We start from the raw sequence: 114161 nt of genomic DNA on the forward strand, positions 1-114161 counted from the left end.
AGCACGCGTGGCCGGCGTGCCAGTACCACGGGTGTAATCACAGCACGTGCGCCGCTGGTTTCCGTACCGCCGTCGAAGCCGAGATCCAGCCCAACCTGGCCGGACGTCATCGCCAGATAGACGTCCGCCAGCAACTGCGCGTCGATCAGGCCGCCGTGCAGATCGCGCGCTGAGTTGTCGACGCCGAGACGTTTGCACAACGCATCCAGGCTGTTGCGCTGGCCCGGATACCGTTCGCGCGCCATCGCCAGCGTATCCAGCACGTTGCAGCGATCGGCGATGCTGCCGTAATGAGCACCGGCCTGCGCGAGTTCGGCATTGAGGAAGCCGACGTCGAAGGCCGCGTTATGAATGATCAGCTCTGCGCCGTCGATAAAGGCCAGGAATTCATCCACGATCTCTTTGAAGCGCGGCTTGTCGAGCAGGAATTCGTCCGCGATGCCGGTGACTTCGCGTGCACCTTCATCGATCGCGCGCTCGGGATTGAGATAGGTCTGGTAGTTACGTCCGGTAAGGCGACGCTCGACCATTTCGACGCAAGCGATTTCGATGAGGCGATGTCCCTGACGTACTTCCAGGCCAGTGGTTTCGGTATCGAGAACGATCTGTCTCATGCCAATTTCCTGAATTGTTCGGCTTGCTCGCGTGCGGCCTGATCCACGCGCTCGTTTTCATCGTGTCCGCTGTGGCCGCGCACCCATTGCCAGCGAACTTTGTGCGGGGCCGCTGCGGTCGACAATCGCTCCCACAGATCCTGGTTTTTGACCGGTTTTTTGTCCGCGGTGCGCCAGCCGTTGCTGATCCAGCGCGGCACCCATTCCTCGATGCCTTGCATGACGTAACGGGAATCGGTGGTGACCACCACCTGGCACGGGCGCTTGAGCGCCTCAAGCGCCTGGATGGCTGCGAGCAGCTCCATGCGGTTGTTGGTGGTCTGCGCTTCGCCGCCGCTCAGCAATCGCTCGGTGCCCTTGGCTCTCAACAGGGCCGCCCATCCTCCCGGGCCAGGATTGCCGAGGCATGCACCATCGGTAAACGCTTCCACTTCCGCCACGCGTTCTGCTCCGTTTCTTTGCTGTTAGTTCTTGCAGGCAATCGCTCAACTTACCGAGCTGCGGCGCGCACCAGGCGCCAGGCCGGCTCGCACCGGCGCCGTCACTGGCTTGGGACGCAGCCGCGTCGGCGCGCTCGCCGGGCCTTTCTTGCGGGCGACTAGCACGTAGCCGCCGCCGAGCCAGCCGGGTAGCTTACCGGTCGAATTCGTGGATAGCGGCAACAGCTGGCCCACGCGCTGCACGCGCTCCACTTGCACTTCCGCGCGGCGTAAGCGCGCCGCGAGCTGAATAGGCGATCTTGCATGCGTCTCGCTGCCGCGCGTTCGCCACAACCACCAGGGTGTCCATCCGCTCAACGGATTGACTCCGGTAAGCACCAACAGCCCACCCGGCGCCAGTACGCGCACGATCTCGTTCAGCGGTAACGGAGCCAACTCCAACGCGTGACGCAGCAGGATCAGGTCGAACGCACCGTCCGTGAACGGCAGCGGCTCGTCGGCGCTGGCGCATACATCGCCCCGAAGTCGCCCTTCAGCGAGCCGCAGCGTGATCCATTGACCCAGGTAAGGCGGGTTCGGCGGCGCATCGTCCGCTGCAGCGGAGACCAGCAAGGCGCGAGTGCCTGCGCAGCGACGGACGTCGGGCATGTAAGCCACCGTCTCATCGGCCAGCAGATGACGCATGGGCGCACTTGCATAGATGTCCTGGGCGCGCTGTCGCATCTACTGAAGGCCTGTCGGAAGCATGTGCACAGAGTTTAGCCGTTGGCTCCACAAAGACGAACCATGCCTCAACGGCATTCGAACGATATTTCGATTAACGCTTATCTAACGATCTTGGGACGCCATGGGTCTTATAGTCGGCCCTCTTGCGCAAGCCGGACGCCTGCGCCAGTCGATACGAAGGATGCTCCGATCGTTCTGCATGGACGGCGTGAAAAGCCCCAGGCAGCGTGATCGGCGTGTCCGCAACAGCGGAGATCGCCCTTGCACGTCGTACCGTTACCGGCGCTTGCCGACAACTACATCTGGCTGCTGCACGATGACAACGGTCACGCGATCGTGGTCGACCCCGGCGAAGTCGAACCGGTCGAGGCCGCCCTGCGCGCGCGCAAGCTGACGTTGTGCGCGATCTTGCTGACGCATCATCACAACGACCATATCGGCGGTGCCGGCGCACTGCGCGAGGCGCACGACGTGCCGGTGTATGCACCCGACGACGCGCGCATCGCAGTGGCGACACATCGCGTGTTGGATGGCGACACGCTGAAGCTCGAACTACCTTCGGCGCACTTCCAGGTGATCGCGGTGCCAGGACATACGCTCAGCCATATCGTGTACGCCAGCGAAGACGTACTGCTCTGTGGCGATACGTTGTTCAGCCTCGGCTGTGGCCGGCTGTTCGAAGGCACGCCCGCGCAGATGCTGTCCTCGCTGCAGCGCCTGGCTGCGTTGCCCGGCGACCTACTGGTCTGCTGCGGCCACGAGTACACAGCCGCCAACGGCCGCTTCGCACAAACCGTGGAACCGGACAATGCTGCGCTCAAGCAACGTGTGGATGAAGTCGCGCGTCTGCGCGCCCAGCATCAACCAAGCGTGCCTGCCACGTTATCGAGCGAACTGGCCTGCAATCCCTTCATGCGCGTAAACAGTGAAGGCGTGATTGATTGGTGCCGCCAGCATGGTGCGGCCAATGACCCGATCACGCGCTTCGCCGCATTGCGCTCCGCCAAGGACGCATTCCGAGCATGAAGCACACACGACGACTACTCCCCGTTGCTTTGGCATCGTTATTGGCCGCGTGCGCCACGCCGCCCGCAAACAAGCCGGTACCGACGCCGGCAACGATCACGCCACCACCTGCTCCCACGCCGTCCATGCCTTCACCACAAGTGGCGGTACCGTCCGTGACGCCCGACGTGACGACCAACAATGTCTGGGACAAATTGCGCGGCAGTTTTGCCATGTCCGATTGCGATGCTGACCCGCAGATCATGGTATGGGCGCATCGCTATACGCAAAACCCGCAACGCTTCGAAGCGCAGATGAGCGACGCGCTGCCGCAAATCGTCTATGTGCAGCAAGCCGCGGAAAAATATGACGTGGCCGGCGAATTCGTACTGCTGCCGTGGGTGGAAAGCCAATTCCGGCCCGTGCCCGGTCGTCGCAATCTGCCTGCAGGCATGTGGCAGCTCGTGCAAAGCACAGCGCGCGTGATGGGCCTGCACGTGGACCACAGCTATGACGGTCGGCTGGATACATCCGCCTCCACCGACGGCGTGATGCGCATGCTGCACGACTACCACAATCAGCTACATGACTGGCGGCTGGTCGACTATGCATTCAATCGCGGCGAATTCGGTGTGCAGCGACTCGTGCAGCAACATGGCACACCGCCGGACGAACCGGCGATTCCCAAACTTCCGGTACCGCGCATTACGCGCGAACACCTCACTAAATTGCTTGCGATCTCCTGCGTAGTGCGCGATCCGTCCCGTTTCAATGTCGAACTGCCCTCGCTTCCGGCCGATCAGCATCTGGAAACTGTGCAAGTAAGCCACGGCATGACCCTGTCCAACGCCGCCGGTCACGCCGGCATGGAAACCGGTGATCTGAAGCGGCTGAATCCGGCGCTGCAAGGTGAATTCCTGAGTACGGATGCGCCCGGACATTTGCTGCTGCCGCGGCGCAATGCCGAACAACTGCGCAATGCGATGCAGATCGCCAACGATCAGGACATGACGGCCAGCGTTTCCGACAACATCCCCTTGCTGACCACGCATGCCGACAAGTCGGAGAACGACACGAAAGCCGACTCGTCCCATCGTGCCAGAACGCACGTGGTGCGTTCCGGCGAAAGCCTCTGGCAGATCGCACGCAATTATTCGATGAGCGTCAGCACGCTCGAACGTCTCAATCATCTGCATGGCAAGGCGTTGAAGCCCGGCCAGGTGCTTAAACTGGATTAGCCAGCCAAACCCGCACTGATACTCGCCGCAGCACATAGGAAAACCCGCTGCTAAACTCCGCTTGCCGCATTCGCGGTGCGTGAACTTGGGAGGCGGCGCATGGGTTTCCTTCACGGCAAGCGTGCATTGATCACCGGCATCGCCAGCCAACGCTCGATCGCCTGGGGCATCGCCAACGCCATGCATCGCGAAGGCGCGCAGCTCGCCTTCACTTATCCGAACGAACGCATGAAGGATCGGGTGGACGAAGCGGCCAATGCGTTCGGCTCCAACCTGGTGTTGCCTTGCGATGTCAGCGACGATGCGCAGATCGAGCAATTGTTCGCCACGCTCACCAAGCATTGGGACAGCCTGGACATCCTGGTGCACTCAATCGGCTTCGCGCCACGCGAGGCCATCCAGGGCGAATTCTTGGATGGACTTACGCGCGAGAACTTCGCTATGGCGCATGACATTTCCAGTTACAGCCTCGCTGCGCTGGCCAAGGCCGCACGGCCCATGATGGTAGGGCGCAATGGCGCCATTCTTACTCTTACCTATCTTGGCGCGGAACGCGCGCTCAATAACTACAACGTCATGGGTTTGGCCAAGGCGAGCCTCGAGGCGAACGTACGCTACCTCGCCTTCAATCTCGGGCCCGAAACCACCCGCGTCAACGCGATTTCCGCCGGGCCAATCAAGACGCTTGCCGCCGCCGGGATCGCCAACTTCCGCAAGATGCTCGAACACGTGGAACAGCACGCGCCGCTTCGACGCAGCGTGACGATCGACGAAGTTGGCAATGTGGGGGCTTTCCTATGCTCCGACCTTGCTTCAGGCATAACCGGCGAAATCACCTATGTGGATGCGGGCTACAATATTCTCGGCATGACCGGCGTTTGATCCAACAAAAAAAGCGGCCCTTAAGAGCCGCCTTTTTCGCAAATCACACCCACTGCTGATTACATGCGGTCTTTGGCAATCTCGATCTTGGTCTTGGCCTTGAGCATATCGACGAAACCCTGCGTTTCGACACCGCCGTAAGCCTGCACCATCTGACGATAAAGCTGCTGACGATCATCGGCAGTCATCTTGGAAAGATCGCCGGCTTCAACTTTGTCAACGGCCAGCACAGCATACGTGCCGTGATCCAGCGCCACATTGGCGTACTGCGGTTTGCCGTCGGCGACGGGATGCGGTGTCTTGAACGCCTGCGTCAGCACCGGCGGCGGCACGCCCGGCTGCACGCGCTGCACCTGGTTCACGCTCTGCAGATCGGCATGCTCGGCCTTGGCCAGCGCAACGATGTCCTCGCCCTTGCTCAAGCGCTGCACCAGCACCTCAGCCTTCTTGCTCGCGGTTTCGGCGATGCGCTCGTCGAGAATCTTCTGCACAATCGCATCGTGGACTTCGGCAACCGACTTGGCCGATGCGGGGACATGCTTGTTGACGCGCACGACTACCGAGTCAGTCTTGTCGAGGTTGATCAATGCGGAATTGTTGCCAGCGGCGAGCACGTCATTGGAGAACGAGGCGGCCACTACCTTGGGATTGGCGGCGATGCCCTGCCCGCCTTCACGGCTGATCAGCGGCGTTTCCTTGATCTGTAGATTCAGCGCCTGCGCCGCCGGTTCCAGCGAGCCCGGATTCTGCGAGGTGAGATCGGTCATCTTGCCCGCAGTTTCGTTGTACACGCGGTCGCGCTCGCCTGTCGTTGCTTCCTTCAGCAACTGGCCGCGAACCTCTTCGAACGGCTTGGTCTGGCCGCTGCGAATGTCGCGCAGGTAGATGATGTGGTAGCCCTCATCCGACAGCACTGGCTTGGAAATCTGCCCTTTTTGCAGCGCGAACATCGCCGCATCGAAGGCGGGATTGGTCACACCCTTCTGCAGCCAGCCCAAGTCACCGCCCTGCAGCTTGGAACCCAGGTCGTCCGAATTCTGCTGCGCCAGCTTGGTGAAATTGGCCGGCGCGGCTTCGGCGGCAATCTTGTCGGCCTTCTCTAGCGCGGCCTTCTGCTGCGCAGGTGTAGCGTTCTTGGGCACGTTGATCAGGATGTGCGAAACCTCGCGTTCTTCCGGCATGCCGAAACGCGACAGTTCCTGCTGGTAACGCTTCTTCAATTCTTCATCGGTGGGCTGTGTGTCGGCTTTCAAATCCGCGCCGTTCACCTCGATGTATTTCAGCGACACCTGCTCAGGATTCATGAAATCCGCCTGGTGCGCCTTGTAGTAATCCTGCACCTGCGCATCCGTCACCTGGCTGTCTTCGGGCGCCGGGCGCGGTAGCACGAAATAACGGATGTCGCGGCGCTGCAATTTGATGCCGAGATAACGATCGATATCGGCAGGCGTCACGATGGTGCTGCCAGTGACTGCATCCTGCAGCAGGCTGCCTTCCAGCGAGGTGCGCAGGTTGTCCTGGTACATCTGCGGCGTCATGCCCGCGCCAGCCAGCTGCGCGCGATACATGTTGCCGTCGAACTTGCCATCGATCTGGAACGCCGGCTGCGACGCAATTGCGTCGCGCAACGCCTGATCGGAAACGCGCATGCCAAGGTCTTCATTGGCTTGCAGCAGCAACTGCTGGCTAACCAGCTCGTCCAGTACCTGCTGCTTGAACTCGGGTTTGTCGAACAGGCTCGCGTCGAACTGATCGCCCATCTGCGCACGCTGCTGCTGGCGGATGCGGTTGATCGTGTCCTGATACTGCTGCTGGCCGACTTCGCGCTTGCCGACCTTGGCCACGAAGGTTTCGATGTGCGAGTTGAAGTAACCCTCGATACCAAAGAACGACATGGCAAATACGGCGACGCCCAGCACGATGATGGCCGGCCATCCTTGCATCTTGTCGCGTAGTGACTGCAGCATGGGTTGTTCCCGCGATGATATTTTGCGCGTTGCCGCGCGTGACCTAAACGACAAGGGCGCCACGGGGGCGCCCTTGCAAACCGTGGCGGAGCGGACGGGACTCGAACCCGCGACCTCCGGCGTGACAGGCCAGCATTCTAACCGACTGAACTACCGCTCCACGTTCTGGTGGGTGCTGTAGGGATCGAACCTACGACCCTCGCCTTGTAAGGGCGACGCTCTACCGCTGAGCTAAGCACCCCGGACCCTAGCGGGCCGCTTAGTTTAGGGCGTCCTTGAGCGTCTTGCCAGCCTTGAAGGCCGGAACCTTGGACGCGGCGATCTTGATCTCCTCGTTCGTGCGGGGGTTACGGCCGGTACGGGCGGCGCGGCTGCGCACGGTGAAGGTACCGAAGCCGACGACCGAGACGTCGTCGCCGTTCTGCAGAGCCTTCTGCACGGTCTCGAAGAACGCTTCGAGTGCACGGCCCGCGTCAGCCTTGGTCAGTTCGGCTTTTTCGGCGACGGCATTGATCAGATCGGTTTTATTCATTGAGTTACTCCCTTAAACAGGTATTCGGCCCGCGGCAAGATTGGGAATGGGACAACGCGGGAAAGGACATGGGAATCGTGCAGGGCGCTGCCACGCAGACCCGCATCGCTGTGCATCGGCTTAAAGCGCAGGATGACGGTGAGCCTTTATACCAGCGCCCCCCAGGGTCCGCAATACAAGCAATACCAACGCATTGCAGCGGTTCAGCGGTGCGTATTCGCGCACGGCGAGACGCTATGCAAACGCCGCCCGGTCGTGCTATGCGCAAACACGAAACAGGCGACACGTGGAACGTGCCGCCTATCGCAGATCATTGATACACGGATGAATCAATGCGGCCGAGCGGGTGTTTCGGCCCCATCTTCGTGCTGCTGAGGCACCGCCTCGGTCGTCGTGGCGGATGCCGCAGCGGCTTCAGCGGGTTCCTTGGCCGGCAGCGGCTGCAGCGGATGCTCCAGCGCAATGTCGAGCACCTCATCGATCCAGCGCACAGGATGGATGTCCAGCGAACTGGTGATGTTTTCCGGAATATCGGCCAGATCCTTGCGGTTCTCGTCCGGAATGATCACGGTAGTGATGCCACCGCGATGCGCCGCAAGCAGTTTCTCCTTCAAGCCGCCGATCGGAAGCACGCGACCGCGCAACGTGATTTCACCCGTCATGGCCACTTCGGAGCGCACCGGCACCTTGGTCAGCGCCGACACGAGCGCGGTGCACATCGCAATGCCGGCACTCGGGCCGTCCTTCGGCGTGGCGCCTTCGGGCACGTGGATATGCAGGTCGAATTTCTCGTGGAAATCCGGATCGATGCCGAGCTGGTTGGCGCGCGCGCGCACCACCGACAACGCAGCCTGGATCGATTCCTTCATCACATCGCCGAGCTGGCCGGTGTGTATCTGACGTCCCTTGCCCGGCACGATCGATGCTTCGATGCTGAGCAGATCGCCGCCGACCTGCGTCCACGCCAGGCCGGTGACTAGACCGACTTCGTTTTGTAGTTCCTTGCGGCCGAAGTCGAAACGACGCACACCGAGATATTTCTCGAGGTTGTCGGAATTCACCTTCACCTTGCCAGACACAGCCGCCTTTGCTTTCTTCTTCTCGACCTTGGCAGGCTCGGCGCCGTCCTTGAGCTCGCCCAACGTGATCTGCTTGACCACCTTGCGGCAGATCTTGGAAATCTCGCGCTCCAGATTGCGCACGCCCGATTCGCGCGTGTAATAGCGCACGATATCGCGCACAGCTTCTTCGTCTATGGAAACTTCTTCGGACTTCAGGCCGTTCGCCTTGACCTGTTTCGGCAGCAAATATCTCTGTGCGATCGCGAGCTTTTCATCCTCGGTATAACCCGGAATGCGGATGACTTCCATACGGTCCAACAAGGGGCCTGGAATATTCAGCGAGTTCGCGGTGGCGACCCACATCACTTCGGAAAGATCGAGATCGACTTCCAGATAGTGATCGTTGAACGTATGGTTCTGCTCCGGATCGAGCACTTCCAACAGCGCCGACGAAGGATCGCCGCGGAAGTCCATCGACATTTTGTCGATTTCATCCAGCACGAACAGCGGGTTCTTGCTGCCGACTTTGTTCATGTTCTGCACGATGCGGCCCGGCATCGAACCGATGTAGGTGCGGCGATGGCCACGGATTTCGGCTTCATCTCGCACACCGCCCAGACTCATGCGAACGAACTTGCGGTTGGTTGCTTTGGCGATCGACTGGCCGAGCGAAGTCTTGCCCACGCCGGGAGGGCCGACGAGGCACAGGATCGGACCCTTCATGCTGCTAACGCGCTGCTGCACCGCGAGGTATTCGAGGATGCGCTCCTTCACCTTCTCCAGGCCGAAGTGATCGGCATCCAGCACTTGCTGCGCGAGTGCGAGATCTTTGCGCACCTTGCTGCGCTTCTTCCACGGCACACCGATCAGCCAGTCGAGGTAATTGCGCACCACGGTGGCTTCGGCGGACATGGGCGACATCTGCCGCAGCTTGCCGAACTCCTGCCGCGCCTTGGTGAGCACGGGCTTGGGCATGCCGGCGTCTTCGATCTTCTTCTGCAGTTCTTCGATTTCGTTCGGGCCTTCCTCGCCCTCGCCCAGCTCCTTCTGGATCGCCTTCATCTGTTCGTTGAGGTAGTACTCGCGCTGGCTCTTTTCCATCTGCGACTTCACGCGGCCGCGAATGCGCTTTTCTACCTGCTGCAGATCGATTTCGCCGTCGACCAAGCCGATCAGCAATTCCAGACGCTGACCCACGTCCGCGGTTTCCAGCACTCTCTGCTTATCGGCCATGCGCACAGAAAGATGCGCGGCGATGGAGTCGGCCAAGCGCGAAGGATCGTCGATGCCCGACAGCGTCGCCAGCACTTCCGGCGGCAGCTTGCGGCTCTGCTTGACCAGTTGCTCGAACAGCGACACCAGCGTGCGCGATACGACGTCCAGCTCGCGCTCTTTGATGTTGTAGACGGGCTCGATGACGCGCGAACTCGCGGTGAGCATGCCGTTTTCGTCGTGGTACTCCTCGATCGCCACGCGCGACTGACCCTCGACTAGCACCTTTACCGTGCCATCGGGAAGCTTCAGCAGTTGCAGCACGCCGGCAAGCGTGCCTATCTGGTGCAGATCCTTGATGGCCGGATCGTCGATATCCGGACTCTTCTGCGCAACCAGCAGGATCTGGCGTTCACCTTCCATCGCGCGCTCAAGCGCACGCATGGATTTGTCGCGCCCCACAAACAGCGGAATCACCATGTGCGGGTACACGACCACATCACGCAGCGGAAGTACCGGCAGTACATCCAAAGCAGCGCCAGTAGTGGTGGGGATTGCGGCACTTTTTGCCATCGCTGGGAGTCTCTCGCGAATAAGGTTTGGACAATCTTTGAACGGCTGTCCTGGCCGTTCTTCAGCGCCAGCCGAATCCGGTTACACAACCGAATTCACGCGGCACACCCTGTGCCGCTGTGCTGGCGACCCCGACACTGCGCCGAGGCCACTAACTCGTCAAGTGGAGGCGTGGTAGGGCGCATACAAGAGTCAGCCCTGTCACAGAAAACATACGGCCCCGGCGGAAACCCGCCGGGGCCGTGATAGGCCATTACGCTGGCGATCAGGCGGCTGCGTCGCCGCTTTCGCTGCTGATGCGTGCCTGTTGCTGCAAGTTTCCGCGATAGATGAGATACGGCTCGGCTTGGCCTTCGATCACCGCATCATCCACGACCACCTTGCTCACATGTTCCAGCGAGGGCAGCTCGTACATGGTGTCCAACAGTACTTGCTCGAGGATGGTGCGCAGACCACGGGCGCCCGTCTTGCGCTTGAGCGCCTTGCGTGCAATGGCCTGCAGCGCTTCCGGACGGAATTCCAATTCCACGCCTTCCATTTCGAACAGCTTGCGGAATTGCTTCGTGACAGCGTTGCGCGGCTCCGTGAGAATTTTCACCAGCGCAGGTTCGTCCAGCTCATCCAACGTGGCCACCACGGGCAGACGGCCAACGAATTCCGGAATCAGTCCGAAGCGCACTAGATCCGCCGGCTCCACTTCGGCCAGCACCTTACCGAGATTTTCGGTACGTTCTTTCGAACGCACTTCGGCGGAGAAGCCGATGCCGGTGGTTTCAGAGCGCTGCTGGATCACCTTTTCAAGGCCGGCGAACGCGCCGCCACAGATGAACAGGATGTTCTTGGTGTCCACCTGCAGGAATTCCTGCTGCGGATGCTTGCGACCGCCCTGCGGCGGCACAGAAGCCAGCGTGCCTTCGATCAGCTTGAGCAGCGCCTGCTGCACACCTTCGCCGGAGACGTCGCGCGTGATGGACGGGTTTTCGCTCTTGCGCGAGATCTTGTCGATCTCGTCGATGTAGACGATGCCCGACTGCGCCTTCTCCACGTCGTAGTCGCACTTCTGCAACAGCTTTTGGATAATGTTCTCCACGTCCTCGCCCACGTAACCGGCCTCGGTCAACGTGGTGGCATCGGCAATGGTGAACGGCACGTTGAGCAGGCGCGCGAGCGTTTCGGCCAGCAGCGTCTTGCCCGAGCCGGTCGGGCCGATGAGCAGGATGTTGGATTTGCCCAGCTCGATATCATCGCTGCGCTGGCGCGACTCCATCCGCTTGTAGTGGTTGTAGACCGCGACGGCCAGCGCCTTCTTGGCGCGCGTCTGCCCGACCACGTACTGGTCGAGAGTCTCCATGATCTCTTTGGGCTTAGGCAGCTGGCTGCGCCCGGAGGCGGCTTTCTCTTCCAGCTCCTCACGGATGATGTCGTTGCACAGCTCCACGCACTCGTCGCAGATGAACACGGATGGACCCGCGATCAGCTTGCGCACTTCGTGCTGGCTCTTGCCGCAGAAGGAGCAGTAAAGAATCTTGCCGCTGTCGTTGGAACGGCCCTGCCGCTCGTCAGTCATTCGTTTGATCCTGCTGGAAAATCCCGGTACGGGTCGAGAATAGCACAGGGTCCCAAATCCGCACCCGGACGCGGGACCCCGTTATGGATGAAGCATCGGCCGTAATCAGGCCGACTTAACCGTTTCGACGGCACGCCGGTCGAGAACGGCGTCGATCAGCCCGTATTCCTTGGCCTGCTCAGCGCTCATGAAGCGATCACGCTCCATGTCACGCTCGATCCTTTCCAGGGACTGACCGGTGTGGTGGACGTAAATGTCGTTCAGCCGGCGGCGCAGATACAGGATTTCCTGGGCCTGGATCTCGATGTCGGTGGCCTGACCGCGCGCGCCGCCCGAGGGCTGGTGGATCATCACGCGGGAGTTGGGCAGCGAGTAGCGCTTGCCCTTGGCGCCTGCCATCAGCAGCAGCGAGGCGGCGCTGCAGGCCTGTCCGACGCACATCGTGCTCACGTCAGGCTTGACGAACTGCATGGTGTCGTAGATTGCCAGGCCCGCGGTGACCGCGCCGCCAGGGCTGTTGATGTACAGATGGATGTCCTTGTCGGGGTTTTCCGACTCAAGGAACAGCATCTGCGCCACCAGCAGATTGGCTACCTGATCGTTCACTTCACCGACCAGGAAGATCACGCGTTCCTTCAGCAGGCGCGAGTAGATGTCATACGAACGCTCGCCGCGAGCGGTCTGCTCGACGACGATCGGCACCAGGTTGAGGTTCTGGATCGGGTCCATGGCCATGCGTGCGGCACTCCGGATAGGGGACTAATGGCGATTCGTATGATCGAGCCAGACTAGCAGGTCGGGAAATCCCTCCGCTAGCGAAGCCGACGAAACCACCCGCAAATCCAGCATGTTTTTGCATGCTCGATTCGCGACGCTCAGGTTCGAACTAGGATCGAACGTCGTGCGTTGGGAAGTGCGAGAGGGCACTCCCTTCACGCTCTGGCGGGTTCGCCGGGCCTGATCGAATCGTCTCAGGCGCCGACCGGACGCATTACTTCGTCGAAGCTCAGGTTCTGCACGGTGGTCTTGGCGTGCTCGGCCACCCACTCGGCTACCTGATCTTCCATGACGCGGTTCTGCAGCCCCGACATCAACTGGGGATCGCCATTGTAGAGTTCAATGACCTTCTCCGGCTCCTCGTAGGTCGAGGCGATCGCGGCGAGCTGCTCGGCCAGGCGCGTGCGATCCAGCTTCAGCTCGCTCTTGCGGGCAATCTCGCCCATCAGCAAGCCGGCGATGACGCGCAGGCGCGCGGCAGGCACGGCGGCATCCACCAGCTGCGGCGGGGGCTGCTGGCCGCGCGGCACACTGCCAGCCGCCAGGTTGCGCGCTTCGCCCTGCACCATCAGGTTCGGCACTTCCAGGTCGCCGTAAGCCTGGGCCAGCTTTTCGGCCACGTGGGACTTCAGGCGCCCCATCAGTGCGGCCTTGAGTTCGCGCTCCAGGTTGGAGCGCACTTCCTTGCGGAAATGCTCCAAGTTGCCGTCGTCGATGCCGAACTGCTTGATGAACTCGGCATCCACTTCCGGAAGCTTCGGTTCCTGCACCTTCACGATCTTGAAGCTGACCTTGGCGGTCTTGCCGGCAAGCTGGTCGTTGCGGAAGTCGGCCGGGAATTCGATGTCGTTCTCGAACACTTCGTCGGCCTTGTGGCCGGTGAGCGCACCGTCCAGCGCCTTGAACAACGTGCCGGAGCCCAGCACGCTGCCGGCACGTTCCTGGCCCTCGGCTGGGAAGCGGTAGTCGCCGGCCACGGCGTCGTATTCGAACATCACGAAATCGCCCTCGGCGGAGGGGCGCTCGACTTCTTGAAAACTGCGGCGCTGCTGACGCAAGGTTTCGATCATCTTCTCGACGTCGGCGTCGGTCACTTCAGCGACCGGCCGGGCGACTTCCAGCGCGGAAACGTCGATTTCCGGGAATTCCGGCATCACCTCGAAAGTGGCCGTGTAGGCAATCTCGCCGTTTTCCGGCTGGCCGGTGGTGTCGATGGCCGGGTTGGCGACGGGGCGCAGATTTTCCTTCTCGAAGGCCTCGCGCAGCGTGCTGCCGATCAGGTCGGAGAGCACCTCGCCACGCACTTGCGCGCCGAAGCGCTGCTGGATCACGTTGGCGGGCACCTTGCCCGGACGAAAGCCTTTCAGGCGCACCGTGCGGCTCATCTCGGTGATGCGCGCGCTGACCTGCGACTCGAAGCGCTCTGCCGGAAACCTGACCGTGAGCTTGCGCTCGAGCTTGCCGACATTTTCAACCGAAAACTGCATGACGTCTCCTGGAATATCCTGTAATGGTCCGTAACGGCACCGCGGTGGCACGGCCGCCCGCAAAATCAAGCGCAAGGTGTGGTGCGAAAGAAGGGACTCGAACCCTTACGGGGGTTACCCGCTGGAACCTAAATCCAGTGCGTCTACCAGTTCCGCCACTTTCGCATCGTTCGCCGGACTGCAAGCTGCGGATTATCAAAGACTTCCCCGGTCAAACTCTAGACCGTCGAACGCCTGCCCTGCCGCGACCTGGGCGATGACTACCTTGCGCCAAAGCGACGCATTTTACGGTTCATCCACGGCCCAGCACAAGCGCATAGCGCCCGAACTCTAACGGTTGATGCAATGCAAAATTGAACCCATCGCGTCTGCTCGCCTGGTTATAGCCATAAAGATTCACCGTCTTTTTTTGACAGCCATTCCAAGCTCACGCACCGTCGATTGACATCGCGGTTGCCCACGGCGCAGGTTAATGCCGGTTTGCCCGTAACCGCTCGCTTGCAAGGGATCGTCACCCGTGGGCAAACCGTGTGTCCATGTGTGTCAACGTTCTGAATCGGCTCGGATTCGGGAGCCGGGGCGACATGTGGCTTCCGACATCCACGCCTTCGCTGTTCTAACTCTTGCTTCGCAAAAGGAGATAGTTATGCAACAGATTGATGAAGTCGTTTCGAGTTGGCTGAGTGGTGATGAAGGCCTGGACAATCCCGCAGGCCCGCTTTACATCGAAGGTGCTGCCGCGACCGAAGCGGCACTGACCGATCCGGGCATTGGCAAGGTGCTTATCTCGGGCGCCACCTCGTGCTCATACAGCGGCAAACTTTGCGCGAGCATTTGCTTCTGCTGTTGATCTGACCTGCCAACGCGCAGCGTCCCTTTTTACTCGTGCCATGCGCTGCGCGTTGGCACTTCATCTGTTTCCGGTGCATGCGTTTTTTCCACAGCCACAGCAAGGAATCTGTCTGTGTCAACGACGGCCGAAACGAATACATCCGATTCTTTTGCCCCCGTTATCCTGAGTTTCACCACGCCCGTTCGCGCCATGTTTTCCGCAAGGCTAGCCGAGCTTTCATCGGCGCTGGCGCCCGGTGAAATGGAACTGATCAGCAATGCCGCAGAAGATGCGCTCAACACCAACGCCAGCCTCAAGCTCAATCGCGTACTGTTGCTAGAGCTGCATGCTGCGAAGCGCATGGGCGAACTCACCGCGCCCGATGAAGCGGGCCGCTTCGCGCAGTTCGTGGAACAGGCGCTTCAACCGCAGTTCCTGGATCATCTGAACCATCGCTACCCTTTTCTGCACGAACGTCTTTCGCGCGCATTGAATGCGCAACGCCGCGCCATCGAAGCGCTGGTGACAAGGTTCGTCACCGATCGCGGGCTGCTTGCACAACTCCCCGGCCATCCGAAAGGATGCCTGATCGCGTTGCGCCTGGGCCAGGGCGATCTGCATGGCGGCGGCCAATCGGTGGCGCGGCTGTCGCTCGAAGGCGGCGAAGTGATCTACAAGCCGCGGTCGTTGCGCATCGACCGCGTGCTGGAAACATTTCTGGCGCGCATCTTCGGCGACGATCCGCAGCGTATTTGCGCGCCTGCCGTGCTTGAGCGCGGCGACTATGGCTGGGCCGCGTTCGTCGCGCACCGCTATTGCAATAGCGACGAAGAGTTGCGCGTGTTCTATCGCAACCTTGGGCATTGGCTGGCGGTGCTGCGTCTGCTCGGCGGCACCGATATTCATCAGGAGAACCTGATCGCCTGCGGCCCAGTCCCTGTGGTAATCGACGTGGAAAGCCTGTTTTCCATGCTGCCCAAGGCCGAGCCGTCGCCCTACGGCGACGCCTACGATGCGGCCGCCGAACTCATCCGCAACTCCGTATTGCGCACGGGCATCGTGCCGTACCGCGCTCCAGCGCTGGGGTTTTTCGGCGTTGATATGTCGGCCGCCGGCGCGCTGCCCGGGGAGCAGCCGCAGGTGCATATTCCCGTCATTGCACAGGAAGGCACGACGGAAGCACGGCTTAAGATCATCGACGCGGATGTGCTGCCGGCGCAGAACCATCCGAGTCCAGAACCCCACGTATCTAAATACTGGAATTACATCAGCGACGGATTTCTCGACGTCACTTCGCGGCTGCAACAATTGGACGCCAAGAACGAGCTCACTCCCCTGCTCGTCGATTTCGAAGGCTGCCAGGCGCGCGATATTCGCCGCGCCACGCAGGCTTACGTGGAAATCGGCCGCATGCTATGGCATCCCGCTTCGCTGCATGATGAAGCAAAGGCGATCGAGCGCGCATGCGATCTGCTGACGCGTAATGCGGCAGTGGTACCGCAAGCACCGTCGACACCGGCGGAAATCGCTGCCGAAATTGACGATCTGCGTTATGGCGACGTGCCGATTTTCGCCGCGCCTTTGACGCGCACGCGCATCGACGAGGCCGCGGCCGACTGGCGCGCCATGCGACTAGAACTGGAAGAACTCACCGTGCGCAGCGCGCTCGTCGCCACGCATCTGAATCTCTCCGACGACCAACCGGAAGACGACCGCGCTGCACGTCGCTATGCGGCCCGTCATCCGTACGTCGATCATCTCGATCAGCGTCGGCGCAAGCTGGCCGCCGAGGCGGTGGAGCGTTTGTTGCGGCTTTCCGTGCGCGGCAAGGACGGCTCGATCACCTGGATCACACCAGAAGTGAATCGCGCCGGCTGGCAAGTGCAGCCGCTGGCCACGGATCTTTATTTCGGCCTGGCCGGCGTGGTGATCGCGCTGGCCGGCTACCTTCACGAAACCGATCGCGGGCACGCCGATCCGGTAGCCGGCATCGCGGAAGCGCTGGAAGGTTCGCTACATGTTCTGCAAGCGATGGAAGCGGACGAGACGCAGGAGCTGTCCGGCGGCTTTACCGGCTTCGGCGCGCAGATCTGGACGTGGCTGACCTTGCATGATCTGCAACCGCGTCGGGAGTCACTTGAGCGCGCCATCCATTTCGCCGAAGCCCTGGAACGTCTGGGTTTCGAAAGCGACAAAGCATTCGACATTCTTGGCGGCGCATCCGGCGCGATTTCACCCTTGCTGGGATTGGCAGATGCGACGGGCGACCAACGCTGGCTCAACCTGGCTGCGCGCGCGGCGAATCATCTGGAAGCGACCGCCGTTATCCGTGACGACAGCGCCCACTGGCCGACCGTGCGCACACCCGACCCGATCGGCGGCTTTGCGCACGGCTCCATGGGCATCGCCTGGTCGCTGGCACGGCTGGTGCTGACCGGCGCAGGTAACGATGCCGATCGCACGCGCTGGATAGCACTAGCCGATCGCGGTTTTCATCTCCAAGCTGAGCAATTCGACGAGACGATCGGCAACTGGTTCATCACGCAACAAGGCGTACGCCGAGAGAGTTTCCACAACTGGTGCTACGGCAGCGTGGGCATCGGCATGGCCGCCGGTGATCTTTATGCGCGCAGCGGTGATTCGAAATATCTGCAGACGCTGCGCCGCGCCGTCGCCGGAGCGCGAGACAAATGGGGCTCCAGCCACACGCTCTGTCATGGCGACTTCTCGCTGTGGGAACTGTTCGTGCGCGCGGCGAAATGGGATCCGGAAGGCTGTCCGCTGGAGCCGATTCATCCTGTCGCACGCGTTGTCTCCGCCATCGAGGAACATGGCGGCATCGTCGGCGGCATGGCGCGCGATGCGTTCACACCGGGACTGATGACTGGGCTGGCTGGGGCGATCCATAGCCTTAATCGGATGCATCCGGAGTGCGCGCTGCCTTCGCCGTTGTTGCTGGAGCGGCATGCGTAGACCACTGTGCCGACTTCAAGAGCGGCGACAAACGGACGGAAGACGAAGACATCCAGCTGACTAAGAACCTAGCCAAGCAGTGGAGCGAAGCAGCCGCTGAAACCGCGCCTCAGCGACATTTGCGACAAGCAAATAAAAACACCCGGGTTTCCCCGGGTGCCTGATTTAGCTGGTGGGCCGTGTAGGATTCGAACCTACGACCAATTGATTAAGAGTCAACTGCTCTACCAGCTGAGCTAACGGCCCAGAACTGCTTGAATTGGGGTGGACGATGGGACTCGAACCCACGACAACCGGAATCACAATCCGGTACTCTAACCAACTGAGCTACGCCCACCGTAATCACGAAGCTGGCGCGCCCGACAGGAATCGAACCTGCAACCGTCGGCTTAGAAGGCCGATGCTCTATCCGGTTGAGCTACAGGCGCTTTGACTCAAAGCAGAACACCTGATGGTCGGGGCAGAGGGATTCGAACCCACGACATCCAGCTCCCAAAGCTGGCGCTCTACCAGGCTGAGCTATACCCCGATTTTCGAAACCCGATCGACATTTCGCGACCTGAGCTTTGAAATGCTACGGGTGACACTCTGGCCCGTCAATCCGTATCGAACACGCCGGACTTCTTTGTCCGGTTTTTCGCAGACGGTGTTCTGCCTGCACAGACACGACTTGAACAAACATCATGCCTGGTAAATTGGCGCGCCCGGAGAGATTCGAACTCCCGACCACCAAGTTCGTAGCCTGGTACTCTATCCAACTGAGCTACGGGCGCGTGGTAAACCTTACTTTGCCTTGGTCACCCGCCGAAATCGAAAGACGCCGAAGCAAGAAGCGGAATTATTCAGGTAGACGGCACGGTCGTCAATACTCTTTGTGAAGTTTTTTTGAAGCGCCGCGTTCATATGACGGAAACCTGAGCGCTTTGCCGAGGACACCGCTCACTCCAAGTTGAGCGTGAAATCGTCGGCATCCATCCAGGCCGGAAAACGCTCACGATGCTGCAGCAAGGGCGCCGGATCGATCGCCACGGTCACCACTTGCTCTTGCGAACCAAGCTCGATCAGCGGTTCGCCCACCGTATCGATCACCGCACTGTCGCCGGCATACGGCAAATCATTGCCATCCACACCTACGCGGTTCACGCCGATCACATAGGCGAGGTTTTCGATGGCGCGTGCCCGCAGCAGTGTGCGCCACGGCTGCCTGCGCGGCGCGGGCCAGTTGGCGACGAACAGCGCCAAGTCGTAATCCATGCCGCCGGCCGCCGACGCCAGCCGACGATTGCGCAACCACACGGGAAAGCGCAAGTCGTAGCAAACCTGCGGCAGGATGCGCCAGCCTTTCAGTTCGACGATCAGACGCTGCGACCCACCGCCGTAGCGCGTGTGTTCGCCTGCCATGCGGAACAGATGGCGCTTGTCGTACTGCGCATAGGTACCATCCGGACGCGCCCAAATCAGTCGGTTGTAGACCTTGCCGCCTTCGCGAATGGCGAGGCTGCCGGTAACGACGGCATTCACCTCGCCCGCCAGCGCGCGCATCCAGGCCACGCCTTCGCCATCCATATCTTCCGCACTGACGCGCGTGTCGTTGCTGAAGCCGGAGAGCAACGTTTCCGGTAGCACGATCAGATCGCTCTGCCCTGCCACGCGCCGTGCCAACGCACCGTAGTACTCGCGATTGGCAGGTGCATCGTGCCAGCGCGTGGCGCCTTGCACGAGCGTGACATTCAGAGTTTGCATAGACGCTCCGCAGCGGCCTCCATGGTGGCGTCGCTCTTGGCGAAACACAGGCGCACCAGATGCGTGCCTGGCGCCTTCTCGTAGAACGGCGTCAACGGAATAGCGGCCACACCGCCCTCTTTCACCAGCCATTCGCAGAACGAGACGTCATCCTGGTCATGGATGGCCGAGTAGTCGACTAACTGGAAATAACCGCCGGGCACGTCCAGCAACTTTAGACGCGACGGTGCCAGCAAATTGCGGAAGCGATCGCGCTTGGCCTGGTAGAAAGCCGGCAGCTCCAGGTAATGCTCTGGCGTGCTGGCCAGGAATTCGGCAAACGCCACCTGCGCCGGATGGAAGGTGCAGAACGTGAGGTACTGATGCACCTTGCGAAATTCGGCGGAAAGTTTCGTCGGCGCCACTGCGTAGCCGACTTTCCAGCCGGTGCAGTGATACGTTTTGCCGAAGCTGGATACCACGATGCTGCGTGCGGCCAGTTCCGGATGGCGCAGTACGCTCTCATGCGCGCCGTCGTACACGATGTGCTCGTAGACCTCATCCGACAGCACCACGATCGGCGTATCGCGCACGATGTCTGCCAGTTCGTCGAGATCCTGCGCCGAGAGCACCGCGCCCGAAGGATTGTGGGGGCTGTTGATCAAAATCATGCGCGTGCGCGGCGTGATCGCATCGCGCACGCGCTGCCAATCAATCGAGAAGCTCGGCACGGTCAGCGGAATATGCACTGCACGCGCGCCCTGCAATTCGATAGCGGGCTCGTAGGAATCGTAGGCCGGATCGAACACGATCACTTCCTCGCCAGCGCGCACCACCGCTGCAATGGCAGCGAACAGCGCTTCCGTCGCGCCGGAAGTAACCGTGATATCGCTATCAGGACTCACCTTATGCCCATACAGCCGCTCGGTCTTCAGTGCGATCTGCTCGCGCAGTGCAGCGGTACCGATGCCCGGCGCGTATTGGTTAAGCCCATTGTTCATCGCGCGAGTCAGCGCGTCGCGCAACGCCTGCGGTGGTTCGAAATCGGGAAAGCCCTGGCCGAGATTTACAGCCTTGTGCTGCACGGCCAAGTGACTCATCACGCTGAAGATGGTGGTGCCTACTTTCGGAAGCTTGGTTTCGATGGTCATGGGCGGCGGTATGGATGGCTAAACGCGAAGACTAACACGGGTCACACGGAAGGCTGGCCGGACGAATCCGGCTGTTTGAGCGGACGCTTGCGGCACTCTTCATGACTCAGACGCGCCGCCTCCGGCAAGCGTTCGGCCAGAAAATCCACCAGCGCGCGCACGCCCGGCATCATGCCGCGGCGGCTCGGATAGACGAAATGCATGATGCCCTGCGGCGCACTCCACTCCGGCAGCAAGATCTCCAAGTCGCCGTTGGCGATGGCAGGTGCGCACAACGATTCTGGCAGCAGGGCAACGCCTATGCCGCTACGCGCAGCCTCAAGCAGCACCGCAAAATCGCCAGTGATGAGGCGTGCCTGCACTTCCACGCTGACACGTTCGCCATGGGCGTCGAACAGTTCCCAGATCTGCGTACCTTCATGCTCCTGCATGGACAAAGCCGGCATGCGCGCAAGATCCTCCGGATGATTGGGATAGCCGTACGTCTTGAGCAGCCCGGGACTTGCTACTGGAAGCACGCGCGTCTGACCGAAGCTGCGGATGATCATGTTGGCATCGCTGTCGAGCTTAGTGCGCACGCGAATGGCCAGGTCGTAGCCCTCGCCGATCAAATCCACGCGTCGATTGTTCGAAAGCACCCGCACCTGCAGCTTGGGATACTTCGCCATGAATTCCGGCAGGATACGGGCCAGCACCGTTTGCGCGACCGAGATGGGGCAGCTCAGCCGCACCACGCCGCGCGGCTCGGCGCGCAATTCGTCCACCGCTTCTTGCGCAGCCCGTGCTTCCTCTAGCACGGCACGGCAATGGCCGTAGAACCGTTCGCCCACCTCGGTGACCACGAAGCGGCGCGTCGTGCGCTGGAGCAGCCGCACGCCGAGGCGATCCTCCAACTGGGCGATGCGCTTGCTCAGTCTCGACTTGGGCACGCCTAGCGCACGTCCGGCTGCGGAAAAACCGCCGTGCTCCACTACGGACGCGAAGAAGTACAGATCGTTCAGGTCCTGCATGGCACCTGGCAAAGCGTTCATTGCTGTTTCCCTATGGGAACAATACGTTCCGAAAGCCCTATCTTATCGTCGGTTCGTTCCGAATCTATCTTTAATCCCAACGTCGGGCCGTCCGACTTGGACCGAGATATCACCATGAAACTCCTGCATCTTGACGCAAGCTCGCTGGGCCAGCACTCCGTATCGCGCGAACTGAGCGCCGCAATCGTCACCCAGCTTGCTCAGGAAATCCCTGCATTGCAGATCACCTACCGTGATCTCACCGCGCAGCCCCTGCCCCATTGGACCCCGGTGGTCGACGCCGAAAGCACGGCAGCGAAGCTCGGGCAGCAGGTGATGGACGAATTCCAGGCGGCCGACGTAATCGTCATCGGCGCACCTATGTACAACTTCTCGATTCCCAGCCAGCTGAAAGCCTGGATCGACCGCGTGGTAGTAGCTGGGCAGACCTTCCGCTACACCGAGAACGGTCCTCAGGGACTGGCTGGTGGCAAGCGCGTGATCGTGGCTTCCAGCCGCGGCGGTGTATACACCAGCGGCCCGGCGGCCAGCTTTGATTTTCAGGAAAACTATCTGCGCGCCGTACTGGGTTTCATCGGCGTCACCAACGTGGAGTTCGTCCGGGCTGAAGGTTTGAACCTTAGCGCTGACCACAAGGTAACGGCGATCGCTTCGGCACGCGAAAGCATCGGTTCTCTGGCGACCAAAGCTGCCTGATAGAGCGGCTTCCCCTCCCCGCTTCTTCGGAGCGCCCGGTTGGGGGCGCTCTTTTTTTCATGCGAGAAATGTGGAGGCAAACCCCTCTCTCCTCGAAAAAGGGGAGCAGAGCTGCGGCGATCAACGGCCGAAGCGAATCTCGCCACCGTCGTGTTCGCGGTCCCAACCGCGTAGTTCGTCGCGGATGTGCGCAATGCGCTGGCGACCGAGTGCGTTGCGCTCCTCGTCGAGTACCTGGCCATCCAGCAACTCGGCCAGACGCTGCGCGGCGGGCAGCATTGCATCCCATGCGTCCAGCGCGGTTACGGGACCGGGCAGCGTCATGAAGAAACTCAGGCCCGGTGTGCGTAGCGCATCGAGTCGGGTCAGATCGAAGCTGCCGGGCTTGACCATGTTGGCCACGCTGAAGATCGGCCCCGCTTCGCGCTTGCCATCCACCAGGCGGTGGTAGATGCCCATGTCGCCGTATTCCAGGCCCGCCTTTTCGGCTGCGACGATCAGATCCGCGCCGTTGAAGGCCATGCCTTCGCGCGCCATCACGAACAGGCTCACGATGCGCTCCACCGGCATCTGCGCAGGGCGCTTGCCCAGGTCCGAGCGCGGCGGAATGCGCGGAGCGGATGCTGTCGACGCAGGCGTTGGCACGGGTGCCGGCGCAGGCGTGGCGACAACCGGCTGTTCGACCGGCGCGACACGGACCGATTCCGGCTGCGAAGGCGAGCGCAGCATTTCCACGATGGAAGCGGACTGTCCAGTGGGCTTGGGATTGTGCGCGTGCTCGTGGCGCTGATCGGCCAGCGTGGCGCCCAGTTTTTCCAGTTCCGAGCGCAGGTTCACATCCAACAATTCGCCCTGCTGCGGCTCAGGCTCCCTGAACAGCGGGTCCAGCCGATCAAGCGCGTCGTCTGTGAAGGCGTCGTTCTCATCGCTGGGCTCGCCCAGCGTGGGCTCGCGCCGTTCCGCGTTCGGTTCGGGGGCGAGACGCCGCTTGCCTTGTTCTTTCCTCGGCTCGCCGAACAACCACACCAGCACCAGCACAATCAGGCCGACGATGGCCAACGGAATGCCGACCCATGGGTTCCACGCAACGGCTAATTCGGATCCAAGCATGATGTAAGTCCTCAACCTCAGGCAGCTCCGGCCAGTTTGGTCGCCTCGGCAAGATCGACCTGCACGAGGCGTGAAACGCCCGGCTCACGCATGGTAACGCCGCAGAGCTGGCTGGCCGCTTCCATGGTGGCCTTGTTGTGTGAGACGAAGATGAACTGTACCTTTTCGCTCATCTCGCGCACCATATTCGAAAAACGGCCGACGTTCGCTTCGTCGAGCGGTGCGTCCACCTCGTCCAGCAGACAGAACGGCGCGGGATTCAGCGCGAAGATGGCGAACACCAACGACACCGCGGTCAGCGCCTTCTCGCCACCCGACAGTAGCGTGATGTTCGACACGCGCTTGCCGGGCGGACGCGCCATGATCGACACGCCGGTGCTGAGCAGATCATCGCCTGTCAATTCCAGATACGCGTGACCGCCACCAAACAGCCGCGGGAACAGTTCCTGCACGCCGGCGTTGACGCGATCGAAGGTTTCCTTGAAGCGCTGGCGCGTTTCGCGGTCGATCTTCTTGATCGCATTTTCCAGTGTTTCCATCGCGCTGGTAAGGTCGGCGAGCTGATTGTCCAGGTACGTCTTGCGCTCGCTCTGCTCGGCGTGTTCCTGGATCGCCGCCAGATTCACTGGCTCCAAGCGCGCGATCTTCTGGCCAAGGTCGGCAAGCTGCTGGCGCCACTGCGTCGCATCGACGTCTTGCGCCAGTTCGCCGAGCAAGGTTTCCAGATCGAGGCCCGACGCGGCGATCGCTTCGGCCAGCTGATCGGCGCGCATCTGCAGCGCCTGCGCGGCGAGTTTCTTTTCGGACAGGCTTTCACGCAGGCCGGACAGTTCCTGCTCCAGGTTATGGCGCTGTTGTTCCAGCTTGCGCATCTCGATGTCGCAATCTTCCAGCGCGCGACGCGCTTCCACCAACTGACGATCCACCAGCAGGCGCTGATCGAGGTAGGTCTGGCGCTCGGATTCCAGTTCGGCGATCGGATCGGAGCCGGCTTCCAGTTGTTCGGTGATTTCAGTGCGGCGCGATTCGATCTGGCGGATCTGGTTTTCCATGCGCGCCAACGCCTGTTCCAGCGAGGCGAGCGAGGAACGTTTTGATTCCAGACTCAACGCCAGCGCATGCGCCTGGTCAGCGGCTTCGCGCGCGTTCATGCGCGCTTCCTCGCGTGCTTCCAGCCAGGCGCGGCGTTCGTTTTCCAGCTCGCGACGCTGATCTTCCAGATCGCCCATGTTGTTGACGGACTCGTCCAGCCGCGCACGCGCTTCGCGCGTCTGCGTCTGCAGTTCTTCCATCTGCTCGAGCAGTGCCGACAGTTCGCCGGCTACTTTCTCGGCACGCGCACGCGCGGTTTCCACCTTCCCGCGATGGCCCTGCAACTGGCCGGCGAGTTCGGACTGGCGGCGATGCGCGTTGTACAGCTCACGCTGCGCATCGTCGCGCGCGCGTTCGGCTTCGAACTTGCTGGTGCGCAAGGCATCCAGGCGTGCGCCAGCTTCCTCGATGCGCGCTTCGAGCGATTCCACCTGCTCTGTCAGCGTGCGTATCTCGCGCTCGCGTGCGAGCACGCCCACCTGGTTGCCCTGCGCGCGACGCACGCTGGCCCAGCCCGGACCCAGCCATTCGCCGGTGCGCGTAATGACCGATTGATACGGCGCCAGCGCAGAAAGTCCCGAAACGCGGCGATGTGCTTCGTCGATGTTTTCCGCGATAAGCACGTGGCTGAGGATAGTCATGGCCGCGGCCGGACCGCGCACGTGTGCAGCCAGCGTGCCGGCAGTAGCGGCACCGCCTTCCGTCGCATCGAGCAAGGCCACATCAGCATTGCTCAAGCCGGGGAATTCCTTGGCAAGATCGTGCGCGCCATCCACCAACACGCTGTCGATGAAACCGGAAAGCACGGTTTCCACCGCAGTTTCCCAGCCGGCTTCCACCTGCAACACTTCGCCGAGGCGGCGCTTCTTGTCCAGACCGAATTGCGATAGCCAAGCGCTGGCGGCGCTTTCTTCCTGACCCAGCGCGGCGTGTTGCAGCGCTTCGAGCGAAGCCAGACGTCCGCGCGCGGTTTGCAACTGCTGGCGTGCATCGTTGAGCGTGCTTTGCACCTGGCGCTCTTCGTCGAGCACCTTTTCATGCGCCAGCTTGTGCTGGTCGAGCATGCCGCCGAGCGTTTCGACGCGCTCGCGCTGCGTGTCGTGTTCGTTATGCAGTTGCTCGGCCGCCGCATCGAGCGCGTCGACGTCGGTGGCTTTCTGCTCGGCTTCTAGCGCATCTTTGCGCTTGGACAGATCCACCGTCTGACGGTCGAGGTACGCCAGCTTGGTGCGTTCCACTTCGGCAGCGCGGCTCGCTTCGCCGGCGGTGCGCGTGTAGGTGTCCCAGCGTTGCTGCCAGTCAGCCAGCTTGGTTTCGGTTTCGCGCAGCGAATCGGCGGTTTCATCCTGCATCTGTTGCAGGGTTTCGAGCTTAGGCTCGCCTTCGGCCAAGGCCATGCGCAGGGTTTCGACTTGCTCGCGGTCGGTCGAGATGTGCTCGGCCAATTCGACATGCTCGCGCTCGGTATCCTGCTGCGCGCGTTGCAGGCGTTCGGCGGTTTCCTTGTTGAAGCGAACTTGTTGTTCGACGCGCGCGATTTCGGCACCGACTTTGTAGACGTCAGCCTGCACCTCGTTCAAGTGCTCGCTGGCTTCTATGTGGCGCTCGCGTACGCTTTCGATCTGCGATTCGATCTGGCGCTGTTCGGCCAGCCGTTTTTCGATCTCGATTTCGGCGACGGAAAGGCCCTGCCCCTGACCATCGTGCTGGCTCTTGAGGCCGCGATATTCAAGCGCGCGCAGTTCGGCTTCCTTGCGCGTCTGTTCTTCTTTGTAAGCTTTCCAGCGCTCAGCGGCGCGCGCCTGGCGGTTCAAGTGCTCAAGCTGCTTGTCTACTTCGTCGCGTACGTCACGCACGCGGTCAAGGTTTTCGCGCGTGGCCTTGATGCGGCTCTCGGTTTCCTTGCGGCGCTCTTTGTATTTAGAGATGCCGGCCGCTTCCTCCAGATGCATGCGCAGCTCTTCCGGATGCGCTTCGATGATCTGGCTGATCATGCCCTGCTCGATGATCGAGTAGCTGCGCGGCCCCAGGCCTGTACCGAGGAACAGATCAGTGATGTCACGACGACGGCAGCGCGCGCCATTGAGGAAATACGCCGACTGCCCGTCGCGCGTCACCTGGCGCTTCACCGAAATCTCGGCGTACTGGCCGTATTCGCCCTGAATGGTGCCGTCGGAGTTGTCGAAGATCAGCTCCACCGAAGCCTGTCCAACCGGCTTGCGCGCACTGGAGCCGGAGAAGATCACGTCGGTCAGCGAATCGCCACGTAGGCGGCTAGCCGCGCTTTCGCCCATCACCCAGCGGATGGCGTCGATGATGTTGGACTTGCCGCAGCCGTTAGGCCCCACCACACCGGTCATGTTGGTGGGTAGATGCAACGTGGTCGGGTCGACGAAAGACTTGAATCCGGCGAGTTTGATCGTGGTTAGGCGCATGCAGATTCAGAAGCTCGAAAGTGATGGCCCGCTGACGCGGGCGATGGGTCACTGTGCCAAACGTGGGACAGCGCCGCAATGCGTGGAGAACGATCAGGCAATGCGAGGAATGCGCTGCAAACGATTGATCAGGCTCACTCAGGCGCTTTCGCGTCGATCGACAACGCGTGGATGCCATGGTCCATCAGCTCGCCGAGCGCCGCGTATACCAGCCGATGCCGCTTGATCGGCAACTGGCCTGAGAAAGCCGCACTTACCACACGCACATGGAAATGCCCCTTTCCCTCGTTGGCATGGCCCACGTGCTTGTAACCCTCATCCACAACCTCCAGCTCGATCGGCTGCAGCGCATCCGTCAACCGGCGGCGGATTTCCTCGACCATCGCGGTCGTCATGCCGGCAACGCCTTGCGGAACGGCTTAACGCTGACGCTGGCGTACACGCCGGCATCCATGTAGGGATCGGCCTTGGCCCATGCTTCGGCGTCGGCCAGCGAGGTGAACTCGGCCACGATCAGGCTACCGGTGAAGCCGGCCGGGCCGGGCTGCTCGGCATCGATGGCCGGAAATGGCCCCGCCAGCAACAGGCGCCCTTCTGCCTGCAACGCCTCGAGGCGCGCCAGATGCTGAGAACGCGCGGCCAGACGGCGCTCCAGCGACTCAGAATGATCCGTGCCGGTGATGCAGTACCACATGTATCGGGCTCCTCCGGGGAATCGGCGAGTTTAGCCGACTGCCCGTCCAAGCCGCAGGGTGATGCCTGTCAGGTGCGTTCTCTGACACCCTCCGCTGCCCGGCCGGCCTGCCGCCACGCATGCTTGTTCCCACCCTGGAAATGTCTTCCGAACCCAGTCGCAGAGCCATCTTCGGCCGGTCATGGGTATCTAGGCCATCAGTCATAGCAAGTCATTGTTGACGTCCTCGAAGATGGTGTTATAGTTCACTACAACACCGGTCCACGAGATCACTAAAGGAGAGCAGACATGAAAGCGCCGAACCCGATCGCCATCACTGCCGCGGTTCTGTTCACCACGGTTAGCCTGATCGCCCTGAGCCCCAACACTCCCAAAGCCCCCACGTCCGAGATCAACGGCATGAAGGTAATCACCCTGCCGACGGTCGATGTACGCCCCACCGCCGAAGACCAGCGCGCTGCCGCCATGCTGACCACCGCCAGCCTCGCGCTTGCCAATTCGCCGCTCGCCAGCAAGGCCGAAAGCGGTGCCAGCCTGCTCGGAGCACAACTGACCATGCCCTACTATTCGTTTGGCTCCACCAAGCTCGCTCGCATCAGCAAGGAATAAATCCATGTCCATCACCTGGAACGACAGCGTCCCGATCTATCGCCAGCTACGCGAACGCGTAGTGGCGATGATCCTGGACGGCGCCTTGAACGAGGGCGACCCGCTGCCGTCAGTACGCCAGGTGGCTGCGGATTTTCAGATCAATCCGCTCACCGTTTCCAAGGCGTACCAGGAACTGGTCGACGACCAACTTGTAGAGAAAAGGAGGGGGCTGGGCATGTTCGTCACCGACGGAGCGCGCGAGGCGCTGCTCAAATCCGAACGCGAGCGCTTTCTGCGCGAAGAATGGCCGGCACTGTACGCACGCTTGCAGCGCCTGGGGCTGGACCTGAAAACCCTGATGCGCGAAGCGCAGCAAGACACGGAGAATCCGTCATGAATGCGGTCGTCACCGCCAGTGGTCTGAGCAAGCGCTACAAGAATGCGCTTGCGCTGGACAACGTAAGCTTCCAGATTCCGGCCGGACGCATCGTAGGCCTGATCGGCCCCAACGGTGCTGGCAAGACGACCGCGCTGAAAGCCATCCTGGGCCTCACCGATTTCCAGGGCCAACTCAACGTACTGGGTCTGGACCCGCGCACCCAACGTGACCGGCTGATGGAAGAAGTCTGTTTCATCGCCGACGTCGCCGTGCTGCCGCGCTGGATCCGCGTGCACGAGGCGATCGACTTCGTCGCGAATACCCATCCGCGCTTTAACCGCGCCAAGTGCGAAGCTTTCCTGGCCCGCACCAAGCTCACGACCAACCAGCGCGTGCGGCAGATGTCCAAAGGCATGATCGTGCAGCTTCACTTGGCGCTGGTAATGGCGATTGACGCCAAACTGCTGGTGCTGGACGAGCCTACGCTGGGTCTGGACATTCTCTATCGCAAGCGGTTCTACCAGAACCTGCTGGAAGACTATTTCGACGAGAACAAGACGATCATCGTCACCACGCATCAGGTGGAGGAGATCGAACATATCCTCACCGATCTGATGTTCATCCGCGACGGCAAGATCGTGCTTAACACCGACATGGACGCCATGGGCGAACGCTTCGCCGAAGTGATGGTGAGCGCCGACATGGCCGCCACCGCGCGCCAGCTCAAGCCGCTGGATGAGCGCCAAGTGTTCGGCAAGAGCATCTTCTTGTTCGACGGTGTCGATCAGACGCAGCTCAAGGCGCTGGGCGAAATCCGCCGGCCTTCGGTCAGCGATCTGTTCGTCGCCACCATGAAGGGGACCTACGCATGAACGCAAAGACACTTTATTGGCTTATCAGGCGCGAATTCTGGGAGCACCGCGGCGGCTTTATCTGGGCGCCGGTGATCACAGGGATCGTCTTTCTGGTGCTGAACCTGATGGGCATTGTGGGCGGGGAAGTGTTCGGCTCTCGCCACGGCTTCCACTTCGGCCCGATGGAAGGCAATGACCTTGCATCGAAGCTTCAATCGCTCGATCCGCATCAGGTGCAGCAAGTGAGCGCCGCCCTGGATCTGGCCATGCTTTCGTCCAGTTTCCTGATCAGCGTGGTGTTTGCCTTCGTAGTGTTCTTCTACTGCCTAGGCTCGCTCTACGACGACCGACGCGATCGCAGCATCTTGTTCTGGAAATCGCTGCCGATTTCCGACACGGCCACCGTGCTGTCCAAGGTTATCGCGGCCGTGCTGATCGCACCCATCGCGGTGGTGATCTGCGGCGTGATCACCGGCATCGTTATGCTGCTGCTGTTCGCTATCGCACTATCCTTCCATGGCGTGAGCGTGTGGTCGCTGCTGACGTTGGCGCATCCGTTCCAGGTGGTCGGCTTCCTGATCGGCAGCATTCCGCTGTATCTACTGTGGGCCTTGCCGACCGTGGGCTGGTTGATGCTGTGCTCGTCCTGGTCCAGAGCCAAGCCGTTCCTGTGGGCAGTGGTGATTCCGGTGGCGCTGGGCGTGATGATCAGCTGGTTCAACCTGCTCGGCTCGGCTGGCTTCAAGAGCACCTGGTACTGGCGCGATATCGTGGCACGCGTACTGTTCAGCGTGTTTCCGGGCGGCTGGCTGCGCGATACCGCTGCACAGCGACTGGGCGACAATCCCGAAAACATCGGCAACTTCTTCACCCTATCCAACTCCTACGCTGTGCTGGCTTCGCCGGATATCTGGATTGGCGCAGTAGCGGGTGTTGCGATGCTCGCCGGCGCTGTATGGTTCCGCCGCTGGCGCGACGACAGCTGAAAACGCCAGATTGCAAGTTGGCAATCCATGATCTGAAGGGGAACACATCATGAAATGTCAAAGGATGATCTTGCTGCTGGCCCTGTGTGCAGCCCTTGTGGCCTGTGATATGCCCAACTTCTCGTATGGCGGCAAGAACGGCAAGATCACGTTGAACGGCAATCTGCTGACGCTGCACGTCGACGGCGTGCCGAATGCAACGCTTGGCTCCTTGGGGGACTTCAACATCGACGGCAAAGCCGTGCCGCTTTCCCCACCGCAACGTGGTCTGCTGATGCTGTATTACCAGGGCGTCATGGACATTCGCGAGCAAGCGCTTGGCATGGGCAAGGCCGGCGCAGCAGCTGGTGTGGAAGCGCTGCAAAACTCCATGAGCAGCAAATCCGACCCGAACGAAAAAAAGAAAATTGATGACGATGTCTCCTCACAGACGCATCAGCTTTCGCTGAAGATGTGCCAGGACGAATCCAACCTCAAGACGGTTCAAGATCAGCTCATCGCACAGATTGCAGCATTCAAGCCCTATGGAGATATTTTCCCCGGCCGAAGCATCGATGAATGTATGAAGGACGACTAGAGAACACTGTCATGCGGTGCACGAGTGATGGCGAGGCTACCTAGCACCACCTGCTTCAGCTGCTGGCGCAACAACGTCTGATCCGCCATGCTTTCGCACCAACATGATCCGCACTTGGGGACGCATCATGAATTACCGACGGTCAATAACCCTGCTCGCACTATGCACCGCTATCAGCGCTTGCAATACGGCCGATACCACCATGATGGATGGGGGTATCACGCTCAAGGACAATATCGTAACGCTGCACGTCGATGGTGCGCCCGACGCACTAATCGATTCGAATGGTGCATTGCAGATAGGTGGGCAAATCGTGCCCACCACGCCCGCACAGCACGGCCTGCTGATGCTCTACTTCCAGAATGTCGCGGATGTGCATCAAACCGGCACGAATATGGGCAAGATAGGTGCGAACATCGGCGCCAAGGCGTTAAAGGACTCATTGGATGGCAAGTCGAAGGCCGAAAAGGACCGGAATGCCGAGGCTGGTGCCGACCAGCTAAAGTCACTCTCGCAGAATATATGCCGCGACGAAGCTAACATCAAGAACGTGCAGGATCAGCTTGCCGCGCAACTCCCTGCGTTCAAGCCTTATGGGAATGTCGTCAGCGTTGGCGACGTCGAGGATTGCAAAAAGGATAAGGACGACTAACGCCTTCCCTCATGACCGTCATTCCGCAAAAGCGGGAATGACGGTCATGAGAATTACGTGGCGGCATCACCCGCCGCCACTTCCGCCGCCGTGTATGCCGCCTTTGGTTAACGCACGCGGATCGAGCAACTGCTTCAATTCTTCTTTCGAAAGTCCCGACTGCTCCAACGCCACATCCATGATCGGTCGCTTCTCTTTGTAAGCCTGCTTGGCAATCGCTGCACCTTTCTCGTAGCCAATCACCGGATTCAACGCGGTGACCAGAATCGGATTCATCGCCAAGGCCTGGTTCACACGGTCGGTGTTCACGCGGAAACCGTCAATCGCCTTGTCGGCAAGCAACCGCGATACGTTGGCGAGGATGTGGATCGACTGCAGCAAGTTGTAGGCGATCAGCGGCAGCATCACGTTGAGCTGAAAATTGCCGGACTGGCCGGCAACGGTGATGGCTGCATCGTTGCCGATTACCTGCGCGGCCACCATCGCGGTGGCTTCCGGAATCACCGGGTTGACTTTGCCAGGCATGATGGACGAGCCCGGTTGCAGCGCCGGCAATTCGATCTCACCCAACCCGGCTAGCGGTCCGGAGTTCATCCAGCGCAGGTCGTTGGCGATCTTCATCAGCGCGACCGCCAGCGTCTTGAGCTGGCCGGAAAGCTCCACCGCGGCATCCTGCGCCGCCATGCCTTCGAAATAATTGGCGGCCGATTCGAAGCGCACATCCGTGAGTTTCTTCAGCTCGCGCGCCACAGCGGGACCGAATTTCGGATCGGCATTGATGCCCGTGCCGACGGCCGTGCCGCCCAATGGCAGTTGGCGCATGCGCTTGAGGCTGTCCTCGATGCGTTCGATCGCTGATGCAATCTGCGCCGACCAACCCGACAACTCCTGCCCGAACGTCACCGGCATCGCATCCATCAAATGCGTGCGTCCCGTCTTGGGCACGTTGCGTAGTTCGCGTGCGCGCCGATCGATGACACGATGCAGGTGTTTCAGCGCCGGCAGCAGTTCCTCGTGCGCGGTCAGCGTGGCGCTCACATGGATGGCGGTGGGAATCACGTCGTTGGAGCTTTGCCCGTAATTGACGTGATCGTTCGGGTGCACCTTGGTGCCGGCTTTGGTGGCGAGGTGCGCAATCACCTCATTGGCATTCATGTTGGTGCTGGTGCCCGAGCCGGTCTGAAACACGTCGATCGGGAACTGGTCGTCATGCTGGCCCTCGGCCACGGCCAGTGCCGCTTTGCGGATGGCGGCCGCCTGCCCTTTCTTCAGATAGCCCAACGCCAGATTGGCCTCTGCCGCCGAGGTCTTGATCAACCCGAGCGCGCGGATGAACGCGCGTGGCAGATGCAGGCCGGAAATCGGGAAATTGTCGATCGCGCGCTGGGTCTGCGCGCCGTACAGCGCCTTGGCAGGCACCTTCAATTCGCCCATGCTGTCATGCTCGATGCGGAAATCAGCCATGGTTCGCCTCATGCGGTGGGGGATCGGCCGACTATAAGCCCGCAAACGTTAGCGGCGGAGCAATGTAAAATGGCCGATTCTGATCCTCCTGGAAGCTCCCCGATGTCCACCCACACCCTCACCGCCCTCTCGCCGCTGGACGGCCGCTACGCCGGCAAGACCGAAGCGCTGCGTCCGATCTTCAGCGAATTCGGCCTGATGCACCGTCGCGTGCAGGTGGAAATCGAATGGCTGCTGGCGCTGGCCGCCGAAAAGGGTATCGCCGAGCTGCCTGCTTTCACGACCGAGCAAATCGCCAAGCTCAAGGCAATCGCCAGCGATTTCAGCGTCGAAGACGGTGCGCGCATCAAGACGATCGAAGCCACCACCAATCATGACGTGAAGGCGGTGGAGTATTTCATCAAGGAACGCATCGGCAACGACGAAGCGCTGGCGCAAGCCAAGGAATTCGTCCATTTCGCCTGCACCAGCGAAGACATCAATAATCTTTCCTATGCGCTGATGCTGCGCGATGCGCGCACGCACGTGCTGCTGCCTTGGCTGGACAAGATCATCGCCACGTTGCGTGAACTTGCACATGTAAACGCCGCGCTGCCGATGCTGTCGCGCACGCACGGGCAAACCGCTTCGCCCAGCACGCTCGGCAAGGAATTGGCCAACGTCGTCGCGCGCCTGGAGCGCCAGCGCAAGCAGCTCGCAAGCGTGGAAATTCCCGGCAAGATCAACGGTGCCGTGGGCAACTACAACGCGCATGCCATCGCCTACCCGGAAGTGGACTGGCGCGCCTTCTCGCAGCGCTTCGTCACGGGTTTGGGGCTGGACTACAACCCGTACACCACGCAGATCGAGCCGCATGACGGCGTGGCCGAATACTGCGATGTCGTGCGCCGCGCCAACATCATCCTGATCGACCTGGCGCGCGACGTATGGGGCTACATTTCGCTGGGCTATTTCAAGCAGGCGTTGAAGGCGGGCGAAGTGGGCTCGTCCACCATGCCGCACAAGGTCAATCCGATCGATTTCGAAAACGCCGAAGGTAATTTCGGCCTCGCCAACGCGCTCCTCAGTCATTTCGCGGAGAAGTTGCCGATCAGCCGCTGGCAGCGCGATCTCACCGATTCCACGGTGCTGCGTGCGCTCGGCACCGCCTTCGGCCATACGCTGGTGGCGCTGGAATCCCTGCAAAAAGGCCTGGGCAAGTTGAACGTGAATGCCGAGCGCATCGCCACCGATCTCGACGCAAGCTGGGAAGTGTTGGCCGAAGCCGTGCAGACGGTGATGCGTCGCTACGGTTTGCCCGAACCTTACGAGCAGTTGAAAGCGTTGACGCGCGGTCAGGGCATTACGCGCGACTCGATGCGTCAGTTCATCACCGGCCTTGCCTTGCCAGAAGATGCCAAGCAACGCCTGCTCGACCTGACGCCGGCGACTTACATCGGCCTCGCGACCGAACTGGCAAAGGCGGTCTGAACCGCCGGACCGGACAAACCCAAGGGGTATTTGTCATGATGCCCCTTGCACGGTTTGAACGAGCGTCATGGCGCCTCTTTCCGAATTTCTGATCTTCACCGGCATCGGTGCGCTTGCCCAATTGGTGGACGGCGCACTGGGCATGGCCTACGGCGTGACGTCCGCCGGCCTGCTGCTGGGCTGGGGCCTACCGCCTGCGCTAGCGAGCGCCAGCGTGCATTACGCGGAAACCTTCACGTGCGGCGCGTCGGGAATCAGCCACTGGTGGGCGGGCAATGTGCAGCGACGTTTGTTCCTCGCGCTCGCCATTCCCGGGGTGATCGGCGCCGTTATCGGCGCCACCCTGCTGACACACATGCCGCCGACTTGGATCCGGTATTTCCTCACGCCCTATCTGCTGACGATGGGCTTGTTTCTGGTGTTCCGCACCACCCGCCGCAAAGACCGCCGAACCGATGTGCCGCGCGGCACGGGCGTGCTGGGTTTCGTCGCGGGATTGCTCGATGCGGCGGGCGGCGGCGGATGGAGTGCACTCACCGTCACCACGATGGTGGCGCGTGGACAGGAACCGCGCATGGTGATCGGCAGCGTGCATCTGGCCAAATGCATCGTGAGCCTGGCGGCCAGCATTACCTTTCTGCTCAGCATCGGGGAAAGCAAGCTGCATGTGGTGCTGGGCCTGATCCTGGGCGGCGTGATTGCCGCGCCATTCGGCGCTTGGCTGGTGCGGCGACTGCCGTCGCGCGTAACGACCCTGATGGCCGGCCTGACCGTGCTGGCGCTTGGCATATACAACTTCTATCGGCTATTGCGCTGAACTATCGCGACAGGTCGCAGATCCAGTTCACTTCCCAGTTCCTGCCGCCGTCCGGCGAAAACGACTGTTCCATGTGCGCTGCGTGCGGCGAAACGTTGAGCCACATCCAGCGCACCAGCACCACGCGGCCGTTCCAGGTGATGCGGTTGTAGAACTCGCCACGGTTGCCGTGAAACTGCCCCACGACGGGGGCAGCAGGATCAAGTTCGGCGTTGTCCAAGTCCAGGCCGTAGATGATCCATTGATGTGTTTGCGGGTTGTACATGCGCAAGGTCTGCGCCTTGATGTGCAGCTTCTTGTCGGTGCTGGTGACCTCGAACTGCTCGAAGTTGGCGTTGGTGTCGAGCAGTTTGTGATGGTTGGAGATACCGTCGTACTCCACCCAGGCGTGGGAACCGTTGAGCCGATCTGGCAGGCGGCGGACATGAGCTTTCCAGTCGCCGATCAGGAAGTCGAAATCATGCGAGCCATCGCGCTGCGGCCCAGCGAATATGGCCGTTGGATCGGTCGCGATATCCGTCGCCGCGACCGGAAAGGCGGCGGCTCCCATCAGCCATACCAAGCCCGACATCAACGATACGATGAACTTCGGTGCAGCCCGTCTCAGCACAGCCATGCCGTACTCCCGTTGCGCCCGAATGGATGGGTGGAGCGGAGGCTACGCTTATCATCCGGCGGATTCCATACAATGCCGGCCTATGACGCTTTCACATACCTCTCGCAAGCCGCTGCCCATCGAAGTGCGCGGCACGTCTCGGCTACCCTTGGGCATGACGCCTGCCCAATTCCTGCGCGACTACTGGCAGAAACGGCCGCTACTGATCCGCAACGCCTTTCCTGACTTCAACACGCCGGTCGAACCCGAAGATCTGGCCGGCCTCGCCTGTGAGGAAGGCGCGCTCTCGCGCCTGATCCAGCACGACGAAGCGCGTGACCACTGGCGGGTAAAGACTGGCCCGCTCAAGGAAAGCGACTTCGCCAAGACCGGCAACGCCAACTGGACGCTGTTGGTGCAGGACGTCGACAAGTGGGACATGGACGTGGCCGCCCTGCTCGATCACTTTGCGTTTCTGCCGAGCTGGCGCGTGGACGATGTGATGATCTCCTACGCCGAACCCGGCGGCGGCGTTGGCGCGCACGTCGATCAATACGATGTGTTTCTGCTGCAAGGCCTGGGGCAACGCCATTGGGCGATCAGCACCGATCCAGACGCGCCGAAGGAATTCCGCAGCGACGTGGAGCTCAAGCAGCTCAAGCACTTCGAGTCCACGCACGAATGGCTGCTCGATCCCGGCGACATGCTTTATCTCCCGCCCGGCGTCCCACACGATGGCGTGGCCTTTGGCGGCCCTTGCATGACTTTCTCCGTCGGCATGCGTGCGCCTTCGCAGGCCGAACTTATAGGCGATCTGGCTGACTACCTGGCCGAGCATCTGTCGGAAGATCAACGTTACGCCGATCCGGATCTCGCGCCCGTGAAGCGCAACGGCGAAATCGACAAGGCTGCGCTGAAGCGTGTGCGTACCGCCGTGCCACTTGCGACAACCCTGGATGACGCCACGCTGCTCGACTGGTTCGCCCGCTTTATGACCCGCTACCGCACCGCGCAGACACCCCTGGCACCCGCCAAACCGATGAACGAGGCGGCGCTGATGAAGCAATTGACCGGCGGAGCTTCGCTGCTGCGCCATCCGTGGTCGCGCATGGCCTGGGCTCAGGTGGGTTCGCGCTGCACGTTGTACGCCAGCGGCCATGCGTATCCGGCATCGGCACAGTGGGCGACGCAGCTATGTGCGCACCGTGTTCTGCAGCCGCCGTTCGACGTGTCTGCAACCGATAGTGCGCTGCTGCTGGCCCTGATCAATGACGGCCACCTGATCCTTCGCCGCCTGCGCGGACGCGGCGCGTGAGCACGCCATCCGATCAACCGAACGAAGGTCCGCAGGCCGTATCAGGCCCCGAGGCCATCGCCGCCATGCGGCTACAGGTACTAGCGGCGGCCCGCTTCAGGCTGGCAATCCACCTACCGGTGCTGCCTGCCACCGTCTTCAGCAGCGCCGACGAGCTGGCCGAGCTGCGCCGTATCGCGATCTCCGGCCGCGGCGCCGAGATCCGCATCCTGCTGGGCGACACAGCCGCCGCATCGCGCGCAGGCCATCGCCTGCTCGATCTCGCGCAGCGGCTGCCCAGCGCTCTGCGCATCCGCACTCCAGGCGATGACGACGAAAGCAGCGAGATCAACACGAGTGCCTGGCTGCTCAATGACACCGGCGGCTACCTGTTCCTGCCCGATGCCGATCGATGGGAGGCCCGCGCCGCCCTGCGCGACGGTCCGGGGCACGCGCCGCTGCTGCTGCAATTCGAGCAGATATGGGAACGCGCCCCACCCGCTACCCTGCTGCAGCCGCTGGACTTGTAAACCGCGGGCGCCATGCCCAGACATGACGACGGATGCGGGACATTGCCTCGGACCAGCCCCTCCCCATGCTTACAGGGGGAGGGGCCTTCCCCGTACACATGCGGAACGAATGTCAAACGGGAAAGCGTATGGCGAGCCACTCCGCTTGCGTCGGCTTGCCGCAGTGCGGAAGCCACAGGCTATAATTAACAGGATTTTTCGCCGGCGAACCGGTCCTACGACAAGGCGGTTCGCTGAGGCTTCCCTTCCCTGCCGGTGGTGACGTGAGCACAAACCTGATCCGCGAGTTTTTCGAATCCTCGCAACTCGCAGGCGGCAACGCCGATTATGTCGAATCGCTGTATGACGCCTGGCTAGCCGATCCCGCATCGGTGCCATCCGAGTGGAATACCTATTTCCAGACCTTCAAGGGCCGCGAGTCGGGGGATGTCTCTCATACCGCGGCCATTGCGCGTATAGAGGCAGCGCAAAAACAGCGCCCTGGCTACGTCGCGGCGGCACCCGTCAGCGATGAGCATGCGCGCAAACAGGCTGGCGTGCTGCGCCTGCTGACGGCCTACCGTTCACGCGGCCATCTCGCCGCCGATCTCGATCCGCTCGGCCTCGCGTCCAAGACGCACGCACCGGATCTGAACCTGGCCTTCCACGGCCTGTCCGACGCTGACCTCGACACCGAATTCGATTGCGGCAACTTCGCCGGCGGCGGCCAGCGTATGAAGCTGCGCGAGCTGTTCACCCGCTTGAAGCGCGTGTACACCAGCACGATCGGCGCGGAGTTCATGCACATCTCCGATCACACGCAGCGTAACTGGCTCTACTCCCGTCTCGAACAGGCCAACGGCAACGCCGGCCTGGATAAGCCCGGCAAGCAGCGTGTGCTCGACGGCCTCACCGCGGCCGAGGGCCTGGAACGTTACCTGCACACCAAGTATGTGGGCCAGAAGCGCTTCTCGCTGGAAGGCGGCGACAGCCTGATCCCGATGGTCGACGACGTCGTGCGCGCCGCGGGTGACAACGGCATCAAGGATCTGGTCATCGGCATGGCCCACCGCGGCCGCTTGAACATGCTGGTGAACATCCTCGGCAAGCCGCCGAAGACGCTGTTCAACGAGTTCGAAGGCAAGTTCGAACATCACGAGGATGACCCGGCCCATTCCGGTGACGTGAAGTACCACATGGGCTTCTCCGCTGACGTGCGTACGCCCAAGGGCGGTGTGCACGTGGCGCTGGCGTTCAACCCCTCGCACTTGGAAATCGTCAATCCGGTGGTGGCCGGTTCCGTGCATGCGCGCCAGGTGCGCCGTCGCGATACAGAGCGCACCCAATCGTTCGCGGTGCTGATCCATGGCGACGCCGCGCTGGCCGGCCAGGGCGTGAACATGGAATTGCTCAACATGTCGCAGGCCCGCGGCTTCAAGATCGGCGGCACGCTGCACATCGTGGTGAACAACCAGGTGGGCTTCACGACCTCCAACCCGCAGGACGCGCGTTCCACGCTGTACTGCACCGACATCGTCAAGATGGTCAACGCGCCGGTATTTCATGTGAACGGCGATGATCCGGAAGCGGTGATCCAGGTCACGCGCCTTGCGTATGACTTCCGCAAGGAGTTCCGCAAGGACGTGATGATCGACCTGGTGTGCTACCGCCGCCACGGCCACAACGAAGCGGACGAACCTGCCGCCACCCAGCCGGTGATGTACCAGGTTATCCGCAAGCGTCCTACCACGCGCGAACTCTACGCGCAGCAGTTGGTGAAGGATGGCGTGCTGGCCGAAGGCGATGCACAGAAGCTCGTCGATGGCTACCGCAACCGCCTCGAAGCGGGCGCGGCGATGACCGACCTGCACCCGTCGCTGACCAAGGACGTGGAAGTGGACTGGAGTCAGTTCATCGGCGGCAAGCTCTCCACGCCGACCAACACCACCGTGGCGAAGAAGAAGCTGGTGGAACTGGCCAACGGTATCCTCGATCTGCCCAAGGATCTGACTCTGCAGGCGCGCGTGGCCAAGATCTACGACGACCGCCGCAAGATGGCCGCAGGCGAACTGCCGGGCGACTGGGGCTTTGCCGAAAACCTCGCCTACGCCACGTTGATCGACGAAGGCCATAACCTGCGCATGGTTGGCCAGGATGCCGGCCGCGGCACGTTCTTCCATCGTCATGCCGTGCTGCATGATCAGAAAGATGGCCATACCTACATGCCGCTCGCTTCGCTGCGCCCGGATGCGAACGTCGAAGTGATCGACTCGCTGCTCAGCGAAGAAGCGGTGATGGGCTTCGAATACGGCCATGCCACCACCGATCCGTACACGCTCAACATCTGGGAAGCGCAGTTCGGCGACTTCGCCAACGGCGCGCAGGTAGTAATCGACCAGTTCATCAGCTCCGGTGAAGCGAAGTGGGATCGTTTGTGCGGCCTCGCGCTGTTCCTGCCGCACGGCTACGAAGGTCAGGGTCCGGAGCACTCCTCCGCGCGTCTGGAACGCTTCCTGCAAATGTGCGCGCTGGACAACATGCAAGTGTGCGTGCCGACCACGCCGGCGCAGGATTTCCACATGATCCGCCGCCAGATGCTGCGTCCGGTGCGCAAGCCGCTGATCGTGATGACGCCCAAGTCGCTGCTGCGCCACAAGCTGGCCGTGTCCACGCTGGACGAACTGGCCAACGGCAGCTTCCAACTGGTGATTGGCGAGCATCGCGACCTGCCGGCGAAGAAGGTCAAGCGCGTGGTGCTGTGCGCGGGCAAGGTGTACTACGACCTGCTGGAAGACGCGGAGAAGCGCGGCATCAACGATGTCGCCATCGTGCGCGTCGAGCAGCTCTATCCGTTCCCGCGTCCCGAAGTGGTGGCCGAGCTGGAGAAATACCCTTCCGCCAAGGAAGTGGTGTGGTGCCAGGAAGAGCCAATGAACCAGGGCGCGTGGTTCCAGATCCGCCATCATCTGCAGGCTTGCGTGAGCAGCAAGCAGAGCCTTTCTTACGCAGGTCGCGCGCGTTCGCCCGCGCCCGCCGTCGGCCATCTCAACGATCACGTGGCCGAACAGACCGCGCTGGTCGAACAGGCGCTGGTTGCACCGATCGGCGACGATCACTCAGCAGAATAACTACCCCAGGATTCAAACATGTCTACCGAAGTCAAAGTCCCTGTTCTGCCCGAGTCCGTCTCCGACGCCACCATCGCCACCTGGCACAAAAAAGCCGGTGATGCGGTCAAGCGCGATGAAAACCTGGTCGACCTGGAAACCGACAAGGTCGTGCTGGAAGTGCCCGCGCCGGTCGATGGCGTGATCAAGGAGCTGAAGTTCCAGGCAGGCGACACGGTGACCAGCCAGCAGGTGATCGCAGTCATCGAGGAAGGCGCTGCCGCGCCGGCTCCGGCACCTGCTGCTGCAGCACCTGCCCCGGCACCCGCGCCCGCCGCGGCTGCGCCGAAAGTTGCCGCCGCTGGCTCGGAAAATCTTTCCCCCGCCGGCCTGCGCGTCGCCACTGAAGAAAAGATCGATGTATCGCAAGTCGCTGGCACCGGCCGCGACGGCCGCGTCACCAAGGAAGACTTGGTGAACTACGCCAAGGGCGGCACTCCGGCCGCCGCTGCGCCGGCCGCGAAGCCGACACCGGGCGCACGTCCGGAAGAACGCGTACCGATGACGCGCATCCGTGCACGCATCGCCGAGCGCCTGATGCAGTCGAAGAACTCCATCGCGATGCTCACCTCGTTCAACGAAGTGAACCTCGCCGAAGTCACCAAGATGCGCAAGACGCTGGGCGAGCAGTTCGAGAAGGCGAACGGCGTGAAGCTCGGCTTCATGAGCTTCTTCGTGAAGGCCGCCGCCGAAGCGCTGAAGCGCCACACCATCGTCAACGCCTCGGTCGACGGTAACGACATCGTCTATCACGGCTACCAGGACATCTCCATCGCCGTGGCCACTGAGAAGGGCCTGGTGACGCCGGTGCTGCGGGACGTGCAGAACATGAGCTTCGCCGACGTTGAGCGCGGCATTGCCAACTACGCCAAGAAGGCGCGCGAAGGCAAGCTGGGTCTGGATGATCTGCAAGGCGGCACGTTCACCATCACCAACGGCGGCACCTTCGGTTCGCTGCTCTCCACGCCGATCGTCAACCCCCCGCAGAGCGCGATTCTCGGCATGCACACCATCAAGGAGCGCGCCATCGTCGAGAACGGTCAAGTGATCGCCGCACCGATGATGTACCTGGCGCTCAGCTACGACCATCGCATCATCGATGGCAAGGACGCGGTGCTGTTCTTGGTCGACATCAAGAACCAGCTCGAGAATCCGCAGCGCATGTTGTTGGGCATGTAATCGCCCGATGCCGGCCGGGGCGCGGTTGCCGCAGCCCCGGTCTGACCGGTGAGCCCCTTTCGAAATCCCTCACGCGCCGCCATATACGGCACGATTCCGCTCCCTAGGAAACCCCAAACCATGAGCGACAAATTCGACGTCATCGTCATCGGCGCCGGCCCTGCCGGTTATGTGGCTGCTATTCGCGCCGCGCAGCTTGGCCTCAAGACCGCTTGCGTGGATGCCTTTGTCGGCAAGGACGGTAAACAAGCCCTGGGCGGCACCTGCCTCAACGTGGGTTGCATTCCCTCCAAGGCGCTGCTCGATTCGTCCAAGCAGTACTTCAATCTGTCGCACAACCTGCCGGCGCACGGCATCAGCGTCGAGAACGCCAAGGTGGACATGGCCACGTTCATCGGCCGCAAGGACAAGATCGTCAAGCAGTTCACTGGCGGTATCGGCCAGCTGTTCAAGGCCAACAAGGTCACCCCGTTCTTCGGCAAGGGCAAGCTGCTGAAAGGCAACAACGTGGAGATCACCGGCAATGACGGCAGCAAGCAGACGATCAGTGCTACCAACGTGATCCTCGCTTCCGGCTCGGTGCCGATCGAATTGCCGTTTGCCAAGTTCGACGGCAAGAACATCATCGACAATGCCGGCGCGCTGGACATCAACGAAGTGCCCAAGCGCCTGGGCGTGATCGGCGCGGGCGTGATCGGCCTGGAACTGGGCAGCGTGTGGAATCGCCTGGGCGCCGAGGTCACCATCCTCGAAGCGCTGCCGGACTTCCTCTCGGTCGCCGACGCGGATGTCGCCAAAGTCGCCAAGAAGGAATTCGAGAAGCAGGGTCTCACCATCAAGCTCGGCGCCAAGCTCACCAAGGCGGAAGTAAAAAAGAACGAAGTCGCGCTCACCTATGAAGACAAGGACGGCGCACACGAGCTCACCGTCGACAAACTGCTGGTCGCCGTGGGCCGCCGCGCCTACACCGAAGGCCTGCTGGCCGACGACACCGGCGTGAAGCTGGACGAGCGTGGCCGTATCGTGGTGGACGAGCACAACCACACCGGCGTGGACGGCGTGTGGGCCATCGGCGACGCCGTGCGCGGACCGATGCTGGCGCACAAGGGCTCCGAGGAAGGCGTCGCAGTCGCCGAGTGGATCGCCGGCAAGGCCGGCCACGTGAACCTGGAAACGGTGCCGTGGGTGATCTACACCGAGCCGGAAATCGCCTGGGCCGGCAAGACGGAGAAAGAGCTGAAGGACGCCGGCATCCCGTACAAAATCGGCAGCTTCCCGTTCGCTGCCATCGGCCGCGCCGTGGCTATGAACGAGGCTATCGGCCAGGTGAAGGTGATCGCCCATGCCGAAACCGACCGCCTGCTGGGCGTGCACATGGTCGGCCCGGGCGTGTCCGAGCTGATCGCCGAAGCCGTGGTGGCGATGGAGTTCAAGGGCTCCGCTGAGGATCTGGCACGCATCGTTCACGCACATCCGACGCTCTCCGAAGCCGTGCACGAAGCGGCGCTGTCGGTCGACAAGCGCGCGATTCACAAAGGCAACTGAGGCGCCGTGCCATCATGAAGAACGGCCCGCTCGTGGCGACATGGGCGGGCCGTTTTTTATAGCCCCTCTCCCGGAGGGAGAAGGCTCACTCCCACCATCACGCGATATAACGCCCATGCCCCAACCCACCGCCCTCTGCGTCTATTGCGGCTCCAATTCCGGCAAGCATCCCGAATACGTGGAAAGCGCTCGCGTCTTCGGCACGGCGATGGCTCAACGCGACATCGCGCTGGTTTATGGCGGCGGGAAAGTTGGCTTGATGGGCACCGTCGCAGACGCTGTACTCGCTGCAGGCGGTAAGGTAGTTGGCGTGATACCACGCCAGCTCGTTGAACGCGAAGTAGCCCATCCGGGTGTAACGGAGATGCATGTGGTCGAGACCATGCATCAACGCAAGACGCGTATGTATGAATTATCAGATGCGTTCGTCGCCTTGCCCGGCGGCTTCGGCACGATGGATGAAATGTTCGAGATGCTGACCTGGGCACAGTTGGGCCTGCATAAATACCCTTGTGCTTTTTTTGATGTGCGCGGCTATTACACGCCATTGCGCGCAATGATGGATCACATGGTAGACGAAGGTTTCGTACGCACGGAGCAGCGCGAAAGTATTTGGTTCGGCGATAACATGGAGCAATTGTTCGACTGGATGTCCCACTATCAGGGCAGCTATGCCCCGAAGTGGATCGACAGCCGCAGTGTCGAAGCTTGATCGAGGGCTCCATCATGACCGCACTCACCGATTTTCCCGCCTTCCGCATACACAATGACGCCTCCGGCTATCGCGCCGCCATCGAAACCATGAGCGCCGATGCACTCAGTGCGGGCGAAGTGTTAGTGAAAGTCGCCTATTCGTCGGTGAACTACAAAGACGCGTTGGCAGGTACCGGCAAAGGCAAAATTCTTCGTCGATATCCGCTCAACGGCGGTATCGATGCAGCGGGTGTGGTGGTGGCCTCCACGGATCCGAATTTCAAGGAAGGTGACGAAGTACTGTGCACCGGCAGCGGTCTATCCGAGACGCAGGATGGCGGCTACGGCCAATACATCCGCTTGTCTTCGCTATGGGCGATTCGTTTGCCCATGAGGTTGAGCTTGCGCGAAAGCATGGTTCTCGGCACGGCCGGCTTTACGGCTGCACTGGCTCTGCTGCGCATGCAGGACAACCGCCAAACGCCTGCACTCGGTCCCATCGCTGTCAGTGGCGCCAGCGGCGGCGTAGGCATGCTGGCGATCGATATCTTCACGCGTGCCGGCTACGACGTGCATGCCATCAGCGGCAAGGTCGATCATTTCGATTTTCTGCGCAGTCTTGGCGCCGTCGAATGCATCGATCGCCATCAACTCACCTTCAGCGGCAAACCGATGGATTCGGTGCGTTTCGGCGGCGCGCTGGACAACGTCGGCGGCGCGATGCTCGCCGGCCTGCTGCCACTGATCACGCCTTACGGCAACGTCGCCATCTGCGGCAACGCCGGCGGCATCGCCTTTGACAGCACCGTGATGCCGTTCATCATCCGCGGCGCCAGCCTGCTGGGCATTGCCACTGCCGGAACGGCCCGCGATCTTCGCGATCAGGTGTGGCAACATCTGGCCAGCGACTGGAAGCCACGCCATCTCGACCGGATCGCCACCCGGGAAATCACGCTGGATCAGCTGCCGGAAGTATTCGAGCGTATGCTGTCGGGTGACTCGTTCGGTCGCACGATTGTGCGTGTGGGTCACATTTGACGCAGTCCGATGCTTGGAAGCATCGCCTCGGCGACATAGAATTAACGAAACGACTAGGGGATTCCCACCTTATGGCACGCATTCTGATCGTCGACGATTCTCCGTCGCAGCTTCTCGGTATCAAACGCATCGTCGAGAAGCTCGGCCATGAAACGCTGACCGCCGAAGACGGTGCCGCAGGCGTCGCCGTGGCAAAGCAAGAAAAGCCAGCGCTGATCCTGATGGACGTGGTGATGCCCAACCTCAATGGCTTCCAGGCCACGCGCACCATCAGCAAGGATCCGGAAACCGCACATATTCCGATCGTGCTGGTCACCACCAAGGACCAGGAAACCGACAAGGTGTGGGGCATGCGCCAGGGCGCGAAAGCCTATGTCACCAAGCCGATCAAGGAAGAAGAACTGATCGCGGTGTTGAAGGAACTGCTGCCCGCCTGATTGGCCTTCCAAACGAACGACAAAAACGGCGCCGCGAAGGCGCCGTTTGCGTTTCTACCGCCGTAAGCGTTTTCAGTGACGCGGATCGTAATGTGCGAATTGCGCGTGCAACGCCTCGTACGCCTGGCGTTGTGCATCGCTTTCCGCCAGCGGCACCCTGATCGACACCTCCACCAGCTGATCACCCGGCGTCTGTCCCGGCAGCCCACGTCCTTTCAGGCGCAGCTTGCGGCCCGACTGCGTGCCGGCGGGAATGCGCAAATCCACCGTGCCAGCCAGCGTCGGCACCGGCACGGTCGCGCCCAGCGCCGCCTCCCAAGGACTGACGGGCAAAACGTGCAGCACGTTGCGACCATCCAGCTTGAAGCGCGCATCATCCTGGATGCCCACCTCCAGTAGCAGGTCGCCGCTCGGACCGCCGCCCGCACCGGAATGACCCTGACCGCTGAGGCGGATCACCTGGCCCGGCTGGATGCCTGCCGGAATCTTCACCTCCAGCACGCGTCCCTGGCCACTGCCGTCGTCCAGGTTCAGGCGCGTGCGGCCGCCGTTGAAGGCCGTCTGCAAATCGATCTGCACCTGGGCGTGGACGTCACGGCCACGACGACCGCGCGGCGCATGACGGCCGCCTGCGGCGCGGCCGAACAGACTTTCGAAGAAATCGCTGAATTCGCCCTCGCCAGCGTCGCCGAAATCGAATCCCTGGCCCTGACCCCAGTTCGGCGGCGGGCGAAATTGCTCGCCCGGACGGTAGCCGCCCGCTCGCAACTGATCGTAGGCGCGGCGCTTTTCAGCATCACGTAGCACTTCGTTGGCTTCGTTGACCGCCTTGAATTTCTCTTCCGCGCCAGCTTCCTTGTTCTTGTCCGGATGGTATTTGCGCGCAAGCTTGCGATAGGCCGCCTTGATATCGGTCTCGCTGGCATCGGGCTTCACGCCCAGAACGTCATAGTAGTCTTTGAATTCCACCGCTATTCCTCAATCAATCCAGCACGCCATCGCGAATCCAACACGAGCGGCCCGCCGCGGATCATTGTCCGCGGCGAGCCGTCTACGCAACATCGAGTGATAGCGCTTACTGTGCCGTGTTGATGGTAATGCGGCGCGGCGCCTTTTCTGCTTTCTTCGGAATCACGATTTCCAGCACACCATGCTTGCCGGTGGCGGTGATGCTGTCGGCATCGGCGCTATCGGGCAGCGCAAAGCGGCGATGGAACCCGCCGTGTGCACGCTCCACACGCGTGAAGCGGCCGTTCTGTTCGGTCTTCTCGACCGTGCGCTCACCCTTGATGGTGAGAACGCCCTTTTCCATGCTCACTTCGATGCTGGCCGGATCTACGCCGGGAATGTCGGCATAGATCACGAAGCGCTGACCTTCTTCCTTGATGTCCACGCGCGGCGCCCATTGGTTGGTTATCGCATTGGAACCGTCGCCTTCTTCGTTCTGAAAGAAACGTTCGAACATCTGGCGGACATCGCCCGGAAGCGCGCTGGTGGCGCTCCAGAGGGTATTTCGACTGGCATGCATGACTGTTTTCCTCAAATGAATTGCGGCGTAGTCCCCGCTTGACAGCCACATAAGTGCCCGCGCGAAAAGTTTCAAGGCGACAATGCGGTAGGCCCAGCGATACCATGCCTGAAGTTGCCATGGCTTCAGCGAAGACCGCATGACCATCCAGATTGAACAAACCCTGCCGGACTTGGACATTGCCGTAATCGACGGCGAAGCCGACATCCAGCGCACCACCACCGCGCCCCTTTTCACCGGCCGGAAGGTCGTGCTGTTCGGCGTACCAGGTGCCTTCACGCCCACCTGCTCGGAACGCCATCTGCCTGGCTACGTCAGGCATTTCGATGTGTTCAAGGGGCACGGCGTTGAGGTGTACTGCCTGGCCGTCAACGACGCCTACGTGATGAAGGCCTGGGCGCTATCGCAGCACGTACCCGCCGGGCTCAAGCTGTTAGCTGATGGAAATGGTGCCTTCACCAAGTCGCTGGGCTTGGAGATGGACGGCAGTGCATACGGTATGGGCACGCGCTCGCGTCGTTTCGCGCTGTATGCGGAAAACGGCATCGTGAAAAGCCTGCATATCGAAAGCCCCGGCGAGCTGCGCGTGACGACGGCCGAAGCGATGCTGGATTCGATCCATCGATAATTCCTACAAAACGGCGAGATTTGGATCACACCCAGATCAAGAAATCTCCTACAGATTAGACCCAAGGGCGTCATAGTCGGTCCGGCGACTCGGCCACGCCCAGCCGGTTTGCGCAGGGAGGCGTCGACACGTCTGCCGGGCGTGCAGGAGATTCATCATGAAACATCGCAACCTATGCGTGCTATTGCTCGTGGCAGGCGCTCTTTCGTCGACGGCACAGGCCACTACGTCCTCAGCAAGTGGTGTGATCAGCTTCCATGGCTCCGTCATGAGGTCCACATCCATACCCGTCGCAGCCGAAGTCCCCTCGCAGGGCGATCCCGGAACAGCAACGACCGTTGAATCGCTGTCCCAGACACGCGCCAAGCTATCCAGCGACCTGCTGGACTATTTTGCGCAATACGCAAAAACCAACACCAAAGTCGTCAGTGTGGTCTATCAATGACGTCGTGCATGTGATGATCGCTGAGTACAACTGGCGACGAAACGAAAAAGCCCCGGACTAACCGGGGCTTTTTCGTCATGCCGAACTTATTCGTTCGGCTGTGGATCGGCTGGTGCGTCCGGCGCATCCGGTGCGGGCGAGACGCCTTCACCGGCTTCGACGTCGTCGCCATTGCTTTCATCCGCATCCAGGCGAACCACGCTGACCAGCGATTCCTCGGCGGGCAGTCGGATAAGCGTGACGCCCTGCGTATTGCGGCCAAGCTGCGACACTTCCATCGCGCGCGTGCGCACCAGCGTGCCCTGATTGGAAATCAGCATCAGCTCGTGCACGGTGGTCACTTGCGCGGCCGATACCAGCGCACCATTACGTTCGGAGCATTGAATGCCGATCACGCCCTGCGTACCGCGGCCCTTCTTCGGGAACTCGTCGAGCTGGGTACGTTTGCCGTAGCCGCGTTCGGTGGCGGTGAGGATGTCGCCCTCTTGCGCCACGATCAACGATACGACCTTGGCATTGTCGGTGAGCTTCATGCCGCGTACGCCGGTGGCAGTACGGCCCATCGGGCGCACTTCGCTTTCGTCGAAGCGCACGACCTTGCCGTTCGAGGCGAACAACAGCACGTCGCTGTTGCCGTCGGTGAGCATGACGCCGATCAGCGCATCACCCTCGTCCAGATTGATGGCGATCTTGCCTTTCTGCAGCTGATATTCGAACTCGGTGAGCGGGGTTTTCTTCACCGTGCCCTGCGCGGTAGCGAAGAACACGTAGCGATCTGCGCTGTACTCATGCACTGGCACCACCGCCTGCACTTTCTCGCCTTCGCCCAGCGGCAGCAGGTTCACCATCGGCTTGCCGCGCGCGTTCGGGCCCGCATCCGGCATCTGGTACACCTTGAGCCAGTAAACGCGGCCGGTGCTGGTAAAGGTGAGCAGCGTGTCGTGCGTGTTCACCACCCACAGTTGTTCGACGAAATCTTCTTCTTTCAGCGCAGACGCGGAACGGCCCTTGCCGCCGCGGCGTTGTGCGCGATAGGTATTGGCCGGCTGGCGCTTCACGTAGCCGGCGTGCGACACCGTGACTACCACGTCTTCCGGCGCGATCAGATCGAGCACATTGAGATCTTCCTGCGAAGGCTGGATCTCGGTGCGGCGCGCGTCGCCGAACTCCGCCTTGATGACCTCGAGTTCGTCGCGAATCACCGACAGCAGGCGTGCGGGATCTTCCAGGATCTCGATGAGACCGCGAATGGTTTCCAGAATCTCGCGGTACTCGTCGGAAAGCTTTTCCTGCTCCAGGCCGGTAAGGCGATGCAGGCGCATGGCGAGGATTTCCTGCGCCTGCGTATCGGACAGCTGATAGCCATCCCCCTTCAGGCCATCGCGCGGGTCCATGTCTTCCGGACGCGAGGACTCCGCACCCGCAGCGGCCAGCATGGTCGCGACCATGCCCGGCTGCCACTTGCGTGCCACCATGCGTTCGCGCGCTTCCTGCGGCGAGGCGGAGGTGCGAATCAGCTCGATCATCTCGTCGATGTTGGCGAGCGCGACGGTGAGACCTTCCAAGATGTGCGCGCGGGCACGAGCCTTGCGCAGTTCGAAAATCGTGCGGCGGGTAACGACCTCGCGGCGATGGCGAATGAACGCCTCGAGAATTTCCTTGAGGTTGAGCGTGCGCGGCTGCCCATCGACCAACGCCACCATGTTGATGCCGAAGGTGACCTGCAGCTGCGTCTGCTGGAACAGGTTGTTGAGCACCACGTCGGCCATCGAATCGCGACGGATCTCGATGACGACGCGCATGCCGTCCTTGTCGGATTCGTCGCGCAGTTCGGAGATGCCTTCGAGGCGTTTTTCCTTCACCAGCTCGGCGATCTTTTCGATCAGACGCGCCTTGTTTACCTGGTACGGCAGCTCGTGGACGATGATCGTTTCGCGGCCGTTGGATTCGGTTTCGATCTCGGTGCGCGCACGAACGAGGATGCGGCCGCGGCCAGTGCGATAGGCCTCGATGATGCCCGCCGCACCATTGATGATGCCGGCAGTGGGAAAATCCGGACCCGGCATGTGATGCATCAGTTCGTCGACGCTGAGCTCGGGGTTGTCGATCAACGCGATCGTCGCGGAAATCACCTCGGTCAGGTTATGCGGCGGCACATTGGTGGCCATGCCCACCGCGATGCCGGCCGAACCGTTCACCAACAGGTTCGGCACGCGCGTGGGAAGCACTAGCGGCTCGTGCTCGCTTTCGTCGTAGTTGGGGCCGAAGTCGACGGTTTCCTTGTCGATGTCGGCTAGCAGTTCATGCGTGAGGCGCGCCATGCGCACTTCGGTGTAACGCATGGCCGCCGCGTTGTCACCGTCGACCGAACCGAAGTTACCCTGACCATCCACCAGCATGTAGCGCAGCGAGAACGGCTGGGCCATGCGCACGATGGCGTCGTAGACGGAAGCATCGCCGTGTGGATGGTATTTACCGATCACGTCACCGACGACGCGCGCGGATTTCTTGTAGGGCTTGTTCCAGGTGTTGCTGAGCTCGTTCATGGCGAACAACACTCGACGATGCACGGGTTTCAGACCATCTCGAACATCCGGAAGAGCGCGTCCCACGATCACGCTCATGGCGTAATCGAGGTAGCTCTGGCGCATTTCGTCTTCGATATTGACGCGAATGACTTCTTTGGCGAGCTCTGCCATCAATAGGCTTCCCTGGTAACGAATAAGAGCCCTGTGACAGGCGCTGCGGGCGCTTGTCTGCAAGGGTCAGGCGGTAGGCGGCAATTGTATCACAACGGCATGCGAAAAGGCTCGATTTTCGCCTTTTTAATCAAGCATTTACGAGCCAGTTTTGGCGCGACGGAAAAGCAGCGTCCGGGCGGTCACGAAATTGACGAAAGCGGCGAAAATCGAGCCCACGCCGACGGCCAGCGCGGGCCACTTGTGCCAGCTCGGAAAGGCCATCAGACAGGCCACGTAGGCGGCGTAATTCACCGCCGCGCCGCCGCTCATCAGCGCCATCCAGTGCAGCCATTCCATGGCCAGCGAGCGTCCGCTGTGGCGTGTGGCGAAGGTATGGCTGCGATTCCACCACCACGTGACGGTGGCTGCCGCCAAAAAGGAAATCACGCGACCGGCGTATGGATTGAAATGCGCGAAGGTGACCAGCGTCTGCACGATGCCTGCGTCGACGACGAAGCCGATCGCTCCGCCGATCGCAAACAACATCACTTCGTGCCGCAGCCTCATGCGGCGAACACGGCCTTCATGCGCGCGAGCGTGGGATGCTCGATCACGCCGCGCTCAGTAACGATGGCGTCGATCAGCGACGCCGGCGTGACGTCAAACACCGGATTCCAAGCTTGCGCGCCCTCGACGACGGTGCGGCGCCCGGCCACGCTGAGCAGTTCGGCAGCATCGCGCAGTTCGATGTCGATGTCATCGCCCGAGGCCGTGGCCATGTCGACGGTGGACGATGGCGCCACCACCATGAACTTCACGCCGTGATGGCGCGCGACAATGGCGAGCTGATAGGTGCCGATCTTGTTGGCCGTATCGCCGTTGGCGGCGATGCGATCCGCGCCGACGATCACCCATTTCACAGCGCCCGATTTCATCAGATGTGAAGCGGCGGAATCGGCAATCAGCTTGGCCGGAATGCCGTCGCGCACCAGCTCCCACATGGTGAGTCTTGCACCCTGCTGCCAGGGCCGGGTCTCGCCAGCAAAGACATGATCGATGCGCCCGGCCGCGACGCCAGCGCGGATCACTCCCAGCGCCGTACCGTAGCCGGAGGTGGCGAGCGAGCCAGTGTTGCAATGAGTCATCACGCCGGAGCCTGGGACGATCAGGGCCGCGCCCAATTCACCCATGTGGCGGTTGGCGGCAAGATCTTCGTCCTGGATGGCCTGCGCTTCGCGCTCCAGAGCGGCCGTATCTGCGCCCGCAGCGATGCAGGCTTTCATGCGATCCAGCGCCCACATCAGGTTCACTGCCGTGGGACGTGCTGCGCGCAGCTCAGCCAACGCCTGATCCATCGGCGCGCCTCGTTGCGCAGCAAGCACTACGCCCCAGGCTGCACTGATGCCGATGGCCGGCGCGCCGCGCACCGCGAGGTCCTTAATGGCATGGATGACGGCCGTGTAATCACCGCAATCGAGCCACTTTTCCTCGGCGGGCAGCAGTCGCTGGTCCAGCAGGCGGAGATGATCGCCGCGCCATTGCACGGCGCGGATGGTGTCGTGAGCGGAGGCGAGATTAGTCATCCCGCTAGTTTATCAGCAATGCCCTTATCTCCTTGCGAGGGAGTTGTCGTGAAAGGGACAGCTTTGCGAGAAGCTGGCGTAGGTTGGCGGTGAGGCGCAGCCGAACCCCAACGTCACCATATGCATCCATGTGTTGGGGTTCGGCTGCGCCTCACCGCCAACCTACATAGATTCAAATTCTGGGCGAGATTGGCCCCTCACCCCAGCCCTGCTCCCCGAAGGGGAGAGGGCGTAAAGCGTTACCTGCTGCGCTCTCGCAACCACTGATGAATCGCCGGCGCCACTTCACGCTGCGCGCGGCCAGACACGTAGATGCCGATATGGCCACCCTTGAAGGCAAGCTCGGTGTAGTCGGTGGTGCCGGCGTGCTGCCGCAACGCGCGCGATGCATCCGGCGGCACGAGATGATCTTGCGTGGCATAGATGTTGAACACCGGCTGGGTGATCATTCCCAAATCCACCGGCTGCTTGCCGATCTGCAGATCGCCCTTGATCAGCTTGTTCTGCTGGAAGAATTCCTTGATGAATTCGCGGAACGCTTCACCGGCCTGGTCGGGCGAATCGAAGATCCAACGCTCCATGCGCAGAAAGTTTTTCAGCTCCGCCGGGTTGTCGAGAATCTCGACCATGCTGACGTACTTCTGCTGATTCAAGCGCAGCGGCTTGAGCATCAGGTATACCCAGTTCATCAGTTCCGCCGGAACGTTTCCGAGCGTGTCGACGAACAAGTCCACGTCCATGCTTTGCACCCAGTGCGAGAGCATGTTGTCGGGGGTGCGGAAATCCACCGGCGTCACCATGGTGATGAGGTTCTTCACCTTCTCCGGATGCATGGCGGTGTAACACAGCGAGAACGTGCCACCCTGACAGATGCCGAGCAGGTTGATGGCATCCAGGCCATTGCGCTTGCGAACGGCATCGACGGCGCGGTCGAGGTAACCATTGAGGTAATCGTCCAGCGTGAGCCAGCGGTCCGCGCCGTCCGGATAGCCCCAGTCGAGGAGGTACACATCCTCGCCCTGCTCCAGCAGGTTGCGCACCAGCGAGCGGTCTTCCTGTAGGTCAGTCATCCACACGGTGTTGACCAACGCATACACGATGAGCGTCGGCACCTTGGCGGTGGGCTTGTTGTTGCCCTTCATATGCCAGACGGTGAGCTTGTCCTCGCGATATATCGCTTCACGCGGCGTATTGGCGTAATCCTGCTCGCCAAGTCCGCGCAGGTTCTGCAGGCCGGCGGCGAGCTTGCGCTGGAAGACGGCTATTTCGTTGAAGGCCTGCTGCGGATCGATGTGCAACGGATTCTGCATGCTCGTTCCTTACTTGCGCTTGCCGGCAGCGGAGCGTGTAGCTTTCGTGCGCTGCGAAGGCGTGACTGTCTTGCTGTTTCCGTTGCCGGCCTTGCTTTGGATTGGGCGCACTTTCGTGGCCGCCGCCTTGCTCGCTGCCAGTTCACGTTTGAGCGTAGCGATTTCGGCGTGCAAGGTATCGACCAATGCATCATCCGGTACGGATTCGTCCTGTCCGCGCAATTGCGCTTCTTTGAGTTCACGCCGTAATTGCTGCACACGCTTGCCCAGGCTATTCACTTCGCTGCGTGTGGGAATGCCCAATTCCCGGCAGATTTGTTCGGTCTGCTGCTGCTGCTGCTTGCGCACTTGCATCTGCGCATTCACCAGCGCGCCGAATACCTCGCGAAATTCCTGGGAAAGCGCCATTTCGGCGTACGCCTCTTCCATGGCATCCACCCACATGTCGTACAGCGCCTTCAGCGATTCGACCTGCTTGCCCGGTTCCGCGTGCTGACCCAGCATTTCCTGTAGCCGCGCGACACCTTGCGCATTCACTTTCTGCAGCAAGCCCTGATAGCGGGCGTTGATCTGCGCGTACTCTTGCATGGCCGCGGCCAGCGCCTGCTGATCGAGCTGCATTTCGCGCGTGATGCCGAAGGCGGCCATCTGACTCGGCATGCTGCTGCCCGCCATGCCCGCTTGCTGCATGGCCTGCAGCCACGCCTGCCATTGATGTTCCAGACCGAAGGCGGAGGCGCTGTCGATGCCCGCAACTGTCTGCGCGAAGGGTTGCGTAAACGCCGCCAAGAATGGCTGCATGGCGGCCGGCTGCTGCCATGGGACGCTGGTCTGGCCCAGGCCGGCGCCGGCGGCCTGCTGCAGCCAGCTGCCGTAAGCTTTGAGGCTGGACAGGCTGCGGGTGAGCAGATCGTCCTGCGGTATCGCCGCAGCGCCCATACCGAAGCCGGCGGCGAAGGGATTGGATTGCCCCGAGTGCTGTTGCAGATAGCGCATCCAGGTCTCCCAGGATTGCTGCGCAAAAGCCTGGTAGTCCTTCAGAAATTCGTTCGCCTGGTCGGGCATGCCTGCATCCTCGAGGTGATGCGCAATCCTATCAAATACGAGCTTGCGGAAACGAAAACGCCCGGCTACGAAGCGCGGGCGTTTTCGGCGATCAGCTTGTCAGAAAAGCGCTCAGACGCTCGCGCCTTCGTCCTCGGTTACCGCCTTCATGGACAGGCGGATACGACCCTGCTTGTCCACTTCCAGCACCTTCACCTTGACGATGTCGCCTTCCTTGAGCTTGTCGGAGACCTTCTCCACGCGCTCGTTGGAAATCTGCGAAACGTGCACGAGACCGTCCTTGCCTGGCAGGATCGTGACGAACGCGCCGAAGTCCATCAGCTTGGCAACCTTGCCTTCGTAGATACGGCCCGGCTCGACGTCGGAAACGATCTGCTCGATGCGTGCTTTGGCGGCGTTGGCCGCTTCACGGTTGACCGAGGCGATCACGACGGTGCCATCGTCGGTGATATCGATGGTGGTACCGGTTTCTTCGGTGATCGAGCGGATGGTGGCGCCGCCTTTGCCGATAACTTCGCGGATCTTGTCCGGGTGGATCTTGATGGTGAGCAGGCGCGGGGCGAACTCGCTCATCTCCGAACGCGGGGTGTCCAGCACCTTGGCCATTTCGCCCAGGATGTGCAGACGACCACGCTTGGCCTGTTCCAACGCCAACTTCATGATCTCTTCGGTGATGCCCTCGATCTTGATGTCCATCTGCAGCGCGGACACGCCTTCGGCGCTACCGGCCACCTTGAAGTCCATGTCGCCGAGGTGGTCTTCGTCGCCCAGGATGTCGGACAGCACGACGAAATCGCTGCCTTCCTTCACCAGGCCCATGGCGATGCCGGCCACCGGCGCCTTCAGCGGCACACCGGCGTCCATCAGCGCGAGCGAGGAGCCGCAGACCGAAGCCATGGACGAAGAACCGTTCGACTCGGTGATTTCGGAGACCACGCGCAGCACGTACGGGAATTCTTCCATCGCCGGCTTCACCGCCTGCACACCACGCTTGGCGAGACGACCGTGGCCGATCTCGCGACGCTTCGGCGCGCCGAAGCGTCCGGCCTCACCCACCGAGAACGGCGGGAAGTTGTAATGGAACAGGAAGGGATCCTTCGACTCACCTTCCGGCGCGTCGATGATCTGCGCATCGCGCGCGGTGCCCAACGTAGCCACGACCAGCGCCTGGGTTTCGCCGCGGGTAAACAGCGCCGAGCCGTGCGTGCGGGGCAGTACACCCACGCGAACAGAGATCGGGCGGATGTCATCCAGCTTGCGGCCGTCGATGCGCACCTTGGTCTTCAGCACACCGTCGCGCATGGTGCGATATTCGATCTCGGCAAACGCGTTGCTGACGTCCAGATCGCTCCAGCCATGAGAAGCAGCGGTTTCGGCGATGCCGGTCTTGATGTCGGCCTTCAGTGCGGCGATGGCGTCACGACGTTCCAGCTTGTCGCGGATCGCAAACGCTTTTTCCAGGCGATCGCCGAGGATGCTCTGGATGTCGTTGAAGAGCGCGTCATTGCGAGCCGGCGCTTCCCACTTGAACGACTTGCGGCCGGCCTCTGCCACGAACGCGTTGATGGCGGTGATTACCGACTGCAACTGCTTGTGGCCATACACCACCGCGCCCAGCATCACTTCTTCGCTGAGCAGCTTGGCTTCGGACTCCACCATCAGCACGGCGTTGGCGGTGCCGGCGACGACCAGATCCAGATCGGAGGTCTTGAGTTCCGTCGCGGTCGGGTTCAGCAAATACTGGCCGTTGGCGTAGCCAACGCGCGCGGCGCCGATCGGGCCCTTGAACGGGATGCCGGCCAGGGACAACGCGGCCGAGGCACCGATCATCGAAGCGATGTCGCCATCGATTTCGGGGTTCAGCGAGATCACCTGGGCGATGATCTGCACTTCGTTCTTGAACTCTTCCGGGAACAGCGGGCGAACCGGACGGTCGATCAGGCGCGAGGTAAGCGTCTCCTTCTCGGTCGGGCGGCCTTCACGCTTGAAGAAACCGCCGGGAATGCGGCCGGCGGAATAGAACTTCTCGACGTAGTCGACGGTGAGCGGGAAGAAATCCTGCCCGTCTTTGGCCTTGGTCGCGGCCACCACGGTGACCAGCACCACGGTGCCGCCCATGCTGACCATGACGGCGCCTGAAGCCTGGCGGGCAATTTCGCCCGTCTCCAGTGTGACTTCGTGACTACCGTACTGGAATGACTTGGTTACTTTCGCCACTTTGGATGTCCTGAATTTAAAAGTGCGGCCAGGAATGGCCGCTTTTTGGCTTTAGCGATCACGGATGAGCGCGGAAATTACCTACGCAGGCCGAGACGCTCGATCAGGCTCTGATAGCGGCCCAGATCGCGGTCTTTCAGGTAACCGAGCAGACGCTTGCGCTGGTTGACCAGCTTCAGCAGACCACGACGGGAGTGATGATCCTGCTTATGCGTCTTGAAATGACCGGTAAGGTGCTCAATGCGAGCGGAAAGCAGGGCAACCTGCACTTCCGTGGAGCCGGTGTCGTTCGGCGCATGGCCGAAATCAGCAATGATCTTGCTGGACTGTTCTACAGTGAGGGACATGGTGTCTTCCTTAAAAAAACAGGTGCGGAACTTGCGCAACGTCACCGCCTGATGACGTTGCGCAAGCTCCGGCAAGTTGAGTGAAAGTACTAAATCAAGCACGGTATTGTACCGAGGGCCGGCGTATCGCAACAAGACCTTAAAAAACGGGGCTTTTTACATTTGCCACCTCTCCCCGGAGAGAATTTGCTGCTCGGCAAGATCGGCCCTTCACCCCGGTCCTCTTCCTGAAGGAGACTGAGAAGGGAGATTGAAGCCCCTGAGGATGCGTATCCGCCCCTGTTCATCACAATCAACCAGGGCCAACAGGCGCCCGTCGCTGTCGAAGGCGGCGGATCGTTCGGCCCGCCGATCGGCAGGCCAGTCGATCTGACGGCCTTGTGAGACGGCCTGGCTGGCGACGGCATCGAGCTGCAGTGCCGGGAAATCCGCCACCCCTGCCGACACGGGCAGCACCAACCCATCTTCAGCCTCACTGCCCTGCCCGGCCGCCTCGCGCAGCTCATCCAGACTGACCATGACTGGCGCGCGGAACGGCTCCACCCACAGACGTCGCAGGGAGCTGAGGTGGGCGCCGCAGCCCAGCTTCTCGCCCAGATCCACCGCCAGGCTGCGGATGTAGGTGCCTGAACCGCATTCCACGTGGAGCGTCAGCGTGTCTTCAGTACGGGAAACCAATTCCAGCCGGTCGATCTCCACCTCGCGCGGCGGCACTTCCACGACTTCGCCCCGGCGCGCCTTGAGGTACAGCGGCTCGCCGTCCTGCTTCAACGCTGAATACACCGGCGGCACCTGCACGATGCGCCCCCGCAGGGTCGCCAGGGCGGCTTCGATGGCCACCTCGTCCAGCGTGGGGACCGGACGCCGTTCGACGATCTCGCCTTCCAGGTCCGCCGTGGTCGTGGTGACGCCCAGGCGGCACTCGGCTACATAAGCCTTGCGCGACCCGAGCAGGTTGCCAGCCAGCTTGGTGGCTTCGCCGAAGCACAGCGGCAGCAGACCGGTAGCCAATGGATCGAGCGCCCCCGTATGCCCACCCTTGGCCGCGCGCAAGATGGCCATGGCGATCTGCAGCGCCTTGTTCGAGCTCATCCCTAGCGGTTTGTCGAGCAGCAGGATGCCGTGCAGATCACGGGCATCGGGGCGGTTGCGGCGGCGGCTCATGGGATACGGCGATATGTGTTCGAGGCTTCAGCCCCTACCTGGAAACTCAAATCTTGCCCTGGCGCCATTCCCGCGAAGGCGCGGAATGACGGCAAGGAACATCCGCGTAGAGAATCAGTCTTCGCTATCGCCCGGCTCTTGTGCCGGATTCTGCCGTAGCAACTGATCAATCCGCTCGCCCTTGTCCACCGAGTCGTCGTACTTGAACTTCAACTCCGGCACACGACGAATGCGCATGCTGCGCGACAGCGAACGACGGAACTCGCCGGCCAGTTCGTTGAGCGACTTCACCGCTTCTTTCGATTGCTGAGGCAACAGCGCGGTAACCCACACGGTGGCCCAATCCAGGTCGCGCGTGACTTCCACGTCCGACACGCTGCACGAAGGCAGGCCGTGATCACGCACGGCGGCGTGCACCAGCAAACCGAGCTCACGACGAAGTTCGGCGCCGACGCGGTCTGTGCGTTTGAAGTCGCGGGAAGGCATGTATGGGACAAATGCTCGTGATGGAGAAATGTTCGTGCGAAGCGTGCTGCTTGCTTGTCATTCCGGCGCAGACCGGAATAGCAGTGAGAGACAGCTAGCTTGAGGCTAGACTGCCCCTCACTCTAATCCTCTCCCCAGAGAGGAGAGGAAGTCGTTACGTGGCTTACAGCGTACGAGCGACTTCGATACGCTCGAAGCACTCGATCTGGTCGCCCACCTTTACGTCGTTGTACTGCTTCACGGCGATGCCGCATTCCATGCCGGAGCGGACTTCGTCCACCAGATCCTTGAAGCGGCGCAGCGATTCCAGTTCACCTTGGAAGACCACGGTGTTGTTGCGCAGCACGCGGATCGGCTTGTTGCGCTTGACCGAACCCTCGGTGACCATGCAACCGGCCACGGCGCCGAACTTGGAGCTGCGGAACACATCGCGCACTTGCGCAATACCGATAATTTCTTCGCGCACTTCCACGCCAAGCAAACCCGAAGCCGCCTGCTTCACCTGATCGATCACGTCATAAATGATCGAGAAATAACGCACGTCCAAGCCAGCGGTATCGATCACCTTGCGTGCCGACGCGTCGGCGCGCACGTTGAAGCCGATGACCAGCGCCTTCGAAGCCGCCGCCAGCGTGGCGTCGGATTCGGTGATGCCGCCGACGCCGGCCGCGATCACGTTCACCTTCACGTTTTCGTTGCCGATCTGGCTGAGCGAATCGCGCAATGCCTGCACGGAACCCTGCACATCCGCCTTGACCAGGATGTTGAGCGTCTGCTGCTCGGTTGCCTGGCCCATCTGCGCCATGATGTCTTCCAGGCGGTTGGCCTTGCTGACCATGCGCGTCTCGCGACGCTTCAACTGGCGTTCTGCAGCCACTTCGCGCGCCAGGCGCTCGTCGGCCACGACGACGAAATCGTCGCCCGCTTCCGGTACACCGGAAAGACCCAGCACCTGCACGGGAATCGACGGACCGGCTTCCTGCACGGTCTTGCCGGTTTCATCGATCAACGCGCGCATGCGGCCGTATTCGATGCCGCACACCACGAAGTCGCCACGCTTGAGCGTACCCTGCTGCACCAGCACGGTGGCTACCGGGCCGCGGCCGCGGTCGAGACTGGATTCGATCACCACGCCCGAGGCCGGGCCGTCCTTCACGGCGGTCAGCTCCATCACTTCGGCCTGCACCGAAATGGCGTCGAGCAGACTATCGATACCCATACCGGTCTTGGCCGATACCGGTACGAACGGTGTGTCGCCACCCCACTCTTCCGGAATCACTTCGAGATTGCCAAGGCCTTGCTTGACGTGGTCCGGGTTGGCGTCGGACTTGTCCATTTTGTTGACCGCGACGATCAGCGGCACCTTGGCGGCACGCGCATGCTGCACGGCTTCCTGGGTTTGCGGCATCACGCCGTCATCGGCGGCGACCACCAGCACCACGATGTCCGTGGACTGCGCACCGCGCGCGCGCATCGCGGTAAACGCGGCGTGGCCCGGGGTATCCAGGAAGGTGATAACGCCCTTGGGCGTTTCCACGTGATACGCACCGATGTGTTGGGTAATGCCACCCGCTTCACCGGAGGCCACCTTGGTGCGACGAATGTAATCCAGCAGCGAGGTCTTACCGTGGTCGACGTGGCCCATGATGGTGACCACCGGCGGACGCGGCTCGCGCTCGCCTTCCAACTCCGCGCTCTGTGTGTGTGCGGCCAGGGCTGCTTCGGCGCCCTGCTCGCTGGCTTCCACGGCTTTGTGGCCGAGTTCTTCCACCACCAGCATGGCGGTGTCGCGATCGATGGTCTGGTTGATGGTGGCCATCACGCCCATCTTGAACAGCGCCTTGACCACTTCCGAACCCTTGACCGCCATCTTCTGCGCGAGCTCGGCGACCCCGTTGGTGTCGCCCACGACCACTTCGCGCACCACCGGTGCGGTGGGACGCGAGAAGCCGTGCTGCCCACCCGAAGCCGGTGCACCGCCGCGCGTTGCTTCGCGCACGTTGGACTTGCCGCCCTTGCCGCGCTTGGAACGACGTGCGCGGTCGGCATCGGACAGATGCAGTTCGCCAGCGGCGAAACGCTTGCCGCCCACGGCTTCTTCGCGGTCGCGGAAATTGTGTTTTGACTTGCCGCGATCGGCGGTGCTGGCAGGCGCGGGGGCAGGAGCCGCAGCAGGCGCTGGAGCGGGCGCCACTGCGATGGGCTTCTTCTCGCGCTTACGCGGCTCATGGATGCGCGGCAGGATCATGCCCAGCGAGCTGGGATCAATGCGCTGCACAGCAGCCGGGGATTCGGGCACTTTCTCTTCCTCCGGCTCAGCCGGTTCCGGCGCACGCACCGATTCTTCTTCCACCACGTTGGCCTGTTGCTGCTCGGCCTGCTCGACTTGCGTTTCAACGGCAGCCTGCGCCGCGGCTTCCTGGCGCGCATGCTCGGCTGCCTCGGCTTCACGTCGTGCCGCTTCTTCTTCGGCGCGCTGGCGCGCCTCGTCTTGGCGCCGGTGCTCGGCATCGACGCGTTCTTGTTCTTCATGCTCGCGCTGCTGCTGGGATTCCTGCAGGCGGCGCAGCGCATCCTCGCGCTCGGGTTCCGCGTTGGCTTCCTCGGCGATCACGCTGCGCTTGACGTAGGTGCGCTTGGCGCGCACTTCCACGTTCACCGTCTTGGCGCTGGATGCGCCGCGCCCGCCGCCCGGCGTGGACACCTTCAGCTCGCTGATCTTGCGGCGCTTCAAGGTGATCTGCCGCGGCGAGGAATCCTCCACTTCGACAGTGGCATCGGCCTTGCCGTGCGTGCGACGCAGAAAGCCCAGCAGTTTCACCTTCTCGGTGCTGCTGATGACCTGCTCAGGGTTCGAGAATTTCATGCCTGCTTCGCCCAGCTGCGTTAGCAGCCGGTCGACGGGCATGCCCAGAACCTGGGCCAGTTGTTTGATTGTGACGTCCGACATCGTGATTCTTTCTCCGCCGTTCCCGCGCTTATCGTCCGTACAAAAACCTTTTCTTGCACGGCCACCTCCATCCCTGGTGGAGACCTCGCGGTCTCCCGGCGCGCCCATCCGGGGCGCTGCCGCACCGCGGTTAGCCGCCCTTCTCCAGCCGCGCAATCATCGGCGCACGCGCCGCCATGATGAGTGCCGCGGCACGATCCTCATTCATGCCATCGATATCGATCAGGTCGTCGACAGCGAGGTCGGCCAGATCGTCCATTGTCACGACGCCGCGCTCGGCCAGCGCATAGGCGGTCGCTTCGTCCATGCCATCTAGCTCCAGCAGTTCCTGCGAAGGCTGGTGTTCGTCGAGGGTTTCTTCCACCGCCAGCGCTTCCGTGAGCAGCGAGTCGCGGGCGCGAGCACGAAGTTCCTCGACGATATCCTCGTCGAAGCCTTCGATGGCCAGCAGTTCAGCGCTCGGCACATAGGCGATTTCTTCGACGCTGGAGAAACCTTCCTGCACCAGGATGTTGGCAATTTCCTGATCCACTTCCAGCTTGTCCATGAACAGCTGGCGGGAGGCTTCCTGCTCGGCTTCGCTCTTGGCGGCGACCTGGTCCTGGGTCATCACGTTGAGCTGCCAGCCGGTGAGCTTGCTGGCCAGGCGCACGTTCTGGCCACCGCGGCCGATGGCCTGGGAGAGTTTGTCCTCAGCCACCGCGATGTCCATCGAGTGCTTGTCTTCATCCATGATGATGGACTGCACTTCGGCCGGCGCCATCGCGTTGATCACGTACTGGGCCTGGTTCTCGTGCCACAGGATGATGTCCACGCGCTCGCCGTTGAGCTCGTTCGACACTGCCTGCACGCGCGAACCGCGCATGCCGATGCAGGCGCCAATAGGATCGGTACGGCTGTCGTGCGCGACCACGGCGATCTTGGCGCGGTCGCCCGGATCGCGGGCGCAGCCCTTGATCTCGACCAGCCCCTGCCCGACTTCCGGCACTTCGAGCTTGAACAGCTCGATCATGAATTCTGGCGCTGCGCGTGACACGAACAGCTGCGGACCGCGCGCTTCGGATTTCACTTCGAACAGATAACCGCGCACACGGTCGCCGACGCGATGCGATTCGCGCGGAATGGTTTTGTCACGCGGGATGAAAGCTTCAGCGTTGCCGCCGAGATCGAGGTAGACGTTGCCGCGCTCGACGCGCTTGACAATACCGGTGACCAGCTCGCCTACGCGATCTTTGAACGCGTCCACCACCTGCTGGCGCTCGGCTTCGCGCACGCGCTGCACGATCACCTGCTTGGCCGCCTGAGCTGCAATGCGACCGAATTCAGCGTTTTCAATCTGCTGCTCGATGTAGTCGCCTACCTGCGCTTCTGCGCGCTCATCCACCGCGTCCATAAGGCGCAGCTGGCGGAACGGCGATTCCATCTCGCCATCGTCAGCGATGACTTCCCAGCGACGGAAGGTTTCGTAGTCGCCGGTGTTGCGATCGATGGAGACACGGATATCCGGATCCTCGTCTGGATAGCGTTTTTTTGCAGCCGACGCCAACGCGGCTTCCATGGCGAGGAAGATCACGTCGCGCGACACGCCTTTTTCGTTGGCAACCGCATCAACGACCAGCAAAAGCTCTTTGCTCATTGCAACCACTCCATGAACGCCTCTCCAGCGTCCCATCGACAGATTGACCTATTTCTAACCTTTCTTCTTTCCCGGTTTGCGACCACCGGGTTTGGGCTGCGGCACGTAACCGAGCGCTGCCCAGTCCGGCACGATGCGCGCGCTTTCCACCGCATCGTGCTCGAATTGAAATACCTTGCCTTCAGCTTCTAGACCGATCCGGCTGCCTTCCACCGAAACGACCTTGCCGCGCAGGCGGCGTCTACCTTCCAACGGTGCCTTCAATAGCACCTTTACTTCCTGCCCGATCACCTTGACGAACTGCTCGGACGTGAACAGCGGTCGGTCGATACCTGGCGAGGACACTTCCAGCACGTAATGACCGGGAATCGGGTCTTCCACGTCGAGCAGCGCTGACAACTCGCGGCTAGCCGCTTCGCAATCGTCGAGGTTGACCTCACGACCATCGGCGTCGAGATACACACGCAAGGTACTCTGTCCCTGCGAAGGACTGAATTCCACGCCGAGGCATTCCAGCTGAAGATCCGCCAAAACCTCGGTGAAGCGTCGTGCTAGCGCTTGTGTGTCCACTCTCGTCGATACCGTTGCCGGAAACAAAAAATGGGCGCGAACGGCCCATTCCCTTACCTTGCCGATGTCCTGCTCTGCCAAGCCTTTCCTTGCGCCGTACCCGGTGATTATCACCCGGACGGGCGCGTTCGCATCCTTGCGCCCAACAAAAAAGCCTCGCGAGGAGGCTTTCTTGTCCAAGAAAGATCTGGTAGCGGGGGTAGGATTCGAACCTACGACCTTCGGGTTATGAGCCCGACGAGCTGCCAGACTGCTCCACCCCGCATCAGAGTCCGAGAATATTAGCGATATGGCAGAAATCTTGCAAGCCTTCGCGTCGTTTTTCTCAGACTTTGTTTCGTGTGGATGACATCCTCAACCCACGAAGGCTTGCTTGCACCAACCAAGCAGAGGGCCCCAGTACAAGCCCAGCGCAAGCAGCACCAACGCATTCAGCGATAAAGTCACGCGCAGCGTGAAATCAGGCTGAAGACGCACTTCGGTGCCAGCCTCGGGCTTGTCGAAATACATCACCTTGACCACGCGCAGGTAGTAATACAGACCGATGATGGCGAACACCGCTCCGACGATCGCCAGCCACATCATGCCGGCATGAATGGCCGCCTGTAACACGAGCAGTTTAGCGAAGAAGCCAAACATCGGCGGCACGCCAGCGAGCGAGAACAGCGAGAGCATCATCAGGAAGGCCATCCACGGCGCACGCTGATTCAGGCCCTTGAAATCATCGATGTTCTCGCATTCGAAGCCTGCGCGGCTCAGCGCGAGAATCACACCAAACGCTGCGGTAGACATCAGTGCGTAGCTGACCGCGTAGAACATCGCCGCCGCATAACCTTCCGGACCAGCATTGACCAGGCCCAGCAACAGATAACCCATGTGCGAAATGGTCGAATAGGCAAGCAGGCGTTTGAGGTTGCTCTGCACGATGGCGACCACGTTGCCGATCGCCAGCGACAGCACCGCCAGCGCAGACAACATCATCTGCCACTGCGGCGCGAAATCGCCCATGCCCGTGGCAAGCAAGCGGAACGCCATGCCGAATGCGGCCAGCTTGGAAGCCGAACCGATGAACGCAGTTACCGCCGTGGGCGAGCCTTCATACACATCCGGAATCCACATGTGGAACGGCGCCACGCCGAGCTTGAACGACACGCCGATCACCATGAACACCAGGCCGAACACCAGCAGGTGCGGCATCGCGCTATGCAGTGCTGCCGTATGCAGCTGCACCAGATCCAGCGTACCGGTGGCGCCGTACACCATCGACATGCCGTACAGCAGCATGCCCGAGGACAACGCACCCAGTACGAAGTACTTGATGGCTGCTTCGGAGGACAGGCTGGAATCGCGATTCAGCGCCACCAGCGCATACGAGGACAGCGTCAGCAGTTCCAGGCCCAGGTACACCATCACCAGGTTGCCGGCTGACACCAGCAGCATCACGCCGATCACCGCAAACAGCATGAGCGTGTAGAACTCGCCCACGTACAGTTTGCGGTCCACCATGTAGGGACGGCCGTAGATGAAGACCAGGATGGTGGACAGCAACGCAAACAGCTTGAGGATTGTGCTCAGGCCGTCGCGAATGAACATGCCGTTGAACGCGGTTACCGCGCTGCCGGGTTGGTAGCGCAGCACCAAGTAGCCGGTCACGACCAGTACGCCAATGGACAACCAGTGCAGGTAGACGCGCTCGGCCGGCTTCATGAAGGCATCGGCCAGTAGGAGAACGCACGCTGCCGTCACCAGAAAAAATTCCGGCAGCATGATTAAAATGTCGTTGATAGTCGGCATAGTTGTTCTCGATCAAACCTTGTGAATGGCGAGCACTTGCACGAGCTGGTTCACCGAGTTGTCCATCAAATGCGTCAGCGGCTCGGGCCAGACGCCCAGCACCAGCACCGCGGCGGCGAACGCACCCAACACGAACCACTCGCGGCCGTTGATGTCCTTCATCTCCGCCACGTGCGGATTGGTGATTTCGCCCCAGAGCACGCGCTTGACCAGCCACAGCGTATAGGCCGCGCCGATGATCAGAGTGAAGGCAGCGAACAGCGCGATCCACGGATTGGCGCTGAAGCTGGACAGGATCACCATGAATTCGCCCACGAAACCGCTGGTGCCCGGCAGGCCGCAGTTGGCCATGGCGAAAAACACGTAGAGGAAACCGAACCAGGGCATCACGTTGATCACACCGCCGTAATCCTTGATCAGGCGGGTGTGCAGACGGTCATACAACACGCCGATGCACGAGAACATCGCGCCGGAAATGAAGCCGTGCGAGATCATCTGCACCATCGCGCCCTGCATGCCGAGGCGCGCGGCATCGGTATTGCCCTGCTCACGCACCAGCATGAAGGCGATGAAGATGCCCAGCGTCACGAAGCCCATGTGCGCTACGGACGAGTACGCCACCAGCTTCTTCATGTCCTCCTGTACCAGCGCCACGTAGCCGATGTAGACCACGGCGATCAGGCTGAGCAGAATCACCACCCACGCGAAGTGATGCGAGGCGTCCGGCACGATCGGCAGGCTGAAACGCAGGAAGCCGTATCCACCGATCTTCAGCATCACCGCAGCCAGCACCACCGAACCGCCGGTCGGCGCTTCCACGTGCGCATCCGGCAACCAGGTATGCACCGGCACCATCGGCACCTTCACCGCGAAGGCGAGCAGGAAAGCGAAGAACAGCCAGCTCTGCTCAGTCAAGCTGAGCGGTAGTGTGGCCAGCGTGTGCAGATCGAACGTACCCGCCTTCAGATACAGGTAGATCAGACCTACCAGCATGAAGATCGAGCCGAAGAACGTGTAGATGAAGAACTTCAAAGTCGCGTAGACGCGACGCGGACCACCCCAGATGCCGATGAGGATGAACATCGGGATCAGCATCGCCTCGAAGAACACGTAGAACAGCAAGGCGTCAGTGGCGCAGAACACGCCGATCATCAAGCCTTCCAGCACCAGCATGGCGGCCATGTACTGATGCGGTTTGTCCTGAATTACTTCCCAGGCGCCCACGATCACCAGAATGCCCACGAAGGTGGTCAGTAGGATCAGCGCGACAGAAATGCCGTCGACGCCGAGGCTGTAGTGAACGTTCAGCGACTCGATCCACAGATGGCTTTCGACTAGCTGCATACCGGCCGCATCCGGGTGGTACTGCGGGATGAGGTACAGGCTGACGGCGAAAGTAAGCACCGCCATCAACAAGGCCAGCCAACGGGCTGTATTGGGACGACTGGAGCCGGCCAGCAGGACAGGCACGGCGCCTGCGATGGGCAGCCAGATCAGCAGGCTGAGCAGATGATTGAACATGGAGCTCGCTTCCCTTTAGTGCTGCCCGACCAGCCAATATCCGCCCAGGAGCAGGATCAGGCCAAGGATCATCGCAAACGCGTAGTGGTACAGATAACCGGACTGGACACGGCGCATGCTCGCGGCGATGCGCTGAACCAGGCTTGCCGAACCGTCGATCAGCACACCATCGATAACCGCGGCGTCGCCGCCCTTCCAGAACATGCGACCCAACGCAACACCGCCGCGGGCAAAGATCGCAAAGTAGATGTCGTCTACCCAGTACTTGCGGTCGAGGATAGTCCACAGCGGCTTAAGTGCGCTCTTGATCTTGTCAGCCACCGGCGGATTAAACAAATAGATGTAGGTGGTAATGATGAACGCCGCCAGCACTAGGAAGAACGGCAGCTGGGTAAACCCATGCAGCGCCATTGCTAGCGAACCATGGAATTCTTTGCCGACTTCGCCGAGCACGTTATTGGCTTCATCCACATGGATGGCACCACCGAACCAGTTGCCGAACAGCATCGGCTGTACGGTGAAGATGCCCACCAACAGCGACGGAATGGCCAGCAGGATCAACGGCAGCGTCACCACCCACGGCGACTCCTTCGGCGGATGATGCAGCACGCCCGGCTCGTGATGATCATGATCGTCATGATGATCGTCGTGACCATGTGCATCGTGATGGTCATGATGCTCGACCACCTTGAAACGTTCCTTGCCATGGAAAGTCATGTACATCTGGCGAAACGTGTAAGTCGCAGTCACGAAGGCACCGACTATCACGCAGATATATGCGTAACCAGAACCCCAGCGATGCGACTCGTGCACGGCATCGATGATCGAGTCCTTCGAATAGAAACCTGAGAAGAACGGCACACCACACAGCGCCAGCGCACCAACCCACATCGTGATCCAGGTAATCGGCATGTACTTGCGCAGACCGCCCATGTAGCGCATATCCTGCTCATGGTGCATGGCGATGATCACCGAGCCAGCACCGAGGAACAGCAACGCCTTGAAGAACGCGTGCGTCATCAGGTGATACACCGCGCCGGAATAGGCGGACACACCCAGCGCCACCGTCATGTAGCCAAGCTGCGATAGTGTGGAGTACGCCACCACGCGCTTGATGTCGTTCTGCACGATGCCGATCGAACCCGTGAACAGCGCGCCTGTTGCACCAATCACCAACACAACACTCAGCGCAGTTTCCGACAGCTCGTACAGCGGCGACATACGCGCCACCATGAAGATGCCGGCCGTCACCATCGTCGCGGCGTGGATCAGCGCGGAGATCGGGGTCGGGCCTTCCATCGAATCGGGCAGCCACACGTGCAGCGGCACCTGTGCCGACTTACCCATCGCGCCGACGAACAACAGGATGCAGATTACTGTGGCCGCATCCCAGTGGATGTTCTGGGTCAGCGTCAGTGTCTTGCCCACCAAGGTCGGAGCCGATGCGAATGCTGTGGCGTAATCCAGCGTACCGAGGAAGTACAGGATCGCAGCGATACCGAGCAGGAAGCCGAAGTCGCCCACGCGGTTCACGATGAACGCCTTGAGGTTGGCATAGATTGCCGTCGGGCGCTTGAACCAGAAACCGATCAGCAGGTACGACACCAGGCCCACCGCTTCCCAGCCGAAGAACAGCTGCAGGAAGTTGTTGCTCATCACGAGCATCAACATCGAGAAGGTGAACAGCGAGATGTAGCTGAAGAAACGCTGGTAGCCATCGTCATCCGCCATATAGCCGATGGTGTACACGTGCACCAGCAGCGACACGAAGGTGACAACCACCATCATCATCGCGGTGAGGCGATCGATGAGGAAGCCCACGCTGGCGGTGTACTTGCCGATCTCGAACCAGGTGTAGATGTTGTGGTTGTAGACCGGCGCGCCGCCCGCGGTGATCTGGTACAGCACATAGAACGACAGGCCGCAGGAAATCAGCAGGCCCAGGATGGTGACGCTATGCGCACCGACGCGGCCGATCTGTTTGCCGAGGAACCCGGCCAGCAGGCAGCCGACCAGCGGCGCCAGCGCAATGGTCAACAGAATGGAGGAGGAAAGTTCCATGATGCTCAACCCTTCATGCTGTCGATTTCGGCGACGTTGACCGTGCTGCGGTTACGGAACAGCAACACCAGGATCGCCAGGCCGATCGCCGATTCCGCGGCGGCCACGGTGAGAATGAAGAACACGAAAACCTGCCCCGCCACGTCGTGACCGAAGCGGGAGAAGGCCACGAAGTTGATGTTGACGGCGAGCAGCATCAGCTCGATCGCCATTAACAGCACGATCACGTTCTTACGGTTGATGAACAGCCCCGCCACCGAAATGCAGAACAGGATCGCGCCCAGCACGATGTAATGCGAAAGCGTAATCATGGCTTCGACTCCTGAGCCGGCGCGGGCTGGCTATCGACCGGCCGCTCCGCTGCCATCTTGATGATGCGCACGCGGTCGCTGGCCTTCACGGCCACCTGCTCGCTGGCCTGCTGCTTGCGCGTGCCTGCGCGGTGGCGCAGCGTCAGCGCGACGGCAGCAATCACGCCTACGGTGAGGATCAGCGCAGCGACCTCGAACGGCAGCAGGTACTGCGTGTACAGCGCCATGCCCAGCCACTCGGTGTTGGACATGCCGGCGGCGGTGGCCGGGTTCTCGCCCATCGTCTGCGCATGCATTACGCGCACGCCGATCAGGCCGAGCATTTCCAGCAACATCACCACTGCCACGATCAGGCCGACGGGCAGGAACTTCACGAAGCCCTCGCGCAGTTTTTCCTGGTCGATGTCCAGCATCATCACCACGAACAGGAACAGCACCATCACTGCACCGACGTAGACCACGATCAGCGCGATGGCAAGGAACTCTGCCTCCGCCAGCATCCAGATGCAGGCGGTGCTGAAGAAGGTGAGCACCAGCGCCAACACGGCGTGCACCGAGTTGCGAAGTGTGATCACTGAGAGTGCCGCCGCCACGGTAACCGCGGCGAAGGCATAGAAACACACGAGTTGGAACATTTGCGGATCGATCATGATGTCCCGTCCTCAGCGATAGGCCGCGTCTTGAGCGCGGGCCGCCGCGATCTCCGCTTCGAAGCGGTCGCCGATGGCCAGCAGCTGCGGCTTGGTCACCACGTTCTCACCGCGATGTTCGAAGTGGTATTCGTGGATGTGCGTCTCGACGATCGAGTCTACTGGGCAGCTTTCCTCGCAGAAGCCGCAGTAAATGCACTTGAACAGGTCGATGTCGTAGCGCGTGGTGCGGCGCTGGCCGTCGCTGGCGCGCGGCGCGGAGTCGATCGTGATCGCCAGCGCCGGGCACACCGCCTCGCACAGCTTGCATGCGATGCAGCGTTCCTCGCCGTTGGCGTAACGGCGCAGCGCATGCAGGCCGCGAAAGCGGTTGGACTTGGGAATGTGCTCCATTGGGTAGCGCATCGTGTATTTCGGACTGAACAGGTACCGAAACGTCACCGCCATGCCCTGGAACAATTCGATGAGCAGCAGGCTCTTGAAGTAGTTGGTAACGCGAGACATGGCTTTTCCTCAGCCTCCCGTGCCGATGTGGACCAGGCCGTAGTACTTCATGCAGCCGGCAACGAGTACCCAGACGATGGCGATGGGAATGAACACCTTCCAGCCCAGTCGCATGATCTGGTCATAGCGATAGCGCGGGAAGGTGGCACGGAACCACAGGAACATGGTCGCGAATACAAATACCTTGGCGAACAGCCACAGGATGCTCGGATGCCCCAGCACCGGCACGGCGGCCGGAATCGGGCTCAGCCAACCGCCCCAGAACAGGATCGCGGCCAGGAAGCTGACCAAGATCATGTTGGCGTATTCGGCCAGAAAGAACAGCGCGAACGCCGAACCCGAATACTCTACGTGGAAGCCTGCCACGATTTCCGATTCACCTTCGGCCACGTCGAACGGCGCGCGGTTGGTTTCGGCCACACCCGAGATGAAGTAGACGACGAACACCGGCAGCAGCGGCCACATGAACCAGTCGAAGAGACCCTTGTGGCCGGCCTGCGCATTGACGATGTCGGTGAGGTTCAGGCTGCCGGACAGCACCAGCACGCACACCAGGCACAAGCCCATGGCCAGTTCGTACGAGATCACCTGCGCCGCGGAACGCATCGCGCCAAGCAGCGCGTAGCGCGAGTTCGAGGCCCAACCGGCCAGAATGATGCCGTACACACCCAGCGAGGTCATCGCCAGCAGGTACAACAGACCTGCGTTGGCGTTGGACAGCGCCAGCTTGTCGCTGAAGGGAATCACCACCCAGGCGGCGAGAGCCGGTACCAATGCGATAAGCGGTGCGAGGTAGTACAGCACCCTATTCGCATTGGTGGGAAGAATCACTTCCTTGATCAGCAGCTTCGTCACGTCGGCGAAGGCCTGCAGCAAACCGAACGGCCCTACCTTGTTGGGCCCCATGCGGACGTGCATCCAGCCGAGCACCTTGCGCTCCCACCACACGTACATCGCCACCGTGATGACCAACGGCAGTACGACGCAAAGGGTGTAGATGAGCGGCCAGAAAAGCTGATTGATGAGTTGATCGGCCATGGGTTACGCCTTGCTCAAGGTGATGGCCGCGCCATACGGCGGCAGCGTCGCAGTCTGATCGTGGGCGGCCTCGATCCACACGGCGCCATCGGGCACCGTAACATCGATGACCAGCGGCAGGACCGCGTTCGCGAGCTTGACCTTGTCGCCCGCAATCAATCCCTGACGCTGCGCTTCGTTCGCGTTCAAACGCACGGCCGACTCATGATTGAGCGGATGCGCCTGCAGCGAAGTCGCACGGCGGACCACTGCATCGCTGCGATAGATCGGCCAGGTGGCGAGGCGACTAAGGCCCTGCACCGGCTTGCGCTCGACCAAGCCTTGCGACGTCGTTGCCTTGCGCTCGACCATGCCTTCGCGCAGACCGCCGATGTCGTCGAACTCGAAACCGGGCAGCTTCATCAGGCCACCGAGTGCACGCAGCACTTTCCAGCCCGCGCGTGCATCGGCCGGCGCCTTGGCGCCCGCTTCCACACGCTGCAGCAAGCCGTCGACGTTCACCAGCGTGCCTTCAATTTCCGGCAACAGGCCGATCGGCAGGATTACGTCCGCCACTTCGCGCAGCGCTGCGTTGGCGAACGCGCTGAAAGCAACGATGTGCTGTGCACCGCTCAAAGCGTTGGTAATCGCCGCGCCGTCGGCGAAGTCGTACGGAAATTCCAGGCCGTACAGCAGGTAGGCCTTGCGCGGCTGCGCCAGCATAGTCTGTGCATTCAAACCGCCGTTGCCCGGCAGCACACCGGCCTTCGTCAGGCCCACAGCATTGGCACCCACCGGCAATTCGTTACAGGCCGCACCGGTCGCTTCGGCGATGAAGCGCGCGACGGCGCGTAGCCACGATGCCTGCGGATGGGTAACGGCCGCTTCGCCGAGAATGATCACGGACTGACCGGACTTCAACGAAGCCACCGCCTCACGAGCCTTGTCGGTGACCTGCAACGGCGCCAGCGATTCGCCCGAGATGAAGTCCGGCTGTGTGGCGCCCGCTTCGATCGCGGCCTTGGCAAGCACCAGCAGCGAATCGACCAGGTAGTGCGGCGGCACGACAGCTTCGCCAGCGAGGTTGTAGTTGAAGTTGAACTCGGCCGGATTGACTGCGTAGACCTTTGCGCCCTTCTTCACCGCCTGATGGATGCGGTGGTTGAGCAACGGCATTTCGTAACGCAGGTCGGAACCGACCAGCAGCGCCGCCTTAACCTTGTCCACGTTCGCGACCGGCATGGCGAAAGTCTGCGCCACGGCATTGTCGGCGAAGTCGAGCTGGCGGAGGCGATGATCGATGTGCGCACTGCCCAGGCCCTGCGCCAGACGCACCAGCATATCCCCCTCTTCGCTCGTCGTGGCTGGATGCACTAGCACACCCAGATCACTACCCGGCACGCTCTTCAGCGCTTCGACGGCAACGGCGAGCGCGTCTTCCCAGGTGGTGGTCTGCCACTGGCCGTTGCGCTTCACTTCGGGCGCATGCACGCGATCGGCAGCATACAGGCCTTCATGACTGTAGCGGTCACGGTCGGATAGCCAGCATTCGTTAACCGCTTCATTGTCGCGCGGCACCGTACGCAGCACTTCGCCGCGGCGAGTGTGCAGCCACAGGTTGGCGCCTAGCGCATCGTGGTAAGCGACGGACGGCTTGGCGATCAGTTCCCAGGCGCGCGCCTTGAACTGGAACGGCTTGTTGGTGAGCGCGCCCACCGGGCATACGTCGATGACGTTGCCGGACAGTTCGGTTTCCAGCGCCTTGCCGATGTAAGTACCGATCTGCAGGTTCTCACCGCGGCTCATGCCACCGAGTTCGTACGTGCCGGCGATCTCGCTGGTGAAGCGCACACAGCGCGTGCACTGGATGCAGCGGGTCATCTCGGTGGCGACCAGCGAGCCGAGGTTCTCGTCAGCAATAGTGCGCTTGCGTTCGTTGTAGCGCGACACGCTGCGGCCGTAGCCGAGCGCGACGTCCTGCAGCTCGCACTCACCGCCCTGATCGCAGATCGGGCAGTCGAGCGGATGGTTGATCAGCAGGAATTCCATCACGTCGCGCTGGAACTTCAGCGCTTTTTCGGAACGCGTGGTGACCTTCATGCCTTCGGCCACCGGCGTGGCGCAGGCCGGCTGCGGCTTGGGCATGGGACGGCCGCCCATTTCCACGTCCACCAGGCACATGCGGCAGTTGGCGGCGATGGGCAGCTTGCGGTGATAGCAGAAGCGCGGAATCGCGACGCCGATGTTGTCGGCTGCCTCGATGATCATCGCGCCCTTGCGGATCTGCGTGGGCTTGCCATCGATCTCGATGTTGACGAGGTCAGGTGCGGTATTGGCTGGCTGCGCACTCATGCAGCAACTCCACGGGTTTCGGCGAGACGATCGTCGGTCATCGAGCGACCGTGCTGCACGTAGTATTCGAATTCATGCCAGAAGTGATGCAGGAAGCCCTGCACCGGCCACGCCGCGGCTTCGCCGAATGCGCAGATGGTGTGGCCCTCAATCTGGCCCGCGACGGCCTTCAGACGATGCAGGTCGTCCTGCGTGCCCTTGCCTTCCACGATGCGCGACAGCACGCGATACATCCAGCCGGTACCTTCACGGCACGGCGTGCACTGGCCGCAGGATTCCTTGAAGTAGAAGCGCGAGATGCGATGGCAGGCCTTCACCATGCAGGTGGTGTCGTCCATCACGATCACGGCGCCCGAACCCAGACCCGAACCGGCCTTCTGCAGGCTGTCGTAGTCCATGGTGCATTCCATCATCATGTCGGCAGGCAGCACCTTCATCGAGGAGCCGCCGGGAATCACCGCCTTCAGCTTGTTGCCGTTGCGCACGCCACCGGCCATCTCGAGCAGATCCTTGAACGATGTACCGAGACGGATCTCGAAGTTGCCCGGCTTGTTGACGTGGCCGGACACCGAAAAGATCTTCGGGCCGCCGTTGTTCGGCTTGCCAAGGTTCAAGAACCAGTCGGCGCCGTTGCGCAGGATCGCCGGCACCGAGGCATAGGTTTCAGTGTTGTTAATCGTGGTCGGTTTGCCGTACAAGCCGAAGTTGGCCGGGAACGGCGGCTTGAAGCGCGGCTGGCCTTTCTTGCCTTCCAGCGATTCCATCAGCGCGGTTTCTTCACCGCAGATGTAGGCACCGGCGCCCAGCGCGCCGTAGATGTCCACGTCGATGCCGGTGCCTTGGATGTTCTTACCGAGCAGGCCGGCTTCATACGCTTCCTTCAATGCCTCTTCGAAGTGCTCGAAGGGCTCGTGATGGAATTCGCCCCGCAGGTAGTTGTAAGCCACGGTGGAGCCGGTGGCGTAGCAGGCGATCGCCAGGCCTTCGATCACCGAATGCGGGTTAAAGCGCAGGATGTCGCGGTCTTTCGCGGTGCCGGGTTCCGACTCGTCGGAATTGCAGAGGATGTACTTCTGCATGGCGCCCTTCGGCATGAAGGACCACTTCAAACCGGTCGGAAAGCCCGCGCCGCCGCGGCCGCGCAGATTGCTGTTCTTGACGACGTCGACGATCGAGGCGGGATCAGGCTTCTCGGCGAGGATTTTTTTCCACGCCTTATAGCCATCCACCTGCAAATAGCTGTCCATCGACCACGGCTTGTCGAAATGCAGCGTGGTGTAGACGACCTGATGCTCTTGGGGTGCGGGTCCGACTGCCATTGCCCTGCCCTTATTTCAAACCGTCGAGCAGTTCATCGACCTTTTCGATCGTGAGACGCTCGTGGTAATGACCATTGATCGTCATCGCCGGCGCATACACGCACGCGGCAATGCATTCTTCTTCCTGCTTGAGATAGACACGCCCGTCTGGCGTGCTTTCGCCCAGTTTGATGCCCAGCTTCTTCTCGCAATGGCGCGCGATGTCTTCGGCGCCGTTGAGCCAGCAGGAGATGTTGGTGCAGATCGCGACGTTGTTGCGGCCGACGGGTTTTGTTTCCAGCATCGAGTAGAAGCTGGCCACTTCGTACGCCCACACCGCCGGTACGTCGATGTACTTGGCGACGGCGGTGATCAGCTCGTCGGTAAGGTAACCGTGGTTCTGTTCCTGCGCGGCGAACAACGCCTGGATCAGCGCCGAGCGCTTGCGATCCGGCGGGAACTTGCCCAGCCAATGATCGATGTGATGACGCGTGTGCTCGGTGAGCACGACGAGCGGATCGAGGTGTTTGACCTGCTCGTAATTTCCGGTGGCTTTCATGTGTGCATATCCTCCGGGCTCAGCGGTCGACTTCGCCGAACACGAGGTCATAGGTACCGATGACAGCCACCGCGTCGGCCAGCATGTGGCCGCGCACGATGGTGTCCATCGACGAGAGATGCGCGAAGCCCGGCGCGCGCAAATGCACGCGGAAAGGCTTGTTGGCACCATCGGAGATCAGGTAGCAGCCGAATTCGCCCTTCGGCGCTTCCACCGCGGTGTAGGTTTCGCCGGCCGGCACGCCGTAGCCTTCGGTGAACAGCTTGAAGTGGTGGATCAGCGCTTCCATGTCTTCCTTCATGGCCTCGCGCTTGGGCGGCGCGACCTTGAAGTTCTCCACCATCACCGGACCGGGATTGGCGCGCAGCCAGTCCACGCATTGCTTGATGATGCGGTTGGACTGGCGCATTTCTTCCACGCGCACCAGGTAGCGGTCGTAGCAGTCGCCGTTGACGCCGACCGGGATGTCGAAATCCACATCGGCGTACTTCGCATAGGGCTGCTTCTTGCGCAGATCCCAGGCGATGCCGGAGCCGCGCAGCATCGCGCCGGTCATGCCCCACTGCTGGGCCAGTTCCGGCGATACCACGCCAATACCGACGGTGCGCTGTTTCCAGATGCGGTTGTTGGTGAGCAGCTCTTCGTATTCGTCGACCTTCTTGGGGAAGTCGGCGGTGAAGGCGTCAAGGTAGTCGAGCATGGAGCCTTCGCGCCACGCGTTGAGGCGGCTGAGATCCTTGCCCTTGTGCCACGGCGATTCGCGGTACTGGGACATCTTGCCCGGCAGATCGCGATAGACACCACCCGGACGATAGTAAGTAGCGTGCATGCGCGCGCCGGAAACGGCTTCGTAGCAGTCCATTAGCTCTTCGCGCTCGCGGAAGGCGTACAGGAACACCGCCATCGCGCCGAGGTCGAGCGCGTTCGAACCTACCCACATCAGGTGGTTCAAGATGCGGGTGATCTCGTCGAACATGGTGCGGATGTACTGCGCGCGCTCCGGCGCCTCGATGCCCAGCAGGGTTTCGATGGCGCGCACATAAGCGTGCTCGTTGCACATCATCGACACGTAGTCGAGACGATCCATGTAGCCGATCGATTGGTTGAACGGCTTGGATTCGGCCAGTTTTTCGGTACCGCGATGGAGCAGACCGACGTGTGGATCGGCACGGACGATCGTTTCACCATCCATTTCCAGCACCAGACGCAGCACACCGTGCGCGGCAGGATGCTGCGGACCGAAGTTCATCGTGTAATTGCGAATTTCTTGCGCGGCCATGCTCAGTTCTCCCGCCAATGGTCGGCGGCTTCCGCCTTCGCTTGAATCAGATCGGCGTCATCGCGGATCACGCGCGGCACCAGCACGCGCGGTTCGATCGACACAGGTTCGTAGATCACGCGCTTCTGCTCGGGGTCGTAACGCACTTCCACGTTGCCGATCAGCGGAAAATCCTTGCGGAACGGATGGCCGACGAAACCGTAGTCGGTAAGGATGCGGCGCAGATCCGGATGGCCGTCGTAAATGATGCCGAACAGGTCGAACGACTCGCGCTCGAACCAGTTCAGACCCGGCCAGATGTGCACCAGTGAGGGCACTACGGGCAGGTCGTTGTCGTCGCAGAACACACGTACGCGCAGGCGCTGATTGAATTCGATCGACAACAGGTGGAACACCGAGGCGTAGCGCTTGGGAATCGACACGTTGCGCGGACGATCGGCCCATGTAAAGCGACCTTGCGCCTCACCTTCCACACCGCGCGAGAAGCCGTTGCCGGACACGTCAGTGGTATCCCACTCGGTTTGGCCGTAGCTGAGGTAATCCACGCCGCATAGGTCGACCGCTTCGCTGAAGCGGAAACCGGGCTCGTCGCGCAACGACGTCGCCACGGACAGTAGGTGCGCGGCATCCACTTCCGCCGTGGTCTGACCGTTCGCCACGCTGATTTTCAGCAGATCGCCGAATCGCGCGGCAAGCCGCTCGGCCAGCGAGTTCGTTTGCGTATCGCTCATGACTGACTGCGCCTTTTAGGAACGCGCGATGGTGCTGGTACGACGGATTTTCTTCTGCAACTGCAGGATGCCGTGGATCAACGCCTCGGCCGTGGGCGGACAGCCCGGCACGTAGATGTCCACCGGCACAATGCGGTCGCAGCCGCGTACGACTGAATAGGAATAGTGGTAATAGCCGCCGCCGTTTGCGCAGCTGCCCATGGAAATGACCCACTTCGGATCGGGCATCTGGTCATAGACCTTGCGCAACGCGGGGGCCATCTTGTTGACCAGCGTGCCGGCCACGATCATCACGTCGGACTGACGCGGACTCGGGCGGAACACCACGCCGTAGCGATCCAGGTCCAGGCGCGCGGCACCGGCATGCATCATTTCCACCGCGCAGCAGGCGAGGCCGAACGTCATCGGCCACATCGAACCAGTGCGCGCCCAGTTCATCAAGGCATCGACCGTCGTGGTGACTGCACCGCGCTGGATGACGGGGTTGTCGCCGGCCGGACGCAGGATATCGTCCACCAGGTTCAACGGCTGCGGGTTGTGCATCACCCGGTCAATGGCGGAGATCACTCCCATTCCAGTGCTCCCTTCTTCCATACGTAGGCAAAACCGACCACCAGCAGCAACAGGAACAGCGCCATTTCAATCAGCGCAACGATGCCGATGTGCTGGAACACCACCGCCCAAGGAAAGAGGAAGGCGATTTCCAGATCGAAAATGATGAAGAGGATGGCGAGGAGGTAGTAGCGCACGTCGAACTGCATGCGCGCATCCTCGAAGGCCTCGAAGCCGCATTCGTACGGGGAAAGCTTCTCCGACTCCGGACGACGGGGACCGGCCAGCAGGCCGATGATGAGGAGGGCGATGCCCAGTCCGCTGGCAACGCCGAGGAACAAGAGAACGGGCCAATATTCGGCAAGCACGATGTAACTGACCTCCGCACCCTTTGAGTGCATCAGCGACCGTCGGGGCAAACGGTCCGGAAGTTTGATTCGGCGGGCTGTCCAGCTCTGTGTGAGATGCAGTGCAGGCGCTCGGATCCTCGGGACAGGCCCGAGAATCACGACATTGTATCAGTGGGCACGGGTACGCCGACAAGCCTTGTGTGGCGCACCATGGGATATTTCTTGCAATAAAGTTTGTGTGCGAAACGTTCAATTCGCGGATCAAACGTTCAATAACTCCGGGCAGACGTATGATCCGGCCTGCCCACAGCGACTTCTCGGCGCGTGTCGCGGTACCGCGCCCGAACGATCGCTACATGGTCTGCGTGGCGCGCTCGGAGTTGAGCACGCCGGCAAGCAAGGCCTCGATGCGGCCACGCGCTGCCTCACCGTCCGACGAGTCATTGAATTGCACGCCGATGCCGGCGGTGCGGTTGCCTTGCGCACCGATCGGTGTGATCCACACGACCTTGCCGGCCACCGATAGGCGCTCGCTTTCGTCGATCAGGCTGATCAGCAGCACTACCTCATCGCCTAACGAATAGCGCTGTGCGGTGGGCGCGAACAGGCCTCCGTGCTTCAGGAACGGCATGTACGCGTTGTAGAGCGACGCCGTGTCCTTGAATTTCAGCGAGATGATGCCCTGGCGGGCGGCGACCGGGTTCATGCCTACTCCTGTCGTGCAGCGCTGTCGGCGAAAGGTGGTAGTACATCCTAACCATGCCGCTCTTTGGGTGCAAAGACGCGTTTGTCAAAGTGAGAGCTGGGGTGCGCAAGCTGCTCCCCGAGAACTTGGGTTGTCGCTCACTCCGAGGTAGTAAGCGCTAAAACTGGCACCGTTACTGGGTTTCGATTTCCCACCATCCCCAATGATCGAAGATCCACGGCGACGGCCAATCCAAATGGAGCTTCACGAAAACCGGACTCGCCTCCGGCACCTGCAGCCGAAACGCGCCACCGGCCTCGCATACCACGGGCGCCTCCAGCCAAGGCCAGTCGCGAACTCCGGCCGGCGACGCCACCAGCAGACGCAGCCAGCGCCGCAAAGCTGCCGGCGGGCGCCAGGGCAGCCGCGCATCCCCTGCTCCGGCATCAACTTGCATATATCGTTCGGGACTAAGCGCCAGGCGGTGCATGCGTCTTCCGCTCAAGGCCATCTGGCTGCGGTGTTCGGCCAGTGCCTGCAGCTTGCGCTCCCGCTGTTCCGATGTGGCGCCAGTCGATAGCCGATAAGCCAGCACATCGGAGGTGCCATGCACCGGATAAGCAAGCAGCGCAGGAGCAGGTTCCATGCCGGCCAGCGCGAGTCGGCACAGCACGTGCGCGGCACCATGATCGGGATGGCTGTCCCGCAAGGCCGGACCGCAGACGAGGTTGGGCCGGAACGCTTCAAGTACTGAACGTATCGCCGCGATCGAACCGTCAAGGTCGTCGCGCAGGCGATCTGTCACTTCCATGTCATGCCAGCCGAGGGGATGCAGCGCAGCCGCCGGCACACTCAGTTGTTCCAGCGCGTGCATCACTTCGTCACGGCGCCGAGTGCCCCAACGCTTGCGCGCGACCTCGTCGATGACCAGCCGCCGCTCCAGGTAGCGCTGCGGCCAAGGGTTGTTATCACCATCCGTCATCAGAATGATGCGGACCTCACCGCCCGCGGCCAGCACCTGTTGCAACAGCAGCCCGCAACCCAGCGTCTCATCATCCGGATGCGGCGCGACCACTAGCAAGCGGGTCTGCGCGGACACCGACCATGGATGCATTAGCGCCAGCGCCCCAAGAGCTCCAGCAGCAGCAGATCTCCCCGCAGCGGACCGCGCAGCGCCTCGCGTGTGCGATTGACGGCGTCGTACCACGCCATCAGGTTTTCGCCGTCGAGCGTGCTGGCAAGCGGAGCGGCTTGCGCGGTGGCACGCGCACGCATTTCATCGGCCACCGCTTGCGCCGCGAACCACAGGCGCTGTTCGGGCGCGTCATCAAGCCAGCGCTTGCCCATCGCCAGCGCATCGCCGCGGCCGGAGGCCAACGCGGCGAGATCCTTGCGCACTTCCTGTCGCTGCGTGAGCGCGTCCTCTTTCGCCCAGATTTGCGCAAGCCCGGGATTGCCGCCCGCCGCGGCCAATGCAGCCTGCGCATCGCGCACGCCGACTTGCTGCAACCAGGCCAACGCTTCTTCCGGTTTTGGCAACTGGAAATCGATGCGCTGGCAGCGGCTGCGAATGGTTGCCGGCATGCGCCACGGTGCGTCGGCCACCAGGATCAGCATGGTTTGCGTAGCGGGTTCTTCGAGCGTTTTCAGCAACGCGTTCGCCGCCGCGGTATTCATCGCATCGGCCGGATCGATGCTGGCAATCTGCCAGCCGCCGAACTGGCTGGCCGTACATAAGCGCGCGGAGAGCTCGCGAACCTGATCGACCACGATGTCCGAACGCTGCACGCCGTCCTTGCGCAGGCCGTAACTCAAGGCCACGTAGTCCGGATGCGTGCCCGCGTCGAGCAGTAGACAGCTACGGCAGGTGCCGCAGGCATCGCCATCGTGCGGATGCTGGCACAGCAACCCGCGCACGAAGCGCCGCATAAAATCACGCTTGCCCAACCCCTGCGGACCGCACAGCAATAATGCATGCGGCAAGGCACCGCGTTGGCGGCGCGCCTGCAAGCGCGCCCAAAGATCGACGTGCCAGGACGGAATGCTCATCGGCTTGCCTCGAACAGATGTTCCGTGGCCGCGATCGCCGTCTCAAGTACCTGCTCCGGTGGCTGGCTGGCGTCGATCACGCGGAAGCGTCGCGGCTCGGCATTCGCGCGTTCGCGGTAAGCGTTACGCACACGCTCGAAGAACACGTCCGCTTCCACTTCAATGCGATCTGCGGCACCGCGGCCGGCAGCACGCGCACGGCCGGTCGACACCGGCAGATCGAGCAGCAACGTGAGATCCGGTTTCAGACCCGCGCACGCCCAGCGTTCCAATTCGGCAATGCGTTCGACCGGCTGCCCGCGACCACCGCCTTGGTAGGCATAACTGGCATCCACGTAGCGATCGCACAACACCCACTGCCCTGCTTCCAGCGCGGGCTGGATGCGTTCGCGCACCAGTTGCGCGCGCGATGCAAACATCAGCAACAGTTCGCTTTCCGCACTGATTGCCGAATGCGCCGGATCGAGCACGATCGATCGGATCGCTTCGCCCAACGGCGTGCCACCCGGTTCGCGTACTTGTAGCAGCGTCACGCCTTGCTGCAGCAGATGCGCGTGCAAGCCGGCGAGCAAGGTGCTCTTGCCCGCGCCTTCGCCGCCTTCTAGGGAAATGAAACGTCCACGCTCGCTCATCGGCAGTGCTTCAACTGATAGCAGGCGACGTTGCGATTCTGTTCGTCCAGCGTACTGGCGAACACGTGCGTGCCGTCACCTCGCGATACGAAGTACAGCGCATCGCCCGGCGCCGGATGCAGCGCCGCTTCGATCGCCGGCTTACCTGGCATGGCAATGGGCGTGGGCGGCAGGCCGGGCCGCGTATAGGTGTTGTAGGGTGTGTCGGTGGTCAGATCGCTCTTGTGGATGTTGCCCGTGTAACTGGCGCCCATGCCGTAGATCACCGTCGGATCAGTCTGCAGCAACATATTCTTCTGCAAGCGACGGATGAAGACACCTGAGATGCGTGGACGCTCTTCAGCGCGGCCGGTTTCCTTCTCGATGATGGAGGCCAGGATCAGTGCATCGTACGAGGTGGCCAGCGGCAGACTGGGATCGCGTTGCGCCCATAGCGCCGCCAGCGTCTTGGTCATGGCTTCGTGCGCGCGGCGCAGCACGTCCAGATCGCTGTCACCTTTTACGTAGGCGTAGGTTTCCGGCAGGAAGCGTCCTTCCGGTTTTTCACCAGGCGCGCCGATCTTCTGCATGATGGCAGCGTCATCGAGACCCGTGGTTTCGTGTTTCAGCCTGTCCGCCTTGGCCAATGCTTGCAGCACATCATGGAAGGTCCATCCATCAACGATGGTGACGTCACGCTGCAGTACCTTGCCCTGCGCCATGCTCGTGAGCAGTTGCTCTGGAGTAATGCCGGGAGTGATCGCGTATTCGCCAGCGTGCAGGCGACCTGCCACATGCATCCGCTCGGCCAATAGCCGCCAGTAAAACGGCGCGGAAGTGGTAAGGCCTTGCGCGCGCAACTGATGCACGATGTCCTTGAAGCTGGTGCCGCGCTCGATGTCGACACTTTCGCCCGTGGCGCTGATGCGTAGCGGGGTCACCGCAAAGCGGATGAAGTCGCGCCAGAACCATCCGGCAGCGGCGACGAATGCAAGCAACAGAATCAACAGCAGCAGACGCCACCGCACGCGTCCCAGTTGTGTACTGCCTCGTATCATGCCTGCTCCATCGGGAAACCCAACGCACGCCAATGCTGCTGCATAGCGCGGACGACCGGACCGGGAGCGTACACGGTATCGCCCACGGCCTGAACAGGCAGGATGCCGCGAACGCTGGAGCTGAGGAAGAGCTCGGAGGCACGCAAGGCTTCGTCGTGTGGAAGATCACGCACTTGGCAATGCGGAAAAGCATCGAGCATGGCCGCACGAGCCACCCCGGCCACGCCGCAACGATCCACCGCCGGTGTCACCGGCACGCCGTCGATGACGGCGAAGAGATTGGCAGCGGTGGCCGAAATGACATTGCCATGACGATCGCAGACCAGCCCTTCGCCGATCGCCGGATCGTTCCACTCAGCGCGTGCCAGCACTTGCTCGAGGCGATTGAGATGTTTGATGCCGGCCAGCAATGGCTGATCGGCTAGCGTGGTTTGGCAACGATGCAAGCGGATGCCATCGGCATATAGCGATTCAGGCAATGCGGGCAGCGGAAATGCCGCGACGATACGTGTTGGTACAACGACAGCCGGTGGCGCATAACCGCGTTCGCCCACGCCACGCGTCAAGGTGATGCGCAACACGAACCGCAACAGGGTGGCGCCGACTTGTTGTGCCTCCTGCCAAAGCAATGCCCTATTCGGCATCGGCAGGCGCAATCGCTCGCAGCCGAGGGCGAGACGCTGCATATGCCTGTTCCATAGCGGTGCCGCGTCGCGCTCAAAGCGGATCGTTTCGAACAAGCCGTCGCCGTAGCTCAGCCCACGATCGAGCGCTGAGATGCTTTCACTCGGCTGGCCGTTGACCAGCATCATCAGCCGGCCACTCCTAGCGCTCGCAACATACCGCGTGCCTTGGCGCGCGTTTCGTCCAGTTCTTTCGCCGCATCCGAATCGGCCACGATGCCGGCACCCGCACGCAGGCTCACTTCATTACCGTGCAAGGTCAGCGTGCGGATGAGGATGTTCAGATCGAGATCGCCGTTGCGATCGAGATAGCCCAGCGCGCCGGTATAGGCGCCGCGCGGCGCGTCCTCCAGCATGGCAATGATCTCCATGCAGCGCACCTTGGGACAACCGGTAATGGTGCCGCCGGGAAAGGTCGCCGCAATCACCTGCCCCGGCGTGACGCCTTCGCGCAAACGGCCACGTACGTTGGACACGATGTGATGCACGTGCGCGTAGCTTTCCACCACCATCAACTCGTTCACTTCCACCGAGCCGGGCTTGCACACGCGGCCGAGATCGTTGCGCTCCAGGTCGATCAGCATCACGTGCTCAGCGCGCTCCTTGGGATGCGCGGTGAGTTCGCGAATGCGCGCGAGGTCGTCATCTCCCGCCACGCGCGGCCGTGTGCCGGCGATGGGACGCGTCTGCGCCATGCCGCGACGCACTTCAATCAAACGTTCCGGCGAAGAACTGACGACCGCCCAATCCTTCTGCTGTAGCAATCCGGCGAACGGTGCGGGATTAGCACGACGCAAAGCGGCATACAGACTGGCCGCGGAGGGCGCTTCGTCGAAGCGCGCGTGCCACGCACGCGAAAGATTGGCCTGGAACACATCGCCCGCATGCAAGTGCTCGTGAATGCGCGCTACGCCATCGAGAAATCGGGAGGGCGCATCTTCTTCGATCGCCGCCGGAACCGGGAGCGGAGCGATGTTGGGCATGGCAGCGAGATCGGCTTCCATCGCATCAAGCACCCCAGCCTGCTCCGCTTCGGCGATCAGGATGGTGCGTTCATGCAGATGGTCGACGATGATCGCGGCCGGGCAGCGCACCGCCAGTGCGACCGGTAGGATGTCCGAACGATGCAGGCGAAGCGTTGGCTCGACTTCCGCGGCAAGTTCATACGCAAGCAACAGCACCCAGCCGCCGTGGAACGGCAACCCATCATCGGTACCTTGCGGCACACGTTCCACGCGCCAGGCGGCATCGAGTGCATCGAGGAAGCGACCGGTGTGCGTGCGTCCATCGGACTCATGTACCAAGCCGTCGGACATGAGGGTGAGCGTGGATTGGGGGAATGCGAACAGGATGTCGTAGCGCGCATGCGCACTGGTGCGCGTCACGCTTTCCAGCAGCGCGGGATAGCGCTTCGGAAATGCAGCGGCCGGCGCGAGCAGATCGCGCCGGCCGGCAAGGTTACGAGTAACGCAATGCACTAGATGCGACGGAAGGCAAGCGTACCGTTGGTTCCACCGAAGCCGAACGAGTTGGAAATCACGATATCGATCTTCGCCTCGCGCGCGGTGTTCGGCACGAAATCCAGGTCGCAGCCTTCGCTTGGCTCGTCCAGGTTGATCGTGGGCGGCAGCACCTGGTCGCGCATGGCGAGGATGGAGAAGATCGCTTCGACGCCGCCCGCGGCACCCAGCAGGTGGCCTGTGGTGGACTTGGTCGAACTCATCGCCAGCTTGTAGGCGTGATCGCCGAACACGCTCTTGGCTGCCAGCACTTCGCCGAGGTCGCCCAGCGGCGTGGAGGTGCCATGCGCGTTGATGTACTGCACGTCGGTAGGATTGATGTTGCCGTCACGCAGTGCCGCAACCATGCACCGCGCCGCACCTTCGCCGCCCTCGCTAGGCGCAGTGATGTGGTAGGCGTCGCCGCTCATACCGAAACCAACCAGCTCGGCGTAGATCTTCGCGCCGCGCGCCTTGGCGTGCTCGTATTCCTCCAGCACCAGCACGCCAGCGCCGTCGGACAGCACAAAGCCGTCACGATCCTTATCCCACGGACGGCTCGCCTTGGTGGGCTCGTCGTTGCGGGTGGACATGGCCTTGGCTGAGCAGAAACCTGCCATGGCGGTGCCGGTGGTGGCGAACTCGGCGCCGCCGGCGACCATCACGTCGGCATCGCCGTACTGGATCATGCGCGCGGCCAGGCCGATGTTGTGCGCGCCGGTAGTGCAGGCGGTAACACAGGCGATGTTCGGGCCTTTCAGGCCGAACATGATCGACAGGTTGCCTGACACCATGTTGATGATGGAGCTAGGCACAAAGAACGGCGACACGCGGCGCGGGCCTTTCTCGTGCAGATCGATCGAGGTGTCCTCGATGGTATTGAGACCGCCGATGCCGGCGCCCACCGCCACGCCGATGCGCGGTGCATTGGCTTCCGTCACTTCCAGCCCGGAATCACGCAGGGCCTGAGTGCCTGCGGCGACGCCGTAATGGATGAACGGATCCATTTTCTTGATGTCCTTCGGCGGCATCCATTGCGCGGGATCGAAGTCGCGTACCTGGCCGGCAATGCGCGTGGCATAGGCCGTGGCATCAAAGTGCGTGACCGGACCAATGCCGCTGACGCCCTTGAGGATGTTGTTCCAGGCGGTGGCGATGTCGTTGCCGACCGGCGAGATGATGCCCATGCCGGTAACTACCACACGTCGTTTGCTCATGGATCGAATTCCTAGCTGGTTCGGGAAAGCTCGGCCGCGAGGCTACTTTCCGTTCATCGCGATGCGCGCCGATCCTGCACACCATACGGGATCGGACGTTGCAAATTGCAGAAACGAAAACTGCGCCGAGATGGCGCAGCTTCCGATATCACTACGTGGATGCATGGGACGCGTGTGCCTCGTCCCACCACGCAGATCACTGTTCCTTGGTATGGGCCTTGATGTAATCAACGGCCTGCTGCACGGTGGTGATCTTCTCGGCTTCCTCGTCGGGAATCTCGGTTTCGAATTCCTCTTCGAGCGCCATCACCAGTTCAACCGTGTCCAGCGAATCCGCGCCCAGATCGTCTACGAACGAAGAGTTCGGGTTGACCTCGTCTTCCTTCACGCCAAGCTGCTCGACGACGATTTTCTTGACGCGTTCTTCGATGGTGCTCATGTTGCCTTTGCCTCCCAAGGGGAAATTAGTCCGTTTGCCGGGTTTCCGCCGGCAAAGTCTGCGGCATTGTAGTGGCTAAGCCGCGAAGCCGCCAATTATGCCAGGAATACAAGCCGCCGCGGGTACTTGCGGCGCGAAGGCGACGATTGTCGCGCAAATCGAGCCCCGTGACGACTTTCTCGTTGCAACTGGCTTCCATCGGACTTGCGGGTTTCAAACAGGACAACCAACCGTCCGATGGGAGCTTGTGCCGGCCAAAGCCTTTTCAAGCCCGGCCTAACTCACTCAGGGCATGTACATGCCGCCATTCACGTGCAAAGTCTCGCCGGTGATATAGGCGGCCGCGGGCGAAGCCAGGAAGCCTACCGCCTTGGCGATGTCGCTGGCCTCGCCGAACCGGCCCAGTGCGATCTGGCCCAGCAGGGCCTGCTTGGACTCTTCCGGCAAGCCGCGGGTCATGTCGGTATCGATGAAGCCCGGCGCCACCACATTGACGGTGATGCTGCGCGAACCGATCTCGCGCGCCAGCGATTTGGAGAAAGCGATGATGCCGGCCTTCGCCGCCGCGTAGTTGGACTGGCCCGGATTGCCAGTGAGACCGATCACCGATGCGATGGAAATGATGCGGCCCTTGCGCGCCTTCATCATGCCGCGCATCACGGCCTTGGACAGACGATAGACCGAAGTGAGGTTGGTATCCAAAATTGCCTGCCAGTCTTCATCGCGCATGCGCATCAGCAGTTGATCGCGCGTAATACCGGCGTTGTTGACCAGGATCGACACGGCGCCGTGTTGCTTGGTGATGTCGTCGATCAGCGCATCCACGGACGCCGCATCGGTTACGTTGAGTACACGCCCGTGACCACCGTGCGGGGCGAGCCGTGCTTCGATGGCCTCAGCGCCGGCTTCCGTGGTGGCCGTGCCGATGACGGTGGCGCCCATGGCAGCTAGCTCATCTGCGATCGCGGCGCCGATGCCGCGGCTGGCGCCGGTGACCAGTGCGATTTCACCTTGCAGTGTGCTCATTCTTCAGTGTCCTTCAATGAAGCGATTCGAAGAGGGAAGTAGTTCAAACCCACTCGCTGCGCACGGCATCGAGTTCTGCCGGTGTACCGATAGCGCGCGCTTCAACACTTTTGTCGATGCGCTTGATCAAGCCTGCCAGCACCTTGCCCGGGCCGCATTCGGCCAAGCGCGTGGCGCCGCCGGCCACCAGCGTCTGCACGCACTCGGTCCAACGCACCGGTAAATAGAGCTGACGCTGCAAAGCGCCGCGAATATCGTCGAGCGAGGCATGTGCGCGTGCGTCGGCATTCTGCACCACCGGAATGCTCGGCAACTGCCACGCGATGGAGGCCATGTGCTCGCCCAGCTTGTCGGCCGCCTCATGCATCAGCGCCGTGTGCGAAGGCACGGACACGGCCAGCTTCACCGCTTTCTTGACGCCTTGTTCGGCAAGCTTCGCCAGCGCGCGATCCACGGCTTCGACGTGGCCTGCAATGACAAGCTGGCCGGGCGAGTTGTAATTGGCCGGCGCCACCACCTGTCCTTGTGCGACTTCCGCGCACACAGCAGCGATCTGCGCGTCGTCACCGCCGAGAATGGCGGCCATCGCACCCACGCCGGCAGGCATCGCTGCCTGCATCAAACGACCGCGTTCGGCCACCAGCGCTGCGGCATCGTGCAGCGACAAGGCACCAGCGCACACCAGCGCGCTGTATTCACCCAGGCTGTGTCCGGACAACTGCGCGGGCTTGGCACCGCTCAGCTTCTGCCACACGCGCCACACCGCCACGCTGGCGGCCAGCAAAGCCGGCTGCGTGTTTTCGGTGCGATTGAGCTGATCTTCGGGACCTTGCTGGCTGAGTGCCCACAGATCGATGCCCGCGCCTTGCGAGGCTTCATCGAAAGTGGCTTTTACTTCGCCGTGCGTGGCGGCTAGTTCGGCGAGCATACCGACCGATTGCGAACCCTGGCCGGGAAAAACGAAAGCAAGCGATGGAACGATCTGACTCATGCGTGAGGTCTTATGACGAACGAAACCGCGAATGGTGCCAGCAATGTGCGCCGTGCGCAGCCGTATTCATAACAATCGCGCTAAAAGCTTGAGCGCGTTTCATTTTTTGCAGCCGCCACATGAAATCGGGACGCCCGAACGGACGTCCCGAGTTTCGATCCGACCAGGAAGCACCGAGCCGATCAGTAGCGCAACAACGCCGACGCCCAAGTGAAGCCGCCGCCGAACGCTTCCAGCAGCAGGTTCTGCCCACGCTGCACCTTGCCCGAGCGCACCGCGAAATCCAGCGCCAGTGGCACGGAGCCGGCGGAGGTGTTGGCGTGCTTGTCGACGGTGACGATCACCTGCTCCATCGGCATGTTCAGACGCTTCGCCGTCGCTTCGATGATGCGCAGATTGGCTTGGTGTGGAATCAGCCAATCCAGTTGCGAAGCTTCCATGCCGCCAGCCTTGAGCGTTTCCTCGACCAGCGAATCGAGCGTCTTCACCGCCACCTTGAACACTTCGCGGCCAGCCATGCGAATGCGCACGCCGTGGTTGGGCTCGTCATCCCTGAAGCCGACGGAAACGCCGACCGGATTCCACAGCAGTTCCTTGTAGCCGCCATCCGCATGCAGACAGGTCGCGTAGATACCCGGCTCGCTGGACGCTTCCAGCACCACGGCGCCAGCGCCATCGCCGAACAGCACGCAGGTTTCGCGCTCTTCCCAGCAGACCATGCGGGTAAGCGTTTCGGCGCCGATCACCAGCACTTTCTTCGACTGGCCGCTGCGAATGAACTTGTCCGCCACGCCCAGCGCATAGACAAAACCGGAGCACGCCGCATTCACATCGAATGCCGCGCAACCGTTGGCACCGATACGGTGCTGCACGAGACAGGCCGTGGAGGGAAAAATGAGGTCGGGCGTGGTGGTGCCCAGTACGATCAGATCCAGTTCCGACGCCTTGACGCCAGCGGCATCGAGGGCGCGCTGCGCGGCGAGCGTGGCGAGATCCCCGGTGGTTTCCCCGTCCGCAACGACATGGCGCTGGCGAATGCCGGTGCGTTCGCGAATCCATTCATCGCTGGTGTCGACGAATTTCTCGAGATCGGCATTGGTAAGAACACGCTCCGGCAAGGCGCTGCCGGTGCCGACGATGCGGGCGTAGATCTGGGTCATTGAGTATCCATCAGCGGGCGAAGGTGCTTGATGCCATCCGCTCGATGGGCGGGTGATCCAAACACCAAGACCGCAACGTTACGTTGCCGTGACGGCGGGTTCAATAGCCGCCGGCGGCAACGCATCGCAAGAACGCAAAGCGGCGCGTCGCCGCGCCGCTTGCCTGACGAAACCAAAAGGTTCCGCTTAGATCAGTCTTCTTCCACCACCGCAACGTTGGTCTCGATCACTTTCTTGCCGCGGTAATAGCCATCGGCGGTCACGTGGTGACGACGATGCACTTCACCGCTGGTCGGATCGGTCGCCAACTGCACGGTGCTCAGCTTGTCGTGCGAGCGACGCATGCCGCGGGTGGACGGGGTCTTGCGGCTCTTTTGAACGGCCATGATGGTCTCTCCAGCTAAATCGTTTTGTTCTTGAGTTCGCGCAACACGGCGAACGGGTTATCGGGACGCTCTACGGCGGGAACCTCTTCCGCCGGCGGGCGCGTTATTTCTTCGGGCAGTGCGCTGTCCGGATTAACCGGCACCAGCGGCAGCGCCAACAGCAGTTCGTCCTCGATCACATCGATCGGATTCAGCTTGTCGTCCTCGGCGATCAGCAGCGGCTCGCATCCTGCGGGAAGCGCGGCCTCCTCGCGTTCGAAACGGATCAGGCCCAGACGGCTTTCCACCGTGACAGGCATGACGAACGGTTCGAGCGATCGCTGACAGAGCAGCCACAAGGGCGCCTGAACGCGAACGTCGACATAGGCCGTGCCAAACTCGTCTCGACCGAAGTCGAGCTGGTACTGGGCCAAACCTGCATCATCCGCCAGTGCTTCGCAGAGACGAGGCATTGCGGCGATGGGCAGTGACCCCTGGAACGAACGCCGCGCGGAAACCATGCGCCAAGCGTCCACGGACTCTGGCAGTGTCGCGGACATAACCGGGAAATAGTATGTTTCCCGGGAGGTTAAGTCAACCGCGCAGCACGTCACGGCGCCGGGACCACGCCTTTGCCTGGGCCGGGCGTATGCGGCAGACTGCTGCCGTCTTAAGCCGCCGCCGACTACCCCTTGGATACCTATCTTACGCTCGGCTTGGCCGCCCTGTTCGTGCTACTGGCTATCGCCCTGATTGGCGTCTTCGTGCTGCGGAGAATGAACCGGCGCAACGCCAGCCTCAATCGCCTCCTGGAGCTGGCCGACCGGGTGGAGGCCGATCTGAAGTCGTGCCGAAGCAAACTCAAGCAGGCCCATGCCGTGATGTCCATGAACCCGGACCTGCCTGCCGCCAGCGAGCAGGAGGCGTCCAACGCAGTGGACGCGGGTCTGCGCGCCCTGCTGCTGCAGCGCATCTGGATCCGCGACCACGCCCCCACTGCCACTCAAAGCGAGCTGGACGCCGCTAACAGGGCCATGGGCCAGACCCGCGACCGCCTACGCCCTCTGCTGGAGGCACTGGGCGAGGCGCAGAACGACCTGGACGCCGCCATGCGCGAGCACATTCGCCAGGATTCGCAATCGTGACGGCCCAACGCCGGCTGGTGCTTGGCTCCACCTCCCGTTACCGCGCCGAACTGATGAGCCGGCTGGGCCTGGATTTCGAGCAGCGCGCGCCAGGCACCATCGAAGCCGAACTGCCGGCCGAGGCACCCGCCGAACGCGCCATGCGCCTGGCCATCGCCAAGGCCACCGATGCCGGCACCGGGCTGGCCGACGCGCTGGTGATCGGCTCGGACCAGGTCGCTGAACTCGATGGCCTGCTGTTGGAAAAGCCCGGCTCCGTCGAACGCGCCCACGCACAGCTAAGCGCCGGCTCCGGCCGCGCGGTGTCGTTCCACACGGCGCTGTGCGTGTTCGATACGCGCAGCGGACAGCAGCATACCCACCTCGATCTCACGCGAGTGCATTTCCGCCCTCTACAGCCGGATGAAATCACCCGCTATATCGAGCACGAACAACCGCTGGATTGCGCAGGCAGCTTCAAGTGCGAAGGGCTGGGCATCAGTCTGTTCGAGCGCATCGAGAACAGCGATCCGACTGCGTTGATCGGCTTGCCGTTGATTGCACTGGCGCAATTGCTGCGCGAGGCGGGACTCAACGTGCCCTAACGGGCATCGCTTACTTCAACCTACTCCTTCGAAGCAGCCAAGTAATCGCGCCACGCGACACAATCATCCGGGTTGCGTGGACCCGCTGACGTTTTACGCGCTACCTGACCACGATAAAACGCAACGCTCTTGCGCTCGTCGAACAAACTCAAGCGCTGCACGGGCTGCAAAGTTTCGATGCGTGCACACAGCGAACCCAGCCACGCGGCACGCTCACGTCCACGCGCTGCGTATTCATCGACGACCAGCAAAATCGACTCGCTGGGATGCATCCGGCGAAGCGCCGTTTCGTCCATTCCCCATATCGCCACCTGCGGCGCACGTCCGTATTTCACATTGAGCGGATTATCGAGCGTGTAGATCTCGCGCTTCCCGTCGAACTGAAAATCGAGTTCAGCGGCCATCATGAAGTTGTCCGCCACCAGCAGCGCTGGCTGCGTAATGAGCTGCGTTTTTGCGATATCCGCACTTTCTTTCCAGCCGACAAAGGCCATCGGCACAACACGCGCTGCACCGAGCCACTGTGCCGTGCGTGGATACGCAGCGAGCCCCAGATAGATCAATCCTGCGATTTGCGCCATCAACGCGAGCGCGGCGCCCCACACCGCCAACATGCGCCACACGCGCACGCCGTCCATTCGATGCAACAGTGCAGGCACCGCAGCCAGCAAGGGCAAATAGCCAGGCAACGGCCAGTGCACGCGAAAGCGCTGGTTGTCGGCAAACAGCCCCGCAACGAAATACACCGCGATAAAGGTGAGGGACAGCAAGGCGATCACATCCCACGGACCGCCTTCGTCACGTCGACGCCAGCATTGCCAGGCCGCCCATAACAGGCACGCATACAACAGCGGTGTGCAAGTCACCGCCTGCTCCAGCGGTTGCACCAGGGCGTCAGCATGAAAACGCCAAGGATTGCGTTCGATCAATTGAAAAGCGATGCCCGCACCATGCTGCTGCCAGTTGGAGATCACCAATGGCAACAGACCCAGCGCTGCGACCACCATTGCCAACCAGAGGCCCGGACGCCGCCACTGGGTACGGCCGCTCGGTGTCAGCACAAACAGCAACAAGGCCGCCAGCATGAACATCGCCGCGCGATAGTGGCTCATCCAGCAGAACGCGAGCGCCACGCCAAGCAGCAGCCAGTCACGCAGGCGGTTTTCGTCCATCGCACGCAGCAGCGCGAACATGGCAAGCGCGCCGGCCGTGGTGAGCGGCACGTCCGGCATCGCCATCACACCGAGGCTGCCCGCCAGCGGCAGGCACAGGCAAAGCAGACCGGCCTGCCAGCCCGTGCGTGCATCGAAAGCACGACGACCGAACAGTACCAACAGCCAAGGCAGCGCGCTGCCCAGCAACAGAAACGGCCAGCGCATACCCAACAAACCATGCCCGGCCACGCTCTCGCCTAGCCAGATCAGCCAGGCAGTGGCCGGCGGCAGGTCGCTGTAGCCCCAAGCAGGATGGCGGCTTTCCTGCCAGTAGAACGCTTCATCACCGAACGGCTGGACGGTCGAGGCAAGCACCAGCTTCACCACGAACAGACACAGGAATACCGTGACGAACGCCGCTCGCCAGCGCGCGATGCTGGCGACTACACTGGCGTCGCCCTCCCTATCTGTCCCCGGCTTCCACAAAATCATGTCAGCCATCACCCCGCTTCGTGATGAAAACCTGCAAAAGCGTCTGCATGCCGCCATTGCTCAAGTCAACAAGGTGCTGCTCGGCAAGGCACGTCAGGTCAAGCTGGCATTTACCTGCCTGATCGCAGGCGGCCATTTGCTGCTGGAAGACGTACCCGGTGTCGGCAAGACCACGCTGGCGCATGCGCTGGCGGCAAGTTTTGCGCTGGAATTCCAGCGTGTGCAGTTCACCAGCGACCTGCTGCCTTCCGACATTATCGGGGTCAGCATGTACGAGCGCGAGACCGGACAGTTCCGCTTTCATCCCGGCCCGGTGTTCGCCGGCCTGCTGCTGGCGGATGAAATCAACCGCGCCACGCCGAAAACGCAAAGCGCGCTGCTGGAAGCGATGGCCGAACGACAGGTCACCGTGGACGGTCAGACGCATGCCCTGCCCGATCCGTTCTTCGTCGTCGCCACGCAGAATCCGTTGGACCTCGCCGGCACCTTCCCGCTGCCTGATTCGCAGCTCGATCGCTTCATGCTGCGCGTGTCGCTCGATTACCCCGATGCCAGCGCCGAGCGCGAACTGCTCACCGGCAGCGACCGACGCGACCTGCTCTCGCACCTCACGCCGCAACTGGACGCTGCCAGCCTTGCAGCTTTGAACCGACAATCGAAAACCATTACCGCCAGTCCTGCGCTGCTCGATTATCTGCAGGCGTTGCTGGCAGCTAGCCGCCGGCATCCCGACGTTCGCGTGGGGCTCTCGCCGCGCGCCGGCCTTTCCCTGCTAGCTGCGGCGCGCGCATGGGCGATGCTTAGCGATCGCGGTCACGTGCTACCGGAAGATCTGCAGGCGCTGTTCGTTCCGCTCGCCGCACATCGTCTGGTGGCGTCGCGCGGTGCCAGCGGCGAAACGCTGGCGCGCACCCTGTTGAGTGAAGTCGCGGTCGACTGAGGCCAACGTGTCACTACGTACGCAGTGGCAACGCCTGCAGCAATGGGCCGAACGTCGCCTGCCGGCCCTGACCCGGCATCGCCGGCAGGAAGAGCTGCCGATCGAACTGCACCGACGGCGCATCTATATCGTGCCCACCGGCTTCGGTGTGGCGTTCACACTGCTGCTATTGGTAATGATGGTCGGCAGCCTGAATTACTCGAACAACGCGGCGCTGCTGCTCACCTGCCTGCTCGGGGCGGCCACCTCGATCAGCATGCTGGTGGCGTTTCGTACCTTGAACGGTTTGCGCATCCGCGGCGTGCGCGGCGGTCACGCGATGGCCGGGCAACCGATCGACGTGACGTTCGACTTCGAGGCCAAGCGTCTGCGCCAGGCGGTGCGACTCGATATCGCTAGCATCACCCAGGCGTTTGACGTCAATGACCGCACCGATGTCACCATCAGCATGCACACCGAATATCGCGGCTGGCTGGCGCTACCGCGGCTGCGCATCTGGACCACTTGGCCGATGGGATTGTTTCGCGCATGGAGCTGGGTGAATCCGCATTACGCGGTGCTGGTGTGGCCACGACCGGAAATCACCGGCCCCAGCCCCACGCTGCCGCTCGAAGATCATCACAAACAACGCCTGCATCGGGGTGAAGACCTCGCGTCGCTGCGTGATTACCGCAGCGGCGATTCCATGCGCCATGTGGCATGGAAAGCCAGCGCGCGTCACGAGAACCTGCTGGTGAAAGATTACGAGCAACCCGAAGCAAGGCAGGAATGGCAGTTGGACTGGCGTCATCTGCGCGGACTGGATAACGAAGCACGCATCGCGCGGCTCGCCCGCTGGTTGGGTGAAGCGCTGGCGCAGGGACGGCAATGGAGCCTGTGGCTGCCCGACGAGGCCATCGGCATCGGTAGCGGACCGTCGCACTACGCGCGCTGCATGAGCGCATTGGCGTTACTGCCATGATCGGCTTATGGAGAACGAAGCGTCACGCGCACGAGCGGATCACTGAGCGCACTTTCGATCTACTGTGCCTGACGACAGCTTTTGTGCTGGCGGTGCATGCAGGGCATCTTCCCATCTGGTTGACCATGGCGCTGTTCGTGGCGCTCGGGCTGCGCTGGTGGCAACGCCGTTATCGACCGGGTCGCGTGCCGGCATGGCTGAGGGTGCCGATGCTGGTGATCCTGGTCGGCACCGTCGTGCTCGACTATGGCAATCTGTTCGGGCGCGAACCCGGCTCGGCGCTTGCGGCGGGCCTGCTGGTACTGAAGCTCACCGAAAGCGAAGCGCCGCGCGATGCGCGTGTCGCCGCCGCCTTTGCCTGTTTTCTGCTGATGGCTGCGCTGCTGTTCGGGCAAGGCATGGTGGCCACATGTGTGGTTGCGCTCGGACTGCTGCCCGCATTGACCACTTGGCGTTCGCTCGAACCCACGCAAGCGTCCCCTGCCCTGCCGCGCCAGTTATTGCCGGCTTTCGGCCTGCTTGTCGCGTCATTGCCGCTGGCACTTACCGCCTTTATGTTGGTGCCGCGCTTGAGCTCACCGCTGTGGGGCACCTCGAACCAGCAGACTGCGCGAACCGGGTTGAGCGATCACATGTCGCCCAGTGATTTCACCGAATTGCTCACCGACGACAGTGCCGCCATGCGCGTAAGCTTCGATGACCCACCGCCGGCGCAAGGACAACGCTATTTCCGCGCGTTCGTGATGTGGCGTTACGACGGCAAGGACTGGCAGCGCATTGATCAAACCGCCAGCACATCGATACCGGTGGAAGCAGGTCAAACGGTCGGCTACCGCATTAGCCTCGAGCCCACGCACCAGCGCGTGCTGCCAACGCTAGACGTACCACTGCGCGCGCCGGCGCAATCGCAAAGCAATACGGACGGCGAGGTCTTTGCGGACAAGCCAGTCGACGAGGTGCAGGACTACGCGCTGCACTCGGCGCTGCGCTACCGCCTGCAACCGGAACTCGACATGGCCACGCGCATACGCGCGCTGCAGCTTCCGGAAGGCTTCGATCCGCGCGCACATGCGCTCGCCGCTCAATGGCGGCAGCTCTATGGGCATGACAGCGCCGCCATCGTGAAGGCAGCATTGAACCTGTTCCATGACGGCGGCTTCAGCTACACGCTGCTGCCGGCGCCACTGGGACGTGATGCCATCGATGATTTTCTGTTCAATACGCGCGAAGGTTTTTGCGAACACTACGCCTCCGCTTTCACCGTGCTGATGCGCGCGGCTGGCGTTCCCTCACGCGTGGTTACCGGTTTCCAGGGCGGATTCTGGAACAACGTGGGCCAATACCTTTTGGTGCGCAATTCCGACGCGCACGCCTGGAGCGAAGTGTGGCTGCAAGGGCGCGGCTGGGTGCGCGTGGACCCCACCGCCGCGGTACGGCCGCAGCGCATTACGCTCGGCGCGGCCGGCGCTGCGGCCGGTAATCAACTGCTGCCCTGGTACGAATCGGGGCTGCTGGAATCGGTTCGCAACCAGTGGGACATCGTCAACCGATGGTGGAACCAGAGCGTTATCGGTTTCGACGCACTACGCCAGCGCGGGCTGCTGACACCGTTTGGCATCCGCGAGATCGATACCGACATGCTGGTCAAACTGCTGGTGATCAGCATGTCGGTATTCGGAGCAGCCGGTTTGTTATGGGCGTTGTGGCGTCGACCGGAAGGCGATCCTGCCCTCGCGGCCATGCGTTCCCTGGAACGCAAGCTTGCGCAAGCGGGGGTGGTACGCAGGCACAGCGAAGGGCCAAAGCATTTCCTTCGCCGCGCTGGCCGCGCACTGTCCGGCCAACGTGCGGAACTGGACCATTTGATGAGGTGCTATATCGAACTGCGCTACGCCACTGCCGAACCATCCACTGAATCCTTGCGCGCCTTCAGGCACGCGGTGCGGAATTTCCAGCCGCGCCGCGTGGTCTAAGGCAGGCGCAACGATGTAGCATGCATCCGCCCAAGATGGAGAAACACACCATGTCTCCCCTGTACCGAATTCTCAGCCTCGCAGCACTCTCCACCCTGTTGGCCGCGTGCGCCACGGTGCCGCAGCCGCTGCAGGGCAACTACGCCCCGATTACCACAGCGAGTGTCCAACAAGGCAGCACCGCGAACGGCACGCAAGTGCGCTGGGGCGGCGACATCATCAGCACCGAACCCGGCCAGCAGTCCACTTGCTTCTATGTGCTGGCCCATCCGCTGGATGACCAAGCCCGCCCGGTCCGCGACAACAACAGCAACACCCAGGGCCGCTTCGTGGCCTGCCGCGCTGGCTTCTATGATCCGGAAGTGTTCAAGCCCGGCCGCGAAATCACCGTCACCGGTCCTGTGCAGGGCGTGGTGACGCGCAAGGTCGGCGATTACGACTACGCCTATCCGCGCGTGGAAGCCGACGTGGTCTATCTGTGGCCGAAGCGTCCGGTCATGGTGGGTTATCCGTATGGCCCGGGCTGGTACGACCCGTTCTGGGGTCCCTATTGGGGTCCGTATTGGGGCGGCCCGTACTGGGGTGGCGGTTGGTACGCTCCCCCGGTGATCGTGGTTCGCCACCGCTGATCGATTCATCGCTTACAAAAAAACGCCGGCAACATGCCGGCGTTTTTTTATGCGTTGCATTGTTGCGAAATCAGCCCGGCGGCCAGTGCATGCGCCGGCCGGCCAACAGATGCACGTGCAGATGGAACACGGTCTGTCCGCCATGTTCGTTGCAGTTGATGACGGTGCGATAGCCTTCCTTGTCGAAGCCTTCGCGCTTGGCGTAATCGGCCGCAGCCAGTACAAGGTTGCCGATCAGTTCGGCATCGGCCGGCGTGGCATCGTTCAAGGTGGCGAGCGCGCGCTTGGGCACGAATAGCACGTGCACCGGCGCCTGCGGGTTGAGATCCCTGAAAGCCAGTACGTCATCGTTTTCATAGACGATGTCGGCGGGAATCTCGCGGCGAATGATCTTGCCGAAGATGGTGTCACCCATGTGCGTTTCTCCTCAGTAAGCGCCTTCAGAGCCGCTGACAAAACGTAGCGAGCGGCCGCGAGGTGGGTGCGGACGGCGCGCAGGAACCGGAGTGTACTTGGTCGTACATGAGGATTCCGAGCACCGGCTGCGCCCGCCTCGCGGTCGCGCAGTAGTTTTGTCAGCGGCTCTCAGTCTACGGATTGCCGGCTGCCGAAAGCATGCGCCAGCGTGCCGCGATCCACGTATTCCAGTTCGCCACCCAGCGGCACGCCATGCGCCAGGCGCGTCGGTTTGATGCCGGCAGCACGCGCGAGCTGCGCCAGGTAGTGCGCGGTGGCTTCGCCTTCCACCGTGGGATTGGTGGCGAGGATCAGCTCTTCCACTTCGCCTTCGGCCAGCCGTTCGCTCAACAAACCCAGGCCAAGTTCCTCCGGCCCAAGACCATCCAGCGGCGAAAGGCGCCCCATCAGCACGAAGTACTGGCCGCGAAAACCGGTGGCCTGTTCGATCGCTGCCAGATCGGTGGGCGATTCCACCACGCACAGCACATGGCGGTCCCGACTGCTGCTGGCGCAGACCGCACACACCGGTGTTTCGCTGAAATTGCGGCAGCGCGTGCAGTGACCGATCTTCTGCATCGCCTGCTGCAGCACGGTGGCGAGTTTCAGTCCGCGCTCACGCTCACGTTCCAGCAGATGGAAGGCCATGCGCTGCGCGCTCTTGCCGCCCACACCGGGCAGGCAGCGCAGTGCTTCGATCAGGTCGTTGAGAAGGGGAGATGAGCTCATAAAGGCCGGGAACAGGGAACGGGGAACGGGACGTAAAGGCCCTACGCAATTTGCATATCTGAATTCTTGGACTTGTAGCCATTCATTCAACTTGCAACCAACTACACGTTCCCTGTTCCCCGCTCCCTGATTCAATCAGAACGGCATCTTGAACCCGGGCGGCAGGTTCAAGCCGGAGGTAAGACCGCCCATCTTGTTCTTGCTCGCCTCGGCCACCTTGTTCACCGCATCGTTGACGGCGGCAGCGACCAGGTCTTCGGCCATTTCCGGATCGTCGGCGAATAGCTTGCGGTCGATCTGCACGCGACGCACTTCGTGCGCGCCGGTCATCAAGACGCTGACCAGGCCGCCGCCGGCGCTGCCGGTGACTTCGAGCTTGGCGATTTCTTCCTGCGCGCGCTTCATGTCTTCCTGCATGCGCTGCGCCTGCTGCATCAGCTGGCCAAGTTGTCCTCTCATAACGTGTACTCCAACCTCAGGATTCAATGGGTTTGATGGATTGCGGCACCACGCGCGCGCCGAATTCGCGCTTCAGTGCCTGCACCAGCGGATCGCCCTCGATCGACGCCTCGGCGGCCGACTGCGCCGCGCTGCGCGCCTCAGCCGCGCGTGCGGCCGGTGTGTGCACGGCGCTCTGGCTATCCTCGACGAAACGCAGGCGGATCGGCTCGCCTATCGCTTCGCTCAGGCGATCGGCGATCTGGCTCACAATCGGCTCCACTGCCAGATGCATATGCGTGGGTTGCAGCGCGAGCACCAGCGTGTGACCTTCCCTGCCGCGCAATGCGCAGTTCTGCGCAAGCTGACCGAGCGGGCCACGCAGATCGGCGCGCTGGATCAATGCCTCCCAATCGGGCAGCCCACCTGCGTTGACAACCGGTCGAGCCGGCGGGACTGGAGCAGCGTTTTCCCGCGCGGGCGTCGATGCCGGTGGTACATGAGATGCCGCTGCAGGACGCGCATGCTGCACGGGCGCCGCGGCCGGTGCCGGTGCAGCGGATGGAGGACGTGGCGGCTGTGGCACAGCCGGGCGCTGTCCGCCGGACGTTGCTGCTGGCGTGGCATCGTCAAACGGACGAAACGCGAGCATGCGCAGCAAGGCCATCTCAAAACCGGTGCGCGCATCGGGTGCCAGCGCAAGATCGCGTCGGCCGGTGGTAGCAATCTGGTAGTACAGCTGCACGTCTTCGGCAGCCATGTGCTCAGCCAGGCTCGTCAAGGCCGAATCGTCGCCATCATTGGAGTCGAGCCGATAACCAGGCACCAGTTGGGTGAGCTGAATGCGATGCAGTGATGCAGCCAGATCGTCCAGCACACTGCCGAAATCCGGCGAATAAGACGCAATGCGCGCGCATTCGGTCATCAGCGCCTGTCCGTCGCCCGACGCCAGCGCAGCGAGCAAGCCAAGCACCTGCCCACGCTCGACGCTGCCGAGCATCGCCCGCACCTCGTCCGCCTTGAGCGAACCGCCGCCATAGGCAATCGCCTGATCCAGCAGCGACAGGCCGTCGCGCAGCGAACCATCCGCCGCGCGGGCGAGTTCCCCGATGGCGGGGTCTTCGTATTCGATATGTTCGGCACCGAGGATGTGGCGCATCTGCCCGGCGATCTGATCCGGCAACAAGCGCTTGAGGTTGAAGCGGAGGCAGCGCGACAGCACGGTCACCGGCAGCTTTTGCGGATCGGTGGTGGCCAGCAGAAACTTCACGTGCGGCGGCGGTTCTTCCAGCGTCTTCAGCAAGGCGTTGAAGGCTGGCTTGGAGAGCATGTGCACCTCGTCCACCAGGTACACCTTGAAACGCCCGCGCGCCGGCGCGTATTGCGCGTTCTCGATCACCTCGCGCACGTCGTCCACGCCGGTGTTGCTGGCCGCGTCGATTTCCAGAAGATCCACGAAGCGGCCGGCGTCGACCGCCGTGCACACCGCGCACTCGCCGCAGGGATCGGCCGATTCGCCGCGTTCGCAGTTCAGCGACTTGGCGAAGATGCGCGCGATGGTGGTCTTGCCGACACCACGCGTGCCGGTGAACAGATAGGCGTGGTGCATACGCCCGCTATCCAGGGCGTTGGTGAGGGCGCGTACGACATGCTCCTGACCGACGAGTTCGGCGAACTTGCGGGGACGCCATTTGCGCGCGAGTACCTGATAAGACATGCCGGGCTACCTTGGGGCAGAACCTGATTGTGCCAAGTCATTCAGGGCAAGTCATGCGAACGTGTCGATGCCCGCAAAAGGCGGCGGCCCCGCCAGCCACACCCCGGCACCCGAATCATCCGCTACCGTTGCTTCCTTCCGGACCTGGCGGGGTTTGCGAACTATCGTCGCGGGGGGACCGACGGGGCCACCATAGGGTGGGCATCGAAGCCCTGAAACTGGCGCTTAGCTTGATTGTTTACAAGCTGCTGCCAGCTTCTGAGTTAACTGGCGGAGAGGGCGGGATTCGAACCCGCGATACGGGGATAAGCCGTATACACACTTTCCAGGCGTGCTCCTTCAACCACTCGGACACCTCTCCGCACGCGGTAAAACCGCTTTGCTGGGTGGAACGTCCAGCAAAGAAGCGGAAGGATAACGGTTGACGGTCTAACGGACAAGGGCGTGCGACCCGCTTCCCTCCCCCTCCAGGACAGGATTGGGCTCGCGCAATGCGTGCTACCCCGCATCCGCACGCGGTGACGAAGGATCCGCCAACGCCACCCGCTCTCCTGCCCGCGCAATGCGATATCCCCGCTCCGCCAATGCATCCCCATCGGCCTTGCTACCGTAGTGATAAAGCACCAACCGTGCACGTAGCGCTTCGTCGTATTCGCGCTCGATATCGTCGATACCCGTATGCGAAGGATTACCGACCAGACCGCAGTCATGAGCGATCAGTTCGTGTGCGCCCGCGTAATGCGTCAACACCTCGGGAATAGGACGCGTGTCGCCGGTGAAGGCGAAGCTGCCCGACAAGGCCACACCGAAGGAAGTGCCTGGACGATGATGTCGCGTCGCGAACACGTCAAACCAAAAACCGTCCAGCCAGAACCCGCGCGAGCACGGCACCAGCCGGAACGCTTCCCAGTAATTCACGCCGCCTTCGGCCAGCACACCGGGATAGTCGGCCACACGCGTCTGCAACCAGGGTACGAGTGCTGCGTGCGCGAATACGCGCGTTTTTCCACGCAACGCTTCGTTGAACCACACGCGTGTGAACAGGCGCTCCAGGCCGCCGACATGATCCATATGCGTGTGAGTGATGTAGACGTTGAGCGGTGATGCACCGTAGGCGGCGACATAACGATCCAGCGTGTCGGGACCGCAATCGATCAGCAGCATCGGCTGACCATCCCGCTCCAGCACAGCGGACGAGGAACCCAGTTCCACCGCGTGTGCGGCGCCGGTGCCGAGAAAATTCAGATGCCAGCTCATGCGCTCAGTGTCCGCTCGTAGCCGTACATGAGAGGTGTCCAGATAACTTTGTCGAACACCGCCTCGCCCTGCGCTGCCGCACCAATTTTGAACAACGATCTACGCAAGCGTTGCAGGTTCGCCATGCGCCAACCCTGCTCCGGCGCGCGTATGCGGCCGCGATCGAAATCCACCAGATACAGCCCCTCTGGCGCCACCAGAATGTTGTGCGCATTGAGATCGGCATGCCATACGCCAGCGCGATGAAACCGCGCCACCAGCGCGCCGACTTCCTCCGCGAGTTCGGCGTCCAGACGGCCTTGCGCCAGGCATTCCGTCAGCGTGTGCGTATCGGCGATGCGCCGCGTGATCAAATCCGCCTGGTAATAAAGCCCTGCCCGCCGGTAACGTGCCGCCACCACCTGCGGCACGGGCAATTGCAGCTTGGCCATCGCCTGCAGCAGACGGAATTCCCGGAACCCGCGCGTGCCATCGGAACCGATCCACAGATAGCGATCGCCCATTAGCGCCGCCACCATGCCGCCGCGGCGGTAATGCCGCAGTACGCACTCGCCGGCCGGTGTATGGATGACGGCGACGCCACCCCTACCGCCCGATTGCACGCTGATTGCCCTCTGCTTGCGCCAGTGCTCGGCGTCGAACCACGCACCGTCGACTTGTGGTGACACGGTAGTGTCAAACAGAATCGCACCTTCGGCGTCTTGGCGCAGTTGCTCGTGCATCGGTGCTACGGCGGCCCTGTTTCGGTTCATGCCCGGCGATTCTACATGTCTGCTCCCGCTTCCATCTGCCTGTTGCGCACTTCGGCGATCGGTGACGTTACCCATGTGGTGCCTCTGGTCCACACGCTGCAGCGTGCCTGGCCGCAAGCCACGCTGACCTGGATCGTCGGCAAGCTGGAGCGCAAGCTGGTGGGCGACCTGCCGGGCGTGGAGTTCGTCACCTTCGACAAGGATGCCGGCTGGGCCGGCATGCGCGAGGTGCACGCCACGCTGCGCGGTCGGCGCTTCGATGCGCTGTTGCACATGCAAGTGGCGTTGCGCTCCAACCTGCTGAGCCTGGGGATCAAGGCACGGCAACGGGTCGGCTACGACCACGCGCGTTCCAAGGATCTGCATGGCCTGGTGATCAACGAACGCATCCCGGCACGTACCGGCGAACACGTGCTGCAGGCCATCGGCAGCTTCTGCGAACCATTGGGCCTGAAGCAGACCGAAGTCCGCTGGGATATTCCCATCCCCGATGAAGCGCACGCGTGGGCGGCCGAGCAATGGCCCGACGATAAACCTGTATTGCTGGTCAGCCCCACGTCCAGCCATGTCTTGCGCAACTGGCGGCCGGAACGCTACGCCGCGGTTATGGATCACGCCAGCGCCCGCGGCTGGCGTGTCGTACTGATCGGCGGCCCTTCGCCTGCCGAGCGCAGCATGGCGGATGCCATTCTTGCCCTGTGCAAACACGCTCCGCTCGACCTCACCGCCAAGGACACGCTCAAGAAACTGATGGCGATGTTCTGCCGCGCGCAGCTTCTGCTAACGCCCGACTCCGGCCCCATGCACATGGCCAACACGGTCGGCTTGAAAGTGCTTGGGTTGCATGCCGCTAGCAACCCAGCACGCTCCGGCCCTTATTCCGATCGCCGCTGGTGCGTCGACAAATACGATGCCGCCTCGCGCAAATATTTCGGCAAGCCGGCCAGCGAGATTCCATGGGGCACCAAGATCGAGAAGCCCGGCGTGATGGACTTGATAGAGGTGGACGATGTGATCGAACGCTTCGAGGCGGCCAGCGCGTAACGCTCGCTTTTACGGTGCGATCATGGCGCCGAGCGATAGTCCTGATACGACTTCTCTTCCACCAGCTGCGAACCCAGCTTCAGATTGATCTCTTTCTTCACCGCAGCGCGCTCATCGTTCGTGACGTACACCGCACGTGCGAGTTCGATGAATTCCGCATCGAACGCCTGCGCTTTTTCTTTCAGGCGAATGCGGTCTTCGATATCCCACAGCGCTTCGTTCACGGCCAGCAGGTGCGCGCGCTCCTTGCCGATGTCGGTTTGCGACGCGTGGTGATTAGCCCAGGTTGCGTTAAGCAGGTTGAGCTCGTTGTGCACGTTGGCAAGCTTGGCGGGATCGGAAATCTGGCGCGCCTTGATCTCGAGGATCGTGATCTTGTCGATCAGCTCGCCGAAAGATACCGGTACCTGGATCAGGCTCATGCAAAACCTCGCGCAGAAAAAGCCGGCATGCCGCCGGGAAACAGCGCCTATGATAACGCCATCGACTGCGATTGCGCCCTGATCTTAAGTTTCGTGCAAAGCGCCTCGTAAAAAGTCGCCGGCAATTCAGCCCGCACGGGCACACTCCACCAATGAGATTGGGCGAAAGCGCGGCACTTCACTGCGTCCTTTTCGGTCATCAACACTGGCAAGTCATCGCCAAAGGCAAGGTCTGCGGCCGCGAAAGCGTGATGATCGGGAAACGGATGAGGAATCACCTCAAGGCCCTGCGCAATGAGACTGTCAAAAAAGCGCTGTGGATGGCCGATAGCAGCTACCGCATGCACACGCATGCCGGAGAAGCGTGCAAGGGCTTGCTCGTGCCCATCGGATAAGGCACGCACAAGGCCGCCTTGCAGGCGCATCGGCACTTCGCCCACCTGCGGTTGACCGCCATTGCAGACGCGGAAATCCACCTGATGCAAACGCTGCAGCGGTTCACGCAACGGCCCCACTGGCAGCAATCGGGCATTGCCGAAACGACGGCTGCCATCGATCACGCAGATTTCGATATCGCGCGCCAGCCGATAGTGCTGCAGGCCATCGTCCGCGATCAGCACATTGCAGCCAGCACCAAGCAACAACTGCGCGGCGGCGGGGCGATCGCGACCCGTCGCTACCGGAACGCCGCTAGCGCGTATCAGGCTTGGCTCGTCACCTACTTCGGCGGGATCCGGTGTTTCGTCCAGCAAAGTGGGCTCGCGCCGGTTGCCGCCATAGCCTCGGCTCACTACGCCGGGACGATAGCCGTGCTCGCGCAACGCGTCGACCAGCGCCAGGGTAAGCGGCGTTTTGCCCGTGCCGCCCGCGGTGATGTTGCCCACCACGATCACCGGACAATGCAGGCGCACGCTGCGCAACCAGCGGAGTCGATAAAGCGCTCGGCGCATCGCCACGACGACACCGTAGAACGCTGCCAGTGGATGACACCACCACGGAACTCGCTGCCCGCCGTACCAGCCCGCCTGGAGCGTCTCGGCCAAGCTCATCGCATCAATCAACAACGACCGCGGCAGGACGCTCGTTGAACTGCATGCGATGTAGCGCCGCGTAATGGCCCCCCAGCGCCGTCAGTTCGGCATGCGTGCCGCGCTCGATGATCTTGCCCTGATCCATCACCGCAATCTGATCGGCGTGCTCAATGGTAGATAGTCGATGCGCGATCACCAGCGTGGTGCGGTCGCGCATCAGGCGCTGCAACGCCTGCTGGATCAAACGCTCCGATTCGGTATCCAGCGCGCTGGTGGCTTCGTCCAGCACCAGAATCGGCGCGTTCTTGAGAATGGCGCGCGCGATCGCGATGCGCTGGCGCTGCCCGCCGGAGAGCATGTTGCCGCCCTCGCCGATGGGGCTGTGAATGCCTTGCGGCAAACGCTGGATGAACTCCATTGCATTGGCCGCTTCGGCGGCGGCAATGATGTCCTGCTCGCTCGCGCCAACCAGTTCGCCGTAGGCAATGTTGTCGGCTACCGTGCCGTCGAACAACACTACGCTTTGCCCTACCCATGCAATCTGCCGGCGTAGCGAAGGCAAAGTATAGGATTCGTAATCGGCACCATCCAGGAAAATCCGACCACTGCTCGGCTCATTGAAGCGCGGTAGCAGACTGACCAGGCTACTCTTGCCACTTCCTGAGCGCCCCACCAACGCAGTCACCGTACCAGGCGTGCAATGCAGGTCCACACCCGCTAACGCCTCCAGCTCGCAGCGCGGATAGGTCAAACGCACATGCTCGAAACGCAGGTCGCCTTGGGCACGTTCAAGCACCTGCGTACCGCGGTCGGTTTCTGGCGGCATATCCATGACTTCAAACAGGCTTTCGGCTGCTGAAAGTCCACTCTGGATACCGGCTTGCACGTTGGTCAAACGCTTTAACGAAGGCAGCATGCCACCCATCGCGGTAAGGACCGTGACGAACACACCCGGCGAAATGCTGTTGATAACACTGGGACGCGAGGCAAGAAAAACCAGGCCAGCCAAAGCAAAAGAAGCCACCGACTGAATGGTTGCACTGGACGATGCATTGGTGGCCGCGATTTTGAGATTCAGGTAGCGCGCACGATCCGTTACTTGCGTAAATCGGGATGCCGCAGATTGCTGACCACCGTAAATGCGCACTTCGCGATGCGCAGAGACCGTCTCATCCACCGTGCCTGTCACCGAACCCATCATGCCCTGGATACGCCGGCTGATCTGTCGATAGCGACGACTGACGACTGAGGAGATGTACAGGATCACTGGAATCATCAGCAACAGCGCAGAGGACAGATACAAGCTGTTGTACAGCATCACCCACAGCATGCTTAGGACCGTCACACCTTCGGTCACAAGCACTTTTAGAGCATCTGTCGATGCCGAGGCGACTTGTTCGCTGGTGTAGGTGATGCGCGATATCTGGTGGCCAGAATGTTCCTTGCCAAAGAACGGCGCTGGCAGACGCAGATATGCAGCGAACACATCACGCTGGATCGACTGCACGACATTGCGACCGATATACGAAATGCCATAGCTACTGGCAAACGTAGCCAAGCCGCGCACAAGGAAAATCAGGATGATCCAGATTGGCATCCAAAAAATCAGGTAAGGGTCTTTCTGCGCAAATAGCTTGTCGATGATCAGTCGCAGCATCTGCGTAAACAGGCCCAGAGTGCCGCCATCGACAGCCATGCCGACAATGGCAGCGACGGCGACGGGCCAGTAGCGTGCCGAGTAGCCGAGCAGCCTTTTGTAGACACGTAGCGATTCGGCGCCAAAAATCGCAATTTTCTTATCGCTCATTTGCCCGTTTCCGCCTGCGTCGGCGTCGTGGCGATGGAAAGATGGGTAAAGCCGAGCTGGCCCAGCGCGTCCATGGCCATGACCACGTTCTGATGCGCCGTCATGGCGTCGGCACGGATGGTGACAGTCTGGTTGCGATCGTCACCGGCCACGTGCGCAATGGCCTGCTTGAGCGCATCCACGCTGCCGCCTTCGACTTCATCGCTACCCACGTAGAAATGCCCGTCGCGATCCACCATCACAGTGACGGCCGGCGGTTGCATGTCGCGGTCTTCCGCGCTGGCCTGCGGCAGATTCACTTTTAGGCGCGAGTGCTGCACGAAGGTGGTGGTGAGCACGAAGAACATCAGCAGCGTGAGCAGCACGTCGATCAACGACACTACGTTGATCTCGAAATCATCGCTGCGACGGTCGTTACCGATACGCATAGTTCAAACCGAAGCCTTGTCGCCCGCTGCGAGCGGCGCGCGGCGCGGACGCGGCGCGGCAGGCGCGGAAAGGGTGAGATCGTCCAACAGCAGCGTGGCCTGCTTTTCCATCTCGACAACGTAGCCGGCCACCTTGGAACGGAAATAGCGGTGCAGCACGTACGCGGGGATGGCGACCGTGAGACCTGCAGCGGTGCAGATCAGCGCCTCACCGATGCCGCCGGCCATCTTGGTGGGATCGGCCATGCCACCGACCATCACCTGCATGAACATGCGGATCAGGCCGATCACGGTGCCGAATAGGCCCAACAGCGGGCCGATCAGGGCGATGGTGCCGAGCGTGTTGAGGTAACGCTCCATGCGATGCACGACGTGGCGGCCGGTGTCCTCGATGCGCTCCTTGATCAGTTCGCGCGAGTGCTGGCGCACAGCCAGTGCCGCAGCCAGCAATTCGCCGAGCGGCGAGCCGGTCGCAAGTTTTTCCAGATGAGCCGGATCGAGTTGATCCGAGCGCGCCCATTCGCGCACCTCCTGCGCCAGTCCGGGCGGCAGTACGGAGTTGCGCCGCAAGGTCCACCAGCGCTCCAGCACGATCGCCAACGCCACCGCGGAGCAGATCAGGATGGGCGCCATCGCCCAGCCACCTGCCATCAGAATCTGACCCAGATCACCCACAAAAAACTCCCGGCCATTGCCGTCTGCGCAAGCGGCCATCATAGCAGTGTCGCTAAGGGATACTCTGACCTATTCCACGTACCCGTCACCGCACTGTATGCGCGCAGCGGTTTGCCAAAGTGGCGAAGGCAGACTGGCCGTCTGTCGAGACGCTGGGGTGAAGCGCTGCGCGCATACAGTGCGGCCCCAACATCTGAATATCAAAGACGGGGTGACATCCAGAAGGCCCGCAGGCTGCGCCGCGCGGCTTGAACAGACGGCCAGTCTGCCCTGCACCGCGCAACACACCCTGCGGGCCTTCTGGACGTCATGCCGGGTACGTGGAATAGGTCAGAGTATCCCCTATGTACCGTGCGGCCAGTGGCAAATCACTCCCGCCAGTAGCGTGGCCGCAGCAAGCGCCAGCGCGCCGCCACATAAGCCGGCGCGGCGGCGGGAAAATCAATCTGAACGGCGCCGTCCACCGCGGTATTGAATACCGGCACGCCCGCCGCGGCGTAACGCTGCATGACTTCCGGCCGCGGATGCCCGAAACGGTTCCTCCAGCCAGCAGAGACCACGGCGAGTTCAGGCCGGATGGCGGCGATGAAGTCGTCGCTGGAGGAACTGTTGCTGCCATGGTGAGGCACTTGCAACACCGGCGACGGCCCCACTCCCAACGACGCGGCGACGAGCGGTTCGGTGTTCATGGCGATGTCGCCCGTCAGCAACAGACGCCCCGCCCTCCCTTCGATCAGCAGCACGCAGGAATGGTCGTTCGCCGATGCATTCGACGCGGCAGCGGCAGTGGGACTGAGCACACGAAAACGCACGCCGTCCCACTCCCACTTCTGCCCCACCACGCATTGCTCCATCGGCATGTGCATGCGAGCCGGCTCGCCCGAATAGCGCCGCGCCGTCGGAAAAGCCGCGGCCACGGCGGGCGCGCCACCGGCGTGATCGTTGTCGGCATGGCTGATCATCAATACGTCCAGCCGATCGATACCGAGCGCATACAGCGATGGCACGACGACAGCCGAACCCAGATCGTAATCCGATGGATAACGCGCACCCGCGTCATACACCAACGCATGCTCGCGCGTGCGCACCACCACCGAAAGCCCCTGCCCCACGTCGAGCATCCATGTCTGAAATGCCCCGGCATCCGGTTGCTGTCTTGTCGGCCACAGTAAGGGTAGAAACAGCACTGCGCCCAGTGCGCGTAAAGGTACGCCACGCGGCGCGAACAGCCACATGGCGCCCAACGTGGCGAACACCAGCGCCCACGAATTTACCGCCGGCAGATACCACTGCGCGCCCGGCCAGGTAGCCGTCTGTTCAAGCAACCACCATTGCGCGTGCGTCAACCATCCGGCCAGCCACAGCACGGGCGTCGCCAACGGCGGACACAACATCAGCAAGAGCATGCCGAGCAAAGCGCAGGGCACGATCACGAAACTGACGAACGGCACAGCGAAGAGATTGGAGAAAGCGCCGACCAGCGACGCTTCGCCGAAAAACCACAGCGTCAACGGTAGCAGCGCCGTGGTCATCACAAGTTGGCCCAGCGTCAATTCGCGCAGGAAAGCACGAAACCCGCGCTCTTTCGCATCCATGCAGAGAATCAGAAAAGCCACGCCGACAAACGACAACCAGAACCCGGCTTCCAGCACCGCCGTTGGGTTCACCAGCAGGATCGCCATCAACGCGATCGCCAGCACGTGCGCCGAGCCGGCAGCACGTCGACTGCAGCGGGCCGCCGCAAATGCGGCGATCATCACTACCGTACGCACTGTGGGCATGCCGAAGCCGGCCAATACGCCATAAGCGAATGCTGCCGCCAAGGCGAACAACGCTTGCGCCTGCGCGTGTGGACCACGCAAGGCAAGCGACGGCCAGAGCCAGTAAACGACACTGCAAAACCAGGCGCCGAAGACGGCCGCTACACCAACGTGAAAGCCCGAGATGGCGATCAGATGCGAAACGCCGTTGGCGCGCGCCACATCCCAGTCCTGCTGTTCCAGTCCGCGGGTGTCGCCTACCGTGAAGGCGCGCAGCAAGGCGGCATCGTGCGGATCATGCACACGCATTTGAATGCCATCGGCTAGCGACGCACGAAAGCGATCCAGGCACCATGTCGCCACGCTCAAGCGTTGGTTGTCGGGATCATCACGCACATAACCCACTGCAGCGATGTCGTGCGCGAGTGCGCTGCGTTCGCTATCGGTACCGCCGGGGTTGATCGTGCCGCGCGGCCTGCGCAGGCGCAGCAGCAGTTGCCAGCGCGAGCATGGTTCCGGCTCCGCCGTTGGTTTGTCGTACCAACTGATGCGCGTGAGTCCGTGCCACGGCGTGATTTGCCCATTGAGCGTCGCCTGCTCGATGCGGAATTGCACGCTGGTAGCGCCGGCTTTGGTTTGCGCCAGGCCAATAACGCTGCCGATGACCTGGAAATCCTGCCCTTCCCATGCTTTCGGCAAGCGCGATTCCATCGCTGTGCCACCGCGCCATGCAGCCCATGCGAAGCCGAGCAGCAGAATCGCCAGCCAGCGCATACGTGGCAGGCACCAGGTCAGCATCAGCGCGCAGGCCGCGACAACACCCAATAGCCAGCGCGGCGGCAACACGGGCAGCCATTGCACCGCTGATATGCCTATTAGCAGAGCCAATGCTGTTGTTACTGCACCAGGCAACCGCTGTGGTTTCCGCGTTCCATCCGCCATAAAGCGAAGCTAACGCGGGAGCAAAGTAGGGCTTGTAAGGAGCGGACGTAAGTTGGGGTGAGGCAAGGCCGAACCCAAACGAATCGCGCATTACCGTCGTCCCGGCGAAAGCCGGGACGACGAGCACTTCGCATCAACCCTTCTCGCGCAACTCGCCGTTATGCAATTCCAGCGTGCGATCCATGCGCGCCGCCAGCCGGCTGTCGTGCGTCACCAGAATAAAGCTGGTGCCGATTTCGCGATTCAGTTCCAGCATCAGCGCGTACACGTGCGCGGCGTTGTCCTCATCCAGGTTGCCGGTGGGCTCATCGCCCAGCACACAGGAAGGGCGCGTCACCAGCGCGCGCGCCACAGCGCAGCGTTGGCGCTCACCGCCGGAAAGTTCGCCGGGCTTGTGTTCAAGCCGTTTGCCCAGTCCTACGCGTTCCAGCAGTACCTTTGCCTGCTTTTGCGCCTCGGGAATGCCGACACCGCGGATCAGCAAGGGCATGCATACGTTTTCCAGCGCGGTGAATTCCGGCAGCAGATGATGGAATTGGTAGATGAAGCCGAGCGAACGATTGCGCACGCGGCCACGCTCTGCATCGGACAGCTTGGAAAGCGTGCGGCCTTCGACTTCCACCTCGCCGTTGGTGAGCGTATCCAGGCCGCCGATGATGTGCAGCAGCGTGCTCTTGCCGGAACCGGAAGCACCGACAATCGCCAGCGTTTCACCGCGCTTGAGCGTGAAACTCGCATTGGTCAGTACCGTAGTACGCAGATCGCCTTCCTCATAGGTTTTGGCGACGTGGCTGGCACGCAGGACGATATCGTTGGTCATCGGATTACTCATAGCGCAGCGCCTGGGCCGGTTGCGTACGCGAAGCGCGCCATGCGGGATAAAGCGTCGCAAGCAGGGAGAACAGGAAAGTCACTAGCGCTACCGATAAGACGTCATGCAAGTCGAGCCTGCTGGGCACCTCACTGATGTAGTAGACGTCCGGCGAGAGGAAGGTGACGCCCGTGACGTGCTCGATCCACTTCACGATGCTGGGCAGCCGCCACGACAGCAGCGAACCCAGGCCCACGCCGAAACCGATCCCGACGAAACCCACCAGCACGCCCTGCACCATGAACATGCCCATGATGCTGCGCGGCGTCGAACCCAGGGTACGCAAGATGGCGATATCCGCTTGCTTGTCGGTTACCAGCATCATCAGCATCGAAATCAGGTTGATCACCGCCACCAGGATGATCAGCGAGAGAATGATGAACATCACGTTCTTCTCCATCGAGATGGCGGAGAAGAAATTGGCGTGACTATCCATCCACGTAGTCACCATGTAGACCTGCCCGAGCGTATCGGCCAACTGGCGCGCCACAGGGCCGGCGTTGTAAAGATCGTCCAGC

Annotated in this window: 106 protein-coding genes, 10 tRNA genes and 2 other RNA genes (2 of these 118 only partly in view); 31 read left to right on the top strand and 87 right to left on the bottom strand. The window is 61.8% G+C overall.

Annotation, left to right across the window (positions count from 1 at the left end; translation table 11 throughout):
* The 3 genes in view from dnaQ to ISP18_RS03375 are tightly spaced (at most 45 nt apart) and all read right to left on the bottom strand, a layout consistent with a single transcriptional unit that may run on beyond the window.
* Window positions 1–614, bottom strand: the 5' portion of a protein-coding gene (dnaQ, locus tag ISP18_RS03365; RefSeq protein WP_380017015.1) for a DNA polymerase III subunit epsilon. Its footprint begins 106 nt before the window's first position; 614 of the gene's 720 nt are visible here — the first part of the coding sequence; it begins with the start codon at window positions 612–614; the stop codon falls past the left edge of the window.
* Window positions 611–1054 (bottom strand): ribonuclease HI, encoded by a 444-nt coding sequence (gene rnhA, locus ISP18_RS03370; protein WP_380017017.1) that lies wholly within the window; start codon window positions 1052–1054, stop codon window positions 611–613. Before rnhA ends, dnaQ begins: the two co-directional genes overlap by 4 nt.
* A 45-nt stretch (window positions 1055–1099) precedes the next feature.
* Window positions 1100–1777, bottom strand: a complete 678-nt coding sequence (locus ISP18_RS03375) for a methyltransferase domain-containing protein (RefSeq protein WP_380017019.1) — start codon at window positions 1775–1777, stop codon at window positions 1100–1102.
* Window positions 1778–2041: 264 nt separating this feature from the next.
* Here ISP18_RS03375 and gloB point away from each other — a divergent pair, with 264 nt between their 5' ends.
* From gloB to ISP18_RS03390, 3 genes are all read left to right on the top strand, one after another.
* A complete protein-coding gene (gene gloB, locus ISP18_RS03380; protein ID WP_380017021.1) occupies window positions 2042–2806 on the top strand; it encodes a hydroxyacylglutathione hydrolase in 765 nt (254 codons plus the stop codon).
* Window positions 2803–4023 (top strand): LysM peptidoglycan-binding domain-containing protein, encoded by a 1221-nt coding sequence (locus ISP18_RS03385; RefSeq protein ID WP_380017023.1) that lies wholly within the window; start codon window positions 2803–2805, stop codon window positions 4021–4023. Before gloB ends, ISP18_RS03385 begins: the two co-directional genes overlap by 4 nt.
* 99 nt (window positions 4024–4122) lie before the next feature.
* A complete protein-coding gene (locus tag ISP18_RS03390) occupies window positions 4123–4905 on the top strand; it encodes an enoyl-ACP reductase FabI (RefSeq protein ID WP_380017025.1) in 783 nt (260 codons plus the stop codon).
* A gap of 59 nt (window positions 4906–4964) precedes the next feature.
* Here the strand turns inward: ISP18_RS03390 and ISP18_RS03395 are convergent, their stop codons facing one another.
* From ISP18_RS03395 to ISP18_RS03435, 9 genes are all read right to left on the bottom strand, one after another.
* Window positions 4965–6872 carry a SurA N-terminal domain-containing protein gene (locus ISP18_RS03395; RefSeq protein WP_380017027.1) on the bottom strand — a complete coding sequence of 636 codons (1908 nt, stop codon included), beginning with the start codon at window positions 6870–6872 and terminating at the stop codon, window positions 4965–4967.
* Between the two features lie 83 nt (window positions 6873–6955).
* Window positions 6956–7032, bottom strand: a tRNA-Asp gene (locus tag ISP18_RS03400).
* Window positions 7033–7038: 6 nt separating this feature from the next.
* Window positions 7039–7113: transfer RNA gene (locus ISP18_RS03405), tRNA-Val, on the bottom strand.
* A gap of 18 nt (window positions 7114–7131) precedes the next feature.
* The gene (locus tag ISP18_RS03410) at window positions 7132–7404 is read right to left on the bottom strand and encodes an HU family DNA-binding protein (RefSeq protein ID WP_188792388.1); all 273 of its coding nucleotides are present in this window, start codon (window positions 7402–7404) and stop codon (window positions 7132–7134) included.
* A gap of 329 nt (window positions 7405–7733) precedes the next feature.
* Window positions 7734–10250, bottom strand: coding sequence for an endopeptidase La (lon, locus tag ISP18_RS03415; RefSeq protein WP_380017029.1), 2517 nt, complete (start codon window positions 10248–10250; stop codon window positions 7734–7736).
* A gap of 265 nt (window positions 10251–10515) precedes the next feature.
* The gene (clpX, locus tag ISP18_RS03420; RefSeq protein WP_380017031.1) at window positions 10516–11817 is read right to left on the bottom strand and encodes an ATP-dependent Clp protease ATP-binding subunit ClpX; all 1302 of its coding nucleotides are present in this window, start codon (window positions 11815–11817) and stop codon (window positions 10516–10518) included.
* 105 nt (window positions 11818–11922) lie between these two features.
* Complete coding sequence (gene clpP, locus ISP18_RS03425; protein ID WP_380017033.1) at window positions 11923–12552, bottom strand: ATP-dependent Clp endopeptidase proteolytic subunit ClpP; 630 nt, start codon at window positions 12550–12552, stop codon at window positions 11923–11925.
* Window positions 12553–12788: 236 nt separating this feature from the next.
* Window positions 12789–14081 carry a trigger factor gene (gene tig, locus ISP18_RS03430; RefSeq protein ID WP_380017035.1) on the bottom strand — a complete coding sequence of 431 codons (1293 nt, stop codon included), beginning with the start codon at window positions 14079–14081 and terminating at the stop codon, window positions 12789–12791.
* A gap of 79 nt (window positions 14082–14160) precedes the next feature.
* Window positions 14161–14246, bottom strand: a tRNA-Leu gene (locus ISP18_RS03435).
* 481 nt (window positions 14247–14727) lie between these two features.
* On the opposite strand from ISP18_RS03435, the gene ISP18_RS03440 reads away from it, so the two are divergent.
* Together ISP18_RS03440 and ISP18_RS03445 are read left to right on the top strand one after the other, a co-directional pair.
* Window positions 14728–14931: a DUF6229 family protein gene (locus ISP18_RS03440; RefSeq protein WP_380017037.1), complete on the top strand. Its 204-nt coding sequence runs from the start codon at window positions 14728–14730 to the stop codon at window positions 14929–14931.
* Window positions 14932–15045: 114 nt separating this feature from the next.
* Entirely contained in the window at window positions 15046–17886 is a 2841-nt protein-coding gene (locus tag ISP18_RS03445) for a type 2 lanthipeptide synthetase LanM family protein (RefSeq protein ID WP_380017039.1), read from the top strand.
* 170 nt (window positions 17887–18056) lie between these two features.
* Here ISP18_RS03445 and ISP18_RS03450 read toward each other — a convergent pair.
* From ISP18_RS03450 to ISP18_RS03485, 8 genes are all read right to left on the bottom strand, one after another.
* Window positions 18057–18132, bottom strand: a tRNA-Lys gene (locus tag ISP18_RS03450).
* Window positions 18133–18146: 14 nt separating this feature from the next.
* Window positions 18147–18223, bottom strand: a tRNA-His gene (locus ISP18_RS03455).
* Between the two features lie 14 nt (window positions 18224–18237).
* Window positions 18238–18314: transfer RNA gene (locus tag ISP18_RS03460), tRNA-Arg, on the bottom strand.
* 24 nt (window positions 18315–18338) lie between these two features.
* A tRNA-Pro gene (locus ISP18_RS03465) sits at window positions 18339–18415 on the bottom strand.
* Between the two features lie 167 nt (window positions 18416–18582).
* Window positions 18583–18659, bottom strand: a tRNA-Arg gene (locus tag ISP18_RS03470).
* Window positions 18660–18825: 166 nt separating this feature from the next.
* Window positions 18826–19629, bottom strand: coding sequence for an amidohydrolase (locus tag ISP18_RS03475; protein WP_380017041.1), 804 nt, complete (start codon window positions 19627–19629; stop codon window positions 18826–18828).
* Window positions 19617–20759, bottom strand: a complete 1143-nt coding sequence (locus ISP18_RS03480; protein ID WP_380017043.1) for a pyridoxal phosphate-dependent aminotransferase — start codon at window positions 20757–20759, stop codon at window positions 19617–19619. Before ISP18_RS03480 ends, ISP18_RS03475 begins: the two co-directional genes overlap by 13 nt.
* Before the next feature lie 41 nt (window positions 20760–20800).
* Window positions 20801–21790 (bottom strand): LysR substrate-binding domain-containing protein, encoded by a 990-nt coding sequence (locus ISP18_RS03485; protein WP_380017045.1) that lies wholly within the window; start codon window positions 21788–21790, stop codon window positions 20801–20803.
* Window positions 21791–21904: 114 nt separating this feature from the next.
* On the opposite strand from ISP18_RS03485, the gene ISP18_RS03490 reads away from it, so the two are divergent.
* Window positions 21905–22486, top strand: a complete 582-nt coding sequence (locus ISP18_RS03490) for an FMN-dependent NADH-azoreductase (protein WP_380017047.1) — start codon at window positions 21905–21907, stop codon at window positions 22484–22486.
* A gap of 120 nt (window positions 22487–22606) precedes the next feature.
* On the opposite strand, the gene zipA is transcribed toward ISP18_RS03490, so the two are convergent.
* From zipA to ISP18_RS03510, 4 genes are all read right to left on the bottom strand, one after another.
* A complete protein-coding gene (gene zipA, locus ISP18_RS03495; protein ID WP_380017049.1) occupies window positions 22607–23596 on the bottom strand; it encodes a cell division protein ZipA in 990 nt (329 codons plus the stop codon).
* Between the two features lie 17 nt (window positions 23597–23613).
* Window positions 23614–27123 carry a chromosome segregation protein SMC gene (gene smc / locus ISP18_RS03500; protein WP_380017051.1) on the bottom strand — a complete coding sequence of 1170 codons (3510 nt, stop codon included), beginning with the start codon at window positions 27121–27123 and terminating at the stop codon, window positions 23614–23616.
* A 134-nt stretch (window positions 27124–27257) separates the two neighbouring features.
* Entirely contained in the window at window positions 27258–27518 is a 261-nt protein-coding gene (locus tag ISP18_RS03505; protein ID WP_380017053.1) for a BolA family protein, read from the bottom strand.
* Window positions 27515–27817: a YciI family protein gene (locus ISP18_RS03510; protein ID WP_380017055.1), complete on the bottom strand. Its 303-nt coding sequence runs from the start codon at window positions 27815–27817 to the stop codon at window positions 27515–27517. The genes ISP18_RS03505 and ISP18_RS03510 overlap by 4 nt, the downstream gene beginning before the upstream one ends.
* 288 nt (window positions 27818–28105) lie before the next feature.
* Here ISP18_RS03510 and ISP18_RS03515 point away from each other — a divergent pair, with 288 nt between their 5' ends.
* The 6 genes from ISP18_RS03515 (at window position 28106) to ISP18_RS03540 (ending at window position 31856) form a co-directional block, all read left to right on the top strand.
* Window positions 28106–28426 carry a hypothetical protein gene (locus tag ISP18_RS03515; protein WP_380017056.1) on the top strand — a complete coding sequence of 107 codons (321 nt, stop codon included), beginning with the start codon at window positions 28106–28108 and terminating at the stop codon, window positions 28424–28426.
* A gap of 4 nt (window positions 28427–28430) precedes the next feature.
* Window positions 28431–28805 (top strand): GntR family transcriptional regulator, encoded by a 375-nt coding sequence (locus ISP18_RS03520; RefSeq protein WP_380017058.1) that lies wholly within the window; start codon window positions 28431–28433, stop codon window positions 28803–28805.
* Window positions 28802–29659 carry an ABC transporter ATP-binding protein gene (locus ISP18_RS03525; protein ID WP_380017060.1) on the top strand — a complete coding sequence of 286 codons (858 nt, stop codon included), beginning with the start codon at window positions 28802–28804 and terminating at the stop codon, window positions 29657–29659. The genes ISP18_RS03520 and ISP18_RS03525 overlap by 4 nt, the downstream gene beginning before the upstream one ends.
* Complete coding sequence (locus ISP18_RS03530; RefSeq protein ID WP_380017062.1) at window positions 29656–30627, top strand: ABC-2 transporter permease; 972 nt, start codon at window positions 29656–29658, stop codon at window positions 30625–30627. Before ISP18_RS03525 ends, ISP18_RS03530 begins: the two co-directional genes overlap by 4 nt.
* A 70-nt stretch (window positions 30628–30697) precedes the next feature.
* On the top strand, window positions 30698–31204 hold the full coding sequence (locus ISP18_RS03535; RefSeq protein WP_380017064.1) for a hypothetical protein: 507 nt from the start codon (window positions 30698–30700) through the stop codon (window positions 31202–31204).
* Between the two features lie 127 nt (window positions 31205–31331).
* Window positions 31332–31856, top strand: coding sequence for a hypothetical protein (locus tag ISP18_RS03540; RefSeq protein WP_380017066.1), 525 nt, complete (start codon window positions 31332–31334; stop codon window positions 31854–31856).
* Window positions 31857–31922: 66 nt separating this feature from the next.
* Here ISP18_RS03540 and ISP18_RS03545 read toward each other — a convergent pair whose 3' ends face one another.
* On the bottom strand, window positions 31923–33320 hold the full coding sequence (locus ISP18_RS03545; RefSeq protein ID WP_380017068.1) for a class II fumarate hydratase: 1398 nt from the start codon (window positions 33318–33320) through the stop codon (window positions 31923–31925).
* Between the two features lie 102 nt (window positions 33321–33422).
* On the opposite strand from ISP18_RS03545, the gene purB reads away from it, so the two are divergent.
* Complete coding sequence (gene purB, locus ISP18_RS03550; RefSeq protein ID WP_380017070.1) at window positions 33423–34790, top strand: adenylosuccinate lyase; 1368 nt, start codon at window positions 33423–33425, stop codon at window positions 34788–34790.
* A gap of 67 nt (window positions 34791–34857) precedes the next feature.
* A complete protein-coding gene (locus ISP18_RS03555) occupies window positions 34858–35607 on the top strand; it encodes a sulfite exporter TauE/SafE family protein (RefSeq protein ID WP_380017072.1) in 750 nt (249 codons plus the stop codon).
* A 1-nt stretch (window position 35608) separates the two neighbouring features.
* Here ISP18_RS03555 and ISP18_RS03560 read toward each other — a convergent pair whose 3' ends face one another.
* The gene (locus ISP18_RS03560) at window positions 35609–36223 is read right to left on the bottom strand and encodes a hypothetical protein (protein WP_380017074.1); all 615 of its coding nucleotides are present in this window, start codon (window positions 36221–36223) and stop codon (window positions 35609–35611) included.
* An 82-nt stretch (window positions 36224–36305) separates the two neighbouring features.
* Here ISP18_RS03560 and ISP18_RS03565 point away from each other — a divergent pair, with 82 nt between their 5' ends.
* From ISP18_RS03565 to pilH, 8 genes are all read left to right on the top strand, one after another.
* A complete protein-coding gene (locus tag ISP18_RS03565; protein ID WP_380017076.1) occupies window positions 36306–37517 on the top strand; it encodes a JmjC domain-containing protein in 1212 nt (403 codons plus the stop codon).
* Window positions 37514–38026: a DUF7931 domain-containing protein gene (locus ISP18_RS03570; protein WP_380017078.1), complete on the top strand. Its 513-nt coding sequence runs from the start codon at window positions 37514–37516 to the stop codon at window positions 38024–38026. Before ISP18_RS03565 ends, ISP18_RS03570 begins: the two co-directional genes overlap by 4 nt.
* Before the next feature lie 263 nt (window positions 38027–38289).
* Entirely contained in the window at window positions 38290–41133 is a 2844-nt protein-coding gene (locus ISP18_RS03575; protein ID WP_380017080.1) for a 2-oxoglutarate dehydrogenase E1 component, read from the top strand.
* A gap of 18 nt (window positions 41134–41151) precedes the next feature.
* Entirely contained in the window at window positions 41152–42351 is a 1200-nt protein-coding gene (odhB, locus tag ISP18_RS03580) for a 2-oxoglutarate dehydrogenase complex dihydrolipoyllysine-residue succinyltransferase (RefSeq protein ID WP_380017082.1), read from the top strand.
* A 120-nt stretch (window positions 42352–42471) separates the two neighbouring features.
* Window positions 42472–43896, top strand: coding sequence for a dihydrolipoyl dehydrogenase (gene lpdA, locus ISP18_RS03585; RefSeq protein WP_380017084.1), 1425 nt, complete (start codon window positions 42472–42474; stop codon window positions 43894–43896).
* Window positions 43897–44011: 115 nt separating this feature from the next.
* Window positions 44012–44608: an LOG family protein gene (locus tag ISP18_RS03590; RefSeq protein WP_380017609.1), complete on the top strand. Its 597-nt coding sequence runs from the start codon at window positions 44012–44014 to the stop codon at window positions 44606–44608.
* Window positions 44609–44622: 14 nt separating this feature from the next.
* Window positions 44623–45627 carry a YhdH/YhfP family quinone oxidoreductase gene (locus ISP18_RS03595; RefSeq protein WP_380017086.1) on the top strand — a complete coding sequence of 335 codons (1005 nt, stop codon included), beginning with the start codon at window positions 44623–44625 and terminating at the stop codon, window positions 45625–45627.
* Between the two features lie 71 nt (window positions 45628–45698).
* Window positions 45699–46064, top strand: coding sequence for a twitching motility response regulator PilH (gene pilH, locus ISP18_RS03600; protein ID WP_380017088.1), 366 nt, complete (start codon window positions 45699–45701; stop codon window positions 46062–46064).
* Window positions 46065–46136: 72 nt separating this feature from the next.
* Here the strand turns inward: pilH and ISP18_RS03605 are convergent, their stop codons facing one another.
* The gene (locus ISP18_RS03605) at window positions 46137–47033 is read right to left on the bottom strand and encodes a DnaJ C-terminal domain-containing protein (protein WP_380017090.1); all 897 of its coding nucleotides are present in this window, start codon (window positions 47031–47033) and stop codon (window positions 46137–46139) included.
* A 106-nt stretch (window positions 47034–47139) separates the two neighbouring features.
* The gene (locus ISP18_RS03610; RefSeq protein ID WP_380017092.1) at window positions 47140–47592 is read right to left on the bottom strand and encodes an Hsp20/alpha crystallin family protein; all 453 of its coding nucleotides are present in this window, start codon (window positions 47590–47592) and stop codon (window positions 47140–47142) included.
* Window positions 47593–47731: 139 nt separating this feature from the next.
* Here ISP18_RS03610 and ISP18_RS03615 point away from each other — a divergent pair, with 139 nt between their 5' ends.
* Window positions 47732–48220: a peroxiredoxin gene (locus ISP18_RS03615; RefSeq protein ID WP_380017094.1), complete on the top strand. Its 489-nt coding sequence runs from the start codon at window positions 47732–47734 to the stop codon at window positions 48218–48220.
* A gap of 157 nt (window positions 48221–48377) precedes the next feature.
* Window positions 48378–48665 (top strand): hypothetical protein, encoded by a 288-nt coding sequence (locus ISP18_RS03620; RefSeq protein WP_380017096.1) that lies wholly within the window; start codon window positions 48378–48380, stop codon window positions 48663–48665.
* An 86-nt stretch (window positions 48666–48751) separates the two neighbouring features.
* Here ISP18_RS03620 and gyrA read toward each other — a convergent pair whose 3' ends face one another.
* The 41 genes from gyrA to ISP18_RS03825 all read right to left on the bottom strand — a co-directional run bounded on the left by gyrA (window position 48752) and on the right by ISP18_RS03825 (window position 91957).
* A complete protein-coding gene (gene gyrA / locus ISP18_RS03625) occupies window positions 48752–51364 on the bottom strand; it encodes a DNA gyrase subunit A (RefSeq protein WP_380017098.1) in 2613 nt (870 codons plus the stop codon).
* Between the two features lie 138 nt (window positions 51365–51502).
* Window positions 51503–51913 carry a GtrA family protein gene (locus tag ISP18_RS03630; protein ID WP_380017100.1) on the bottom strand — a complete coding sequence of 137 codons (411 nt, stop codon included), beginning with the start codon at window positions 51911–51913 and terminating at the stop codon, window positions 51503–51505.
* The gene (mtnA, locus tag ISP18_RS03635; protein ID WP_380017102.1) at window positions 51910–52929 is read right to left on the bottom strand and encodes an S-methyl-5-thioribose-1-phosphate isomerase; all 1020 of its coding nucleotides are present in this window, start codon (window positions 52927–52929) and stop codon (window positions 51910–51912) included. Before mtnA ends, ISP18_RS03630 begins: the two co-directional genes overlap by 4 nt.
* 239 nt (window positions 52930–53168) lie before the next feature.
* Window positions 53169–54239 (bottom strand): class III poly(R)-hydroxyalkanoic acid synthase subunit PhaC, encoded by a 1071-nt coding sequence (gene phaC, locus ISP18_RS03640; RefSeq protein ID WP_380017104.1) that lies wholly within the window; start codon window positions 54237–54239, stop codon window positions 53169–53171.
* Window positions 54240–54248: 9 nt separating this feature from the next.
* Window positions 54249–55304, bottom strand: coding sequence for a poly(R)-hydroxyalkanoic acid synthase subunit PhaE (locus ISP18_RS03645; protein ID WP_380017106.1), 1056 nt, complete (start codon window positions 55302–55304; stop codon window positions 54249–54251).
* Between the two features lie 111 nt (window positions 55305–55415).
* A complete protein-coding gene (pnp, locus tag ISP18_RS03650) occupies window positions 55416–57521 on the bottom strand; it encodes a polyribonucleotide nucleotidyltransferase (protein WP_380017108.1) in 2106 nt (701 codons plus the stop codon).
* A gap of 77 nt (window positions 57522–57598) precedes the next feature.
* Entirely contained in the window at window positions 57599–57868 is a 270-nt protein-coding gene (gene rpsO / locus ISP18_RS03655; RefSeq protein WP_380017110.1) for a 30S ribosomal protein S15, read from the bottom strand.
* A gap of 210 nt (window positions 57869–58078) precedes the next feature.
* The gene (gene truB, locus ISP18_RS03660) at window positions 58079–59032 is read right to left on the bottom strand and encodes a tRNA pseudouridine(55) synthase TruB (RefSeq protein ID WP_380017112.1); all 954 of its coding nucleotides are present in this window, start codon (window positions 59030–59032) and stop codon (window positions 58079–58081) included.
* Between the two features lie 114 nt (window positions 59033–59146).
* The gene (gene rbfA, locus ISP18_RS03665; protein WP_380017114.1) at window positions 59147–59518 is read right to left on the bottom strand and encodes a 30S ribosome-binding factor RbfA; all 372 of its coding nucleotides are present in this window, start codon (window positions 59516–59518) and stop codon (window positions 59147–59149) included.
* Between the two features lie 163 nt (window positions 59519–59681).
* Complete coding sequence (infB, locus tag ISP18_RS03670; protein WP_380017116.1) at window positions 59682–62468, bottom strand: translation initiation factor IF-2; 2787 nt, start codon at window positions 62466–62468, stop codon at window positions 59682–59684.
* A gap of 130 nt (window positions 62469–62598) precedes the next feature.
* The gene (gene nusA / locus ISP18_RS03675; protein WP_380017118.1) at window positions 62599–64104 is read right to left on the bottom strand and encodes a transcription termination factor NusA; all 1506 of its coding nucleotides are present in this window, start codon (window positions 64102–64104) and stop codon (window positions 62599–62601) included.
* A 54-nt stretch (window positions 64105–64158) separates the two neighbouring features.
* Complete coding sequence (locus tag ISP18_RS03680) at window positions 64159–64755, bottom strand: ribosome maturation factor RimP (RefSeq protein WP_380017120.1); 597 nt, start codon at window positions 64753–64755, stop codon at window positions 64159–64161.
* Window positions 64756–64862: 107 nt separating this feature from the next.
* Window positions 64863–64939: transfer RNA gene (locus ISP18_RS03685), tRNA-Met, on the bottom strand.
* Window positions 64940–65028: 89 nt separating this feature from the next.
* The gene (gene nuoN / locus ISP18_RS03690) at window positions 65029–66468 is read right to left on the bottom strand and encodes an NADH-quinone oxidoreductase subunit NuoN (RefSeq protein ID WP_380017122.1); all 1440 of its coding nucleotides are present in this window, start codon (window positions 66466–66468) and stop codon (window positions 65029–65031) included.
* Window positions 66469–66480: 12 nt separating this feature from the next.
* Window positions 66481–67989, bottom strand: a complete 1509-nt coding sequence (locus ISP18_RS03695) for an NADH-quinone oxidoreductase subunit M (protein ID WP_380017124.1) — start codon at window positions 67987–67989, stop codon at window positions 66481–66483.
* A gap of 15 nt (window positions 67990–68004) precedes the next feature.
* A complete protein-coding gene (nuoL, locus tag ISP18_RS03700; RefSeq protein ID WP_380017126.1) occupies window positions 68005–70050 on the bottom strand; it encodes an NADH-quinone oxidoreductase subunit L in 2046 nt (681 codons plus the stop codon).
* A 5-nt stretch (window positions 70051–70055) separates the two neighbouring features.
* On the bottom strand, window positions 70056–70361 hold the full coding sequence (gene nuoK / locus ISP18_RS03705) for an NADH-quinone oxidoreductase subunit NuoK (protein WP_325364855.1): 306 nt from the start codon (window positions 70359–70361) through the stop codon (window positions 70056–70058).
* Window positions 70358–71011, bottom strand: a complete 654-nt coding sequence (locus ISP18_RS03710) for an NADH-quinone oxidoreductase subunit J (protein ID WP_380017129.1) — start codon at window positions 71009–71011, stop codon at window positions 70358–70360. The genes nuoK and ISP18_RS03710 overlap by 4 nt, the downstream gene beginning before the upstream one ends.
* Before the next feature lie 12 nt (window positions 71012–71023).
* Entirely contained in the window at window positions 71024–71515 is a 492-nt protein-coding gene (gene nuoI, locus ISP18_RS03715) for an NADH-quinone oxidoreductase subunit NuoI (protein ID WP_380017131.1), read from the bottom strand.
* Between the two features lie 9 nt (window positions 71516–71524).
* The gene (nuoH, locus tag ISP18_RS03720) at window positions 71525–72553 is read right to left on the bottom strand and encodes an NADH-quinone oxidoreductase subunit NuoH (RefSeq protein WP_380017133.1); all 1029 of its coding nucleotides are present in this window, start codon (window positions 72551–72553) and stop codon (window positions 71525–71527) included.
* Window positions 72554–72556: 3 nt separating this feature from the next.
* The gene (gene nuoG, locus ISP18_RS03725) at window positions 72557–74884 is read right to left on the bottom strand and encodes an NADH-quinone oxidoreductase subunit NuoG (RefSeq protein ID WP_380017135.1); all 2328 of its coding nucleotides are present in this window, start codon (window positions 74882–74884) and stop codon (window positions 72557–72559) included.
* Complete coding sequence (gene nuoF / locus ISP18_RS03730; protein ID WP_380017137.1) at window positions 74881–76203, bottom strand: NADH-quinone oxidoreductase subunit NuoF; 1323 nt, start codon at window positions 76201–76203, stop codon at window positions 74881–74883. Before nuoF ends, nuoG begins: the two co-directional genes overlap by 4 nt.
* A 10-nt stretch (window positions 76204–76213) precedes the next feature.
* Window positions 76214–76741 carry an NADH-quinone oxidoreductase subunit NuoE gene (gene nuoE / locus ISP18_RS03735; RefSeq protein WP_380017139.1) on the bottom strand — a complete coding sequence of 176 codons (528 nt, stop codon included), beginning with the start codon at window positions 76739–76741 and terminating at the stop codon, window positions 76214–76216.
* A 19-nt stretch (window positions 76742–76760) separates the two neighbouring features.
* Window positions 76761–78020 carry an NADH-quinone oxidoreductase subunit D gene (locus ISP18_RS03740; protein ID WP_380017141.1) on the bottom strand — a complete coding sequence of 420 codons (1260 nt, stop codon included), beginning with the start codon at window positions 78018–78020 and terminating at the stop codon, window positions 76761–76763.
* Window positions 78021–78022: 2 nt separating this feature from the next.
* The gene (locus tag ISP18_RS03745; protein WP_380017142.1) at window positions 78023–78751 is read right to left on the bottom strand and encodes an NADH-quinone oxidoreductase subunit C; all 729 of its coding nucleotides are present in this window, start codon (window positions 78749–78751) and stop codon (window positions 78023–78025) included.
* Between the two features lie 15 nt (window positions 78752–78766).
* Window positions 78767–79324 carry a NuoB/complex I 20 kDa subunit family protein gene (locus ISP18_RS03750; RefSeq protein ID WP_380017144.1) on the bottom strand — a complete coding sequence of 186 codons (558 nt, stop codon included), beginning with the start codon at window positions 79322–79324 and terminating at the stop codon, window positions 78767–78769.
* On the bottom strand, window positions 79315–79671 hold the full coding sequence (locus tag ISP18_RS03755; protein ID WP_380017146.1) for an NADH-quinone oxidoreductase subunit A: 357 nt from the start codon (window positions 79669–79671) through the stop codon (window positions 79315–79317). Before ISP18_RS03755 ends, ISP18_RS03750 begins: the two co-directional genes overlap by 10 nt.
* A gap of 334 nt (window positions 79672–80005) precedes the next feature.
* Window positions 80006–80359, bottom strand: coding sequence for a PilZ domain-containing protein (locus ISP18_RS03760; RefSeq protein ID WP_380017148.1), 354 nt, complete (start codon window positions 80357–80359; stop codon window positions 80006–80008).
* Window positions 80360–80531: 172 nt separating this feature from the next.
* Window positions 80532–81437, bottom strand: a complete 906-nt coding sequence (locus ISP18_RS03765; protein ID WP_380017150.1) for a PIG-L deacetylase family protein — start codon at window positions 81435–81437, stop codon at window positions 80532–80534.
* Window positions 81438–81451: 14 nt separating this feature from the next.
* Window positions 81452–82387, bottom strand: a complete 936-nt coding sequence (gene holB / locus ISP18_RS03770) for a DNA polymerase III subunit delta' (protein ID WP_380017152.1) — start codon at window positions 82385–82387, stop codon at window positions 81452–81454.
* Window positions 82384–83019 carry a dTMP kinase gene (gene tmk, locus ISP18_RS03775; RefSeq protein WP_380017154.1) on the bottom strand — a complete coding sequence of 212 codons (636 nt, stop codon included), beginning with the start codon at window positions 83017–83019 and terminating at the stop codon, window positions 82384–82386. The genes holB and tmk overlap by 4 nt, the downstream gene beginning before the upstream one ends.
* Entirely contained in the window at window positions 83016–84056 is a 1041-nt protein-coding gene (gene mltG / locus ISP18_RS03780) for an endolytic transglycosylase MltG (protein ID WP_380017156.1), read from the bottom strand. The genes tmk and mltG overlap by 4 nt, the downstream gene beginning before the upstream one ends.
* Window positions 84053–84868: an aminodeoxychorismate lyase gene (pabC, locus tag ISP18_RS03785; RefSeq protein WP_380017158.1), complete on the bottom strand. Its 816-nt coding sequence runs from the start codon at window positions 84866–84868 to the stop codon at window positions 84053–84055. Before pabC ends, mltG begins: the two co-directional genes overlap by 4 nt.
* A complete protein-coding gene (locus ISP18_RS03790; protein WP_380017160.1) occupies window positions 84868–86217 on the bottom strand; it encodes an aminodeoxychorismate synthase component I in 1350 nt (449 codons plus the stop codon). The genes pabC and ISP18_RS03790 overlap by 1 nt, the downstream gene beginning before the upstream one ends.
* Entirely contained in the window at window positions 86217–87455 is a 1239-nt protein-coding gene (fabF, locus tag ISP18_RS03795; protein WP_380017162.1) for a beta-ketoacyl-ACP synthase II, read from the bottom strand. Before fabF ends, ISP18_RS03790 begins: the two co-directional genes overlap by 1 nt.
* A gap of 196 nt (window positions 87456–87651) precedes the next feature.
* On the bottom strand, window positions 87652–87894 hold the full coding sequence (gene acpP / locus ISP18_RS03800; RefSeq protein ID WP_380017164.1) for an acyl carrier protein: 243 nt from the start codon (window positions 87892–87894) through the stop codon (window positions 87652–87654).
* Window positions 87895–88179: 285 nt separating this feature from the next.
* Window positions 88180–88920 (bottom strand): 3-oxoacyl-ACP reductase FabG, encoded by a 741-nt coding sequence (gene fabG, locus ISP18_RS03805; RefSeq protein ID WP_380017166.1) that lies wholly within the window; start codon window positions 88918–88920, stop codon window positions 88180–88182.
* A gap of 43 nt (window positions 88921–88963) precedes the next feature.
* Entirely contained in the window at window positions 88964–89911 is a 948-nt protein-coding gene (gene fabD, locus ISP18_RS03810; RefSeq protein WP_380017168.1) for an ACP S-malonyltransferase, read from the bottom strand.
* A gap of 182 nt (window positions 89912–90093) precedes the next feature.
* Window positions 90094–91071 (bottom strand): beta-ketoacyl-ACP synthase III, encoded by a 978-nt coding sequence (locus ISP18_RS03815; protein WP_380017170.1) that lies wholly within the window; start codon window positions 91069–91071, stop codon window positions 90094–90096.
* 191 nt (window positions 91072–91262) lie between these two features.
* Window positions 91263–91457, bottom strand: coding sequence for a 50S ribosomal protein L32 (gene rpmF / locus ISP18_RS03820; protein WP_204632397.1), 195 nt, complete (start codon window positions 91455–91457; stop codon window positions 91263–91265).
* 14 nt (window positions 91458–91471) lie between these two features.
* Window positions 91472–91957 carry a YceD family protein gene (locus ISP18_RS03825; RefSeq protein WP_380017172.1) on the bottom strand — a complete coding sequence of 162 codons (486 nt, stop codon included), beginning with the start codon at window positions 91955–91957 and terminating at the stop codon, window positions 91472–91474.
* Between the two features lie 171 nt (window positions 91958–92128).
* Between ISP18_RS03825 and ISP18_RS03830 the strand changes: the two genes are divergently transcribed.
* Entirely contained in the window at window positions 92129–92581 is a 453-nt protein-coding gene (locus tag ISP18_RS03830) for a hypothetical protein (RefSeq protein WP_380017174.1), read from the top strand.
* Window positions 92578–93165, top strand: coding sequence for a Maf family protein (locus tag ISP18_RS03835; RefSeq protein WP_380017176.1), 588 nt, complete (start codon window positions 92578–92580; stop codon window positions 93163–93165). Before ISP18_RS03830 ends, ISP18_RS03835 begins: the two co-directional genes overlap by 4 nt.
* 20 nt (window positions 93166–93185) lie before the next feature.
* Here the strand turns inward: ISP18_RS03835 and ISP18_RS03840 are convergent, their stop codons facing one another.
* A complete protein-coding gene (locus ISP18_RS03840; RefSeq protein ID WP_380017178.1) occupies window positions 93186–94820 on the bottom strand; it encodes an ArnT family glycosyltransferase in 1635 nt (544 codons plus the stop codon).
* On the opposite strand from ISP18_RS03840, the gene ISP18_RS03845 reads away from it, so the two are divergent.
* The 4 genes from ISP18_RS03845 to ISP18_RS03860 are packed head-to-tail and all read left to right on the top strand — an operon-like array spanning window position 94810 to window position 99314.
* A complete protein-coding gene (locus ISP18_RS03845) occupies window positions 94810–95751 on the top strand; it encodes an AAA family ATPase (protein ID WP_380017180.1) in 942 nt (313 codons plus the stop codon). The two genes, ISP18_RS03840 and ISP18_RS03845, sit on opposite strands and share 11 nt — an antisense overlap.
* Before the next feature lie 7 nt (window positions 95752–95758).
* The gene (locus tag ISP18_RS03850; protein ID WP_380017182.1) at window positions 95759–96712 is read left to right on the top strand and encodes a DUF58 domain-containing protein; all 954 of its coding nucleotides are present in this window, start codon (window positions 95759–95761) and stop codon (window positions 96710–96712) included.
* The gene (locus tag ISP18_RS03855) at window positions 96709–98685 is read left to right on the top strand and encodes a transglutaminase TgpA family protein (protein WP_380017184.1); all 1977 of its coding nucleotides are present in this window, start codon (window positions 96709–96711) and stop codon (window positions 98683–98685) included. Before ISP18_RS03850 ends, ISP18_RS03855 begins: the two co-directional genes overlap by 4 nt.
* 50 nt (window positions 98686–98735) lie before the next feature.
* Window positions 98736–99314 carry a Slp family lipoprotein gene (locus ISP18_RS03860; RefSeq protein WP_380017186.1) on the top strand — a complete coding sequence of 193 codons (579 nt, stop codon included), beginning with the start codon at window positions 98736–98738 and terminating at the stop codon, window positions 99312–99314.
* A 70-nt stretch (window positions 99315–99384) separates the two neighbouring features.
* On the opposite strand, the gene ISP18_RS03865 is transcribed toward ISP18_RS03860, so the two are convergent.
* From ISP18_RS03865 to ISP18_RS03905, 9 genes are all read right to left on the bottom strand, one after another.
* The gene (locus ISP18_RS03865) at window positions 99385–99729 is read right to left on the bottom strand and encodes a histidine triad nucleotide-binding protein (protein WP_380017188.1); all 345 of its coding nucleotides are present in this window, start codon (window positions 99727–99729) and stop codon (window positions 99385–99387) included.
* 32 nt (window positions 99730–99761) lie between these two features.
* A non-coding RNA gene (locus ISP18_RS03870) (sX9 sRNA) lies at window positions 99762–99838 on the bottom strand.
* 61 nt (window positions 99839–99899) lie between these two features.
* The gene (gene recR / locus ISP18_RS03875; RefSeq protein WP_380017190.1) at window positions 99900–100499 is read right to left on the bottom strand and encodes a recombination mediator RecR; all 600 of its coding nucleotides are present in this window, start codon (window positions 100497–100499) and stop codon (window positions 99900–99902) included.
* A gap of 135 nt (window positions 100500–100634) precedes the next feature.
* Window positions 100635–100958, bottom strand: coding sequence for a YbaB/EbfC family nucleoid-associated protein (locus ISP18_RS03880; protein ID WP_380017192.1), 324 nt, complete (start codon window positions 100956–100958; stop codon window positions 100635–100637).
* A gap of 16 nt (window positions 100959–100974) precedes the next feature.
* Window positions 100975–102654: a DNA polymerase III subunit gamma/tau gene (dnaX, locus tag ISP18_RS03885; RefSeq protein WP_380017194.1), complete on the bottom strand. Its 1680-nt coding sequence runs from the start codon at window positions 102652–102654 to the stop codon at window positions 100975–100977.
* 87 nt (window positions 102655–102741) lie between these two features.
* Window positions 102742–102838: signal recognition particle sRNA small type (ffs, locus tag ISP18_RS03890), an RNA gene on the bottom strand.
* Window positions 102839–102922: 84 nt separating this feature from the next.
* A tRNA-Ser gene (locus ISP18_RS03895) sits at window positions 102923–103015 on the bottom strand.
* Between the two features lie 137 nt (window positions 103016–103152).
* Window positions 103153–103911 carry an MBL fold metallo-hydrolase gene (locus ISP18_RS03900; protein WP_380017196.1) on the bottom strand — a complete coding sequence of 253 codons (759 nt, stop codon included), beginning with the start codon at window positions 103909–103911 and terminating at the stop codon, window positions 103153–103155.
* Window positions 103908–104663 (bottom strand): 3-deoxy-D-manno-octulosonic acid kinase, encoded by a 756-nt coding sequence (locus ISP18_RS03905; RefSeq protein ID WP_380017198.1) that lies wholly within the window; start codon window positions 104661–104663, stop codon window positions 103908–103910. Before ISP18_RS03905 ends, ISP18_RS03900 begins: the two co-directional genes overlap by 4 nt.
* 15 nt (window positions 104664–104678) lie before the next feature.
* Between ISP18_RS03905 and ISP18_RS03910 the strand changes: the two genes are divergently transcribed.
* On the top strand, window positions 104679–105707 hold the full coding sequence (locus ISP18_RS03910; RefSeq protein ID WP_380017200.1) for a glycosyltransferase family 9 protein: 1029 nt from the start codon (window positions 104679–104681) through the stop codon (window positions 105705–105707).
* A 20-nt stretch (window positions 105708–105727) separates the two neighbouring features.
* Here ISP18_RS03910 and ISP18_RS03915 read toward each other — a convergent pair whose 3' ends face one another.
* The 8 genes from ISP18_RS03915 to ISP18_RS03950 form a co-directional block, all read right to left on the bottom strand.
* Window positions 105728–106129 carry a DUF6165 family protein gene (locus tag ISP18_RS03915; RefSeq protein ID WP_380017202.1) on the bottom strand — a complete coding sequence of 134 codons (402 nt, stop codon included), beginning with the start codon at window positions 106127–106129 and terminating at the stop codon, window positions 105728–105730.
* 47 nt (window positions 106130–106176) lie between these two features.
* Window positions 106177–107178, bottom strand: coding sequence for a tetraacyldisaccharide 4'-kinase (gene lpxK, locus ISP18_RS03920; protein WP_380017204.1), 1002 nt, complete (start codon window positions 107176–107178; stop codon window positions 106177–106179).
* A 4-nt stretch (window positions 107179–107182) separates the two neighbouring features.
* Window positions 107183–108967: a lipid A export permease/ATP-binding protein MsbA gene (gene msbA / locus ISP18_RS03925; protein WP_380017206.1), complete on the bottom strand. Its 1785-nt coding sequence runs from the start codon at window positions 108965–108967 to the stop codon at window positions 107183–107185.
* Window positions 108964–109395, bottom strand: coding sequence for an ExbD/TolR family protein (locus tag ISP18_RS03930; RefSeq protein WP_380017208.1), 432 nt, complete (start codon window positions 109393–109395; stop codon window positions 108964–108966). Before ISP18_RS03930 ends, msbA begins: the two co-directional genes overlap by 4 nt.
* A 3-nt stretch (window positions 109396–109398) precedes the next feature.
* Entirely contained in the window at window positions 109399–110046 is a 648-nt protein-coding gene (locus ISP18_RS03935) for a MotA/TolQ/ExbB proton channel family protein (protein WP_380017610.1), read from the bottom strand.
* Between the two features lie 392 nt (window positions 110047–110438).
* Window positions 110439–112772, bottom strand: coding sequence for a DNA internalization-related competence protein ComEC/Rec2 (locus ISP18_RS03940; RefSeq protein ID WP_380017210.1), 2334 nt, complete (start codon window positions 112770–112772; stop codon window positions 110439–110441).
* 133 nt (window positions 112773–112905) lie between these two features.
* Entirely contained in the window at window positions 112906–113592 is a 687-nt protein-coding gene (gene lolD, locus ISP18_RS03945) for a lipoprotein-releasing ABC transporter ATP-binding protein LolD (protein WP_404559243.1), read from the bottom strand.
* Window positions 113593–113596: 4 nt separating this feature from the next.
* Window positions 113597–114161: the final stretch of a lipoprotein-releasing ABC transporter permease subunit gene (locus tag ISP18_RS03950; RefSeq protein WP_380017214.1), read on the bottom strand. It continues 680 nt past the right edge of the window; the window shows 565 of its 1245 coding nt (coding positions 681–1245); its start codon lies off the right edge, out of view — the gene reads right to left on this strand; it ends in the stop codon at window positions 113597–113599.

Origin of the sequence: Dyella humi, assembly GCF_044904605.1 — a bacterium.
Lineage (GTDB): Bacteria > Pseudomonadota > Gammaproteobacteria > Xanthomonadales > Rhodanobacteraceae > Dyella_B > Dyella_B humi.

Excerpts from the sequence above, each read along its gene's own strand:
- ISP18_RS03490 (WP_380017047.1), top strand. The coding sequence starts at position 21,905 with ATGAAACTCCTGCATCTTGACGCAAGCTCGCTGGGCCAGCACTCCGTA.
- ISP18_RS03695 (WP_380017124.1), bottom strand. The coding sequence starts at position 67,989 with ATGTTCAATCATCTGCTCAGCCTGCTGATCTGGCTGCCCATCGCAGGC.
- ISP18_RS03615 (WP_380017094.1), top strand. The coding sequence starts at position 47,732 with ATGACCATCCAGATTGAACAAACCCTGCCGGACTTGGACATTGCCGTA.
- pabC (WP_380017158.1), bottom strand. The coding sequence starts at position 84,868 with ATGATGCTGGTCAACGGCCAGCCGAGTGAAAGCATCTCAGCGCTCGAT.
- ISP18_RS03620 (WP_380017096.1), top strand. The coding sequence starts at position 48,378 with ATGAAACATCGCAACCTATGCGTGCTATTGCTCGTGGCAGGCGCTCTT.
- ISP18_RS03910 (WP_380017200.1), top strand. The coding sequence starts at position 104,679 with ATGTCTGCTCCCGCTTCCATCTGCCTGTTGCGCACTTCGGCGATCGGT.
- fabD (WP_380017168.1), bottom strand. The coding sequence starts at position 89,911 with ATGAGTCAGATCGTTCCATCGCTTGCTTTCGTTTTTCCCGGCCAGGGT.
- ISP18_RS03905 (WP_380017198.1), bottom strand. The coding sequence starts at position 104,663 with ATGAACCGAAACAGGGCCGCCGTAGCACCGATGCACGAGCAACTGCGC.
- ISP18_RS03880 (WP_380017192.1), bottom strand. The coding sequence starts at position 100,958 with ATGAGAGGACAACTTGGCCAGCTGATGCAGCAGGCGCAGCGCATGCAG.
- rbfA (WP_380017114.1), bottom strand. The coding sequence starts at position 59,518 with ATGCCTTCCCGCGACTTCAAACGCACAGACCGCGTCGGCGCCGAACTT.
- ISP18_RS03745 (WP_380017142.1), bottom strand. The coding sequence starts at position 78,751 with ATGAGCGATACGCAAACGAACTCGCTGGCCGAGCGGCTTGCCGCGCGA.
- ISP18_RS03610 (WP_380017092.1), bottom strand. The coding sequence starts at position 47,592 with ATGCATGCCAGTCGAAATACCCTCTGGAGCGCCACCAGCGCGCTTCCG.
- ISP18_RS03750 (WP_380017144.1), bottom strand. The coding sequence starts at position 79,324 with ATGGGAGTGATCTCCGCCATTGACCGGGTGATGCACAACCCGCAGCCG.
- lpxK (WP_380017204.1), bottom strand. The coding sequence starts at position 107,178 with ATGAGCTTGGCCGAGACGCTCCAGGCGGGCTGGTACGGCGGGCAGCGA.
- ISP18_RS03395 (WP_380017027.1), bottom strand. The coding sequence starts at position 6,872 with ATGCTGCAGTCACTACGCGACAAGATGCAAGGATGGCCGGCCATCATC.
- ISP18_RS03845 (WP_380017180.1), top strand. The coding sequence starts at position 94,810 with ATGTCAGCCATCACCCCGCTTCGTGATGAAAACCTGCAAAAGCGTCTG.
- dnaX (WP_380017194.1), bottom strand. The coding sequence starts at position 102,654 with ATGTCTTATCAGGTACTCGCGCGCAAATGGCGTCCCCGCAAGTTCGCC.
- phaC (WP_380017104.1), bottom strand. The coding sequence starts at position 54,239 with ATGCAGAATCCGTTGCACATCGATCCGCAGCAGGCCTTCAACGAAATA.
- lolD (WP_404559243.1), bottom strand. The coding sequence starts at position 113,592 with ATGACCAACGATATCGTCCTGCGTGCCAGCCACGTCGCCAAAACCTAT.
- ISP18_RS03560 (WP_380017074.1), bottom strand. The coding sequence starts at position 36,223 with ATGGCTGTGCTGAGACGGGCTGCACCGAAGTTCATCGTATCGTTGATG.
- ISP18_RS03375 (WP_380017019.1), bottom strand. The coding sequence starts at position 1,777 with ATGCGACAGCGCGCCCAGGACATCTATGCAAGTGCGCCCATGCGTCAT.
- rpsO (WP_380017110.1), bottom strand. The coding sequence starts at position 57,868 with ATGTCCCTCACTGTAGAACAGTCCAGCAAGATCATTGCTGATTTCGGC.
- ISP18_RS03515 (WP_380017056.1), top strand. The coding sequence starts at position 28,106 with ATGAAAGCGCCGAACCCGATCGCCATCACTGCCGCGGTTCTGTTCACC.
- nuoH (WP_380017133.1), bottom strand. The coding sequence starts at position 72,553 with ATGGCCGATCAACTCATCAATCAGCTTTTCTGGCCGCTCATCTACACC.
- nuoF (WP_380017137.1), bottom strand. The coding sequence starts at position 76,203 with ATGGCAGTCGGACCCGCACCCCAAGAGCATCAGGTCGTCTACACCACG.
- ISP18_RS03935 (WP_380017610.1), bottom strand. The coding sequence starts at position 110,046 with ATGGCAGGTGGCTGGGCGATGGCGCCCATCCTGATCTGCTCCGCGGTG.
- ISP18_RS03645 (WP_380017106.1), bottom strand. The coding sequence starts at position 55,304 with ATGCCCGACCAGGCGAACGAATTTCTGAAGGACTACCAGGCTTTTGCG.
- ISP18_RS03740 (WP_380017141.1), bottom strand. The coding sequence starts at position 78,020 with ATGGCCGCGCAAGAAATTCGCAATTACACGATGAACTTCGGTCCGCAG.
- pilH (WP_380017088.1), top strand. The coding sequence starts at position 45,699 with ATGGCACGCATTCTGATCGTCGACGATTCTCCGTCGCAGCTTCTCGGT.
- ISP18_RS03815 (WP_380017170.1), bottom strand. The coding sequence starts at position 91,071 with ATGACCCAGATCTACGCCCGCATCGTCGGCACCGGCAGCGCCTTGCCG.
- lpdA (WP_380017084.1), top strand. The coding sequence starts at position 42,472 with ATGAGCGACAAATTCGACGTCATCGTCATCGGCGCCGGCCCTGCCGGT.
- msbA (WP_380017206.1), bottom strand. The coding sequence starts at position 108,967 with ATGAGCGATAAGAAAATTGCGATTTTTGGCGCCGAATCGCTACGTGTC.
- ISP18_RS03480 (WP_380017043.1), bottom strand. The coding sequence starts at position 20,759 with ATGACCATCGAAACCAAGCTTCCGAAAGTAGGCACCACCATCTTCAGC.
- nuoI (WP_380017131.1), bottom strand. The coding sequence starts at position 71,515 with ATGTCTCGCGTTACCAACTACTTCAAGAGCCTGCTGCTCATCGAATTG.
- ISP18_RS03595 (WP_380017086.1), top strand. The coding sequence starts at position 44,623 with ATGACCGCACTCACCGATTTTCCCGCCTTCCGCATACACAATGACGCC.
- ISP18_RS03590 (WP_380017609.1), top strand. The coding sequence starts at position 44,012 with ATGCCCCAACCCACCGCCCTCTGCGTCTATTGCGGCTCCAATTCCGGC.
- ISP18_RS03860 (WP_380017186.1), top strand. The coding sequence starts at position 98,736 with ATGTCTCCCCTGTACCGAATTCTCAGCCTCGCAGCACTCTCCACCCTG.
- ISP18_RS03440 (WP_380017037.1), top strand. The coding sequence starts at position 14,728 with ATGCAACAGATTGATGAAGTCGTTTCGAGTTGGCTGAGTGGTGATGAA.
- smc (WP_380017051.1), bottom strand. The coding sequence starts at position 27,123 with ATGCGCCTAACCACGATCAAACTCGCCGGATTCAAGTCTTTCGTCGAC.
- nusA (WP_380017118.1), bottom strand. The coding sequence starts at position 64,104 with ATGAGCAAAGAGCTTTTGCTGGTCGTTGATGCGGTTGCCAACGAAAAA.
- ISP18_RS03510 (WP_380017055.1), bottom strand. The coding sequence starts at position 27,817 with ATGTGGTACTGCATCACCGGCACGGATCATTCTGAGTCGCTGGAGCGC.
- ISP18_RS03475 (WP_380017041.1), bottom strand. The coding sequence starts at position 19,629 with ATGCAAACTCTGAATGTCACGCTCGTGCAAGGCGCCACGCGCTGGCAC.
- ISP18_RS03840 (WP_380017178.1), bottom strand. The coding sequence starts at position 94,820 with ATGGCTGACATGATTTTGTGGAAGCCGGGGACAGATAGGGAGGGCGAC.
- ISP18_RS03940 (WP_380017210.1), bottom strand. The coding sequence starts at position 112,772 with ATGGCGGATGGAACGCGGAAACCACAGCGGTTGCCTGGTGCAGTAACA.
- recR (WP_380017190.1), bottom strand. The coding sequence starts at position 100,499 with ATGAGCTCATCTCCCCTTCTCAACGACCTGATCGAAGCACTGCGCTGC.
- ISP18_RS03825 (WP_380017172.1), bottom strand. The coding sequence starts at position 91,957 with ATGGTTTCCGCGCGGCGTTCGTTCCAGGGGTCACTGCCCATCGCCGCA.
- ISP18_RS03555 (WP_380017072.1), top strand. The coding sequence starts at position 34,858 with ATGGCGCCTCTTTCCGAATTTCTGATCTTCACCGGCATCGGTGCGCTT.
- tmk (WP_380017154.1), bottom strand. The coding sequence starts at position 83,019 with ATGAGCGAGCGTGGACGTTTCATTTCCCTAGAAGGCGGCGAAGGCGCG.
- nuoN (WP_380017122.1), bottom strand. The coding sequence starts at position 66,468 with ATGCCGACTATCAACGACATTTTAATCATGCTGCCGGAATTTTTTCTG.
- clpP (WP_380017033.1), bottom strand. The coding sequence starts at position 12,552 with ATGGCCATGGACCCGATCCAGAACCTCAACCTGGTGCCGATCGTCGTC.
- ISP18_RS03540 (WP_380017066.1), top strand. The coding sequence starts at position 31,332 with ATGAATTACCGACGGTCAATAACCCTGCTCGCACTATGCACCGCTATC.
- ISP18_RS03410 (WP_188792388.1), bottom strand. The coding sequence starts at position 7,404 with ATGAATAAAACCGATCTGATCAATGCCGTCGCCGAAAAAGCCGAACTG.
- mtnA (WP_380017102.1), bottom strand. The coding sequence starts at position 52,929 with ATGACTAATCTCGCCTCCGCTCACGACACCATCCGCGCCGTGCAATGG.
- ISP18_RS03505 (WP_380017053.1), bottom strand. The coding sequence starts at position 27,518 with ATGACGACCGCGATGGTCGAGGAAATCCGCCGCCGGTTGACGGATGCG.
- lon (WP_380017029.1), bottom strand. The coding sequence starts at position 10,250 with ATGGCAAAAAGTGCCGCAATCCCCACCACTACTGGCGCTGCTTTGGAT.
- fabG (WP_380017166.1), bottom strand. The coding sequence starts at position 88,920 with ATGAGCACACTGCAAGGTGAAATCGCACTGGTCACCGGCGCCAGCCGC.
- holB (WP_380017152.1), bottom strand. The coding sequence starts at position 82,387 with ATGAGCATTCCGTCCTGGCACGTCGATCTTTGGGCGCGCTTGCAGGCG.
- nuoG (WP_380017135.1), bottom strand. The coding sequence starts at position 74,884 with ATGAGTGCGCAGCCAGCCAATACCGCACCTGACCTCGTCAACATCGAG.
- ISP18_RS03855 (WP_380017184.1), top strand. The coding sequence starts at position 96,709 with ATGATCGGCTTATGGAGAACGAAGCGTCACGCGCACGAGCGGATCACT.
- clpX (WP_380017031.1), bottom strand. The coding sequence starts at position 11,817 with ATGACTGACGAGCGGCAGGGCCGTTCCAACGACAGCGGCAAGATTCTT.
- ISP18_RS03520 (WP_380017058.1), top strand. The coding sequence starts at position 28,431 with ATGTCCATCACCTGGAACGACAGCGTCCCGATCTATCGCCAGCTACGC.
- nuoE (WP_380017139.1), bottom strand. The coding sequence starts at position 76,741 with ATGAAAGCCACCGGAAATTACGAGCAGGTCAAACACCTCGATCCGCTC.
- ISP18_RS03525 (WP_380017060.1), top strand. The coding sequence starts at position 28,802 with ATGAATGCGGTCGTCACCGCCAGTGGTCTGAGCAAGCGCTACAAGAAT.
- tig (WP_380017035.1), bottom strand. The coding sequence starts at position 14,081 with ATGCAGTTTTCGGTTGAAAATGTCGGCAAGCTCGAGCGCAAGCTCACG.
- purB (WP_380017070.1), top strand. The coding sequence starts at position 33,423 with ATGTCCACCCACACCCTCACCGCCCTCTCGCCGCTGGACGGCCGCTAC.
- acpP (WP_380017164.1), bottom strand. The coding sequence starts at position 87,894 with ATGAGCACCATCGAAGAACGCGTCAAGAAAATCGTCGTCGAGCAGCTT.
- odhB (WP_380017082.1), top strand. The coding sequence starts at position 41,152 with ATGTCTACCGAAGTCAAAGTCCCTGTTCTGCCCGAGTCCGTCTCCGAC.
- nuoK (WP_325364855.1), bottom strand. The coding sequence starts at position 70,361 with ATGATTACGCTTTCGCATTACATCGTGCTGGGCGCGATCCTGTTCTGC.
- rpmF (WP_204632397.1), bottom strand. The coding sequence starts at position 91,457 with ATGGCCGTTCAAAAGAGCCGCAAGACCCCGTCCACCCGCGGCATGCGT.
- infB (WP_380017116.1), bottom strand. The coding sequence starts at position 62,468 with ATGTCGGACGTCACAATCAAACAACTGGCCCAGGTTCTGGGCATGCCC.
- ISP18_RS03385 (WP_380017023.1), top strand. The coding sequence starts at position 2,803 with ATGAAGCACACACGACGACTACTCCCCGTTGCTTTGGCATCGTTATTG.
- ISP18_RS03485 (WP_380017045.1), bottom strand. The coding sequence starts at position 21,790 with ATGAACGCTTTGCCAGGTGCCATGCAGGACCTGAACGATCTGTACTTC.
- nuoL (WP_380017126.1), bottom strand. The coding sequence starts at position 70,050 with ATGGAACTTTCCTCCTCCATTCTGTTGACCATTGCGCTGGCGCCGCTG.
- ISP18_RS03530 (WP_380017062.1), top strand. The coding sequence starts at position 29,656 with ATGAACGCAAAGACACTTTATTGGCTTATCAGGCGCGAATTCTGGGAG.
- ISP18_RS03915 (WP_380017202.1), bottom strand. The coding sequence starts at position 106,129 with ATGAGCCTGATCCAGGTACCGGTATCTTTCGGCGAGCTGATCGACAAG.
- ISP18_RS03390 (WP_380017025.1), top strand. The coding sequence starts at position 4,123 with ATGGGTTTCCTTCACGGCAAGCGTGCATTGATCACCGGCATCGCCAGC.
- truB (WP_380017112.1), bottom strand. The coding sequence starts at position 59,032 with ATGAGCCGCCGCCGCAACCGCCCCGATGCCCGTGATCTGCACGGCATC.
- mltG (WP_380017156.1), bottom strand. The coding sequence starts at position 84,056 with ATGATACGAGGCAGTACACAACTGGGACGCGTGCGGTGGCGTCTGCTG.
- ISP18_RS03760 (WP_380017148.1), bottom strand. The coding sequence starts at position 80,359 with ATGAACCCGGTCGCCGCCCGCCAGGGCATCATCTCGCTGAAATTCAAG.
- fabF (WP_380017162.1), bottom strand. The coding sequence starts at position 87,455 with ATGAGCAAACGACGTGTGGTAGTTACCGGCATGGGCATCATCTCGCCG.
- ISP18_RS03565 (WP_380017076.1), top strand. The coding sequence starts at position 36,306 with ATGACGCTTTCACATACCTCTCGCAAGCCGCTGCCCATCGAAGTGCGC.
- ISP18_RS03630 (WP_380017100.1), bottom strand. The coding sequence starts at position 51,913 with ATGAGGCTGCGGCACGAAGTGATGTTGTTTGCGATCGGCGGAGCGATC.
- ISP18_RS03930 (WP_380017208.1), bottom strand. The coding sequence starts at position 109,395 with ATGCGTATCGGTAACGACCGTCGCAGCGATGATTTCGAGATCAACGTA.
- ISP18_RS03545 (WP_380017068.1), bottom strand. The coding sequence starts at position 33,320 with ATGGCTGATTTCCGCATCGAGCATGACAGCATGGGCGAATTGAAGGTG.
- zipA (WP_380017049.1), bottom strand. The coding sequence starts at position 23,596 with ATGCTTGGATCCGAATTAGCCGTTGCGTGGAACCCATGGGTCGGCATT.
- ISP18_RS03900 (WP_380017196.1), bottom strand. The coding sequence starts at position 103,911 with ATGAGCTGGCATCTGAATTTTCTCGGCACCGGCGCCGCACACGCGGTG.
- ISP18_RS03710 (WP_380017129.1), bottom strand. The coding sequence starts at position 71,011 with ATGATCGATCCGCAAATGTTCCAACTCGTGTGTTTCTATGCCTTCGCC.
- gyrA (WP_380017098.1), bottom strand. The coding sequence starts at position 51,364 with ATGGCAGAGCTCGCCAAAGAAGTCATTCGCGTCAATATCGAAGACGAA.
- ISP18_RS03865 (WP_380017188.1), bottom strand. The coding sequence starts at position 99,729 with ATGGGTGACACCATCTTCGGCAAGATCATTCGCCGCGAGATTCCCGCC.